The 89,331-nt window shown below is 70.5% G+C and carries 90 protein-coding genes, 1 tRNA gene and 2 riboswitches; of the genes, 37 read left to right on the top strand and 54 right to left on the bottom strand.

Annotated features, from left to right (window positions below; genetic code table 11):
• Together E1292_RS50965 and E1292_RS09730 are read left to right on the top strand one after the other, a co-directional pair.
• Positions 1 to 909, top strand: a 909-nt coding sequence (locus E1292_RS50965; RefSeq protein WP_165974461.1) for an aminoglycoside phosphotransferase, incomplete at its 5' end; no start/stop codon positions are given.
• The gene (locus E1292_RS09730) at positions 906 to 1,865 is read left to right on the top strand and encodes an SIS domain-containing protein (protein ID WP_132594206.1); all 960 of its coding nucleotides are present in this window, start codon (positions 906 to 908) and stop codon (positions 1,863 to 1,865) included. The genes E1292_RS50965 and E1292_RS09730, both read left to right, overlap by 4 nt.
• A gap of 6 nt (positions 1,866 to 1,871) precedes the next feature.
• Here E1292_RS09730 and E1292_RS09725 read toward each other — a convergent pair whose 3' ends face one another.
• From E1292_RS09725 to E1292_RS09705, 5 genes are all read right to left on the bottom strand, one after another.
• A complete protein-coding gene (locus tag E1292_RS09725) occupies positions 1,872 to 2,438 on the bottom strand; it encodes a GTP-binding protein (protein WP_132594204.1) in 567 nt (188 codons plus the stop codon).
• Entirely contained in the window at positions 2,419 to 2,733 is a 315-nt protein-coding gene (locus tag E1292_RS09720) for a DUF742 domain-containing protein (protein WP_246090028.1), read from the bottom strand. The genes E1292_RS09725 and E1292_RS09720 overlap by 20 nt, the downstream gene beginning before the upstream one ends.
• A 191-nt stretch (positions 2,734 to 2,924) precedes the next feature.
• A complete protein-coding gene (locus E1292_RS09715; RefSeq protein WP_132594200.1) occupies positions 2,925 to 4,040 on the bottom strand; it encodes an RNA-guided endonuclease InsQ/TnpB family protein in 1,116 nt (371 codons plus the stop codon).
• 99 nt (positions 4,041 to 4,139) lie between these two features.
• Entirely contained in the window at positions 4,140 to 4,562 is a 423-nt protein-coding gene (locus E1292_RS09710) for a roadblock/LC7 domain-containing protein (protein ID WP_132594198.1), read from the bottom strand.
• On the bottom strand, positions 4,559 to 7,159 hold the full coding sequence (locus tag E1292_RS09705; RefSeq protein WP_132594196.1) for a sensor histidine kinase: 2,601 nt from the start codon (positions 7,157 to 7,159) through the stop codon (positions 4,559 to 4,561). Before E1292_RS09705 ends, E1292_RS09710 begins: the two co-directional genes overlap by 4 nt.
• 288 nt (positions 7,160 to 7,447) lie before the next feature.
• Here E1292_RS09705 and E1292_RS09700 point away from each other — a divergent pair, with 288 nt between their 5' ends.
• Genes E1292_RS09700 through betA form a run of 5 tightly spaced genes read left to right on the top strand, consistent with a single transcriptional unit; the run spans position 7,448 to position 14,054 of the window.
• Complete coding sequence (locus E1292_RS09700; protein WP_132594194.1) at positions 7,448 to 8,551, top strand: quaternary amine ABC transporter ATP-binding protein; 1,104 nt, start codon at positions 7,448 to 7,450, stop codon at positions 8,549 to 8,551.
• Positions 8,548 to 10,464, top strand: a complete 1,917-nt coding sequence (locus E1292_RS09695; RefSeq protein ID WP_132594192.1) for an ABC transporter permease — start codon at positions 8,548 to 8,550, stop codon at positions 10,462 to 10,464. The genes E1292_RS09700 and E1292_RS09695 overlap by 4 nt, the downstream gene beginning before the upstream one ends.
• Positions 10,461 to 11,435 carry an ABC transporter substrate-binding protein gene (locus E1292_RS09690; RefSeq protein ID WP_132594190.1) on the top strand — a complete coding sequence of 325 codons (975 nt, stop codon included), beginning with the start codon at positions 10,461 to 10,463 and terminating at the stop codon, positions 11,433 to 11,435. The genes E1292_RS09695 and E1292_RS09690 overlap by 4 nt, the downstream gene beginning before the upstream one ends.
• 52 nt (positions 11,436 to 11,487) lie before the next feature.
• Positions 11,488 to 12,423, top strand: a complete 936-nt coding sequence (locus E1292_RS09685) for an ABC transporter substrate-binding protein (RefSeq protein WP_132594188.1) — start codon at positions 11,488 to 11,490, stop codon at positions 12,421 to 12,423.
• Entirely contained in the window at positions 12,420 to 14,054 is a 1,635-nt protein-coding gene (gene betA, locus E1292_RS09680) for a choline dehydrogenase (RefSeq protein ID WP_181958206.1), read from the top strand. The genes E1292_RS09685 and betA overlap by 4 nt, the downstream gene beginning before the upstream one ends.
• A 43-nt stretch (positions 14,055 to 14,097) precedes the next feature.
• Here the strand turns inward: betA and E1292_RS09675 are convergent, their stop codons facing one another.
• From E1292_RS09675 to E1292_RS09640, 8 genes are all read right to left on the bottom strand, one after another.
• Entirely contained in the window at positions 14,098 to 14,877 is a 780-nt protein-coding gene (locus tag E1292_RS09675; protein ID WP_132594186.1) for a TetR/AcrR family transcriptional regulator, read from the bottom strand.
• A gap of 231 nt (positions 14,878 to 15,108) precedes the next feature.
• Complete coding sequence (locus E1292_RS09670) at positions 15,109 to 15,687, bottom strand: GTP-binding protein (RefSeq protein WP_132509929.1); 579 nt, start codon at positions 15,685 to 15,687, stop codon at positions 15,109 to 15,111.
• Positions 15,668 to 16,030, bottom strand: a complete 363-nt coding sequence (locus E1292_RS09665; RefSeq protein ID WP_132509931.1) for a DUF742 domain-containing protein — start codon at positions 16,028 to 16,030, stop codon at positions 15,668 to 15,670. Before E1292_RS09665 ends, E1292_RS09670 begins: the two co-directional genes overlap by 20 nt.
• 26 nt (positions 16,031 to 16,056) lie before the next feature.
• Positions 16,057 to 16,479 carry a roadblock/LC7 domain-containing protein gene (locus E1292_RS09660; protein WP_132330743.1) on the bottom strand — a complete coding sequence of 141 codons (423 nt, stop codon included), beginning with the start codon at positions 16,477 to 16,479 and terminating at the stop codon, positions 16,057 to 16,059.
• A 25-nt stretch (positions 16,480 to 16,504) separates the two neighbouring features.
• Positions 16,505 to 19,381 (bottom strand): nitrate- and nitrite sensing domain-containing protein, encoded by a 2,877-nt coding sequence (locus E1292_RS09655; RefSeq protein ID WP_165974460.1) that lies wholly within the window; start codon positions 19,379 to 19,381, stop codon positions 16,505 to 16,507.
• A gap of 224 nt (positions 19,382 to 19,605) precedes the next feature.
• Positions 19,606 to 21,831, bottom strand: a complete 2,226-nt coding sequence (locus E1292_RS09650) for a [protein-PII] uridylyltransferase (RefSeq protein WP_132594182.1) — start codon at positions 21,829 to 21,831, stop codon at positions 19,606 to 19,608.
• A gap of 79 nt (positions 21,832 to 21,910) precedes the next feature.
• Positions 21,911 to 22,249 (bottom strand): P-II family nitrogen regulator, encoded by a 339-nt coding sequence (locus E1292_RS09645; protein WP_132594180.1) that lies wholly within the window; start codon positions 22,247 to 22,249, stop codon positions 21,911 to 21,913.
• Positions 22,246 to 23,559 carry an ammonium transporter gene (locus E1292_RS09640; protein ID WP_132594178.1) on the bottom strand — a complete coding sequence of 438 codons (1,314 nt, stop codon included), beginning with the start codon at positions 23,557 to 23,559 and terminating at the stop codon, positions 22,246 to 22,248. Before E1292_RS09640 ends, E1292_RS09645 begins: the two co-directional genes overlap by 4 nt.
• Positions 23,560 to 23,763: 204 nt before the next feature.
• On the opposite strand from E1292_RS09640, the gene E1292_RS09635 reads away from it, so the two are divergent.
• A complete protein-coding gene (locus E1292_RS09635; protein ID WP_246090026.1) occupies positions 23,764 to 24,687 on the top strand; it encodes an ABC transporter substrate-binding protein in 924 nt (307 codons plus the stop codon).
• A gap of 103 nt (positions 24,688 to 24,790) precedes the next feature.
• Here the strand turns inward: E1292_RS09635 and E1292_RS09630 are convergent, their stop codons facing one another.
• From E1292_RS09630 to E1292_RS09605, 6 genes are all read right to left on the bottom strand, one after another.
• Entirely contained in the window at positions 24,791 to 25,564 is a 774-nt protein-coding gene (locus E1292_RS09630) for an MOSC domain-containing protein (RefSeq protein WP_165974459.1), read from the bottom strand.
• A 434-nt stretch (positions 25,565 to 25,998) separates the two neighbouring features.
• Entirely contained in the window at positions 25,999 to 26,940 is a 942-nt protein-coding gene (locus E1292_RS09625) for a sigma-70 family RNA polymerase sigma factor (RefSeq protein ID WP_132509943.1), read from the bottom strand.
• A gap of 68 nt (positions 26,941 to 27,008) precedes the next feature.
• Positions 27,009 to 28,196 carry an imidazolonepropionase gene (gene hutI / locus E1292_RS09620; protein WP_132594173.1) on the bottom strand — a complete coding sequence of 396 codons (1,188 nt, stop codon included), beginning with the start codon at positions 28,194 to 28,196 and terminating at the stop codon, positions 27,009 to 27,011.
• A gap of 160 nt (positions 28,197 to 28,356) precedes the next feature.
• The gene (locus E1292_RS09615) at positions 28,357 to 29,679 is read right to left on the bottom strand and encodes a formimidoylglutamate deiminase (RefSeq protein ID WP_132594171.1); all 1,323 of its coding nucleotides are present in this window, start codon (positions 29,677 to 29,679) and stop codon (positions 28,357 to 28,359) included.
• The gene (locus E1292_RS09610; protein WP_132594169.1) at positions 29,670 to 30,842 is read right to left on the bottom strand and encodes an allantoate amidohydrolase; all 1,173 of its coding nucleotides are present in this window, start codon (positions 30,840 to 30,842) and stop codon (positions 29,670 to 29,672) included. Before E1292_RS09610 ends, E1292_RS09615 begins: the two co-directional genes overlap by 10 nt.
• 26 nt (positions 30,843 to 30,868) lie before the next feature.
• Positions 30,869 to 31,543, bottom strand: a complete 675-nt coding sequence (locus tag E1292_RS09605; RefSeq protein WP_132594167.1) for an SDR family oxidoreductase — start codon at positions 31,541 to 31,543, stop codon at positions 30,869 to 30,871.
• 264 nt (positions 31,544 to 31,807) lie between these two features.
• On the opposite strand from E1292_RS09605, the gene E1292_RS09600 reads away from it, so the two are divergent.
• The 4 genes from E1292_RS09600 to E1292_RS09585 all read left to right on the top strand — a co-directional run bounded on the left by E1292_RS09600 (position 31,808) and on the right by E1292_RS09585 (position 34,550).
• Positions 31,808 to 32,761, top strand: a complete 954-nt coding sequence (locus E1292_RS09600) for an ATP-binding cassette domain-containing protein (RefSeq protein WP_181958205.1) — start codon at positions 31,808 to 31,810, stop codon at positions 32,759 to 32,761.
• A complete protein-coding gene (locus tag E1292_RS09595; protein WP_132594165.1) occupies positions 32,758 to 33,507 on the top strand; it encodes an ABC transporter permease in 750 nt (249 codons plus the stop codon). The genes E1292_RS09600 and E1292_RS09595 overlap by 4 nt, the downstream gene beginning before the upstream one ends.
• A gap of 501 nt (positions 33,508 to 34,008) precedes the next feature.
• Complete coding sequence (locus E1292_RS09590; RefSeq protein ID WP_132594163.1) at positions 34,009 to 34,242, top strand: hypothetical protein; 234 nt, start codon at positions 34,009 to 34,011, stop codon at positions 34,240 to 34,242.
• Positions 34,239 to 34,550, top strand: a complete 312-nt coding sequence (locus tag E1292_RS09585) for a hypothetical protein (RefSeq protein WP_132594161.1) — start codon at positions 34,239 to 34,241, stop codon at positions 34,548 to 34,550. The genes E1292_RS09590 and E1292_RS09585 overlap by 4 nt, the downstream gene beginning before the upstream one ends.
• Positions 34,551 to 34,584: 34 nt before the next feature.
• On the opposite strand, the gene E1292_RS09580 is transcribed toward E1292_RS09585, so the two are convergent.
• The 7 genes from E1292_RS09580 to E1292_RS09555 all read right to left on the bottom strand — a co-directional run bounded on the left by E1292_RS09580 (position 34,585) and on the right by E1292_RS09555 (position 41,221).
• Entirely contained in the window at positions 34,585 to 35,430 is an 846-nt protein-coding gene (locus E1292_RS09580) for a MurR/RpiR family transcriptional regulator (RefSeq protein WP_132594159.1), read from the bottom strand.
• Positions 35,431 to 35,487: 57 nt separating this feature from the next.
• Positions 35,488 to 37,137, bottom strand: a complete 1,650-nt coding sequence (gene hutU / locus E1292_RS09575; protein WP_220446749.1) for a urocanate hydratase — start codon at positions 37,135 to 37,137, stop codon at positions 35,488 to 35,490.
• Positions 37,138 to 37,190: 53 nt separating this feature from the next.
• Positions 37,191 to 38,918 carry an ABC transporter ATP-binding protein gene (locus tag E1292_RS09570; RefSeq protein ID WP_220446748.1) on the bottom strand — a complete coding sequence of 576 codons (1,728 nt, stop codon included), beginning with the start codon at positions 38,916 to 38,918 and terminating at the stop codon, positions 37,191 to 37,193.
• Between the two features lie 240 nt (positions 38,919 to 39,158).
• Positions 39,159 to 39,284, bottom strand: a complete 126-nt coding sequence (locus tag E1292_RS54835) for a hypothetical protein (protein WP_281284012.1) — start codon at positions 39,282 to 39,284, stop codon at positions 39,159 to 39,161.
• 52 nt (positions 39,285 to 39,336) lie between these two features.
• Positions 39,337 to 39,591: a hypothetical protein gene (locus E1292_RS53570; protein WP_246090025.1), complete on the bottom strand. Its 255-nt coding sequence runs from the start codon at positions 39,589 to 39,591 to the stop codon at positions 39,337 to 39,339.
• A 109-nt stretch (positions 39,592 to 39,700) separates the two neighbouring features.
• Complete coding sequence (locus E1292_RS09560; RefSeq protein WP_132594153.1) at positions 39,701 to 40,456, bottom strand: hypothetical protein; 756 nt, start codon at positions 40,454 to 40,456, stop codon at positions 39,701 to 39,703.
• 60 nt (positions 40,457 to 40,516) lie between these two features.
• Positions 40,517 to 41,221, bottom strand: a complete 705-nt coding sequence (locus tag E1292_RS09555; protein WP_132594151.1) for a FadR/GntR family transcriptional regulator — start codon at positions 41,219 to 41,221, stop codon at positions 40,517 to 40,519.
• A 124-nt stretch (positions 41,222 to 41,345) separates the two neighbouring features.
• On the opposite strand from E1292_RS09555, the gene E1292_RS09550 reads away from it, so the two are divergent.
• The 4 genes from E1292_RS09550 (at position 41,346) to E1292_RS09535 (ending at position 45,809) form a co-directional block, all read left to right on the top strand.
• Entirely contained in the window at positions 41,346 to 42,716 is a 1,371-nt protein-coding gene (locus E1292_RS09550) for a glutamine synthetase family protein (protein WP_132594149.1), read from the top strand.
• Positions 42,717 to 42,726: 10 nt separating this feature from the next.
• Positions 42,727 to 44,073: an aldehyde dehydrogenase family protein gene (locus E1292_RS09545; RefSeq protein WP_132594147.1), complete on the top strand. Its 1,347-nt coding sequence runs from the start codon at positions 42,727 to 42,729 to the stop codon at positions 44,071 to 44,073.
• A gap of 8 nt (positions 44,074 to 44,081) precedes the next feature.
• Entirely contained in the window at positions 44,082 to 44,846 is a 765-nt protein-coding gene (locus tag E1292_RS09540) for a 3-oxoacyl-ACP reductase (RefSeq protein WP_220446747.1), read from the top strand.
• A 228-nt stretch (positions 44,847 to 45,074) separates the two neighbouring features.
• Positions 45,075 to 45,809, top strand: a complete 735-nt coding sequence (locus tag E1292_RS09535) for a gamma-glutamyl-gamma-aminobutyrate hydrolase family protein (protein ID WP_132594145.1) — start codon at positions 45,075 to 45,077, stop codon at positions 45,807 to 45,809.
• Between the two features lie 6 nt (positions 45,810 to 45,815).
• Here the strand turns inward: E1292_RS09535 and E1292_RS09530 are convergent, their stop codons facing one another.
• Positions 45,816 to 46,646, bottom strand: coding sequence for a hypothetical protein (locus E1292_RS09530; protein ID WP_132594143.1), 831 nt, complete (start codon positions 46,644 to 46,646; stop codon positions 45,816 to 45,818).
• Between the two features lie 95 nt (positions 46,647 to 46,741).
• A riboswitch (glycine riboswitch) is annotated at positions 46,742 to 46,839 on the top strand.
• 88 nt (positions 46,840 to 46,927) lie between these two features.
• A riboswitch (glycine riboswitch) is annotated at positions 46,928 to 47,027 on the top strand.
• A gap of 34 nt (positions 47,028 to 47,061) precedes the next feature.
• Here E1292_RS09530 and gcvT point away from each other — a divergent pair.
• The 5 genes from gcvT to E1292_RS09505 all read left to right on the top strand — a co-directional run bounded on the left by gcvT (position 47,062) and on the right by E1292_RS09505 (position 50,538).
• Complete coding sequence (gene gcvT / locus E1292_RS09525; protein ID WP_132594141.1) at positions 47,062 to 48,147, top strand: glycine cleavage system aminomethyltransferase GcvT; 1,086 nt, start codon at positions 47,062 to 47,064, stop codon at positions 48,145 to 48,147.
• Positions 48,144 to 48,533 (top strand): glycine cleavage system protein GcvH, encoded by a 390-nt coding sequence (gene gcvH, locus E1292_RS09520; RefSeq protein WP_132594139.1) that lies wholly within the window; start codon positions 48,144 to 48,146, stop codon positions 48,531 to 48,533. The genes gcvT and gcvH overlap by 4 nt, the downstream gene beginning before the upstream one ends.
• Before the next feature lie 72 nt (positions 48,534 to 48,605).
• Entirely contained in the window at positions 48,606 to 49,982 is a 1,377-nt protein-coding gene (locus E1292_RS09515) for an L-serine ammonia-lyase (protein ID WP_132594137.1), read from the top strand.
• 48 nt (positions 49,983 to 50,030) lie between these two features.
• Positions 50,031 to 50,291, top strand: a complete 261-nt coding sequence (locus E1292_RS09510; RefSeq protein WP_132594135.1) for a type II toxin-antitoxin system Phd/YefM family antitoxin — start codon at positions 50,031 to 50,033, stop codon at positions 50,289 to 50,291.
• Between the two features lie 22 nt (positions 50,292 to 50,313).
• Positions 50,314 to 50,538 carry a Txe/YoeB family addiction module toxin gene (locus tag E1292_RS09505; protein WP_132594133.1) on the top strand — a complete coding sequence of 75 codons (225 nt, stop codon included), beginning with the start codon at positions 50,314 to 50,316 and terminating at the stop codon, positions 50,536 to 50,538.
• A gap of 90 nt (positions 50,539 to 50,628) precedes the next feature.
• Here the strand turns inward: E1292_RS09505 and E1292_RS09500 are convergent.
• Positions 50,629 to 50,711 (bottom strand) — tRNA-Leu (locus E1292_RS09500).
• 131 nt (positions 50,712 to 50,842) lie between these two features.
• Positions 50,843 to 51,316, bottom strand: a complete 474-nt coding sequence (bcp, locus tag E1292_RS09495; protein WP_132594131.1) for a thioredoxin-dependent thiol peroxidase — start codon at positions 51,314 to 51,316, stop codon at positions 50,843 to 50,845.
• A 151-nt stretch (positions 51,317 to 51,467) separates the two neighbouring features.
• Between bcp and E1292_RS09490 the strand changes: the two genes are divergently transcribed.
• Positions 51,468 to 51,803 (top strand): DUF3618 domain-containing protein, encoded by a 336-nt coding sequence (locus E1292_RS09490; protein ID WP_132594129.1) that lies wholly within the window; start codon positions 51,468 to 51,470, stop codon positions 51,801 to 51,803.
• 120 nt (positions 51,804 to 51,923) lie between these two features.
• Here E1292_RS09490 and E1292_RS09485 read toward each other — a convergent pair whose 3' ends face one another.
• Positions 51,924 to 53,117, bottom strand: coding sequence for an amino acid deaminase/aldolase (locus E1292_RS09485; protein ID WP_132594127.1), 1,194 nt, complete (start codon positions 53,115 to 53,117; stop codon positions 51,924 to 51,926).
• A 137-nt stretch (positions 53,118 to 53,254) separates the two neighbouring features.
• On the opposite strand from E1292_RS09485, the gene E1292_RS09480 reads away from it, so the two are divergent.
• The 6 genes from E1292_RS09480 to E1292_RS09455 all read left to right on the top strand — a co-directional run bounded on the left by E1292_RS09480 (position 53,255) and on the right by E1292_RS09455 (position 59,781).
• Complete coding sequence (locus E1292_RS09480; protein WP_132594125.1) at positions 53,255 to 53,854, top strand: DUF6286 domain-containing protein; 600 nt, start codon at positions 53,255 to 53,257, stop codon at positions 53,852 to 53,854.
• A complete protein-coding gene (locus E1292_RS09475) occupies positions 53,854 to 54,348 on the top strand; it encodes a hypothetical protein (RefSeq protein WP_132594123.1) in 495 nt (164 codons plus the stop codon). Before E1292_RS09480 ends, E1292_RS09475 begins: the two co-directional genes overlap by 1 nt.
• Positions 54,349 to 54,593: 245 nt before the next feature.
• Complete coding sequence (locus tag E1292_RS09470) at positions 54,594 to 55,763, top strand: sensor histidine kinase (protein ID WP_132594121.1); 1,170 nt, start codon at positions 54,594 to 54,596, stop codon at positions 55,761 to 55,763.
• A 13-nt stretch (positions 55,764 to 55,776) separates the two neighbouring features.
• On the top strand, positions 55,777 to 56,427 hold the full coding sequence (locus tag E1292_RS09465; RefSeq protein ID WP_220446746.1) for a response regulator: 651 nt from the start codon (positions 55,777 to 55,779) through the stop codon (positions 56,425 to 56,427).
• 116 nt (positions 56,428 to 56,543) lie between these two features.
• Positions 56,544 to 57,290, top strand: coding sequence for an ABC transporter ATP-binding protein (locus E1292_RS09460; protein WP_246090024.1), 747 nt, complete (start codon positions 56,544 to 56,546; stop codon positions 57,288 to 57,290).
• 1 nt (position 57,291) lies between these two features.
• Positions 57,292 to 59,781, top strand: coding sequence for an ABC transporter permease (locus tag E1292_RS09455; protein WP_132594117.1), 2,490 nt, complete (start codon positions 57,292 to 57,294; stop codon positions 59,779 to 59,781).
• Between the two features lie 63 nt (positions 59,782 to 59,844).
• Here E1292_RS09455 and E1292_RS09450 read toward each other — a convergent pair whose 3' ends face one another.
• The 5 genes from E1292_RS09450 to rph form a co-directional block, all read right to left on the bottom strand.
• Entirely contained in the window at positions 59,845 to 60,114 is a 270-nt protein-coding gene (locus E1292_RS09450) for an SUKH-4 family immunity protein (RefSeq protein WP_132594115.1), read from the bottom strand.
• Positions 60,111 to 60,944 carry a toxin glutamine deamidase domain-containing protein gene (locus E1292_RS09445; RefSeq protein ID WP_246090023.1) on the bottom strand — a complete coding sequence of 278 codons (834 nt, stop codon included), beginning with the start codon at positions 60,942 to 60,944 and terminating at the stop codon, positions 60,111 to 60,113. The genes E1292_RS09450 and E1292_RS09445 overlap by 4 nt, the downstream gene beginning before the upstream one ends.
• Positions 60,945 to 61,135: 191 nt before the next feature.
• Positions 61,136 to 62,797: a molybdopterin-dependent oxidoreductase gene (locus E1292_RS09440; RefSeq protein WP_246090022.1), complete on the bottom strand. Its 1,662-nt coding sequence runs from the start codon at positions 62,795 to 62,797 to the stop codon at positions 61,136 to 61,138.
• A gap of 46 nt (positions 62,798 to 62,843) precedes the next feature.
• Complete coding sequence (gene rdgB / locus E1292_RS09435; protein ID WP_132594113.1) at positions 62,844 to 63,434, bottom strand: RdgB/HAM1 family non-canonical purine NTP pyrophosphatase; 591 nt, start codon at positions 63,432 to 63,434, stop codon at positions 62,844 to 62,846.
• The gene (gene rph / locus E1292_RS09430) at positions 63,431 to 64,150 is read right to left on the bottom strand and encodes a ribonuclease PH (RefSeq protein ID WP_132594210.1); all 720 of its coding nucleotides are present in this window, start codon (positions 64,148 to 64,150) and stop codon (positions 63,431 to 63,433) included. Before rph ends, rdgB begins: the two co-directional genes overlap by 4 nt.
• Before the next feature lie 53 nt (positions 64,151 to 64,203).
• Here rph and E1292_RS09425 point away from each other — a divergent pair, with 53 nt between their 5' ends.
• Positions 64,204 to 65,457 (top strand): MFS transporter, encoded by a 1,254-nt coding sequence (locus E1292_RS09425; RefSeq protein WP_132594111.1) that lies wholly within the window; start codon positions 64,204 to 64,206, stop codon positions 65,455 to 65,457.
• On the opposite strand, the gene E1292_RS09420 is transcribed toward E1292_RS09425, so the two are convergent.
• The 3 genes from E1292_RS09420 to E1292_RS09410 form a co-directional block, all read right to left on the bottom strand.
• Positions 65,442 to 66,194 (bottom strand): MBL fold metallo-hydrolase, encoded by a 753-nt coding sequence (locus E1292_RS09420; protein WP_132594109.1) that lies wholly within the window; start codon positions 66,192 to 66,194, stop codon positions 65,442 to 65,444. The genes E1292_RS09425 and E1292_RS09420 overlap by 16 nt on opposite strands.
• Positions 66,191 to 67,132 carry a glutamate racemase gene (gene murI, locus E1292_RS09415; RefSeq protein ID WP_132594107.1) on the bottom strand — a complete coding sequence of 314 codons (942 nt, stop codon included), beginning with the start codon at positions 67,130 to 67,132 and terminating at the stop codon, positions 66,191 to 66,193. The genes E1292_RS09420 and murI overlap by 4 nt, the downstream gene beginning before the upstream one ends.
• Positions 67,133 to 67,255: 123 nt before the next feature.
• Entirely contained in the window at positions 67,256 to 68,047 is a 792-nt protein-coding gene (locus E1292_RS09410; protein WP_132594105.1) for a thioesterase family protein, read from the bottom strand.
• Positions 68,048 to 68,324: 277 nt separating this feature from the next.
• On the opposite strand from E1292_RS09410, the gene E1292_RS09405 reads away from it, so the two are divergent.
• On the top strand, positions 68,325 to 70,055 hold the full coding sequence (locus E1292_RS09405) for a DUF3352 domain-containing protein (RefSeq protein ID WP_246090020.1): 1,731 nt from the start codon (positions 68,325 to 68,327) through the stop codon (positions 70,053 to 70,055).
• A 97-nt stretch (positions 70,056 to 70,152) separates the two neighbouring features.
• Here E1292_RS09405 and E1292_RS09400 read toward each other — a convergent pair whose 3' ends face one another.
• From E1292_RS09400 to clpS, 5 genes are all read right to left on the bottom strand, one after another.
• Entirely contained in the window at positions 70,153 to 71,100 is a 948-nt protein-coding gene (locus E1292_RS09400; protein WP_132594103.1) for a PLP-dependent cysteine synthase family protein, read from the bottom strand.
• Between the two features lies 1 nt (position 71,101).
• Positions 71,102 to 71,374 carry a MoaD/ThiS family protein gene (locus E1292_RS09395; RefSeq protein ID WP_132594101.1) on the bottom strand — a complete coding sequence of 91 codons (273 nt, stop codon included), beginning with the start codon at positions 71,372 to 71,374 and terminating at the stop codon, positions 71,102 to 71,104.
• 215 nt (positions 71,375 to 71,589) lie between these two features.
• Positions 71,590 to 71,991, bottom strand: coding sequence for a M67 family metallopeptidase (locus E1292_RS09390; RefSeq protein WP_132594099.1), 402 nt, complete (start codon positions 71,989 to 71,991; stop codon positions 71,590 to 71,592).
• Between the two features lie 10 nt (positions 71,992 to 72,001).
• Positions 72,002 to 72,526: a DUF2017 domain-containing protein gene (locus E1292_RS09385; protein WP_132594097.1), complete on the bottom strand. Its 525-nt coding sequence runs from the start codon at positions 72,524 to 72,526 to the stop codon at positions 72,002 to 72,004.
• Between the two features lie 10 nt (positions 72,527 to 72,536).
• Complete coding sequence (gene clpS / locus E1292_RS09380; RefSeq protein ID WP_132330654.1) at positions 72,537 to 72,830, bottom strand: ATP-dependent Clp protease adapter ClpS; 294 nt, start codon at positions 72,828 to 72,830, stop codon at positions 72,537 to 72,539.
• Positions 72,831 to 72,876: 46 nt separating this feature from the next.
• On the opposite strand from clpS, the gene E1292_RS09375 reads away from it, so the two are divergent.
• Together E1292_RS09375 and E1292_RS09370 are read left to right on the top strand one after the other, a co-directional pair.
• The gene (locus tag E1292_RS09375) at positions 72,877 to 74,160 is read left to right on the top strand and encodes a nicotinate phosphoribosyltransferase (RefSeq protein ID WP_181958204.1); all 1,284 of its coding nucleotides are present in this window, start codon (positions 72,877 to 72,879) and stop codon (positions 74,158 to 74,160) included.
• Between the two features lie 15 nt (positions 74,161 to 74,175).
• Positions 74,176 to 74,745, top strand: a complete 570-nt coding sequence (locus E1292_RS09370; RefSeq protein ID WP_132594093.1) for a nicotinamidase — start codon at positions 74,176 to 74,178, stop codon at positions 74,743 to 74,745.
• On the opposite strand, the gene E1292_RS09365 is transcribed toward E1292_RS09370, so the two are convergent.
• The 4 genes from E1292_RS09365 to E1292_RS09350 form a co-directional block, all read right to left on the bottom strand.
• Positions 74,746 to 75,168, bottom strand: coding sequence for a PIN domain-containing protein (locus tag E1292_RS09365; RefSeq protein WP_132594091.1), 423 nt, complete (start codon positions 75,166 to 75,168; stop codon positions 74,746 to 74,748).
• The gene (locus tag E1292_RS09360; RefSeq protein ID WP_165974457.1) at positions 75,168 to 75,401 is read right to left on the bottom strand and encodes a ribbon-helix-helix domain-containing protein; all 234 of its coding nucleotides are present in this window, start codon (positions 75,399 to 75,401) and stop codon (positions 75,168 to 75,170) included. Before E1292_RS09360 ends, E1292_RS09365 begins: the two co-directional genes overlap by 1 nt.
• A gap of 153 nt (positions 75,402 to 75,554) precedes the next feature.
• Positions 75,555 to 75,926, bottom strand: a complete 372-nt coding sequence (locus E1292_RS09355) for an STAS domain-containing protein (RefSeq protein ID WP_132594087.1) — start codon at positions 75,924 to 75,926, stop codon at positions 75,555 to 75,557.
• A gap of 185 nt (positions 75,927 to 76,111) precedes the next feature.
• The gene (locus E1292_RS09350; RefSeq protein ID WP_132594085.1) at positions 76,112 to 76,336 is read right to left on the bottom strand and encodes a hypothetical protein; all 225 of its coding nucleotides are present in this window, start codon (positions 76,334 to 76,336) and stop codon (positions 76,112 to 76,114) included.
• A 388-nt stretch (positions 76,337 to 76,724) separates the two neighbouring features.
• Here E1292_RS09350 and E1292_RS09345 point away from each other — a divergent pair, with 388 nt between their 5' ends.
• The 3 genes from E1292_RS09345 (at position 76,725) to E1292_RS09335 (ending at position 79,511) form a co-directional block, all read left to right on the top strand.
• A complete protein-coding gene (locus tag E1292_RS09345) occupies positions 76,725 to 77,822 on the top strand; it encodes a helix-turn-helix domain-containing protein (protein ID WP_132594083.1) in 1,098 nt (365 codons plus the stop codon).
• Positions 77,812 to 78,957: a hypothetical protein gene (locus tag E1292_RS09340; RefSeq protein ID WP_132594081.1), complete on the top strand. Its 1,146-nt coding sequence runs from the start codon at positions 77,812 to 77,814 to the stop codon at positions 78,955 to 78,957. Before E1292_RS09345 ends, E1292_RS09340 begins: the two co-directional genes overlap by 11 nt.
• A gap of 92 nt (positions 78,958 to 79,049) precedes the next feature.
• Positions 79,050 to 79,511: a GNAT family N-acetyltransferase gene (locus E1292_RS09335; RefSeq protein WP_132594079.1), complete on the top strand. Its 462-nt coding sequence runs from the start codon at positions 79,050 to 79,052 to the stop codon at positions 79,509 to 79,511.
• A 101-nt stretch (positions 79,512 to 79,612) separates the two neighbouring features.
• On the opposite strand, the gene E1292_RS09330 is transcribed toward E1292_RS09335, so the two are convergent.
• From E1292_RS09330 to E1292_RS09305, 6 genes are all read right to left on the bottom strand, one after another.
• Positions 79,613 to 81,364, bottom strand: a complete 1,752-nt coding sequence (locus tag E1292_RS09330; protein ID WP_132594077.1) for a DEAD/DEAH box helicase — start codon at positions 81,362 to 81,364, stop codon at positions 79,613 to 79,615.
• Between the two features lie 134 nt (positions 81,365 to 81,498).
• Positions 81,499 to 82,752: a hypothetical protein gene (locus E1292_RS09325; RefSeq protein ID WP_132594075.1), complete on the bottom strand. Its 1,254-nt coding sequence runs from the start codon at positions 82,750 to 82,752 to the stop codon at positions 81,499 to 81,501.
• A gap of 83 nt (positions 82,753 to 82,835) precedes the next feature.
• Positions 82,836 to 84,221, bottom strand: a complete 1,386-nt coding sequence (locus E1292_RS09320; RefSeq protein WP_132594073.1) for an MFS transporter — start codon at positions 84,219 to 84,221, stop codon at positions 82,836 to 82,838.
• Between the two features lie 13 nt (positions 84,222 to 84,234).
• Positions 84,235 to 85,122, bottom strand: coding sequence for a zinc metalloprotease (locus tag E1292_RS09315; protein WP_132594071.1), 888 nt, complete (start codon positions 85,120 to 85,122; stop codon positions 84,235 to 84,237).
• A 76-nt stretch (positions 85,123 to 85,198) separates the two neighbouring features.
• Positions 85,199 to 85,459 (bottom strand): DUF3039 domain-containing protein, encoded by a 261-nt coding sequence (locus E1292_RS09310; RefSeq protein WP_132331901.1) that lies wholly within the window; start codon positions 85,457 to 85,459, stop codon positions 85,199 to 85,201.
• 135 nt (positions 85,460 to 85,594) lie between these two features.
• Complete coding sequence (locus E1292_RS09305; protein ID WP_132594069.1) at positions 85,595 to 87,202, bottom strand: MFS transporter; 1,608 nt, start codon at positions 87,200 to 87,202, stop codon at positions 85,595 to 85,597.
• Positions 87,203 to 87,359: 157 nt separating this feature from the next.
• On the opposite strand from E1292_RS09305, the gene E1292_RS09300 reads away from it, so the two are divergent.
• Positions 87,360 to 87,968 carry a TetR/AcrR family transcriptional regulator gene (locus E1292_RS09300; RefSeq protein WP_165974456.1) on the top strand — a complete coding sequence of 203 codons (609 nt, stop codon included), beginning with the start codon at positions 87,360 to 87,362 and terminating at the stop codon, positions 87,966 to 87,968.
• Between the two features lie 22 nt (positions 87,969 to 87,990).
• On the opposite strand, the gene E1292_RS09295 is transcribed toward E1292_RS09300, so the two are convergent.
• Positions 87,991 to 88,569, bottom strand: coding sequence for a YqgE/AlgH family protein (locus E1292_RS09295; protein ID WP_132594065.1), 579 nt, complete (start codon positions 88,567 to 88,569; stop codon positions 87,991 to 87,993).
• Between the two features lie 112 nt (positions 88,570 to 88,681).
• Between E1292_RS09295 and E1292_RS09290 the strand changes: the two genes are divergently transcribed.
• A complete protein-coding gene (locus E1292_RS09290; protein WP_132594063.1) occupies positions 88,682 to 89,188 on the top strand; it encodes a hypothetical protein in 507 nt (168 codons plus the stop codon).
• The last annotated feature ends 143 nt before the right edge of the window (positions 89,189 to 89,331 follow it).

The raw sequence follows: 89,331 nt of genomic DNA, 5'->3' as shown, positions 1-89,331 counted from the left end.
CCCGAGATCCTCGCCCACCTCGTTGAGGCGGGCTTCAACGACACCGCTCCCCCGTACGCGGCTCTGACCGCGGTGCTGGACGGCCGTGACCATCTCCTCGCCCTGGTCACGGGCTATCTGCCAGGAGCGCGGGACGGCTGGGAGTGGTGCGTCGACGAGGCCGCGTCGCCGGACAGGGCCGGCGCCACCGCCTTCGCCACGCCGCTCGGCCGCCTGGCCGCCGACCTGCATCTGGCCCTCGCCACGCTGCCGCCGCGCCCCGGCGGGACCGGCCCCACCCTGGCGGCGCGGGCGGCGGGCGCGCTCGCGCAGGCCCTGGAGCTGACCGGCGGCGACGACGGCGAGTGGCTGGCCGGCAGGTCCGCCGCCCTCCGGCGCGACCTCGCCCCGCTGGACCTTCCCGCGACCGGCCCGCGCATCAGGATCCACGGCGACCTCCACGTCGGCCAGATCCTCCGGTGGGAGGGCGGGTACGCGGTGATCGACTTCGACGGCAACCCCACGGTCGCCGACGCGGACCCGTACCAGCCGGCGGCCAGGGACGTCGCCCAGCTGACCACGAGCCTGGAGCACGTGGCGCAGGTGGCGATCAGGCGGCGGTCCACGCCGCCCGCCGAGGCCGCCGCGTGGGCGGCCGCCGCCCGCGCCGCCCTGCTGTCCGCCTACCGGGCCCGCCTGGCCGAGCGGGGCCGGCCTGACCTGCTGGACGACAGGCTGATCCGCCCGTTCGAGGTGGAGCAGGAGTGCCGGGAGCTCATCTACGCCGCCCGTCACCTGCCCCGCTGGCGCTACGCCCCCATGGGCGTCCTGCGCACCTGGTACCCCGCTGAGAACCCGGAGCAGGACCCCGAGGCGGAGCCGGGCCCCGAGCAGAACCCGAAGCAGGACCCCGAGGAGAACATCGCGTGAATCCCGAGCTCTACCTGTCCGACCTGGAGGCCAAGCCGGCGGCGCTGCGGAGCCTGGCCGGCGCCCTGGCCGAGGAGAACCCGTTCCGCGCCCTGCCGCCGGGCATCGCCAGGGTGCTCTTCCTCGGCATGGGCAGCTCCCGCTACGCCGCCGAGGTGGCGGCCCTGCGCCTGCGCGCGGCGGGCGTCGACGCGTACGCCGACTACGCCTCCGCCGCCGCCACGTATCCGGCGAGGGAGGACACCCTGGTCGTGCCGATCTCGGCCACCGGCGCCAGCGGGGAGACCCTCGACGCCGCGGCCCGCTACGCGGGCGGCCCCTCCCCCGTCGCCGTGCTCACCAACACCACGGGCTCGCCCCTCGCCGAGGCGGCGGACCTGGTGATCCCCATGCACGCGGGCGAGGAACGCGGCGGCGTCGCGTGCCGGACGTTCCAGCACACCCTGGCGCTCCTGCTGCTCATGGAGGCCACGCTCACCGGGCGGGACCGCGACGTGCCCGCCCTGGTGGTGCGGGCCGCCGAGGCCACCGCCGACCTGCTGGACCGCCGGGACGCCTGGCTCCCGCAGGCACTGGAACTGCTCGACGGCCCGCACGGCGTCTACGCCGTCGCCCCCGCCGAGCGCCTGTCGTCGGCGGAGCAGTCGGCGCTGATGTTGCGCGAGGGCCCGCGCCGCCCGGCCGACGCGTGCGAGACGGGCGACTGGTCCCACGTGGACGTCTACCTCACCAAGTCCCTCGACTACCGGGCCCTGCTCTATCCGGGTTCCCGCTACGACGACCAGGCCATGGACTGGGTACGCCTGCGGGGTTCGACGGTGCTCGCCGTCGGCGCGGAGGTGAAGGACGCCGCGGCCGCCATCCGCTACCGGCACGACGGCGACCCCGACGTGGCCCTGCTCGCGGAGACCCTGGTGGCCGAGCTGGTGGCCGCCCGCTGGTGGGCGGGCCGGTAGGGGTGTTCAGCCGGCGCGCACGGCCATGGCGTGCTCGACCAGCGTGATGAGGGTGTGCTTGACCGCCGGGCGCGCCCGCGCGTCCGTGCGGACGATCGGCACGTGCGGCGAGAGCGTGAGCGCCTCCCGCACCTCGGTCTCGACGTGCGGGAACTCGCCGTTCCAGCCGTTCAGGCCGACCACGAACGGGATCCGCGACTCCTCGAAGTAGTCGACGGCGGGGAAACTGTCGGCGAGCCGGCGCGAGTCGACCAGCACCACGGCACCGATGGCCCCGCGCACCAGGTCGTCCCACATGAACCAGAACCGGTACTGGCCCGGCGTGCCGAACAGGTAGAGGATCAGGTCGTTCGCCAGGGAGAGCCGCCCGAAGTCCATGGCCACGGTCGTGGTGGTCTTGCCCGGTGTGTGGCCGAGGTCGTCGACGCCCGCCGACGCGTCGGTCATCACCGCCTCGGTGGTCAGCGGCAGGATCTCGGACACGGAGCTCACGAACGTGGTCTTGCCCACGCCGAACCCGCCCGCCACGACGATCTTCGTCGAGGTGAGCCGGCTAGAGCCTGCGAAGTCCACTCAACACCCTTTCGAGCAGGTTCTTATCGGGTAATCCCGCGTTCAGCTGCGGCTGGTACACCCTGACCAGCCCGTCCGCCTCCATGTCGGCGATGAGCACCCGCGCCACTCCGAGAGGGACGCTCAGCAGCGCCGAGATCTCCGCCACGGACCGCACCTGCCGGCACAGCTCGCTGATCGCCCGGTATTCGCGGGTGTAGGTCGGACCGAGCTGGGCCGAGGTCGCCGACGACACCAGGGCCTCCATGGCCAGCTCGGTACGCGGGGCGGTCCTTCCGCCGGTGACGGCGTACATGCGGACCAGCGAGCTGCGCTCGGGCTCCGCCTCGCCGTTATCCCACGATGCCACGGTTCACTCCCTTGACTCCCTCCCCACGCCTGAAGGCAGGGGACTCCAATCCGTCACCGGATCGGGGTTCCTGTTTCATCGGGCCACGCCTCCCCGGAAGACTCCGGGGCCGGTCTTACCAGCCCTCCGCAGGCGTTTTACCTCTCGACCAGCCCGGCCGCGAGGATGTTCTTCGCCGCGTTCACGTCCCGGTCGTGGACGCTCCCGCAGGCAGGACAGGTCCACGAACGGACGTTCAACGGCATGGAACCGTTGACGTGCCCGCATCCGCGAGCCGAGCACAGCTTCGACGACGGGAACCACCGGTCCACGGCCGCCAGCGTCCGCCCGTACCAGGCGGCCTTGTACTCCAGCATCCCCCGCAACTCGCGCCAGGAGGCGTCGGAGATGGCGCGGGCCAGCGAGTGGTTCTTGACCAGGTTGCGGACGGTCAGGTCCTCGATCGCGAGCGTTTGGTTCTCGCGCACCAATCGAGTGGTGACCTTGTGCAGGAAGTCCCGACGCCGGTCGGTGATCCGGGCATGCGCCCGCGCCACCTTCAGCTTGGCCTTGGCCCGGTTCGCCGAGCCCTTCGCCTTCCGGGCCAACTCCCGCTGCGCCTTGGCCAAGCGCCGCCTGTCCCGTCGTTCGCAGCGCGGATTCGTGATCTTCTCGCCGGTGGAAAGCGTCAGCAGATGAGTGAGCCCGGCATCCATCCCGATCTGCGCATCCACGGGCGGCAGCGGGCTGATCTTCTCCTCGACCAGCAGGGACACGAACCAGCGTCCCGCCGCATCCTTCGACACCGTCACCGTGGACGGCTCGGCTCTTTCCGGGAGCGGACGCGACCACACGATGTCCAGCGGAGCGTCCATCTTCGCCAGCTTCACCACGCCATCCCGGAACGAGAAGGCGTTGTTCTGGAACGTCGCCGATGCCCGCGACTTGTGCTTGGACTTGAAGCGCGGGTAGCGGGCACGCTTGGCGAAGAAGTTGTTGAACGCTACCTGCTGCCGGCGCAACGCCTGCTGCAACGGGACGTTCGACACCTCGCGCAGGAACTCCAGTTCCGGGTCTTGCTTCCATGCGGTCAGCCACTTGGCCGTGTCCACGTACGAAGTCGAGACGTGCTCGTCGGTGTAGCGCCGGTTGCGTTCGGCGAGTGCCTTGTTCCAGACCAACCGGACACACCCGAACGTGCGGTTCAGCAGATCCGCCTGTTCGGGGGTCGGGTAGAAGCGGTACTTGTAGGCCCGCTTCACGATCTGGGACATGCTTAACATGGTAGCGCTTGATCATGTTAAAGCTTGACCGCCATTCCGGCCTATCCCAAGGACTGAAGCCCGGGGTCTGCGGCCTGTGAACACACATGATCACCACGGACGCGCGGCGGACAGCTCCGCCCGTACGGCGGGCGTGAGCACCTGGCCCGCGCGCTCGACCAGGATCGTCATCTGGTAGGCGACCAGCCCCATGTCGCAGTCGGGTGCGGCCAGCACCGCCAGGCAGGATCCGTCGCTGATCGACGTCACGAGCAGCAGTCCGCGCTCCATCTCGACGAGCGTCTGGGTGACCCCTCCGCCCTCGAAGACCCGCGCCGATCCGTGCGTGAGGCTGACCAGGCCCGCCGCGATGGCGGCGAGCTGGTCGGCGCGGTCCTTGGGGAAGCCCCGCGAATACGCCATGGGCAGCCCGTCGGCGGAGACGACGACGGCGTGCGCCACGCCGGGCACCTCTTCGACGAAGCCGGTGACCAGCCAGTTGACGTCCCTGGCGGCCTGGCTCAGCTCCTTCATGAGTCCTCCTCGAGCTCGGCACGGCCCTTGCGCACGCCCTGCTGGTAGCTGGCCAGCCGGGATCGCAGCCGATCAGGGGACAGCGGTGGAGCGGGAGCGGGAGCGGGCGCCGGATTCGCGGTGCCCGGTACCAGATTCGCCTTCGGCGTCCTTTTCGGCAAGCCCGAGTTCGTGGTGCCGCTCTGGGCGGGCTCCGCGGCCGCGCCCGCGGCCTGCCATCCCTGGTCGGCGGGCGAGCTCCAGGAGGAGTCGCGGTGGTCGGCGGTGGGGGCCGCCTTGCTGAACCAGCTGCTCCCCTCGACGGCGGTGAAGATCGGCAGGAACTCGTCCTGGGACGACCCCGGCAGGTCGGCCGCCTGGATGGGCGGCTCGGCCGCTTGGGTGTACGGCGGCTGCTCGCCCGGAAAGGTGTACGGCGGCTGCTCCCCCGGGCTGGTCGGCGACCGGCCGAACCACGACGAAGGCTCGGCCGCCACGGGTGCGGCGTCGAACGACGGATGCCCGGGTGGAGGGCCTGTCAGGAAGGGGGGCGGCGGTGTGTGAACGGGGGCGGCGAAGGAGTCGGCGGTCCCGAAGGACGGCGTGCGCACCTGCGCCTGCCTGGGCACCTGGACCCGTCCCGGCGCGGGCATCGCGCTCGGCACCTCCGTGAGCAACATCGGCGGGATCAGCACCATGGCGGTCAGCCCGCCGATGTCCTGCGCCCGCAGCTGGACCCTGATGGTGTGCCGCAGCGCCAGCCGGCCGACCACGAACAGGCCCATGCGCCGCGACACCGACACGTCCACGACCGGCGGATTGGCCAGCCGCCAGTTGGCCTCGGCCAGTTCGTCGGGGCTCATGCCGATCCCCTGGTCGGTGACCGACAACATCAGGCTGCCCTCGTCGATGCGGCCGCTGGAGATGATCACCTTGGTGTCCCGGGAGGAGAAGGAGACGGCGTTCTCGACCAGCTCCGCGAGCAGGTGCACCACGTCGGTGACGGCCTGGCCCGCGATGGCGACGTCCGACTCGACCTGGATGCTGACCCGGTCGTAGCTCTCCACCTCGCCCAGCGCCGCCCGTACGATGTCCATCAGCTCGACCGGCTCGCTCCACTTGCGGGCGGCTTCCTGGCCGGCCAGGACGAGCAGGTTCTCGCTGTTGCGCCGCATGCGGGTGGCCAGGTGGTCGAGCTTGAACAGGTCGCCGAGCCGGGCGTCGTCGCGCTCGCCACGCTCCAGCCGCTCGATCAGCGTGAGCTGCCGTTCGACGAGCGTCTGGCTGCGCCTGGACAGGTTGACGAACATGGCGTTGACGTTGGAGCGCAACCGCGCCTCGTCGCCCGCCAGCCGTACGGCCTCGCGGTGCACCTCGTCGAACGCGCGCGCGACCTCGCCCACCTCGTCCTTGGAGAAGATGCCGATGGGCGGCACCTCGGCGTTGACCACGCCGTCGCGCGACTCGCGCAGATGCTGCACGAAGTCGGGCAGCCGCCGGCCCGCGATCTCCAGCGCCTCGCTGCGCAGGCGGCGCAGGGGGCGTACGAGCGACCTGGCCACACCGGTGGTGATCAGCAGCACGGCCACCAGCAGCGCGAGCACCGCGCCCGCGGTCACGAACGCCTTCCGCCGCTCGTCCGCGCTGAGCGCCTCGCTGCGGGCCACGATGCCCTGGGCCTGGCGCCGCTCGACCGTGCGCATGGAGTCGACGACCACGGCGGCGGCGTCGTGCCACTCCTTGGCGTCGTCGCGCTTGGCCTGGTCGAGCCCGCGCAGCGGCAGCTCGTTGGTGGCCCTGATCATCACCAGCTCGCGCAGGAACAGCATGCGGTCAGCGGACCTGCCGTTGACGGTCTCGTCGAAGAAGCGGCGCTCGCCGGCGGTGGCCTCATCGGCGAAGGCCCTGCGCTCGCTGGCCTCCTTGGACTGCTCGCCGAGGAAACGTTTGAGCTGGTCGGGGTCGAACGCCCCCTCGACCAGCACGATCGTGACCAGCGCCTGCTGGTAGGAGACGCTCTCCTTGGCCCGGGCGAGCGCGTCGAACATGCGGGTCTGCCGGAACAGCTCGTCGTCGGCACTGCCCTTGATCAGCTCGTTGTGCACGGAGAGCAGGTCGGCGATCACGGTCGTGTAGAGCTCGACGGCCGGGGCGGGCAGCAGGTTGGCGTCGAGCGCCTGCGCGCGCAGGGTGTTCAGGTCGTTCAGGCGGCTGAGCAGGGTCTCGATCTGGTCCGCCGTACGGCCGCTCACGTCGTTCAGCAGGAACTGCGCGAGGCCGCGCACCTTCTTGACGGACAGGTCGGTCTGGTCCATCTGGGTGCGCACCGTGCCCAGCTCGACCGCGGGCCGGTCGCGTGCGATGTACCACGCGGTCCTGGCCCGTTCGGTGGACACCTGGTGGGTGAGCTCGCCCAGCTCCGCGGACATCCTGGCGAACTGGTTCGTACGGGCGTAGTCACCGGCGGCGGAGGTCGAGGCGAGCACCTGGACACCGCCGAGCAGCACGGCGGCGGCCGTCGGGATGAGGATGAGCGCGACCAGGCGCGCCCGCACGCGCCAATTGCGCAGCCGCCAGCCGCTCTCGCTGGCCTGCCTCTCGCCCAGCTGTGTACTCACCGAACGCACCTCGCCCGAATCGGCGTATATGAGGGGCATACGCCCCGGGGGAAATCAGCAAGTGCGGGTAATTGGAACACATCCCATACAGGACGGCCAACCGAACTTAACGCGACAAAAGTCGAGTCGTGTGACTCCTGAGGATAGAACTTGCGACCCCACGCGTGAAGCACCCAAGCGAGAAATTAGCCCACATCAAGATAAATGTCCGCTAATGGGCGGTTAGTTCGCTTTCAACGCATAACACGGAAGCCGCACCGTGATCTCTGGAGTGTCACAGCGTTGAGAATGTCGCTAATCACCACATATGTTGAGCGACGTCATAACGAGGAGGCGAGTGTGGGCGATTCTCACAGCGCGGCCATCACCGTCGAGGGCCTTTGGAAGATCTTCGGGCCCAAGGCGCAGAAAGTGCTGGACAGCGAGGACAGACATCTCGATCCCGCCGCGCTGAGAGAGAAGACCGGCTGCACCGCCGCCGTCAGGGACGTCGGTTTCGAGGTGCGCCCCGGCGAGGTGTTCGTGGTCATGGGGCTGTCCGGCAGCGGCAAGTCCACGCTCGTACGCTGCCTCACGCGGCTCATCGAGCCCAGCGCCGGCGATATCACCATCGGCGGCGAGAACATCGGCCGCGCCTCGCCCGCCCGGCTCCGCGAGATCCGGCGGCACCAGGTCAGCATGGTCTTCCAGCACTTCGGCCTGCTGCCGCACCGCAAGGTGATCGACAACGTCGCGTACGGGCTGGAGATCCAGGGCACGCCCAGGGCCGCCAGGCACGAGCGGGCCGAGGAGATCCTCAGCCTGGTCGGCCTCGACGGCCACGCCGACGCCTACCCCGACCAGCTCTCCGGCGGGATGCAGCAGCGGGTCGGGCTGGCCCGCGCGCTGGCCGTGGACCCGCAGGTGATGCTGTTCGACGAGCCGTTCAGCGCGCTCGACCCGCTGATCAGGCGCGACATGCAGGCCGAGGTCATCCGCCTGCACCGGGAAGTCGGCAAGACGCTGGTGTTCATCACGCACGACCTGTCGGAGGCGCTCAAGCTGGGCGAGCGGATCGCGATCATGCGGGCCGGCTCCATCGTGCAGCTCGGCACCGCGGAGGAGCTGGTGGGCGCGCCGGCCGACGACTACGTGGCCGACTTCGTCCGCGACGTGCCGAGGAGCCACGTGCTGACGCTGCGCTGGCTCTGCCGGTCCCCCGAGCCGGGCGAGTCGCTGGACGGGCCGGAGTTGCCCGTCTCCACGGTCATCAGGGACGCCATCGCCGCCTCCTCCGCGTCCGCCCACCCGATCAGGGTGGTGGACGGCGACGAGCTGGCGGGCGTCGTGGACCGGGTCGACCTGCTGTCCTTCCTGTCGGGTCAGGAGACCCCCGTGCGAGCGGGCGCATGAGCAGCGCCACGGCCGTCGGCCGGCCGGCCCGGCTCGGCCTGCCGAGGTGGGCGGCCCCTGCTGGGGCAGCGGTCCTGTTCGCGGCGGCGTACCTGGTCTTCCGCGACACGGCGACGCTGCCGCACAACAAGGAGGCGGCGCCGTTCCTGGCCGTCACCGAGCTGCGCGAGTGGATCGACGACAACAGGAACGACAACCCGCTCTTCCTGTACTTCCTCAACTACATCAGGCTCTTCGTCGGCGGGCTCTACGACGCCTTCCACACCGTCCTGCTCGCGCTCGGCTGGCCCGGCATCACGGGCGTCATGGGTGCGCTGGGCTGGCTGTCCGGCGGCCGGTGGATCGCGGCGCTCGCGGTGGGCGGCGTGAGCGCGTTCGGCCTGCTCGGCCTCTGGGAGTCGAGCGTCGACACGCTGGCCCTGGTCGCGGTGGCGGTGCTGCTGTCGCTCGCCGTCGGCATCCCGCTGGGCGTGTGGGCCGGGCTCTCCTGGCGCGTGCGCCGGGTGCTGACGCCGGTCCTCGACGTCATGCAGATCATGCCGACGTTCGCGTACCTGGCGCCGCTCGCGCTGTTCTTCCACATCGGCGCGCCCGCCGGCGCCATCGCGACGATGATCTACGCGATCCCGCCCGCCATCCGCATCACCGCCCTGGCCATCTCGGAGGTCTCCCCCACGGCGGTCGAGGCGTCCGCCTCGCTGGGCGCCACGGGCCGGCAGACGTTGTTCAAGGTCTACCTGCCGCTGGCCAGGTCCACGATGGCGCTGGCGGTCAACCAGACGATCATGATGGCGCTGTCCATGGTCGTCATCGCGAACCTGATCTCGGCCCCGGGGCTGGGCGGCGACATCATCCGCGGCCTGTCGCGGGCCCAGGTCGGCATCATGCTCCCGGCGGGTGTGGCCGTGGTGATCATGGCGGTGGTGCTCGACCGGATGACGATGGCCCTGTCCCGCCGGGACGCGCACGCCGCGACCTCGCGGGCCGACCTGGCCGGGGCGGGTGCGCTGGCGGTGGCCGGGCTCGCGCTCATCCCCGTGCTGCCGCGCGTCTGGCCGGAGAACCTCACCGTCAACGTCGTGGCGGAGGTGAACGACGCCGTCCGCTGGGCCGAGACGAACTGGTACCCGGTGACGACGTTCATCAAGGACGTCACCACCCGCGCCCTGCTCAACCCGCTGGAGTCGCTGCTCACCTCGGCTCCGTGGTGGCTGGTGGCGCTCGCGGTGCTGGCGGCCGCCTGGCGGGTGAGCGGGCTGCGTCCCGCGCTGACGGCGCTGGCCTGCCTGCTGGCCATCGCGCTGCTCGGCCTGTGGGAGCACAGCATGATGACGATGAGCACGGTCGCCGTCGCGGTGCTCGTCACCCTGGCCATCGGCCTGCTGCTCGGGGTGGCCGCGGCCCGCTCGCCGCGCTTCTCGGCCGTGCAGCGGCCCATCCTCGACGCCGCACAGACCATGCCCGCGTTCGTCTACCTGCTGCCGGCGCTGGCGCTCTTCGGCACCACCAGGTTCACCGCGATCTTCGCCTCCGTCATCTACGCGGTCCCGCCGGTCGTACGCCTGGTCGAGGACGGCATCAGAGCGGTGCCCGCCACGGTCGTCGAGGCCGCCGCCTCGGCGGGCTCGACCCCGCGCCAGCTGCTGTGGAAGGTGCAGCTGCCCATGGCCAGGAGGGCCATCCTGCTCGCGGCCAACCAGGGCATCGTGATGACGCTGGCCATGGTCGTCATCGGCGGCCTGGTCGGGGCGGGCGCGCTGGGCTACGACGTGGTCCTCGGCTTCTCCCAGCGGACCGACTTCGGCATGGGCTTCGTGGCGGGCATCGCCACGGTGCTCCTCGGAGTCATGCTCGACCGCATCACGCAGGGCGCCGACAGGCGCTCTTCCCCCCGAAAGAGGAAGTTCACATGAAGATTCGCCTGCTCGCAGGCCTTCTCGCCCTTGGGCTCACCGCGATGGGCTGCGGCGGAGCCACGGTCGACACCTCGACCAGCTCGGCCGCGCCGGAGGCCGGCGCCAGCGCCTCGGGCGGCTCCGCCGGCACGGTGAAGATCGCCATCAATCCATGGGTCGGTTACGAGGCCAGCGCCAACGTCGTGGCGTACCTGCTGGAGAACGAGCTCAACTACGACGTCGAGCTGCCCGAGATCAAGGAGCAGCTGGCCTGGGAGGGCTTCGAGACCGGCGACGTCGACGTCATCATCGAGAACTGGGGTCACCCCGACCTGAAGAAGCAGTTCATCGAGGAGAAGAAGGTCGCCGTCGAAGCGGGCTCCACCGGCAACAAGGGCGTCATCGGCTGGTACATCCCCAAGTGGATGGCCGACGAGCACCCGGACATCACCGACTGGAAGAACCTCAACAAGTACGCCGAGCTGTTCAAGACCTCGGAGTCGGGCGACAAGGGCCAGCTGCTGTTCGGCGACCCGTCGTACGTCAGCAACGAGGCCGCGCTGATCAAGAACCTCAAGCTCAACTACAAGATCGTCACCGGCGGCAGCGAGGCGGCCCTGATCAAGGGCGCCCAGCAGGCGCAGGCGCAGAAGAAGCCGCTGCTGTTCTACTTCTGGGACCCGCACTGGCTGTTCAGCCAGACCGAGCTGGTCCGGGTCAACCTGCCGCCCTACACCGAGGGCTGCGACGCCGACCCCAAGAAGGTGGCCTGCGACTACCCGGAGATGGACCTCGACAAGATCGTCAGCAAGAAGTTCGCCGACACCGGCGGCAAGGCGTACGAGCTGGTCAAGAACTTCAACTGGACCAACGAGGACCAGAACGCCGTCGCCGACGACATGACCAACAACGGCATGACCGGCGAGGACGCCGCCAAGAAGTGGGTCGAGGCCAACCCCGCCAAGTGGCAGGCGTGGATCCCCAAGTAGCCCCTCGACGACCCGGGCCCCGGCACGCGGGGCCCGGGCACGGAGACCTCTGATGCGAACGAAGACGCTCGTCGGGCCGCTGGTCGCGGCCCTGCTCCTGACGGCCTGCTCCGCCGGGGAGCCCGACTCGGCCACCGTGTCCAAGGGGACGGTCGCCATCGACATCCACGCCTGGGTGGGCTACGAGGCCCAGGCGGCCGTGCTGGCGTACCTGCTGAAGCACGAGCTGGGATACGCGGTGAAGACGCGGAAGGCGGCGGAGGCGCAATCCTGGAAGGACTTCGAAACCGGCAAGGTTGACGTGATCGTCGAGAACTGGGGGCACAACGATCTGAAGAAGGAGTTCATCGAGGAGAAGAAGGTCGCCCTGTCCGCCGGCCTCACGGGGAACAAGGGAGTGATCGGCTGGTACGTCCCCGAGTGGATGGCCAAGAAATATCCCGACATTACGGACTACCGAAACCTCAATAAATACGCGCACCTCTTCCGTACCGCAAAGACGGGAAATGCCGGACAGATCCTGGACGGCGATCCGACGTTCGTGACCAACGACGAGACACTCGTCAAGAACCTCAACCTCAACTACAAAGTCGTCTACTCGGGCAGCGAAGAGGCGTTGATCAAGGCGGCCCAGTCCGCGACGAGGAACCGGACGCCCTTGCTCATGTATTTCTACGAACCGCAATGGTTGTTCACCAAGGTCAAGCTCGTCAAGGTCGCGCTGCCCCCGTACGCGGTGGGCTGCGACGAGGTCCCGGCCAAGGTCGCCTGCGACTACCCTCCCTACCTGCTCGACAAGATCGTCAGCCGGCGGTTCGCGGAGACCGGCGGGCAGGCGTACGAGCTGGTCCGCAACTTCAGCTGGACCAACGACGACCAGAACACCGTGGCCAGTGACATGATCAACGAGAAGATGACCGCCGAGCAGGCGGCCGAGCGGTGGGTCGCCGAGAACAAGATCGTGTGGAAGGACTGGATTCCCCGTTGAGGTACGACTACGTCATCGTGGGCGGCGGCAGCGCGGGCTGCGCCCTGGCCCACCGGCTCAGCGCCGACCCCTCGACGTCCGTGCTGGTGCTGGAGGCGGGCAGGCCCGACTACCTGTGGGACGTGTTCATCCACATGCCGGCCGCGCTGATGTTCCCGATCGGCAGCCGCTTCTACGACTGGAAATACGAGTCCGAGCCCGAGCCGCACATGCACGGCCGCCGCGTCTACCACGCCCGCGGCAAGGTGCTGGGCGGCTCCAGCAGCATCAACGGCATGATCTTCCAGCGCGGCAACCCGCTCGACTACGAACGCTGGGCCGCCGATCCCGGCATGGAGCACTGGGACTACGCGCACTGCCTGCCCTACTTCAAGCGCATGGAGACCTGCCTGGCCGAGCCCGGCACGGACTTCCGCGGCGGCGACGGCCCGCTGAAGCTCGAACGCGGCCCGGCCCGCGGCCCGCTCTTCGAGGCGTTCTTCGAAGCCGTGCAGCAGGCCGGCCACCCGCTGACCGACGACGTGAACGGCTACCGCCAGGAGGGCTTCGCCGCCTTCGACCGCAACGTCCACCGCGGCCGCCGGCTCAGCGCGGCCCGCGCCTACCTGCACCCGGCACGCCGCCGGCGCAACCTCACGGTCAGAACCCGCGTGCTCGTGGAGCGCGTGCTCTTCGACGGCACCAGGGCCGTCGGCGTGCGGTGCGGCGGCGAGCGCATCGAGGCGGGCGAGGTCATCCTGAGCGCCGGCGCCGTCAACACCCCCCAGCTCCTGCAACTGTCCGGCGTCGGCCCTCGTGACCTGCTGGAGCCCCTGGGCGTGAAGATGGTGCACGACCTTCCCGGCGTGGGCGAGAACCTGCAGGACCACCTGGAGGTGTACGTCCAGCACGGCTGCAGGCAGCCGGTCTCGCAGCAACCGTCGCTGGCCAGATGGCGCAGGCCCTTCATCGGCGCCGACTGGCTCTTCCGCAGGAGCGGCCCCGGCGCCACCAACCACTTCGAGGCCGGCGGCTTCATCCGCTCCAACGACGACGTGGCGTACCCGAACCTGATGTTCCACTTCCTGCCGATCGCGGTCCGCTACGACGGCTCCGCCCCGGCCGGCGGCCACGGTTACCAGGTGCACATCGGCCCGATGTATTCGGACGCCAGGGGCTCGGTGCGGATCACGTCGGCCGACCCCCGCCGGAAGCCGGCCCTGCGCTTCAACTACCTCTCCACCGACCAGGACCGCCGCGAGTGGGTGGAGGCCGTCAGGCACGCCAGGACCATCCTGGCCCAGCCCGCCTGGGCCGACCTCGACGCCGGCGAGCTCTCCCCCGGCCCCGCCGTGCAGAGCGACGAGGAGATCCTCGACTGGGTGGCCAGGGACGCCGAGACCGCGCTCCACCCCTCCTGCACCTGCAAGATGGGCACGGACGAGACAGCGGTGGTGGACCCGGGGACGATGCGCGTCCACGGCCTCGACGGGCTGCGCGTGGTGGACGCCTCGGCGATGCCGTACGTCACCAACGGCAACATCTACGCCCCGGTCATGATGCTCGCCGAGAAGTCGGCCGACCTCATCCTCGGCAACACCCCGTTACCTCCGGAGCCGGTGGAGTTCTACCGCCACCCGCGACCGGCCTGAGACACCCGCCACCGGTCCGACAGCGCGCCGCCCGGCAGGGCGGTCAGCCGATCACCTCACCGGTGGCGCGGCTCGTCACCAGGGCCTCGATGCCGTCGAGCACGCGCCGGAGGCCGAACTCGAAGGCGTGCTCGGGGTTGTAGGCGGCGTTGAGCTCCTCCCCCACCGCCTGCCCCACCCGGGTCGCCGTGGGATAGCGGTCGACGTCGGCGATCCTGCCGAAGAAGGGCGAGTGCGCGGCCCACCACTGCTCGTCGGTCATGCCCGTCCGGGTCTCGGCCTGGGCGGCCTCCACCGCGCCCCTGGCCGTGCCGTGCACGAACCCGGTGATCAGAGTGATCACCGAGTCCATCTCCAGGTCCGTCAGCCCGATCCCGTCGATCGCGCGCAGCTCGTAGTCGTATTTCGCGGTGACATTGGGGCCGAGCACGGGGCGGCTCGTCGCCACCTGCAGCAGCCAGGGGTGGCGCAGGTAGAGGGCCCAGTTCGCCCTGGCGATCTGCTCCAGCCGGCTGCGCCAGCCGCCGGGCACGTCCTCCGGCCTGGCGGTCTCGCCGTAGACGGTGTCCAGCATGACGTCGAGCAGCTCAGGCTTGCCGGGCACGTACGTGTAGAGCGACATCGTCCCGACGCCCAGCCGCTCGGCCACGCGCCGCATGGACAACGCCTGCAGGCCCTCCGCGTCGGCCACCTCGATGGCGGCCCGCACGATGCGGTCGACGCTCAGCTCCGGCCTGCCCTTGCGGCTGGCCCGCTCGCTGGTGCGCCAGAGCAGTGCCAGGCTGCGCGCGGGGTCGCCCTTTCCCGAGTACTCAACGGTCACGTTCGTACGGTACACCGTACGGTCGGCCAGGAGCCCCCCGCCACCAGCCCCGCGCCGAGCGGGACGAGCACGCCGTCGTCGCCGAGCCGGCCAAGGAGCCGAGGACGGCTTCCGGGGCAGCGGCGCCCGACCGCATCGCCGGCGCGCCCGAGTCGCACTTCGCCTACGAGGAGGAGCAGCTCGTGCCGGTGCTCGACTCGCTCGTCGACGTGCCGTGAGCCCGCGGGAGCACTAGCGCACGGGCGCGGAGCGCAACCGCACGACGTGCTCGACCAGCGAGATCAGCGTCGACTTGACCGCCTCGCGGTTACGGGCGTCGGTGCGCACGATCGGCACCTGCGGCGACAGCGCCAGCGCCTCCCTGACCTCCTGGTCGGAGTGCGGGAACTGGCCCTCCCAGCCGTTGATGCCGATCACGAACGGCAGCTTGGCCTCTTCGAAGTAGTCGATGGCCGGGAAACTGTCGGCCAGGCGGCGGGTGTCGAGCAGCACCACCGCGCCGATGGCGCCGCGCACCAGGTCGTCCCACATGAACCAGAACCGGTGCTGCCCCGGCGTGCCGAACAGGTAGAGGATCAGGTCGCGATCCAGCGACAGACGGCCGAAGTCCATCGCCACGGTCGTGGTCTGCTTGTGGGGGGTCAGACCGAGGTCGTCGATGCCCGCGGACGCGTCGGTCATCACCGCTTCCGTCGTGAGCGGGAGGATCTCGGACACCGCCCCCACGAACGTCGTCTTGCCGACGCCGAACCCGCCCGCGACGACGATCTTGGTCGACGTGAGGCCGGGGCTAGAGCCTGCGTAGTCCACTGAGCACCCTTTCGAGCATGTTGAGGTCTGGCTGTCCCTCGCTGAGGTGTGGCTGGTGCAGGCGGACAAGCCCTTCGTCGGACATGTCCGCCACGAGCACCCTGGCGACTCCCAGCGGGACACGGAGCAGGGCCGAGATCTCGGCGACCGACCGGAACGTCCTGCACAGCTGCATGATGGCCTCCTGCTCGGGGGTGAGCAGGGCCATCTCGTCGTCCGGGATCGACATCGACGAGATCAACGTCTCCATCGCGAGGTGATAGCGGGGCTCGGATCGTCCGCCGGTCACCGCGTAAGGCCGGAACAAGGGCTCGTCGTCCCCGGTTCCGTCAACGCCGTACACGACCCTCTCCCATCCGTTCCATCACATCACCGCGTCCTGGCCGCCTGGAGTTCCGCGCGCAGGGCCGGCGTGAGCGCCTGTCCCGCCCTGTCCACCAGCAGTGTCATCTGATAGGCCACGAGCCCCATGTCGCAGTCGGGCGCGGCCAGCACCGTGAGCACGGAACCGTCGCTGATCGCCATGACCAGGAGCAGGCCACGCTGCATCTCGACGACGGTCTGCGTCACCGACCCGCCCTCGAAGACCCTGGACGCGCCCACCGTCAGGCTCAGCAGGCCCGCGGAGACCGCGGCGAGCTGGTCGGCCCTGTCAGGTGGGAAGCCCTCCGACGCCGCCAGGCACAGGCCGTCGGCTGAGACGACGACGGCGTGCGCCACACCTGGCGTGTTGCGGACGAAGTCGGTGATCAGCCAGTCGAAGCGATGTGCCTCATGGCTAAGGGTTGTCACGCATCCTCCCCAGCGGGACGCTTACTCACTCTTGTTCCTCCTGTCCACGTACTTCCTGGCGGGCCCGTCGCACACCCTGCTGGAAACCGGCCATCCTGCTGCGCATCCGGTCTGCGGAGACCGGTTGCGCGGGCACCGACTGTGGCGGCTGTTGCTGCTGTGCCGCCTGGCCGGGGACCAGATTCGCCTTGGGGGTGCGCTTCGGAAGCCCGGCGGCGGTGATCCCGCCGAGACTCGGCTCGCTCGCGGCGGCCGCCGCCTGCCAGCCGGCGTCGGCGGCCGTTCGCCACGCTTCCTCCCCAGAGCGTACGGCCTGCGCCGGCGTGGCATCGCCGCCGCCCTCCGCCTGCGCCGCCTGCTCCTCGGGCGGTCGGCGGAACCAGGCCGACTCCACCGATGCGAAGATCGGCAGGTACTCTTCCTCCTCCTGCGCCACCGGCGACGCGTCGACCGAGGGGATCGGGTCTGGCCTGCGCACGTCGTTCGTGGAGTACGACGGGGGCGGCGGCGTCTGGAACGCGCCATTTCCGGATGGCGGAGAGCCCTTGCCCGGGTACGACGGGTAGTTCCCCGAGTCGAACGAGGCCGGCTGCCTGCGGTAGGAACCGCCGTCGGTGTCGGCGGTGAAGCCGTCGACACCCGCCCTGCCGGGGTCGGACGGGTGCGTCCCGAACGCGGGCCTCGGCGTTCCCGGCGCGCTGTCGTACGTGCCGGGGCCGGGCCGGGGCGTTCCCGCGGCCCTGCCGTTGGCGCCCGGGCGGAGGGACCCGGGGTCGAAGGAGTCGAAGCTGCCGAACGACCGGAATGTCCCGTTCAGGGTGGGCTGACCCGCCTGTCCGGGCACGCCGACCTGACCGGGCACGCCCGCCTGACCCGGCACACGGGCCTGACCAAGCACACCGGCCTGACCCGGCATGCCCGCCTGACCCGGCACGCTCGCCTGGCCGAGGACGCCCGCCTGACCTGGCGCGGTCCCGCCGCCGAACGCCGGCCGCTGCGGCAGCGGCTGCTGCGCGCCGTCGGCGATCAGCGCGGGCGGCAGCAGCACCATGGCGATCAGCCCCGCGCCCTCGCCCTTCCTGAGCTGCACCCTGATGCCGTGGCGCAGCGCCAGCCGGCCGACCACGAACAGGCCCATGCGCCGGGAGACCGACACGTCCACGACCGGGGGCTCGGCCAGGCGGCGGTTGGCCTCGGCCAGTTCCTCCTCGGTCATGCTGATGCCGGTGTCGGTCACCGACACCAGCGCGCCGCCGCCCTCGATGAGGCTGCTGGTCACCGTGACCTGGGAGTTGTTCGGGGAGAACTGGATGGCGTTCTCGACCAGCTCGGCGACCAGGTGGACCAGGTCGTTGGCGGCGCTGCCGACCACCGAGGTGGCCCGGTGCACCTTGACCTGGACGCGCTCGTAGCCCTCGACCTCCGACAGCGCGGCGCGTACGACGTCGACCAGCTTGGCCGGTTGGCTGCGGCGGCGGGTGGCCTCGTGGCCGGCCAGGACCAGCAGGTTCTCGGAGTTGCGGCGCATGCGGGTGGCCAGGTGGTCGAGCTTGAACAGGTCGGCCAGCCGGCCACCGTCCTGCTCGCCCTTCTCCAGGCCGTCGATCAGCGAGATCTGCCGCTCCACCAGCGTCTGGGTCCGGCGCGAGAGGTTGACGAACATCGAGCTGATGTTGCTGCGCAGCTCGGCCTCCTCGCCCGCCAGCCGCACGGCCTGCCGGTGCACCTGGTCGAAGGCCCTGGCCACCTCGCCGATCTCGTCGTTGCCCTCGACCTCGATGGGGCGTACCTCGCCCACGGAGCCGTCGCCGCTGACGCGCAGCCGCCGCACCACGTCGGGGAGCCGGAAGCCGGCGATCTCCAGGGCCTCGGTGCGCAGCCGGCGCAGCGGGCCGACCATGGACCGGGCGATGGCCACGGTGAGGAGCAGGACGAGCAGCAGCAGCGCCACGATGAGCACTCCCGCGATGACCGCGCTGCGGATCTCGGCGCTGCGCAGTTCCTGGCTGCGCAGGCCGACCTTGCCCGCCAGGTCCTCCTCGATCCCGTGGAGCACGTCGATGGTGGTCGTGTTCTGCTTGAACCACTGCTCGCGGTCGCCCGTGGCGGAGATCAGGTTCTCGGTGATCCGCGCGCCCGGCGACCGGCCACTGACCAGCGTGATCGCGCGCGACTTGGTGAGCTGGACGTTGACGTACTCCTCGGTGCCGGTCAGCCGCCTGGACAGGGCGAGCCCGACGTCGGGACCCGCCTCCGCGCCGACGGCGGCGATGTCGCTCTGCTGGCGCGCGTTGGAGGCGATGAACGCCTCGACGTCGTCGGCGCCGACCCGCTGGGTGTTGTAGGAGGCCTGGATGAGCTGGACGCGCTGCCGGGAGATCTCCTCCTTGGCCGACGCGAGGGCGCTCAGCGCGCGGAACTGGCCGATGATCTGCGAGTCGTCGGACAGCAGGCTCAGCTCGTCGTGCAGCCTGAGCAGGGTGTCGGTGAGGAAGTCGTAGCGGACGGAGTCGGTCTGGCCCTCCTCCCGGATCTTGTCCAGTCGGCTCAGGTCGTATTTCGCCTGGTCGGCGGCCTTGACGATGCGGGGGCCGTAGGACGCGTCCATCGTGTCGAGGTCGGACCGGACGGCCCTGACCAGCGTGTCGACGGCGGCCTTGCGCTGCTCCAGCGGGGCGGCGAGCTGCTTGCGCGTGGCACGGCCGGCACCGGCCCAGCCGGCGGTGTCACGCTCCAGCCCGATCGCCTGCACGAGGTCGCGGATGCGCCCGGACTGCTCGGCCCCGATGGCCGTGCGGTCGTAGACGCCGACGGTCTGGATCGACTCGACCACGCGCGCTCCCCCGAGCACGACGCCGGCGATGGTGGGTACCAGGATGAGCGCGGTGAGCCGCCACCGCACGCGCCAGTTACGCAGACCGAAGCGAGGCAGTGACCGCCGCTCGCGGTCCCGCTGCGCGGCTGGGGCGCCGCCGGAGTTCCCCGTAGTCACTGCTTCCGCTACCCCTCAATCGTCCCCTCAGTCAACGGGCCCTCAAGCCGTCCACAAGGTATCCACGGCATCCGACTTACCAGGCATTTCGGACACCATTGTTACAAAGATGTCCGCCGGTCGTGTGCTGTTGGTTATCTCAGTGCGGCAAGCACCTGATCGCGTACTTGTGCCCTCTGCGCGTCGCCGCTGAGGGAGCGACCGGCGCGATCCACTACGTAGAAGACGTCCACCGCCTCCGCGCCGAGAGTCTCCACGCGGGCGGCTCTCACGTCAAGACCACATTCTCCGAACGCCCGTCCAATGCGCCACAGCAGCCCCGGCCTGTCATGGGCCCTGACTTCCACCACGGTGGCGGTCGCGGAAGCGTCGTCCACCAACGTCACGCGGGGTGGGGCGACGGGCACGCGAGGCGGCCTCGTGGAGCGCATACGGCGGGCCAGCCGCTGCTCGATGTCAAGACGCCCAGCAAGGACGAGACGGAGATCGGCCTCCAGCGTCGCCGGGTCGGGCGGCGAGCCGTACTCGGGGATGACGGAGAACTCGATCACGGCCGTGGACCCCGCGGAGGCGGCCGAGGCGGCGCGTACGACGAGCCGGTGCGCGGCGAGCACGCCCGCGGCGCTCCACAGCAGCCCCACCCGGTCGGGAGCGACGACCGTGACCGCTCCCCCGTTGACGCGTACGGCGCCGCCGCCGTGCCGGGCGAGCGCGGCCTGCTCGGCCGAGAGCACGGGCGGCCTGGGCGGAGGCGAGCCGGCGAGCACGGACCTGACGCGGCGCACGAGGTCGGCGACGAGCCCCGCCTTCCAGGCGTTCCACGCCGCCGGGCCGGTCGCGTTGCCGTCGGCGACCGCCAGCGCGGCCAGCAGGTCGAGGACCTCCCGCGTGCCGACCGTGGCCGCGACCTTCTCTATCGTGACGGGGTCGTCGAGGTCCCTGCGGGTGGCGGTCTCCGGCAGCAGCAGGTGGTGGCGGACGACGGTCGCGAGGATCTCCACGTCGGATGCGGGCAGGCCGATGCGGGTGGCGATGTCGCGGACCACGACCTCGCCGGTCACCGAGTGGTCGCCGGGCCACCCCTTGCCGACGTCGTGCAGCAGCGCCCCGATCAGCAGGAGGTCGGGACGGGAGACCTCCCGCGTGTGGCTGGCGGCGTTCGCGGCGGCCTCGATCAGGTGCCGGTCGACCGTGAACCGGTGGATCGGGTTGCGCTGGGGACGGTGGCGTACGCGCTCCCAGTCAGGAAGCAGCTTGACAAGGATGCCCGCCTGGTCGAGCTCCTCCCACACGGGCACCGCGGCGCGGCCCGCGCCGAGGACCGACACCAGCGCGTCGCGCGCCTCCTCGGGCCACGGCACCGGCATCGGCGGCGACTGAGCAGCCAGGACGGACACCGTGGCGGGGGCGAGCGGCAGCCCCGAGTCCGCCGCCGCGGCGGCGGCCCGCAACACCAGGACGGGGTCCTTGCGAGGGTCGACCCCGCGGGCGAGCACCACCTCGCCGCCGTGCTCGACCACGCCGTCCGCCAGCGGGCGGCGGCCCCGGGGAGCGGGGCCTGACAGGAGCCTGTCAACGGTGCGCCAGGTGGCGTCGAACGCGTGAGAGATGGTGCGGCCCGCCTCGGCGAGCCTGCGCATCAGCGCCTCGGCGTCGAGCAGGCCGAGCAGCCCGGCCACCGCGTCCTGCTCCTGCAACACCAGCCGGTCGGTGCCGCGGCCGGTGACGACGTGCAGCGCGTGCCGCACGTCGAGGATGAGCTCGTACGCCTCCCGCGCCCGGGGGCCGGGCGCCGAGGCGACCCAGGCGGCGGACACCGCCTGCATGGCCTGGACGTCGCGGAGCCCGCCGCGGCCGTCCCTCAGATCGGGTTCGAGGAGGAAGGCCAGCTCGCCGCTGGCGCGGGCCCGCTGGTCGGCGGCGGCGCGCAGCTCGCCGAGCCGGCGCCGGGAGTCGGCCCGCCACTCGGCGAGCACCGCCTCCCTGGCCTTGCGGGTCAGCTCGGGATCGCCCGCCACGTGCCTGGCCTGGATGAGGCCGAGCACGGCCTTCAAATCCTGCCGGGCGACGGTCACCGCCTCCTCGACGGTGCGGACCGAATGGTCGAGGTTGACCGCCGAATCCCAGATCGGATACCAGATCCGGTCGGCGACCCTGGCGACGTCGGCCCGCCCGTTGTGCAGCAGGACGAGGTCGAGGTCGCTGCCGGGGGCCAGCTCGCCCCTGCCGAGGCTCCCGACGGCGACCAGCGAGACGTGCCGGCCGTCACTGGCCGTACGGAAGAGATCCTTGAGCCAGCGGTCGGTGTCCGCGGCCCGCTCCTTGCGCGCCGCGGCGTACGAACGGGCCTCGCCCCTCACTCCTGCGCCCCCTTGCCGAGCTCCGCGAGCTCCGCGAGCTCCGCCCGGACCCCGTCGTCCGGGCGTCGCCTGGATCTCCTCACAGGGCCTCCGGGCCCCTCTCTCCCGTGCGAACGCGGATGACGGTGTCCACGGGCACGGACCAGACCTTGCCGTCACCGATCTTGCCGGTGTGCGCGGCCTTGACGATGACGTCGATCACGTCCTCGGTGTCGTCCTCTTCCGCGAGGACCTCGATCCTGACCTTCGGCACCAGGTCGACCTGGTATTCGGCGCCGCGGTAGACCTCGGTGTGGCCGCGCTGCCGGCCGTAGCCGCTCGCCTCGCTGACCGTCATGCCCTTGATGCCGAACTGCTCGAGGGCGGCCTTGACGTCATCCAGCTTGAAGGGCTTGATGATCGCCGTGATGAGCCTCATGCGTCCACCTTCTTCGTCGCGGGAGCGGTGACGGGGCCGTTGGGCGAGCTCACGCCGGAGGCGTGAACGGTGCCGAGGTCATAGCCGGTCTCGGCGTGGGTGGTGATGTCGACGCCGGTGACCTCGTCCTCGGTGGAGATGCGGAAGCCCATCGTCCTGTCGATGATCTTGCCGATGACCCAGGTGAGGATGAAGGAGTAGCCGCCGACCGCGACGGGACCGAGCACCTGCAGGCCCAGCTGGCCGACGCCGCCGCCGTAGAACAGGCCCTCGCTCTGCTGCTCCAGGAAGGGGTAGGCGGCCAGGAAGCCCAGGGAGACGGCGCCGACCACGCCGCCGACGAGGTGCACGCCGACCACGTCGAGGGAGTCGTCGAAGCCGAGCCTGTACTTCAGGCCCACGGCGTAGGCGCAGATCGCGCCCGCCAGCAGGCCGATGACCATCGCCGCCCACGGGTCGACGAAACCACAGGCCGGGGTGATGGCGACCAGACCGGCGACCGCGCCGGAGGCGGCGCCCAGGCTGGTGGCGTGCCCGTCGCGCAGCTTCTCCACGACGAGCCAGGCGCCCACGGCGACCGCGGTGGCGACCTGCGTGTTCAGGAAGGCCAGGCCCGCCGTGCCGTCCACGGCCAGCTCCGAGCCGGCGTTGAAGCCGAACCAGCCGAACCACAGCAGGGCGGCGCCGAGCAGCACCAGTGTCAGGTTGTGCGGCCGCATCGGCTCCTTGCGCCAGCCCTGCCGCTTGCCGAGCACGAGAGCGAGCGCCAGCGCCGCGGCTCCGGCGTTGATGTGCACGACGGTGCCGCCGGCGAAGTCCTCGATGCCCATGGTGTTGAGCCAGCCGGTGCCCCACACCCAGTGCGCGACCGGGAAGTAGACGACCGTGGCCCAGATGACGCTGAACAACATCCAGGCACCGAACTTCGCCCGGTCCGCGATCGCGCCACTGATCAGCGCGACGGTGATGATGGCGAAGGTCATCTGGAACATGGAGAAGACGAGGCTCGGCATGCCGGTGCCGTCGTCCTTGGTGGCGGTGTCGACCAGGCTCTGCAGGCCCAGGGCGTCGAAGCCGCCGACGAAGTTGTTGAGGGCCGGGCTGGGGTTGTCGGTGAAGGCCAGCGAGTGCCCGAAGAGCATCCAGGTGATGGTGACGGTGACGATGGCGCCGAACGACATCATCATCATGTTCAGGACACTCTTGGCCCTGGTCATGCCCCCGTAGAAGAACGCGAGGCCCGGAGTCATCAACAGCACCAATGCGGCGGCTGTGAGCATCCAGGCAGTCGTGCCGCTATCGATCTTCACGACGCGACCCTCCTTACATGTGACGTGTGGCCACAGCGTGTTCGGCCGGGGTTTCGTGGCTCGACCAGGTGTGTTTCACATTCGTGAATCTCGCCGTACGGGTGTTTCGGGCACGTTTCGGCCTTCGCACAGGCACCGTTTCGGCACGCACTATCGGGGCGTGGGATACTTAGGCTTGCCTAACCTAACGATCAAGGAATGCCCATGCGTCTCCGCCTGGCCCTCGCCGCCGCGCTCTCCTTCGCCCTCGTCGCCTGCGGTAGTTCCGCCTCCTCACAGGAGTCCGGTCCCACGCGGACCGTCAAGCACGCCATGGGCGAGACCAAGGTGCCCATGACCCCCAAGCGGGTGGTGGTGCTCGACACCGACAAGCTCGACACCATGATCTCGCTCGGCCTCACGCCCGTCGGCGCCGCGCAGGCCTCCCAGAACCAGACCTGGCCCGAATACCTCGGCCCCGCACTCAAGTCCACCAAGGCGGTGGGCACCCTCCAGGAGCTGAACATCGAGGCCATCATGGCGCTGAAACCCGACCTCATCCTCGGCTCCAAGTTCCGGCAGGCCCCCTTCTACGACAACCTCAGCAAGATCGCGCCCACCGTCTTCACCGAGCGCGTCGGCATCACCTGGAAGGAGAACTTCCTGCTCGACGCGGAGGCGCTGGGCAAGAAGGAGCAGGCCACGCAGATGTTGTCGGCCTACGAGACCCGCGCCAAGGACCTCGGCGCCAAGTTCGCGAAGCTGGAGGTGAGCATCGTGCGCTTCATGCCCACCGAGATCCGCATGTACGGGCCGGAGTCGTTCAGCGGCATCGTGCTGGGCGACGCGGGCATCCCGCGGCCCGAGGCGCAGCGGCTGGCCGACCAGGACGACAAGCGCTTCGGCAAGCTGAGCCAGGAGAACATCGCCAAGGCCGACGGTGACGCGATCTTCTACTGCGCGTACGGCGAGGCCGCCGCCAAGTCACAGGCCACGGTCACCGCCGGCCCGCTGTGGAAGAACCTGAAGGCCGTCACGTCGGGCCACGCCCACCACGTGGACGACGAGATCTGGATGACCGGCATCGGCGTCACGGCCGCCGGCAAGATCCTCGACGACCTGGACGAGCACCTCACCCCACTGGTGTGACCCGTCCCGGCGCCGGATCGCCATGGACATCTATGGCCTGACGCGCCTCGGACGTCACGTAGATCTACGGCCTGACACGTTCGAGGCGCATCGGCGCCGGGCTCTACGTCGTGACACGTCCGAGGCGGACCTGGTCGCCCTTCCTGACCTGACCGGGCCGCAGCACCTGCGCGTAGACCCCCGCGCACGGCTGCGGCCCCATGTCGAACACCGGCACCCGGTTGTGCCTGGCCACAGTGCGCAGCGCCTCGGTGTCGCGCTCCAGCGGCCCGTGCGCCAGCGTCGGCACGGCGCAACGAGGGGTGGTGACGATGACCCTCAGCACCACCTCGTCGCCGACGTGCAACTCCCGGCCCGTCCAGGCGTTCTCGGGAAAACCCTCCGCGCCCGTCGCGATCACGAGATTGGGACGGTAGCGGACGGCGTCGACGTGCCCGCGCGGGCTGAGGGCGCCGATCCGCGCCACGGCGGAGGTGGAGATCAGGTGGATCGGGGCGAAGTCGAAGAACGTGCCGCCCGGTGACGCCCCACCCAGCGTGCCGACGGTGTGGGGCACCTCGGCCTCGATCCCCTCGGCCAGCACCTGCTCCGGCACCGACCGCTCGAACTCGGCGTCGGCCGGCGGCACGTCGATCACCCGCACCTCGCGCCCGAGCATCCGTGACAGCTCCTCGTCGCCGGGGACGCGGGCGCCCTCGATGGCCAGCAGGCCGCGCCAGAGCCGCGGGTTCTTCGCACTCGCGATCTTGCCCGTGGTGACGTCGAGCACCGCCCGCGCCCGATCCCCCGCGAGCCCGCGCTCGGTCACCTCGCTCCGCACGACCTCCTCGCCCAGCATCGACTTGACGGGATAGCGGCGCAACGTCTCCACATGCATGCCCTCGACCCTACGGCCGATCCCACCACCTCACGTAGCCGGACCTGCTACGTAGCCGGACCTGCCACCTGAGCCGCGAAACGTCCCCGGGGGCCGGAGTACCGGCCCGGCGGCCTGCCCCACAGGGCGGTGTCGGCGCGAGCCGTCCTCGCGCGGCCCCCGCCGACCGCTGCCCGACGCGCCGTCGCCCTGGAGAAGCCCTTTCCGGGAACCCCCTCGGGCCGGGCGCCGCACCGCGTGCCTGCGGCCCGCTGGACTCGCCGTAGCCCATGGGAAGCGGTGCCATCGTCGCGCATCGGCCTCTGCGGCGGCATCAGCGTCGTGACGGCGCGGCGCCGCCAGCCGGACCGGGCAGCGGACGCGGAAGTACCGTCAGCCGGACCGGGCAGCGGACGCGGAAGTACCGTCAGGTCGTGACGTTGTGCGGGCGGCGCTCAGGCGGCGGCGGTGGCCATCTTGCGCAGACGGGCCAGCGCGTCGCGCTCGATGCGGCGGGCACGGTCGCGGCCGATGCCGTAACGCTCACCGACCTCCGTGAGCGTGTGCTCGCGCCCGTCGAGCAGGCCGTAGCGCCAGCGCAGCATCTCGCTGGTGACGCCCTCGAGCCCGGTCAGCCACTCGTTCAGCCGCTCCCGCTCCAGGATGTCGATGGCCTGCTGCTCGGGATCCGCCCACGTCTCGTCGGCGATCATGTCGCCCAGCTCGGTCTCGTCCTCGTCACCCACCCCGAGCTGCAGCGAGACCGGATCGGACGCCCACCGCCGCAGCTCCCGCACCCGCTCGATCGGCAGGTCGAGAATCTCGGCGAGGTCGTCGTCGGTCGGCTCGGCGTCGAACTCCGCCAGGATGTCGCGCCGCACGCGCATCAACCGGGTCATCTGCTCGCCCGCGTGCGTGGGCAGCCGCACCGGCCGCGCCTGCTCGTGGATGGCCCGCCCCACCGACTGCCTGATCCACCACGTCGCGTAGGTGGAGAACTTGTAGCCCCGCCGGTAGTCGAACTTCTCCACGGCGCGGACCAGGCCCAGGTTTCCCTCCTGCACCAGATCGATGAGCGGCATCCCCCGGCCGGAGTATTTCCTGGCCACCGCCACCACCAGGCGCAGGTTGGCCTGGATGAACTCGTCCTTCGCCCGCTGACCGGAAATGGCCAGGCGCTCCAGCTCCTCGTCCGCCGCGTCCCCGATGCGCGGCTCCGAGCCCCCGCTGTCGAGCAACTGCTCGGCGAAGAGTCCCGCCTCTATCCGCTTGGCGAGCTCCACCTCTTCTTCCGCCGTGAGCAGCGGGACCCGGCCGATCTCGGCCAGATAGGTCCCCAGCAGGTCGCGATCGGCGACATGCTGCTCCTGCGTGCGACTCCCCGTAGGCCTTGCCATCCCCAGGCACCTCGTTCCCGCAGCTGCGTTCCCTACCGGGCCAACGTCCGGCCAGAGGCAAAGATTCCCTAAAGCACTACGTCGGAGGGAGGGTTATGGATGTCCTCCTCAAGGAGGAGGCCGCCGTGAAACACCTGGTGGACGAGGGGAACGCCAGGTCTGTAAGCGAGATGCACGTAGGAGGGGGCATCGAGGATGACGACGTCCGCGCGGGCTCCGCGCCGCAACCAGCCTACGTCCGTACGCCGGAGCGCGCGTGCCCCGCCGTACGTGGCCGCCCTGATCGCCTCCAGCGGCGTCATCCGCATCTCGCGTACGGCCAGCGCCACGCAGAACGGCATCGACGACGTGAACGACGACCCCGGGTTGCAGTCGGTCGCCAGCGCCACCGTCGCTCCCGCGTCGAGCAGCCGCCGCGCGTCCGGGTACGGCGACCGCGTGGAGAACTCCGCCCCGGGCAGCAGCGTCGCCACGGTGCCGGAGGAGGCCAGCGCGTCCACGTCGGCCGGCGCGAGGTGGGTGCAGTGGTCGGCGGAGGCGGCGCCGAGCTCGCAGGCGATCCGCACGCCCGGCCCCTCGGTCAGCTGGTTGGCGTGCACCCGCGCCCCGAGCCCCGCTTTCACGCCCGCCGTCAGGATCTCGCGCGTCTGGTCACCGTCGAACGCCCCGCGCTCGCAGAACACGTCCACCCACTTGGCGTAGGGGGCGCACGCTTCGAGCATCTCCCCGGCGACGAGCCGCACGTACGCGTCGGCGTCCATGTCGGAGGGCACGACGTGCGCGCCGAGGAAGGTGGTCTCGTCGGTCAGCGCGGTGGCGATCTCCAGGCAGCGGCGCTCGTCCTCGACGGACAGGCCGTAGCCGCTCTTGATCTCCACGGTGGTCGTGCCCTGGGCGAGCATCTCGTTCACCAGGCCGAAGGCGCGGGTGGCCAGCTCGGCGTCGCCGGCCCCGCGGGTGGCGGCGACCGTGGTCCTGATGCCGCCTCCGGTGTAGGGCTCGCCGGACATGCGGGCCTGGAACTCGGCGGTCCTGTCGCCGGCGAAGACCAGGTGGGCGTGGCTGTCGACGAAGCCGGGGATGACGGCCCTGCCTCCGGCGTCCACGCGCTCGTCGGCGTCGGGCGCCTGGCTCGCGGGCCCGGCCCAGGCGACCAGGCCGTCGTCGATGACGAGTGCCGCGTCGGGGATCTCCTCGCGTTCCGGATCGCCGGTGTACAGGAGCCCGATCCCGTCGATCAGCGTCGTGCCCGTCATGGGTTCCTCCTGGGTGGTCGGTCTTCGCAAGGTGCCGATCTACGCGGTCGTCGCAGGGCGGCGCTCTGGGGGCGTCACCGGGGTTCGGCCCGGCTGGCCGTCGGCGGGGGTACGGGTGGTCACCGCAGGGGTACGGGCGGTCACCGTAAGAACCCGGCGGTCACCGCAGGGCGCCGATCGCCTCGGCGAGCATGGGACCGACGTCGCCGAGCAGGTGGCGGCCCTCCGTGACCACGCGCCGGCCGCCGGAGACGACCGCGTGCACGTCGGCCGCCGTGGCCGCGTACACGACGGCCTCCAGCCCGCGCGCGCCCGCCGTGCGCACGGAGTCGAGCCGTACGGACACCAGGTCGGCCCACGCGCCCGGCACGAGCAGGCCTGCGCCGGGGAAGCCGAGCGAGGTGTGGCCCGTGACGGTGGCGGCGGCGAGGAGCTCGTCGGCGCGCCAGTGGCCGCGCTCGTGACTGGCCAGCCGCTCGTCCAGCTCGACCGCCCTGGCCTCCTCGAACAGGTCGATCACGGCGTGGCTGTCGGAGCCGAGCGTGATGGACGCCCCGCGGTCGGCCGCCGCCCGGGCCGGGCCGACGCCGTCGGCGAGGTCGCGTTCGGTGGTGGGGCACATGCACACGTAGGAGCCCGACTGGCCGAGCAGCTCGATGTCCACGTCGGTCAGGTGGGTGGCGTGCACGGCGGTCGAGCGGGGCCCCAGCACCCCCCGCTCGTGCAGCACCTGGACGGGCGTGGCCGCGTACATCTCGATGCACGCGGTGTTCTCCGCCTGCTGCTCCGAGACGTGCACGTGCAGGGGCGCCGCGTTGCGGTGGGAGAACTCGGCCACGACCGGCATCTGCTCGGGCGGCACCGCGCGCACCGAGTGGATGGCCGCGCCGATCTCCACGTCGGGCTGCCCTTCGTACGCCTCCGCCAGCTCCTCCGCCCTGGCGTCCCAGCCTTCGGCGTCGCCGTCGGTGAAGCGCAGCTGCGTGCCGGTCAGGGGCGCGCCGATGCCGCCGGACAGGTAGCAGGTGTCGAGCAGCGCGATGCGCAGGCCGGCGTCGCGCGCGGCCTGGATGAGGGCGTGACCCATCGCGTTGGGGTCGTCGTAGGGCCGGCCGTTCCCGGCGTGGTGCAGGTAGTGGAACTCGCCAACGCACGTCACCCCGGCCAGCGCCATCTCGGCGTAGACGGCCCTGGCCAGGCGGAGGTAGGAGTCGGGGTCAAGCTTGGCGGCCACCGTGTACATCCGCTCGCGCCAGGTCCAGAAGTCGCCCTTGCCCTCCTGGGCGCTGCCGCGCAGGGCGCGGTGGAAGGCGTGGGAGTGGGCGTTGGCCAGGCCGGGGACGGTGAGCCCCGCCAGCCGCTCGGCGGAGCCCGGCGGGCCCTGGCCGATGTGCGCGATCCTGGCGCCTTCGATCTCGATGAGCACGCCGTCGGTGACGCCGTCGGGCAGCCACGCCTGCTCGCACCAGTAGGTCAGCGACACAGATCCTCCAGCACGTTCGCGAGTGCCACGACTCCCGCCTCGCAGTCTGCCTGTTCGGCGTGCTCATCGGGGGAATGGGACACGCCGGTGGGGTTCCTGACGAACACCATGGCGCTCGGTACGCCCGCCGTCGCCAGGATTCCCGCGTCGTGCCCGGCTCCTGTCGCCAGGATCGGCGCGGGCGTGTCGCCTCCGGCCACCCTGGCCAGCCGGTCCCGGAGCGCCACGTCGAAGGCGACGACCGGCGTCCACGACTCCTCCCGCACGTCCGCCGGCGCCTCGGCCGTCAGGTCCGCGACGAGGGCGCGTACGGCCGCCTCGTCGGGGCCGCGCGCGTCGAGCCAGGCCGAGACGAGACCGGGGATCGCGTTGGCGTTGCCGGGCGAGACGCGGACCTTGCCGACCGTGGCCACCACGCCGTGCCGCGCCGCCAGCTCGCGCGCGGCCGGCACCATGCGGGCGAACGGCAACATCGGGTCGTCGCGGTCGGCCAGCCGGGTGGTGCCCGCGTGGTCGGCCCGGCCGCGGAAGTCGAACCGCCACCGCCCGTGCGGCCAGATCGTGCCGGCCACGCCCACGGGGCGGCCCTCGGTCACGAGGCCGCGGCCCTGCTCGACGTGGAGCTCGACGAACGTGCCGATCATGGCCAGCGTCTCGTCGTCACGCCCGATCGTGCGGGGCCGGCGCCCCGCCCCGGTCATGACGTCGGCCAGCGTGTCGCCGTCGTCGTCCTTGAGCCCGAGCGCCCGCTCGGGCTCAAGGAGGCCGGTGAGCAGCCGCGACCCCATGCAGGGGACGCCGAACCTGGCGCCCTCCTCGTCGGTGAAGCACGCGACCCCGACGGGTACGGCGGGGGTGACGCCGCGCGCTTTCAGCAGGTCGAGCGCGGCGAAGGCCGAGACGACACCCAGCGGCCCGTCGTACGCGCCGCCCTGGCGCACCGAGTCGAGGTGGCTGCCTGTGACCACGCCGGGCCGCCGCGGCGAGGGGTCGCCCCACCATCCCCACAGGTTGCCGTTGCGGTCTTCGCGCAGGCCGAGCCCCCTCCGCGCGGCCTCGCCCGCGAACCATTCGCGTAGCTCCAGGTCAGCGGGCGACCAGGCGTCCCTGACGTAGCCGCCGGTCGCCGGATCCCGTCCTACGTGCGCGAGTGGTTCAAGCATGACCCCACTCTAGTGAATGGAACCATTCAGCCCCTGGGCCGGATGGTCAGCTCGGTGAGGTGGGCGTCGGGGCCCGCGGTGACGGCGGCCAGCACCGCCCCCGCCACGCTCTCCGGCGTGAGGTATCGCTCCGGCTCGAATTCCCCGCCCTCGAACTCGCGTACGCCGCGCTGCATGTCGGTGGCCGTACGGCCGGGGTAGACCGTGGTGACCCGCAGTGCGGGCTCCTCCAGGCGCAGCGCGTCGGCGAGGGCCTTCAACGCGAACTTGCTGGCGGAATAGGAGCCCCAGCTGGGGTTCACCCGCTGGCCCGCGCCCGAGTTGACGCAGACGACGTGGCCGCCGGCCCGTCTGAGCGCGGGCAGGAGCAGCCTGGTCAGCTCGGCGACGGCGACGACGTTGACGTCCATGGTCCTGCGCCACACGTCGGCGGACTGGTCGGCGATCCGGCCCAGCACGCTGATCCCGGCGCAGTGCACGAGCACGTCGAGCCGCTCGACGTGCTCGACGTCGGCCTGGGTCACCCGCGTCAGCTCCACCGGCCACGGCTGCGCGCCGGGCAGTTCGGCCGCCGCCGCGGCGAGCGCGGCCCCGTCGCGGCCGCCGAGCATGACGTCGTGCGTCGGGGCCAGGGCCCTGGCGACGGCCGCGCCGACGCCTCGTGAAGCGCCGGTGACCAGCGCCGTCGGTCGTTCACTCATGGGCTCAGCTTATTGACGCCCACCGAGATCCATGGACGGCCGGAAAAGGGGGAGATTCCGGCCGCCTTGTATGGCAGGATGCGTCAGCTCACGATGAGCGTGGAGACCTTCGGACACGTTTCCGGCGCCCGAGAAGACGCCACGGCGCCCCCGGCACGTGGGCGAGAACTCCGCCTGGCCAGAGCCATGCAGCGAGCCCTGCCCGACCGGGTCGGGGGCAGGCCCGAGGCGGACGCGTCGCCCTGTAAGGAGCGGGAACCCCCCATGATCATTCAGGCAGACGGCCTGCGCAAGACGTTCACCACCAGAAGCAGGAAAGGCACACAGACAGTCGAGGCCGTACGCGGCGTCGGCTTGGAGGTGAAGAAGGGCGAGATCTTCGGCGTGCTCGGCCCCAACGGCGCCGGGAAGACCACCACCATCCGCATGCTCTCCACGCTGATCGCCCCCGACGCGGGCAAGGCCCTCATCGCCGGCCACGATCTGCTCAAGGAGCCCGCCGCGGTCCGCCGCAACCTCGGCTACGTGAGTCAGGCCGGCGGGGTGGAGGACACCACGAGCGCCAGGGCCCAGATCGTGATGGCCGCCAAGATCCACAACGTGACCGACCCGAAGCGGGCCACGGCCGAGGTGCTGGAGCGCTTCGACCTGACCGAGATGGCCGACCGCCCGGGCCGTACGCTCTCCGGCGGGCAGAAGCGGCGCGTGGCCATCGCGATCGGGCTGGTGCACAGCCCGCCGCTGCTCTTCCTCGACGAGCCCACCACCGGACTCGACCCGCAGAACCGCGCCAACCTTTGGGAGCGCATCAGGCAGCTGCGCGAGGCGGGCACGAGCGTGCTGCTCAGCACCCACTACCTCGACGAGGCCGACGCGCTGTGCGACCGGCTCATGATCGTGGACCACGGCGAGGTGGTGGCGGAGGGCACCCCCGGCGACCTCAAGCGGGAGGTGTCCGGCGACGTGATCACGCTCAGGGCGGACGACCTCGAGCGGGCCGCCGACACGCTCAAGCCGCTGGCCCGCGAGACCCGCGTCGACGAGGACGTGCTGCGCGTCTACGTCGACGACGGCGAGCACACGCTGCCCGCGCTGCTGCGGGCGCTGGAGGAGCAGGGGATCGGGCTGAGCTCGATCGCGCTCGACAGGTCCACCCTCGACGACGTCTTCCTGGCCAAGACCGGCCGCACCCTTCGTGACGCTGGAGCCGACTCATGATCCGCCACACCGTCCTGTTCACCGGCTACGAGTTGAAGAAGTCGTTCAGCAATCCCGTCTGGCCGCTGTTCGGCATCATGCAGCCGGTGCTCTACCTGCTGATGTTCGCGCCGCTGCTCAAGACCATGACGCCGGGCGGCACGACCGTCGACGCGCTGCGCGTGTTCACGCCGGCGTCGATGATGATGATCGCGGTCTTCGGTTCGTTGTTCTCCGGGTTCGGCCTGATCGCCGAGCTGCGCAACGGCTCGCTCGAGCGCTACGCCGTCAGTCCCGCGTGGCGGCCGGCCATCGTGCTCGGGCGGGTGGCGAAGGACATGGTCGTGCTGGTGTGCCAGGCGATCCTGGTGCTGGTCGTGGCGATCGCGATGGGCGTGCGCATCGGGGCCGTCGAGCTGGTGCTGGTGCTGCTGCTCATGGCGGCCACCGGGTTGTTCGCCTCGGGATTGTCGCAGGGGCTGGCGCTGACCGTGCGCGACGAGAACGGCATGTCGCAGACGCTCAACCTGTTCATGTTGCCGATCATGTTGCTGGCCGGGTTGTTCGTGCCGATCTCGTTCGCGCCCGACTGGATGAAGACGCTGGCCCCGATCAACCCGCTCTATCACGCGGTCGAGGCCGGGCGGGCGTTGTTCGCCGGGCGGCTGTCCGACTCGTCGATCCCGGTCGCGTTCGGGCTGTTCGTCGTGCTGGCGGTGCTCACCACGATCTGGTCGATGCGCTCGCTACGGAGGATCGCCGGTTAGACGCCCCCAGCGGGCCGACATACCGCCGGCATACCAGCGGGACATAGTTTGCCGGGGTGTCGATCGCACGAGGAGCTCCATGAACCACGCTCCGCCGCACGGGCCTCACCGGCAGCCGTGGGGGGCAGCCGTACCGTCAGCCTCCGACACGCTGACGCCATCGCATGACAGGCCCCGTCGTCGCCGTCTCCCTGCTCGGGATCGTCCTGGTCGTCGCCGGCGTCATGTATGTGCGGTTCGACGTCGTTCCCGAAGGGACCGGCGGTTACCGGGCGTGGTCGGCGGCTGCGGAGAAGCTGGGCATCGCCGACGTCAAGGTGCGCACGACCCCCGATCCGGGCCCGTATGCCGTGATGGCGCACCAGGGAGCGGCCTGGTTCACGCGGACGCATTTCGTGCACAGGAAGGCGGGCAAGGTCGTCTCCTCAGAGATCGCCACGGGCACGATCGCCTGGGAGTACCCCTTGCCGTCCGGCGGCGTTCGACGAGGCGGGCGAGAGTGTGTGGCGGTGGTCGTCACCGCAGGCGGGGGCCGAGATCGCGCAGGTGCTCTCCGCCGATCCGCTCGTCGTCATGATCACCCATGGTGGGAGGAGTCGCGACGCGGAGGTCTGGAAGGTCGATCGGGAGTCCGGCGAGCACGTCACGGTGTGGGAGGGAACCATCGGCGACACCTCGCCCTGCGACCAGGCCGCCCCGAGCCTGCGTCACTGCCCGCGCGGACGCTCGGCGTGATCACGGTCGTCGACGGGAAGATCATCGCCTACCAGGAAGCCCTTCCCCGGATGAAAAGAGGCCGCAGGCACCAACCATGGGCGGGCGTGCCGGGGCTGGTGGTCGCCATCGACCCCGCCACCGGCAAGGACACCCCGCTCATGGCCTTGCCCTCCAGCTCGACCACGTCCCTGCACGATCTGACCGGCACCTCCAGCTTCAGGCACTTCGGCACCAGCGCGCTCTGGGACGGCAAGCGCCTGGCCATCTACAGCAACGAGAGGGTGTACGGGCTCCGGTCCGCCCGGGACGCCGTCGTCTTCGCGTGATCGGCACGGGCCGGCACTCGGACCTTCGATCAGGTCATGGCGATCGCCAGGGCAGATCGCCGGTGAGGAACGTGCCGGTCTCGTCCGTCATCCGCTCGTACTCCTCCAGCCGCGCCTGGGTGCGCAGCGGCGCCGCGTCGGCCATGGCCTCCACCAGGGCCATGGCCAGGGCGAGCGGCGCCGCGTGGGAGTCGAACACCAGCCGGTCGCCGACCGGTGCGTCCAGCACCACCTCGGCGGGGAAGTCGGCCCGGTCGCAGATCGCGGCCACCCGGTAGCCGAGCTTGTCCGCGTACTCCAGGGCGTCCATCGCCTCCACCGGGTAGCGCGGCAGCACCACGGCCACCAGCCACTCCGCACCGGCGCGGCGGGCGGCGTGCAGGCCGTCGATCAGCTCCGAGCCGCCGTGCGTGAGCAGGCGCACGTCCGGGTGGACGCGCCGGCCGTAGTAGGCGAACGTGGTGGCCAGCCCCGCCGACACGCGCAGGCCCAGCACCGGGAGCGGCTCGGCGGCGGCCAGGCACTCGCCCAGCTCCTTCAGCGGGAGCGACGGCAGCCGGTCGCGCACCGAGGTCAGGTTTCTGATCTCGCGGTCGATGGCTCCCTTGATGAGGCTCTCCTGCCGGCCCTCCGGCGGCCCGCCCAGCACCAGCGGGCGCAGCGCCTGCCGCAGCTCCGGATAGCCGGCGAAGTCGAGCACCATCGCGAACCTGGTCACGGACGGCTGGCTCACCCCGGCCCGTTCGGCCAGCTCCACGCTCGACAGGAAAATGGCCTCCTCCAGGTGTTCCGACAGATAGTGCGCGATCCTCCGCTGCACCGGTGAGAGCCTGCGACCGTCGAGCAACCTGTCCAGCCCGCTGTGATATGCGCCCGTCACGCCTCCTCCAACGCCGTGAACCTGGCGTTCTCATCCCACATCGGCATCAGGAGTCACTCAGGATTCGCGCATCGGGATGCGGACGCCGCGCTCCGCCGCCACCGTGGCCGCCTCCTCGTAGCCCGCGTCGACATGGCGCATGACGCCGGTGCCCGGGTCGTTGGTGAGCACCCGGTCGAGCTTCTCGCCGGCGAGCGGGGTGCCGTCGGCGACCGTCACCTGACCGGCGTGGATGGAGCGGCCGATGCCGACGCCGCCGCCGTGGTGGATGGACACCCAGGCGGCCCCGGAGGCGGTGTTGAGCATGGCGTTGAGCAGCGGCCAGTCCGCGATCGCGTCGGACCCGTCGGCCATGGCCTCCGTCTCGCGGTAGGGGGAGGCCACCGACCCGCTGTCGAGGTGGTCGCGCCCGATCACGACGGGCGCCTTCAGCTCGCCGGACGCCACCATGTCGTTGAACCGCTCACCTGCCAGGTTGCGCTCGCCGTATCCCAGCCAGCAGATGCGCGCGGGCAGGCCCTGGAAGTGCACCCGCTCGCCGGCCTTCCTGATCCACCTGGCGAGCGCCTCGTTCTCGGGGAAGAGCTCCAGGATCGCCCGGTCGGTGGCGGCGATGTCCGCCGGGTCGCCGCTCAGCGCGGCCCACCGGAACGGGCCCTTGCCCGCGCAGAACAGCGGCCTGATGTACGCCGGCACGAACCCGGGGAAGTCGAACGCCCGCTCGTAGCCGGCCAGCCGGGCCTCGCCGCGGATGGAGTTGCCGTAGTCGAACACCTCCGCGCCGGCGTCCTTGAAGCCCACCATGGCGGTCACGTGCCGGGCCATCGAGGCCCGCGCCCGCTCGGTGAACCCGGCCGGGTCCTTGTCGCGCTCGGCCGCCATGTCCTCGAAGGCCACTCCCTCCGGGAGGTACATCAGCGGGTCGTGGGCCGAGGTCTGGTCGGTGACGATGTCGATCTCCGCGCCGCGGGCCAGCAGGTCGGGCACCGCCTCCGCGGCGTTGGCCACCACCCCGATCGACAGCGGCCTGCGGGCGTCGCGCGCCTCGTAGGCCAGCCGCAGCGCCTCGTCCAGCGACTCCGCGGCCACGTCGAGGTAGCGGTGCTCGATGCGGCGGGCGACCGAGCGCGGGTCGCAGTCGACGCAGATGACCACGCCGCCGTTCATGGTGACGGCCAGCGGCTGGGCGCCGCCCATCCCGCCGAGCCCGGCCGTCAGCGTGATCGTCCCGGCCAGCGACCCGCCGAAGCGCTTGTCGGCGACCGCCGCGAACGTCTCGTACGTGCCCTGGAGGATGCCCTGCGTGCCGATGTAGATCCACGAGCCGGCGGTCATCTGCCCGTACATGGTGAGGCCGGCCGCCTCCAGCCGCCGGAACTCCTCCCAGCTCGCCCAGTCGGGCACCAGGTTGGAGTTGGCGATGAGCACCCGGGGCGCCCACTCGTGGGTGCGGAACACGCCCACGGGGCGCCCCGACTGCACCAGCAGGGTCTCGTCACCCTCCAGCGTCGTCAGCGTCCTGACCAGCGCGTCGAACGACGGCCAGTCACGTGCGGCGCGGCCCGAGCCGCCGTAGACGACCAGCTGCTCGGGGTGCTCGGCGACCTCCGGGTCCAGGTTGTTCTGGAGCATGCGGAGCGCCGCCTCCTGCGGCCACCCCTTGGCGGTGATCGTCGTGCCTCGCGGCGCGCGCACGCTGCGGCTCATGGTGACCCTCCTGAATGAGAGCATTCATCAATGTCACCCGCAGACTACATCGGCTAGCTCACCAGGAACTGGGTGGCGGCCAGCTCGCGATAGAGGTCATCCAGGCCGACCAGCTCGTCGTGCGTGCCGACCGCGCGTACGCCCCCGCCCTCCATGACCACGATCCGGTCGGCGTTGGTCACGGTGGACAGGCGGTGCGCGATGACCAGCACCGTGGTCTCCGCGGCCACCTCGGCGATGACCTCGCGCAGCCGCAGCTCGTTGACCGCGTCGAGCTGCGAGGTGGCCTCGTCGAGCAGCAGCAGCCGGGGCTTGCGCAGCAGCGCCCTGGCGATGGCGACGCGCTGCCGCTCGCCGCCGGACAGCAGCACGCCGCGGTGCCCGACCGCCGTCTCCAGCCCTTCGGGCAGCCTGGCCACCAGGTCGTCGAGCCGGGTGCGGGCGATCGCGCGGTGCAGCTCCTCGTCGGTGGCATCCCTGGCGGCGAAGAGCAGGTTCTCCCGCAACGTGCCGGCCAGCACGGGGGCGTCCTGCTCGACGTAGCCGAGCGCGGCCCGCAGCTCGCCCAGCGGCCAGTCGCGGATGTCGCGGCCGCCGATCCTGATCGTGCCGCCCTGGTGGTCGTAGAAACGTTCGAGCAGGGCGAACACCGTCGATTTCCCCGCCCCCGACGGCCCCACCAGCGCGGTCAGCCCGCCGGGCGGCACCTCGAAGGTGACCCCGTCGTGCACGATCGGCCGGTCTTCGCCGTACCGGAACACCACGTCCTCGAACGTCACCCCGACCGGCTCCACGCTGCCCCGGGCGACGCGGACCGGCTCGGTCGGCTCCGCCGGCAGCTCCTCGATCTCCTTGATCCGTTTGAGCGCGGCCAGGCCCTGCTGGAGCTGCACACCGCCCTGGACCAGCTGCCCGATCGGCGGCACGAGGTAGAACAGGTAGAGCAGGAACGCGATCAGCGACGACACCTCGAGCGTGCCGGAGGCCACCCTCGACCCGCCGACGCCCAGCACGCACAGGAACGCGATCTGCACCGCCATCCACGTCGCCACGCCCGCGAGCGACGTCCACCCGGCGACCTGCAGGCCCCTGTCACGGGCGCGCACCGCCGCCTCGCCCACCTCGGCGATCTCCCGCTCCTCCGCGCCGCTCGCCTTCACCGTCCTGTACGCCTGCAGCGCCCGGTCCAGCACGGCCCCCATCTCGCCCACGGCCTCCTGGGCGTGCGTCTGGGCCCGCTGGATCTTCGGCATGATGAGCGCGACCAGCCCGCCGATCACCACCACCACGAGCAGCGTGATCAGCAGCAGCACGCCGTCCATGGCCGCCATCATGACGATGGCCCCGACCAGCATGAACGCCGCGCTCACCGACTCGACGATGCCGTTGGTCAGCACGGCGCGCAGCAGCGTCGTGTCGCCGGTCACCCGCGACATCAGGTCGCCGGGCTTGAGCCGGTCGACGTCGGCGACCTTGAGGCGCAACATCCGGTCCACGAGCCCGCGCCTGGCGCCGAGCACGATGCCCTCGCCCGTGCGCTCCATCAGGTAACTGCCACCGGCCGACACGACGGCGCCCACCAGCACCGCGGCGGTGAGCCCTAACAGCGGCCCGGCCATCGACGTGTTCTGGCCGAACGCGTCGACGACGTACTTGGCCAGCAACGGCATCGCCAGACCCGCCACCGAGCCGATCAGGCCCAGCAGCCCGCCCAGGAACAGGACCTTTCTGTGCGGGCGTACGTAGGCGAGCAACTCCTTGACCACCGCAACCCCTTTCACGACATTTCTCGACTTCGCTCCAACGAACGGGAAGCCTCGATCGGCACCGATCCGCCAGGGTCAACCTAAATTGACGACCTGAGTATGTCAACTTTGGTTGACACCTCCTTCGTGAGGAGGAGACGACATCCGGGGAGCGGGCCTGGCCCTACGCTCGGTGGCCGCCTCGTGGTGTCATCCCTCCGGCGGCGTGGACCCAGGGACGACCTTGTGACCTTGCGGGCGCTTTATGGCAGAAAATCAGTCGATGTCCGGCAAATCGGGATCGTCCACATCGGCGTCACCGTCGTCGACCCGCCGCAGCCTGATGTCCTCCACCCACGCATGCGCGAACCGCCGAATCTCCCCGATCCGGCGCGGATCCACCCCGTAGGCCTCCAACTCGTCGTCCGCGATGAGCTCGACGCGTCTTCCACGCTCAGCACCCGCACCATCCCGCAGGCGACCGGCCGACGCCGAGCGCCTCGCGCAACAGGCCGAACGGGCGGCTCTCGCCGGCGGCCTCGACCGTCAACCGCCCCGTACGCGGTGTCACCTCGATCATCGACGCGTGCAGCCCGGCCTCCTGGAACGCTCCGAGGACGCCTTCGACCACGAGGGGCAGGGGCAGCTCCGCGGCCGTGGCGAAGTCGAGGTTTCCGCTCGGGCGACCGGTGAACCCGTGCGCCCTCATCGCGTGGGAGCACGAGGCCGTAACGGTCGCACACGGGCAGCACAGCATGCAGCAGACGCTGCTGCACCTTCTCCCCCGGCCCTTCGAACAGAGAAGGAGGCGCCATGTCTCAAGTATGCCGACGCCCGCGCCGCGTGGACGGCAGATCGTGCCGCCCTGAGAGGAACTCCTGGAAGGCGATCTTGACCCGGATCACCGGCCGCCGCCAGCGTTCCTCCCGGTGGATCGCCTTGGCCATCTTGCGCGGTGACTGCTTGGTGAAGAACCAATGGGCCCAGGGCGAGCCCGGCCGCGCCAGGCGCAGCGCGCCCACCAGCAGCATGGGCGGGACGAACAGCCCTGCCATCCCGGTCCAGATCTTGCCCTTGAGCAGGGTGACGACGGCCAGCGCCAGGTTGGCGATGATGAGCACGGCCGGGTTGAGCAGGGTGCCGTAGTCCCAGGTGAGCGGGCGCAGCCCCATGAGGAGCAGGCCGGTGACGGCGACCGCGATGAAGACGGCGTCCACCGAGGTGCGCCCCTCCTCTTCCCAGTAGACGTCGTGCAGGTGCAGGATCAGCGCGAACTCGTCCAGCACCAGCGCCGATCCGATGCCGAACACGCACGCCGCGGCCGCCGTGCCCACCTGTGACCCGGGCGAGACGATGAAGCCGGCGACCCCGCCGACCATCATCAGCACGACGCCGAACACGACGTGGTGGATGTGCATCTCGCCCACGCTCACGTTGCGGAACCAGCCGATCTTCGCCCTGATCAGGCGCACGTTGATGCGCGTGGCGATGAAGGCGACGATGAGCGCCACGAAGTAACAGAACAGCGGCAGCCGTCCTGTGGCGACGATGGTGTGCTGGAACCAGTTCCCCATGATGCTGGAACTGATGCTACGAGCCCGCGAGCCCCATATGCGCGTAACCGGCAGCGATCCTCAGGCCAGGAACGCGCGCAGGAGGGCCGCCGTGCCCTCCAGGTGCTCGGCCACCGCCTGCCGGGCGGCGTCGGGTTCGCCCGCCAGGATGGCGTCGACGATGGCCTGGTGCTGCACGGCGGCATGGTCGAGGTTGACCTGGAGCATGGGAATGGCGTTGAGCAGGTCGCTGACCCGCGAGCGGGCGTCGGCGCAGGTCGTGGCGAGCAGGGATGAGCCTGTCAGCTCGGCGATCGACAGGTGGAAGGCGGTGTCGAGCCGGCGGTAGTCGTCGAGGCCGGCCTCGTTCACGTCGGCGAGCCGGCGGACGAGCACCGCCCGCTGCTCCTCCGCCGGCCGGGACATCGCCAGCACCTGGGCCGCCCCGCACTCGACCGCGAGGCGGAACGTGAGGGCGTCCGACAGGTCGGCCATGCCCATCTCCTTGACGGCCTCGCGCAGGTGGCCGGCGTCCGGCTCGGGCGGCGCGTACGTGACGAAGGCGCCGCCGTAGCGGCCCCTGCGCACGTCGAGGTAGCCGGCGTCGGACAGCGCGCGGATGGCCTCGCGCAGCGTCACCCTGCTGATGCCGAGCCTGACGGCCAACTCGCGCTCGGGGGGAAGCTTGTCGCCCGGCGCGACCAGGCCGAGTTTGATCGCCTGGAGCAGGCGTTCCACGGTCTCCTCGAAGGCGTTGCCGGCCCGGACCGGGCGCAGCACCGTCATCAAACGTGCCGACTCGTCCAACGTGTCCTCAGGTCTTGACAAGGGATCCCGCCATACACATCAATGGTCTAAGACTAGCCCAATCAACGGGGAAGCGTGTCAGCGCAGATCGGAGCGGCGTAGCGTGAGCGATGGAGCGAGCACCGGATACCTTTCCGTCAGCGAGCTGCGCGACGAGGTGGCGTCCGGGCGGATCGACACCGTGCTCCTCGCGATCGCCGACATGCAGGGCAGGTTGCAGGGCAAGAGGCTGTCCGCGCGCTATTTTCTCGACGAGGTGCTGCACCACGGCTCCGAGGGGTGCAACTACCTGCTCGCGGTCGACGTGGACATGAACACCGTCGCCGGATACGCGATGTCGTCCTGGGACCGCGGATACGGCGACTTCGTGATGAAACCCGATCTGACGACGTTGCGCCGGGTGCCGTGGCAGGAGGGCACCGCCCTGCTGATGGCCGACCTGGCCTGGGAGGACGGCGGCGACGTGCCGCCCTCTCCGCGCCAGATCCTGCGCAGGCAGCTGGCCCGCCTCTCCGAGCGGGGCCTGGCCGCGTACGTCGGCACCGAACTGGAGTTCTGCGTCTACGACGACACCTACGAGGAGGCGTGGCAGCGCGGCTACCGCGACATGTCACCCGCCAACCTCTACAACGTCGACTACTCGCTGCTGGGGACCGCCCGCATCGAGCCCCTGCTCAGGCGGATCAGGCGGGACATGGAGGACGCCGGGCTCTACGTCGAGTCCGCCAAGGGCGAGTGCAACCTGGGCCAGCACGAGATCGCCTTCCGCTACGCCGAGGCGCTGCGGACCTGCGACAACCACGCCATCTACAAGAACGGCGCCAAGGAGATCGCCGCCCAGGAGGGCAGGTCGATCACCTTCATGGCCAAGCCGAACCAGCGCGAGGGTAACTCCTGCCACATCCACATCTCGCTCAGGAGCCTCGACGGCGACCCCGTCATGGCCGGACCGGGGCCGTACAAGCTCTCGCAGCTCGGCGCCCGATTCATCGCCGGGCAGCTGGCCTGCCTGCGCGAGCTCACCCTCCTGTACGCCCCCAACATCAACTCCTACAAGCGTTACATGCCGGGCAGCTTCGCCCCCACGGCGATCAAGTGGGGCGTCGACAACCGCACCTGCGCGCTCAGGCTCGTCGGCCACGGGCTGTCACTGCGGATCGAGAACCGCGTGCCGGGCGGCGACGTGAACCCGTACCTGGCGGTGGCGGGGCTGGTGGCGGCCGGGCTGCACGGCATCGATGCCGAGCTGCCGCTGGAGGACGCGTTCGAGGGCAACGCCTACGACTCGGGCGCGGAGACCGTGCCGCACACCCTGCGCGACGCGCTCCCCCTGTTCGAGGGGTCGGAGCTGGCGCGCGAGGCGTTCGGGGAGGACGTCGTCGAGCATTACGCGAACAACGCGCGCGTGGAGCTGGCGGCGTTCGACGCGGCGGTGACGGACTGGGAGATGTTCCGTGGTTTCGAGCGAATGTGACGGGTGACCGATGAAGATCGTCAATCCGGCGACGGAGGACGTCGTCGCCGACGTCGAGGCGGCCGACGCGGCCGAGGTCGACCGGGCGGTGGAGCGTGCCAGGAAGGCGTACGCCGCCTGGCGGCAGGTGTCGCCCGGCGACCGGGCGCGGCTGCTGAGGAGGTTCGCGGACCTGGTGGGCGAGCACGGCGAGGAGCTGGCGCTGCTGGAACTGGCCAACGCCGGGCACCCGATCGGCAACGCCCGCTGGGAGGCCGGCTCCGTACGCGACGTGCTGCACTTCTACGCCGGGGCGCCCGAGCGCGACCACGGCAAGCAGATCCCGGTGCCCGGCGGCGTGGACGTCACCTTCCAGGAACCGCTGGGCGTGGTGGGCGTCATCGTGCCGTGGAACTTCCCGATGCTGATCATGTCGTGGGGGGTGGCCCCGGCGCTGGCGGCCGGCAACACGGTGATCGTCAAACCGGCCGAGTGGACTCCGCTGACCGCGCTGAGGCTGGCCGAGCTGGCCTTGGCGGCGGGCCTGCCCGAGGGGGTGCTCCAGGTGCTGCCCGGGGTGGGGGAGGTCGCGGGCGCCCGGCTGGTGGAGCACCCTGACGTGGCCAAGATCGTGTTCACCGGCTCGACCGAGGTGGGCAAGGAGATCGCGGCCAAGGCGGCGGCCCAGGTCAAGCGGGTCACCCTGGAGCTAGGCGGCAAGTCCGCAAATATCATCTTTGCGGATGCCGATCTCGACCGAGCGGCACAAGCCGCCCCGTACGCGGTCTTCGACAACGCGGGTCAGGACTGCTGCGCCAGGTCCCGGCTGCTCGTCCAGGCAGGCGTGTACGACGCGTTCATGGAACGCCTCGCCGAGGCCGTACGCGGCGTCGTCGTCGGCGACCCCCTCGACGAGAGCACCGAGATGGGGCCGCTGATCAGCGCCGAGCACCTCGACCGCGTGCGCGGCTTCGTCCAGGAGGCCGCCCCCTACCTCCAGGGGTCGTGCCCCGGCGGCAAGGGCTACTGGTTCCCGCCGACCGTGCTCACCCCGGACGTCACCGACCGTACGTTCACCGAGGAGATCTTCGGCCCGGTCGTGTCGGTGACACGCTTCGACGACGAGGCGGACGCCGTACGCATCGCCAACGACACCCCCTACGGGCTGAGCGGCTCCATCTGGACCCGCGACGTCGGGCGCGCGCTCCGCGTGTCCAGAGCGGTCGAGGCGGGCGCGCTGTCGGTGAACTCCAACGCGTCGGTCCGCTACTGGACCCCGTTCGGCGGCTTCAAGCAGTCAGGGCTCGGCCGGGAGCTCGGCCCCGACGCCCTGGCGGCGTTCACCGAGACCAAGAACGTCTTCATCTCCTGGGAGTGAGGCAGCACGTGAAGAGATTGCAGGATCGGGTGGCGGTGATCACCGGCGCGGGTGGCGGCATCGGGCTGGCCACCGCGCGCAGGTTCGCCGACGAGGGCGCCAAGGTGGTCTGCGCGGACATCGACGAGGAGGCGGGCGTCAAGGCGGCGAACGAGGTCGGCGGCCTCTTCGTCAAGGCCGACGTGACCAGCGAGCACGACGTCGCCGAGCTGTTCAGCACGGCGTTCGACACCTACGGCAGCGTCGACATCGCCTTCAACAACGCCGGCATCTCGCCGCCCGAAGACGACTCCATCCTGGAGACCGGCATCGACGCCTGGCGCCGCGTCCAGGACGTGAACCTGACCAGCGTCTACCTGTGCTGCAAGTACGCCATCCCGTACATGCGGCGCCAGGGCAAGGGCTCGATCATCAACACCGCGTCGTTCGTGGCCGTCATGGGGTCGGCGACCTCGCAGATCTCCTACACGGCGTCCAAGGGCGGGGTGCTGGCGATGTCGCGCGAGCTGGGCGTGCAGTTCGCCAGGGAGGGCATCCGGGTGAACGCCCTGTGCCCCGGCCCGGTGAACACGCCGCTGCTGCAGGAGTTGTTCGCCAAGGATCCGGAGCGGGCGGCGCGGCGGCTGGTGCACGTCCCCGTGGGGCGCTTCGCCGAGGCCTCGGAGATCGCGGCGGCGGTGGCCTTCCTGGCCAGCGACGACGCGTCGTTCGTCACGGGGAGCGAGTTCCTGGTGGACGGCGGCATCTCCGGCGCCTACGTCACGCCGCTCTAGCCGCCCAGGATCACTGTCGGCGCGTGTTAGGCCCGCCGGGCCGGTCAGCGCGGGCCCGCCCACCATGTGGGTCCACGGGATGACCCGGCGCGGGCGCCCCCGCGGTGACCACGACCGCAGGAGAATGACAGACTGAACGCCCAACGGCGCTCCCGCCGAACAGCGCTCGTGATCTACACGGTTCCGGCAGGAGTTCCGCTGCTGTATCGGGCGGCTTGCCATCGCCTGATGCTTGACCACACGGCATCGGATCCGGCTCTGGGGGGCCTCGTGCAGCGTCCTGTCATCGGCATCACGTGCTACGTCGAGCCGGCGAACTTCACGGTGTGGGACGACATGACCGTCGCGCTCCTGCCGTACATGTACGTCGAGCGGATCGTACGCGCCGGCGGCCAGCCCGTGGTGCTCCCGCCGGCCGGTGACGCCGCGCAGGTGGTGAGCCGCCTGGACGGGCTCGTTCTGGCCGGGGGCGGCGACATCGACCCGGGGAGGTACGGGGAGGAGCCGCAGGAGCGTACCGGCTATATCCGGAAATTTCGGGACCAGGCGGAGTTTGCCGTGCTGGCCGAGGCCCTCGACGCGGAGCTGCCCTTCCTCGGCATCTGCCGGGGTCTCCAGGTGCTCAACGTCGCCCTCGGCGGCGGCCTCCACCAGCACCTGCCCGACGTGGTCGGCCACACGGAGCACTCCCCCGCCCCTGGGCGCTTCGGCCACCTGCCCGTCACCCCCGTCCCCGGCACCCGCCTGGCCAAGGCGCTCGGGACGGACCCCTTGACCGTGCCCCACTACCACCACCAGGCCGTCGACCGCCTCGCCCCCGGCCTCACCGTCACCGCGAGCGCCGACGACGGCACCATCGAAGGGGTCGAGCTCGACTCGGGGCCGTTCACCGTGGCGGTGCAGTGGCACCCGGAGGCCGCCGAGGACCACGCCCTCTTCGAGGCCCTGGTGGCCGCCTGCTGACGGGCGTCACCCGACCGGCTCGAGCACGTCCTCGATGACGACGACGTCCTCGCCGTACTTCTCAGCGAGCCGGTGGCGCAGTCCCTCGGAAGCCAGCCAGACCGCCACCTCCACCCTGTTCCGCATCACGTCGGTCGACGCCGAGACCAGCCCGGTTCCGGCCTCCTCCGCGGCCTCCTGCTGGATCGCCCGGAGCTCCGCCTCGCTGTGCCGCGCGCCGCTCACGCACAGCGCTCCGCCCCATACCTCGCGGATCCACGCCTCGCGCCCCGACAGGTCGCCGGTGGACTTCAGGTTGACCACGTACCGCCGCGCGTCGAGGACCTGTTCCCTGACCGGGTCCGGCTCAGGGCCCAGGCGGTCGATCCAGGCGCCCGCGAACGCCTCGGCCGTCCCGGCCCGCTCGATCGCCGCGTGCATGGTCCGTTCCGTCGTCTTCGCGGGATCGACGGGCCGCCAGCCGCCCTCGGGCTCGGGACACGCGCCGGCGAACCGGTCCCCCGGGGGATCCGCTTTCGGCGGCCCGGGCTCGCCGGGCGGCTCGGTCAGGGTCAGCCTCGCGCCGTCCCAGGTGCCGACCACCCGGTACGAGCCCCATTTCACGCCGTGCAGCGACTCGTGTTTCACCTGGTTCCAGTCCCAGCCGACGACGTCGGGGCCGCCGCACTGGGGAGGCAGCGACTCCGCCACCGCCATGCAGAGCTGCGGCCCGTGCCCGCCCCCTTCGAGCACCGTCACGCTGGCCTCGTAGCGAGCGGGGGAGGCGGCCTGCTGGGCGCCGCAGGACACGAGGGCCAGGGTTGCGGCGAGGCCGGCGGCCGCCGTTCGCGGGTTCACATCCCTATCCACGTTGCCGCCCCGGCGACGGTTCGCCGCGGAGCAGAACGCGACAAGACCCCCAAATCAGCACTAGGCTTGCTGGACATCACCGCCGAAACCGTGCGGGAGAGCACCCTGACAGCCGGTCAGGGTCCCTGAAGGAGCAAGCCCTCCCCGCGAACCTCTCAAGGCAAAGGACCGCACGGCTACCTGATAGGAAACCTGACCCAAGCGAGCTGCCGCCCGACGGTCGTGCCCGGCGCGACCGCAGCGGCGTCCACGTGGCAGATTCTTATGAGGAGGTGACCTCTGGAAAGCAGGCCTGAAGGGCCTCGCCGAAGGTGAAAGTCCGGCAAAACTCGGGCGAAGCTCTCAGGCATCGATGACAGAGGGGGAGGATGCTGGCATCCAATCCTGTCCTGAGGTGCGATAAATGTCCCGACCTACTCCGCTACGAGACGTACACGAGGGCCTCGGCGCCACGCTCACCGACTTCGCAGGGTGGCGCATGCCGCTCCGGTACGGAAGCGAGTCCGCGGAGCACAAGGCCGTCCGCGAGGCCGCCGGGCTGTTCGACCTCTCGCACATGGGCGAGATCTTCGTGACCGGGCCGCAGGCCGCCGCGGCGCTGGACTACGCGCTGGTCGGCCACCTGTCGGCCGTGACGCCCGGCCGCGCGAGATACACCATGATCGTCAACGAGCGGGGCGGGGTGCTGGACGACCTCATCGTCTACCGGCTCGGGGACGAGGAGTTCATGGTCGTGGCAAACGCCTCGAACTATGAAAAAGTCGGCGATGAGCTGAAAAATCGTGCCAAGTCTTATGACGTGGTGGTCGAGGATCGTTCGCAGCAGTATGCACTGATCGCGATTCAGGGGCCCCGCTCCCAGGAGATCCTCGCCACGCTCACCGACGCCGACCTCGCCGGGCTCAAGTACTACGCCGGGCTGCCGGGGCTGGTCGACGGACGGCAGGCGCTCATCGCGCGCACCGGCTACACCGGCGAGGACGGGTTCGAGCTGTTCGTGGCCAACCAGGACGCGGTGCCGCTCTGGCACACGCTCATGGCGGCCGGCGAACCGCACGGGCTCAAGCCCGCCGGCCTGTCCAGCCGTGACACTCTCAGGCTCGAAGCCGGCATGCCCCTGTACGGCAACGAACTGAGCGCCGAGCTGACCCCGTTCGACGCGGGGCTGGGCAGGGTGGTGAAATTCGACAAGCCGGGCGACTTCGTCGGCAGGTCGGCGCTGGAGGCGGTCAAGGACGACCCCCCGCGGCGCCGTCTCGTCGGTCTGGTCGCCCGGGGCCGCCGGGTGCCGCGCCACGGCTACCCGGTCACCAAGGACGGCGCCGTCGTCGGCGAGGTCACCAGCGGTGCGCCCTCACAGACCCTGGGCAAGCCCATCGCGCTGGCCTACGTGGACACCGGCGCCGACTCAGGCCTGGCTGTGGACATCCGGGGCAGCCATGAACCCATGGATCTGGTCGAGCTGCCCTTTTACAGGAGGAACAAGTGAGCAACATCCCTGAAGACCTGAGCTACACCAAGGAACACGAGTGGGTTTCCGGGGTCGAGGACGGCCTCACCGTGACCGTCGGCATCACGGCCTACGCCGCCGACGCCCTTGGTGACGTCGTCTTCGTGCAGCTCCCCGAGGTCGGTTCGATCGCCGAGCCGGGCGATTCCGTCGGTGAGGTCGAGTCGACCAAGTCGGTCAGCGAGATCTACACGCCCGTCGGCGGGGAGATCGTCGACATCAACCAGGCCATCGTGGACGACCCGAGCCTGGCCAACAGCGACCCGTACGGCGACGGCTGGATGTTCCGGGTGCGCATGGAGGGCGACCCGGAGGACCTGCTCTCCGCCGAGGAGTACGCCGCGCTCACCTCGGGCGAGTCCTGACCCCGCCAGGCCTCATCGGCTGACGCCGGGGCCCGCCTCCGGGCCCCGGCACTCATGAAGGGCGCATCATCAATGGCGATCAGCGTCTTCGATCTCTTCAAGATCGGCATCGGCCCGTCGAGCTCCCACACGGGAGGCCCGATGGCCGCTGCCCACAAGTTCGCCCGCGGCCTGCACGAGGACGGCCTGCTGCCGCGCGTGGCCCGGGTCGAGGCGATCCTGTACGGCTCGCTCGGCCTGACCGGAAAGGGCCACGGCAGCGACAAGGCGGTCCTGCTGGGCCTGTCCGGCGAGAAGCCCGAACTGGTCGACGTCGACGGCATCGAAGGGCGTCTGGCCGCGATGCGCGAGTCGGGCAGCGTCCGGCTGTACGGCACGCACGAGATCCCCTTCGTCGTCGGCCGGGACCTCGTCTTCGAACGCAAGATCTCGCTGCCCGAGCACCCGAACGGCATGCGCTTCACCGCCTACGACGCGGCGGGCGAGCGGCTCAGGGAGAAGATCTACTTCTCGGTCGGCGGCGGCTTCGTCGTGGACGAGAAGGCCACCGGCGCCGATCGCATCAAGCCGGACGACACCGTCCTGCCCTACCCCTTCACCACCGGGGAAGAGCTGCTCAAGCACTGCACGAACACCGGCCTGTCGATGTCCGCGCTCATGCTGGAGAACGAGAAGGCGTTCGGGCGCACCGAGGAGGAGGTCCGCGCTGGCCTGCTGCGTCTCTGGCAGGTCATGTCGGAGTGCGTGCGCCGGGGCATCTCCAAGGAGGGCGTCCTGCCCGGCGGCCTCAAGGTCAAGCGCCGCGCCAACCAGCTGCATCGCCGCCTGCAGTCCGAGCCGGCCGAGAAGGACCCGCTGCAGGCCATGGACTGGGTGACGTTGTTCGCGCTGGCGGTCAACGAGGAGAACGCCGCCGGCGGCCGCATCGTCACCGCCCCCACCAACGGGGCCGCCGGCATCATCCCGGCGGTCCTGACGTACTACACCCGCTTCGTCCCCCACGCGGACGAGGACGGCGTGGTCCGCTTCCTGCTCACGGCCGGCGCGATCGGCGTGCTGTTCAAGGAGAACGCCTCGATCTCGGGCGCCGAGGTGGGCTGCCAGGGTGAGGTCGGCTCCGCCTGCTCCATGGCCTCGGCGGGCCTCACGGAGGCCCTCGGGGGCACCCCGGAGCAGGTCGAGAACGCCGCCGAGATCGGCATCGAGCACAACCTGGGGCTGACCTGCGACCCGATCGGCGGGCTGGTGCAGATCCCGTGCATCGAGCGGAACGCGGTCGCCTCGAACAAGGCCATCACGGCGGCCAGGATCGCCCTGCGCGGCGACGGCCGCCACTTCGTGGCCCTGGACAAGGCGATCAAGACGATGCGCGACACCGGCCGCGACATGCTGGACAAATACAAGGAGACCTCACGAGGCGGCCTGGCCGTCAACGTCATCGAGTGCTGACGTCCATCGGGTGGTACCAGAATGTTGTACGACTCGACAGGAGGAGATGTGTCCATCACCGCCAGCGAGGCGCGGCGTCGCCTGTTTCCGCTCATCGAAGAGGTCAACAACGACCGCAGCGCCGTGGAAATCGTCTCCAAGAGCGGCAACGCCTACCTTGTGGCTGCGGAGGAATACGAAGCACTCCAGGAGACGGCATATCTGCTCCGCTCCCCCGCCAACGCACGCCGACCGATGGAGTCTTATCACGAGGCGGTCACAGGTCGCCACGAGCCGCACGAACTGCTGGACGACGAGGCAACTCGGTGAAGGTGGCGCTCACCAGCCAGGGATGGGAAGACTCGTCCACTGGCAGACAGCCGATCGGCTCAAGCGCATCAACCGGCTCATCGAGGACACCTTGCGCGACCCGTACGAGGGCATCGGCAAACCTGAACCGCTCAAGTACGCGCTGGCAGGTGCATGGTCGCGACGTATCACGGATGAGCATCGCCTGGTGTATCTCGCCGAGAGCGACGAGATCGTCATCTTGCAGGCCCGCTACCACTACGGCTAGAGGGCACGTGGATTGCCGATTGTCGAGAAATGCCGGGCCAAATCAGAAGAAAAGCAAGGTAGTAGGAAGAGCCCGATGGGCGCTCGCTTGTGCGGGCGGGGGGATTCGAACCCCCACGGTGTCTCCACCAACAAGACCTAAACCTGCCGCGTATGCCATTTCGCCACGCCCGCGCAGTCCCCGCCGAAAGCGGGCTTCAGACAGTTTAGCGCTCCGGGTGAGGACGACGCGCATCCGTGATGAACGCCGGCCGGAGAAGGGCAGGGGAAGGGCGCGGGCCCTTTCCGCGGGCCCGCGGGCGGGCTCAGGTGAGGCCCAGCTTCTTCTTCAACGAGGCCACGTGCCCCGTCGCCTTCACGTTGTACAGCGCCTGCTCCACCTTCCCGTCGCCGTCGATGACGAACGTCGAGCGGATGACCCCCACCATCTCCTTGCCGTACAACTTCTTGGGGCCGTAGGCGGCGTACGCCTTGTGGACGACGAGGTCGGGGTCGGAGAGCAGCGGGAAGGTGAGCGCGTCACGCTCGACGAACTTGGCTAGCTTTTCCGGTTTGTCCTTCGACACGCCGAGGACCACGAAACCCTCGGCCATCAACTGGCTGAGGTTGTCACGGAAATCGCAGGCCTGCTTGGTGCAGCCGGGCGTCATCGCGGCGGGGTAGAAATAGAGGATCACCCGCTTGCCGCGGTGGTCGCCGAGGGAGACGGTGGTTCCGTCGGCGGCGGGTAGCACGAACTCGGGCGCGGCGTCGCCGGGCGCGAGCTTGGTCTCTGTCATGGGCCCTCCTGAGTTCTTCCCGCAAACCTACCGGCCTGGCCACCGTGCCGTACGGCCTGCCGACCTGACAGACTGATCACGACCACTACGGACGGAGCCCGCACGGCACACGAAGCGGGCTCGGCCACGCGTACGGTCGAGAGGAGACGCCATGGCTGACACCGATCCCGACGAGCTGGAGCGGCGGATCGCGCGGACGCGCGCCGAGTTGGCGCAGACGGTCGACGCCATCGCCGACCGGGTGAGCCCCAGGCGGGTCGCCGAACGCACGGTGACCGACGTCAAGAGCAGGGCGGGGCACTTCGTGGCGTCCGTGGGCGACGCGCTCGGGGTGGCGCCGCGTTCGGTCGCCCACCACGACGATCCCGAGCGGGCGTGGGAGGAGGAGCGGCCCGACCTGGGTCCCGTTCTGATCGGGGTCGGGGCGGTGCTGGTCGTGGGGGCGGCCATCGTGCTCTGGCGGCGAGGCCGCCGGCAGCGCGCCTGACACTCCGCACGCCTGCCGAGGACACCCCGCGCCCCGACACTCCGCACGCCGGCCGAGAACGCCCCGCGCGCCCGACGTCCCGCATGCCTGCCGCGGTCCCGGTGCGCGTGACGCCGGAGGTCAGAGGAAGGTCCTGCCCTCGCCTCTGTACGTCGGCACCGATCCGGCCAGGGTGTCCCCGTCGACGAGATGGAGCGTGTCGAACCGCTCGCACATCTCGCCCGCCTTGGCGTGCCTGAACCACACCCGGTCGCCGATCCGCAGGTCCTCGGCGGCCTGGCCGAGCAGCGGCGTCTGCACCTCGCCCGCGCCTTCGTCCGGGGAGAAGCGCAGCCCCGCCGGCAGGTACGGCTGCGGCAGGCGGCTCCTGCCGGCCGCTCCCGAGGCCGGATAGCCGCCCCCGAGCACGGTCGCGATGTCCGGGGCCGGGCGGCGTACGACCGGCAGGGCGAAGAGGGCGGCCGGATGGCCGGTGAAGCCGCGGTAGAAGTCGAACAACCTCGGGTGGAAGAGACCGGATCCCGCCGTCACCTCCGTGACGGCCTTCTCGCGTACGGTGCGCTCGACGGAGCCGGTGCCGCCGCCGTTGACGAACTCGAGGTCGGCGACCCTGCGGACGGCGTTCACGACGCGGCCGCGCCTGAGGATGAGCTCCCGGGCGGAGCACGCCTGCATGACTCTGACGGCACGGGTGAGGAGGGCGTTGCCCGGAGGGTCGTCACCGACTCCGGCGATCTGGGCCTCGTACGCCAGCAGCCCGGTCAGGCGGAGCCCCGGGCGTTTGGCGATGGCGGCGGCCAGGTCGGCGGCCTCCTCGGGCCCGCGGATCGGGGAGCGGAGAGCTCCCGCCCGGAATTTCCCGCCCAGGGCGACGTATCCCGCGTCGATGTCGAGGCAGATCCGGAGCTCGGCCCGGGGACGCACTCCGTCCACGGCCGCCTCGATGAAGTCGAGGTGCGCGAGCGAGTCGACGGTCACGGTGATGCGCCCGGCCGCGACCGCGTCCCCGGCCAGTTCGGCGAGCGCGTGCCGGTCGGCCGTCGGGTAGGCGACGAGGACGTCGGCGCACCCGTGCCCGGCCAGCCACAGCGCCTCGGGCAGCGTGAAGGCCATGATGCCCTGGAAACCGTCCATGGCCAGGATGCGTTCGAGCAGCGGCCGGCTGCGTATCGACTTGCTCGCCACCCGGATCGGCTTGCCCGCCGCCCGGCGGACGAGGTCCGCCGCGTTGGCCCGCATGGCCGCCAGGTCGAGGATCGCGAACGGAGGCTCGAGCGCCGCAGTGGCGCGATCATAGCGCTGGCGGGCATCCATACCAGCAGCGTAACGACATATCAGGCAAATGAATATGAGCGGCTTTCATATTAGTCCTCGTCCCCGTAATGATCGGGCAAATCGGCGGCGAGGGCGCGGTTCAGGTCATGCGGCCCCCTGTACGTCTGGTCCTTGTGATGACCACGCTTCAGCAGATACTGCCCGGCGCCGCCGCCACCCCACGGCTCACCGGACTGCGCAGGGCGAACAGGGCACTCAGGCCGGCCAGGACCGCCCCGGGTGCCGTCGTGGCGATCGCACTGACCGCCGGGATGGGCATGACCGCGGCGGAGCTGGTGTCGGGACTGCTCGGCGCGCCGCTCGGCTGGGTGCCGGTGAACGAGGTGGTGGAGCTGGCGGGCAGGACCGCGTGGCCGAAGTTGTCCACCGCCGCCCTGGTCGTGGCGGGCGCCGGCGTGCTGATGGTGCTGCTGGCCGTCGTGCCGGGCAGGTCCAGGCTGGTCGCGGTGGAGACGTCCGACCCGCTGATCGTCATCGGCATCACCCGCTCGGGCCTGCGCCGTACGCTCGCCGCCGCGGCCCAGCAGGTGGCGGGCGTGGAGAAGGCCCGGGTGCGGCTCCGCAGGCGCACCATCGAGGTCACCGTCGTGACCGACGCGGAGAGCACAGGCGCGATGCTCAGGCAGGTCGGCACCGCGGTGGGCGACCGGCTGGCGGGTGTGGGCACGCTCGGCACCGGCGAGGTCGTGGTCCGGCTGCGCAGGAAGGCGCTGTGATGCGTCAGTACGCCGGCAACCGGGTCGGGCTGGCGGTCGCGGGCACCGTGCTGGCGGGGCTGGGCGCGTACGCGTGGTTGCGCGGCGAGGGCCGCCTCTCCGACCTGCCGCCCAAGGCGAAGGTCCTGCCGGCGCAGCTCCACCGGACGCTGGCCGAAGAGCCGTGGAGCATGTGGCTGCTGGCCTTCGCGCTGGTGCTCCTGTCGCTGGTCTCGCTGCGCTGGCTGCTGCTCTGCCTGGGCTGGGGCCGTCGGGGCACGCCCAACGGCACGGGCACCGCCATGCTGTTCGTCGGGCTGAAGAACGTGGAGGGCCTGGGCAAGGCCAGGGTGCGGGTCGGCGATGACGGCCTGCGGATCAGCGTGACCTGCCCGTCGGAGGCGGACATGGGCGCGGTGGTGGGCAAGCTCGACCAGGACATCGTGGGGCGCATCCGGCGTGAGATCCGCGACGACGAGATGAGCACCGTGGTCCGGCTGCACGTCCGCCGTTAGTGCCCGGCGGGTCCGGCTACTGGGTCGCGCGGCGTTTCCTCGTCACCGCGCGACCCGGGCGTCTTGATCATGATCCGCCATCACGATCTCCCTTTACTCACCCACGAGGGGCGCTCCCGATGACCAAGGATGCCCGATCAGGCGTAAGCCGAGCGTAAGAGGGCGGTCGCGTCAGACCTGGGTCGTACACGTACTTCACTCTTCAGGCTGACCAAGGCCCCACTATAGGTACATATCGTGAGGATGTGTTCGGGAGCGTACGGGAGTGGTCGAGGCGCCACGAGAAGTTGGCCGCCGTCCTGCGGGTGGCGCCGCTCGGCGCGTTGTGCCTGCTCACGGCGGTGCAGTACGCGGGGCGTGACACGCCGGGCGGCGGTGTACACCTCGGCGCGGCCTGGTACGCGGGCATGTCAGCGGCGCTGGTCGTCCCGCTCGTGTGGCGTGACCGGCCGCGCATGTCCTTCGCGATCATCGCGCTGGTCAGCTTCTTCCAGTGGCTGGCGGACTTCGGCCCGATGCCCGCCAACCTGGCGGTGCTGATCGCCCTCTGGGGCGTGGCCTACCGGTGCTCGTTCCGCTGGGCGCTGGGGGCGCTCCTCGTGGCGGAGGTCGGGGTGCTCCTGCTGCTGATCGACTTGCTGGTGCCCACGTCCGGCATGTTCTTCAGCGCTTCGATCCTCGTGGTCACGATCTGGCTGACCGGCCTGTACGCCAGGACGCGCAGGCACTATCTCGAAGGGCTGGAGGAGCGCGCCGAGCGCGCCGAGCGCGAGCGGGACCAGCAGGCCAGGATGGCGGCCGCCGCCGAGCGCGCCAGGATCGCCAGGGAACTGCACGATGTCGTGGCGCACAACGTCAGCGTGATGGTGGTGCAGGCCGACGGCGCGGGCTACGCCCTAGACAACGATCCCGAGCAGGCCCGCCTGGCCGTCATGACCATCTCCAAGACCGGCAGGGCCGCCCTCGCCGAGATGCGCAAACTGGTCGGGGTGCTGCGCGAGAACGAGAGCGCGGGCACCGACTACACCCCGCAGCCCGGCCTGGACGAGCTGGAGAAGATGGTGCGCGAATCGGCCGTGCCCGCGCGGTTGCGCGTCGACGGGGCCCCCGCCGAGCTGCCCGAGGGCCAGCAGCTCGCGGTCTACCGCATCGTGCAGGAGGCGCTGACCAACGCGCTCAAACACGGCGGACCCGGCGTGCGGGCGGACGTGGAGATCGACTTCACCGGCCCTGACCTGCTCGTACGCGTGACCGACGACGGCCGGGGCGCGGCGGCCCCGACCAGCCCCGGCGGGCACGGCCTGATCGGCATGCGCGAGCGCGTCGGCATGTACGGCGGCGCGGTCTCGGCCGGCCCCCTGCAGGGCGGCGGCTTCGAGGTGCTGGCCCGGTTGCCCATGGCTGAAGCGGCGTAGAGGAGGCGGCCGGGTGATTCGCGTGATGCTCGTCGACGACCAGGAGTTGCTGCGGGCCGGGTTCAGGATGGTGCTGGGGGCGCAGCCCGACATCGAGGTCGTGGCGGAGGCCGGCGACGGGGTCACCGCGCTGGAGGTCCTCGAGGCCACCGAGGTCGACGTCGTGCTCATGGACGTGCGCATGCCCCGCATGGACGGCGTCGAGGCCACCCGGCTGATCGAGGGGGCGAAGGTGCTGATCCTCACCACGTTCGACCTCGACGAGTACGTGTTCGCGGCGATCAAGGCGGGAGCCGCCGGGTTCCTGCTGAAGGACGTGCCGCCGGCCGACCTGGTCAACGCCATCAGGCTCGTGCACGCGGGCGACGCCGCGGTGTCGCCGCGCACGTTGCGGCGGATGCTGGACACGTTCGCCGCGCAGCTCCCGAGCCAGGCGCCGGCCGCGGCGGACGACCTGACGCCGCGCGAGCGCGAGGTGCTGCTCATGGTGGCGCGCGGCCTGTCCAACGGGGAGATCGCGGCCGGGCTGGAGGTCGCGGAGGCGACGGTGAAGACGCACCTGGGACGGGTGCTGGCCAAGCTGGGCCTGCGGGATCGGGCGCAGGTGGTGGTGTACGCGTACGAGGCCGGGCTGGTGATGCCGTCCCATCGGCCGAAAGGCTGACCGGGGTCATCTGCGGGCGCACCTGAAGTCCCTCCTCAGGGCCCATGGATCCCGGAATCTCCGCCCCTAGCGTTGGTCGCGTTCGAACCCGCCCCCCGCAGGGAGAAGGAGTGAAGGTGACGCTCACCGAACGCCAAGCCGCGACCGCCGTCGTGGCCACGGATCTGACCAAGGTGTACGGCCAGGGCGACGCCCGGGTGCACGCCCTGCGCGAGGTGAGCGTGACCTTCGCCACCGGGGCGTTCACCGCCATCATGGGGCCGTCGGGCTCGGGCAAGTCCACGCTGATGCACTGCCTGGCCGGCCTCGACACGGCCACGTCGGGCACCGTGCACCTCGGCGACGTGGAGCTGACCGGCCTGTCCGACCGGCAGCTCACCCTGCTGCGCCGCGAGCGGATCGGGTTCGTCTTCCAGGCGTTCAACCTGCTGCCCACGCTGACCGCCGAGCAGAACATCCGTCTCCCCCTGGAGATCGCCGCCCGCCAGGCCGATCAGCCGCTGTTCGACCGGGTCGTCGAGACCGTCGGGCTGACGGACCGGCTCTCGCACCGGCCGGCCGAGCTGTCCGGCGGCCAGCAGCAGCGCGTGGCCGTGGCCAGGGCGCTCATCAGCAAGCCGCAGGTGATCTTCGCCGACGAGCCGACGGGGAACCTGGACTCCCGCAGCGGCGCCGAGATCCTGTCGTTCCTGCGCACGTCGGTGCGCGAGCTGGGCCAGACCATCGTCATGGTCACCCACGACCCGGTCGCGGCGTCGTACGCCGACCGCGTGGTCTTCCTGCGCGACGGCGAGCTGGTCACCGAAATCGCCGCGCCGACGCCGCAGACCGTGCTGGACACGCTCATGAAGCTGGAGGCGTGAGGTGCTGAAGACGGCTCTGGCCGGGCTGCGCGCCCACACGCTCCGGCTGCTGCTCACCTCGCTGGCGATCATGCTGGGCGTGGGGTTCATCGCGGGCACGTTCGTGCTGAACGACACCGTCGAAGCGGGTTTCGCCCAGCGGGTCACCGCCGACGCGGGCAAGGTGGACGTCGCCGTCCTGCCCAGGGGCGCCGGCTCCGTGCTGCCGGAGCGCGTGCTGGAGCGGATCCGGGCCCTGGACGGCGTGGCGGAGGCGCAGGGCCTGGTCCGCGGCGCCGCGCCGCTGCTCGGCAAGGACGGCAAGACCGTCGGGGCCCTCCCCACCACGGCCATCTCGATCGTCCCCGGCCCGCTCGACCGCGCCGACATCGTCGCCGGCACCGGGCCCGGCACCGACGACCGCGCCGCCGTGCTCGACGAGAACACCGCCAAGGCCCAGGGTTTCCGGCTCGGCGACACCATCACCGTGCTCGACGCCGGGAAGGCCGAGCACCGGTTCAGGCTCGTCGGCCTCCTCGACACCGGCGTGGACCAGGAGCTCTCCTTCACCGGCGCGGTCGGCTTCACCACGGCCACCGCGCAACGCATGACGGACGCCAAGGGCTACCGCGAGATCGACGTCGCGGGCTCCGCCCCCGGGCTGAAGCAGGCCGTCGCTGCGGCCGCCGGCGGCGCGTACACCGTCAAGACCGGCGACGAGCTGGCCGCCGACCTGGCCAGGGCGGCCGGGGTGGAGACGCGCATGTTCACGCTGGGCCTGCTGCTGTTCGGCGTCGTGGCCATGATGGTGGCCGCGCTGGTCATCTACAACACGTTCAACATCCTCGTCGCCCAGCGCACCAGGGAGATGGCGCTGCTGCGGTGCATCGGCGCCACGCGGGGGCAGGTGTTCGGCTCGATCCTGCTGGAGTCGGCCGTCGTGGGCGTGCTCGCCTCCGCGCTGGGCCTGCTGCTCGGGTACGGCCTGGCCACGCTCACGCTGACGGTGCTCGCCGCGCTCGACGTCCGGTTGCCCGCCGACGCCGCCGTCACGCTCTCACCCGTCACCGTGGCGACGGGGCTGGCCGTCGGCCTGGTGGTCACGGTGTGCGCGGCCCTGCTGCCCGCCAGGTCCGCCACCCGCGTCCCGCCGGTCGCGGCGCTGCGCAGCCAGGCCGAGGAGCAGACGTTCCGTGCTGGCCTGCTGCGCGGGCTCTTCGCCGCCTTCTTCCTGGTGGCCGGATCCGCCGCCACCGCCGTCGGCGTGTTCGTCCTCGAACCCGGCCAGGAGATCTCGCTCCTCGTCGTGATGGCCGGCGGCTCGCTGACGTTCCTGGCCGTGCTGATCCTCGGCCCGGTGCTGGTCAGGCCGTTGAGCGCGCTGGTCGGCTGGATCCCCGGCAGGCTGTTCGGGGTGCCGGGCCGCCTGGCCGTCGGCAACTCGGGACGCAACCCGAAGCGGGCCGCGACCACCACGGTCGCGCTGACGATCGGGGTGACGCTCATGACGCTGATCTCGGTGGTCACCGCGTCCACCAGCCTGACGATGACGGCCAAGCTGGACGAGCAGTTCCCCATCGACTACATGCTGACCGACCAGAGCCGCGACTCCGTCATCCCGAGGTCCGTCGCCGAGAGCCTGCGGGGCACGCCGGAGCTGGCCTCGGTGGTGCAGATCCGCCAGGCCGAAGCCACGATCGGCGGCCGGCACGTGATCACCGGCACGTTCCGCGGGCCCATCGAGCCCTACGTCACCGCAGGCTCCATGGCGGGCTTCGGCGCGGGCCGGGTGGCGTTGCGGGACAGCGTGGCCGAGGACCTGGGCGTGCAGGTCGGCGACACGGTCCGGCTCAGGACCACGGAGGCCGGGACGGTGCCGCTGGAGGTGGTCGCGCTGCTCGACGGGAACCAGGGGACGCTGCCGCAGGTCACCGTGCCGGAGACGGCCTTCGACAGGTACTTCGGCGCGCTGCCCGACGCGCAGGTGATGGTCCGCATCGGGGACGGCGTGCCGCCCGAACGCGCGCGCGAGGTCGTCGACGCGGCCGCGGCGCCCTATCCGACCGTGAAGGTGTCGAGCTCGACGGAGGTCCGCGGCCAGTTCGACGAGACGCTGGACATGCTGCTCACGATCATCACCGGCCTGCTGGGGCTGGCGATCCTGATCTCGTTGCTGGGCATCGCCAACACGCTCTCGCTGTCGGTGCACGAGCGCACCAGGGAGTCGGCGCTGCTGCGGGCTCTGGGCCTGACCCGGCGGCAACTGCGCGGCATGCTGTCGGTCGAGGCGCTGGTGCTCGGGCTGATCGGGGCGCTGGTGGGCGTCGTGCTCGGGGGCGTCTTCGGGTGGGCCGCGATCATGGCCATGCTGGACGGCGCCGTCCTCTCGGTGCCGGTCGCGCAGATCGTGCTGTACGTGGTGCTCTCCGGCGTGGCCGGGGTCCTCGCCGCCGTCCTGCCGGCCCGCCGCGCCGCACGGGCGTCGATCACCGGATCCCTCGCCACCGGCTGACCCGGGTTTGCCGGGCCCTCGGGCGGACGCCCGCGAACCACACGAGGGCCGCCATCCCGGGGTTCAGCGGGGTGTGCGGCCCGGCCAGAGCTCGGCCACCGTCTCCGGGTCGAGGAGCGGCCGGGCCACCACCTCGCCCGTGGCCCGGTCGATCACGATGCACCCGCCTCCGACGACGTCCGGCAGCCTGGCCGGATCGTCGGGGTCGAGGTCCCGCACCCAGGCGACGTAACCCGCGTCGAACCCGTACACCCCCACCGGCACCGCCTCGTCGGGCGGGAGCACCCCGTTGAAGTACTCCTCCGCCAGCGACCTGGCCTGATCCAGGTTCATCGCGGCCGCCCCTGCCGGTCGAGCATCAGGCAGAACACCCCGGTCACCGTCGTGTACGGCGGCTCGACGGACATGTGCCCCCGCTGCGCGTCGATCCAGATCACCTCGCCGTCGGCGTTGACCGCGTTCCAGGCGTGGGAGCCGCCGCCGGGCCAGCGCACCACGATGACGGCGCTCGCGCCGTGCCCTGCGTCGAGCAGCCGCCGCGCGATCAGCGGGTAGGCGTGCCGCCCCTGCCCCGCGTACTGCAGGCGGTGGCCCGCCCACCGCTCGATCCTGGCCGTGCTGCCCCGCTCGCCGGTCAGCACCGGCCGGCCGATCCTGTCGTACTCGGGCAGCCGTGGCGCGGCTGTCGCGGGCTCGCCGTGCCAGGTGGACAGCACGGCCAGCGCGCAGTCGGCGGCGTTGGAGGCCCGGAACGGGTCGTCGGCGGGCCCGCCGCCGTTGATCAGCCGCACCCAGGTGCCGCGCGGGTCGGGGAAGCGGGTGCCGGGCGGCAGCGACTCGGCGAGGTCCCGCTCGACCTGCGGGTCCGGCCTGGCGAGCCCGCCCGGCACGCCGTACGGCCGGCAGTCGGCGAGCCTGGGCGGCCGCCGCGGCCGATCGAACCAGTCGAGCTCCGGCGGCTCCGGGCGCTCCGCGGGCTCACCGAGGTCCTCGGGCTCACCGCGCTCCCCGAGTCGCGTGGGCTCCCCTGGATCGGCGGTGGCGGGTCCGGGGTGTTCGCGCTCCGAGACGGCCGGGGTCGCAGGGGCAGAGCCGCTGTCAGGGGGCGCTTCACCGGCCTCGGCGGCCCGCTCGTAATCGAGCCACCGCACCCCTTCGGCCACCACAGGGTCATAACGCCCATCTGGAAGGACCCACCGGACACTCGGCTTGCGCTCGCGGAACACGGCCTGCCTCCTGTCATGCTCGACGACCGATCGTAGGGGCGTGGCCACGCCAGGGAGGTGAAGTCAGGCAGATTGACCGCCAGAGTTCCCTTCTCTACCTGGGCAAACAGAGCAAACCCTGACAAGGATCAGACGACGTTCACCGTGATCGTGTGCCAGCCCGTCGCGCCGTCCGGCGCCACCGGCGCGAGTTCGCCGGTCTGGGTGTAGCCGGAGGCGTCCGTCGCGCGCACCTCGATGCGGCGCTCGCCCGGCCTGGCGTCCCAGTCGATCGACCACTGCCGCCAGGTGTCGGGCCCGGGCACCTCGGCCAGCTTCGCCTGCCTCCACTCCCCGCCGTCGAACCGCACCTCCACGGCGTCCACCCCCGTGTGCTGCGCCCACGCCACCCCGGCGACCGTGTTCCGCCCTGGCTTCAGCGTGTCCGCGGTCTTGGGCAGGTCGATGCGCGACTGCGTCTTGATCGGGCCCCTGGCCGACCATCCGCGGGGCGTCCAGTACGCCTGGTCCCTGTCGAACCGGGTCACCTTGATGTCCACGACCCACTTGGTGGCTGAGACGTACCCGTACAGACCCGGCACCACTTGGCGCACGGGGAAACCGTGGTCGACGGGGAGCACCTCGCCGTTCATCGCGACCGCGAACAGCGCGTCGCGCCCGTCCATCACCACGTCCACCGGAGTGCCGCAGGTGAAGCCGTCCGAGGAGGTGGACAGGAGCATGTCGGCGCCGGACTGGAGCCCGGCCTGGCGCAGCACCTCGGCCATGCGCACGCCCAGCCACCGGGCGTTGCCGGCCAGCGAGCCGCCGACCTCGTTGGAGACGCAGGTGAGAGTGACGTCCGCCTCGGTGAGCGGCATCTTCAGCAACTCCGCGTAGGTGATCTCGACGGGCCGGTCGACCATGCCGTGGATGCGCAGCGTCCAGTCGTCGGGATCGACCTGGGGGACGATGAGCGCGGTGTCCACCCGGTAGAAGTCCTTGTTGGGCGTGATGAACGGCGACAGCCCGCCGATGCGCAGGTCCGCGCCGGCCGGGATCGGCCTGGCCGGGGTCGCGGGCTTCGGCAGGGCCACCCCGGCCCGCGCGACGTCGACCGTCTGCCGCCCTCCGAGCGTCTGCCCGAGCACGTAGGCGGCCCCGGCGGCCACCACGCCGCCGGCCGCGCCGGTCAACAACCGCCGGCGGTCGAACTCCGGCGGCTCCCCCGCGACCCACATGACGGCAGGCCGCTCCACGGCGCCTGCGTCGCCGCTCCCGGCACCACTCCCCGGGCCGCCCGGCGTTGCGGCCCTGGCGGGCTGCAGGGGTGGCGGGGCGCCGACCGCGTGGACGGGGCCGGCGTCGCCGGTCGCCCGCCGCACGAGCCACGCCAGCGCCCAGGCCCCCGCGCCCACGCCGGCCAGGGTCGGGAACGCGTCCAGCACCCCGGCCTCCGGCCGGGTCAGCACCGCCAGCAGGCCCACCACGCCGAACACGGCCAGCCCCGCGAAGCCGTAGGAGAGCCGGCGCAGGGCCAGCATCCCGATGAGCGGCGCGACCCCGAAGAGCACCACCACCAGCACGCCACCGACGAGAACGGCCTTGTCGCTCTCGCCGAACGTCCTGATCGCGAAATCCTTGACCGGCGCCGGCGTCAGATCGACCGTCGCATCGCCCACGGCGAGCACGGGAAACGTCTCAGGCCCGACGAACGCGGCCACGAGCTGCGCGATCCCGAGAGCCACGCCCCCCGCGACCAGCCCCAGCAAACCCCTGGCCCAGACGGGCACCACCGAATTCCTCTGCACGTCTCGACGGTACGCCGCCCCGTGCCCGGCGGTTCTTACACGGTGGTTACGAGCCGAGCAGCTCGCGCACGATCGGGGTCAGCGCGCGGAAGGCCCGCCCCCGGTGGCTGATCGCGTCCTTCTCGTCGGGCGACATCTCGGCGGTCGTTCGGTCGTCGCCGTCGGGCACCAGGATCGGGTCGTAGCCGAACCCGTTGACGCCGCGCGGCGTGGTGACGAGCCGCCCCGGCAGGACGCCCTCGACCACCCGCGACTCCCCCGACGGCAGCGCCAGCGCGGCGGCGCAGGCGAAGTGGGCGGTCAGCCGGTCGGCGGGCACGTCGGACAGCTGGGCCAGCAGCAGGGAGAGGTTGGCCTGATCGTCGCCGTGCCGGCCCGACCAGCGGGCGGAGAAGACGCCCGGCATGCCGTTGAGCACGTCGACGCAGAGCCCCGAGTCGTCGGCGACCGCGGGCAGCCCGGAGCCCTGGGCGACGGCATGCGCCTTGAGCAGGGCATTTTCCTCGAACGTGACGCCGGTCTCGGCGACCTCGCCGATCTCGGGGAACGCCTCCAGCCCGACGACCTCGAAACCGGCCAGGATGCGGCGCAGCTCCGCGATCTTGCCCGCGTTGCGGGTGGCCAGCACGATCCTCATGACTCCAGAGCCTCCTGCTGGATGAGCGTGAGCTCCTCGCACCCCGCCACGGCCAGGTCGAGCAGCTGGTCGAGCGCCGCGCGGTCGAACGGCGCACCCTCGGCCGTGCCCTGCACCTCGACGAAGCTGCCCTCGCCGGTCATCACCACGTTCATGTCGGTCTCGGCGGCGACGTCTTCGGTGTAGCAGAGGTCGAGCATCGGCACCGAGCCGACCACGCCGACGGAGACGGCCGCGACGGAGCCGATCAGCGGGTCTCCGGGGCACATCCTGCGCCCGCGCATCCACGCCACCGCGTCGGCCAGCGCGACGTAGGCGCCGGTGATGGCGGCGGTGCGGGTGCCGCCGTCGGCCTGCAGCACGTCACAGTCGAGCACAATGGAGTTTTCCCCCAACGCTTTGTAATCGACGCAAGCGCGTAGGGAACGGCCGATCAACCGCGATATCTCGTGGGTCCTGCCACCGATTTTTCCCCGAACCGATTCACGATCGTTACGAGTATTGGTCGCACGGGGCAACATGGCATATTCAGCCGTAACCCACCCCTGCCCGCTGCCGCGCCGCCACCGGGGCACGCTGTCCTGGACGGAGGCCGCGCACAACACCCTGGTGCCGCCGAATTCGACAAGCACGGATCCTTCGGCATGGGTGAGCCATTGCCTGGTGATGGTTATGGGACGTAGCTGGTCAGGGGTGCGGCCATCCTGTCGCGACATGCAGATCACCCTATCTCCGCGACACGACGCTCTTGACCAAATGTGTCCGACACATGGATCCTTACGCAATGACAACGGGGGTGTTGCGAAACCCTGACTTCCTACGGTTCCTCGGTTCTCACGTCGCCAACGAACTCGGCGCGAATATCTCGCGGGTGGCGCTACCGCTGGTGGCTGTGCTGGCATTACACGCCGGCCCCACGGAGGTCGGCCTGCTGTCGGCGTTGCAGACAACGGCGTTCCTGCTGATCGGCCTGCCCGCGGGGGTGTGGGTCGACCGGATGCGCAGGCGCCGCGTGCTCATGGCCTCCGATCTGGCCAGGTTCCTGCTGCTGGGCAGCATCCCTGTCGCGGCCGAGCTGGGGATCCTGACGATCGGGATGATGTTCCTGGTGGCGCTGCTGGTCGGCGCGGCTCAGGTCTTCAACGACGTGGCCGACCGGACGTACCTGCCTGACCTGATCAGCACCGGGCAGCTCAGCGACGCCAACTCCAAGCTGGAGGTCGTGCGCTCCAGCGGATCGTTGTCGGGCCCGGCCATCGGCGGCGCGCTCGTGCAAGTGCTGGGGGCGTCGCGCACGCTGGCCGCCACCGCGCTCGGCGCGCTCGCCTCGGTGCTCCTCCTGAGCCGGATCAAGGCGCCGGACAAGCCGCCCGCGGCCACCGAGCCCACGCCGCTGATGCGCGGCATCCGCGAGGGGCTCGCGTACGTCTGGGACGACCAGCTGATGCGCACGTTCGTGATCACGTCGGCGGCCATGAACCTCTTCGTGAGCGCGGTCCTCGGCCAGTCGGTGTTGTTCCTGGCCGACGTGGTCATGCTCACGCCCGGCCTCATCGGCGTGCTGCTCATGTCGGGCGGCATCGGCGGCCTGCTGGGCGGCCTCAGCGGCGGCTGGCTGTCCAGGAAGTACGGCACCGCGCGGATGACCTGGCTGGCCGTCACCATCGGCTCGCCCTTCGGCCTGCTGTTACCGATGACGCAGCCCGACTGGCGGGCGGTGTTCTTCGCGATCACCTCGATCGGCCTGTCGTGGAGCTCGGTCCTGCTGAACGTCGGCCAGGTCACCTACCGGCAGACCGTGACCCCCGAGCACGTCCTCGGCCGGGTCAACGCGTCGGTGCGGTTCATGACCTGGGGCATGATGCCGCTGGGCGCGCTGCTCGGCGGCCTCGTGGCCCAGCAGATCGGCGTGCGGCAGGCCCTGTGGGTGTTCATGGGGGGCAGGCTGCTGGCGTTCCTGCCGTTGCTGTTCTCGCCGCTGCCGCGCATGCGCGACTTCGGCGAGATTCAGGCCAGGTCGTAGACGGCGCCGCTGCGGGCCAGCTCGAACGGGCCGCCGTAGCCGCCTTCCGAGGCCTCCCTCAGCACGGTCGCCTGGTCGTTCCACGGGACGAGGTGGGTGAGCACGAGCCGGCCGACATCGGCCTTGGCGGCGTGCTCGGCCGCCTGGCGGCCGGTCAGGTGCAGGCCGGGCGGCAGACCTGGGCGCTCGACGAACGACGCCTCGCACAGCAGCAGGTCGGCACCCGCGGCCAGCTTCACCAGCTCGTTCGACTCGCCGGTGTCGCCGGAGTAGGCCACGGACCTGCCGCCGCCGGTCACCCGGAAGCCGTACGCCTCGACCGGGTGGTTGACCAGGCCGGCGGTCAGGGTGAACGGCCCGATCTCGAACGAGCCCGGCTCCAGCGGCACGAAGTCGAAGGCGGTCTCCAGGCCGGGCTCGTCCGGCATGCCGTACGCGGCCGCCAGCCGGCGCGGCGCGTCCGCGGGCGCGTAGATCGGCACGATCGGGTACGGCGCGGCCGGCCCGTACGTGCGGACCACGTGGTAGCCGCAGACGTCGAGACAGTGGTCGGCGTGCAGATGGGTCAGGCAGATGGCGTCCACGTCATACAGGCCGATGTGGCGCTGGAGCGCGCCGAGCGAGCCGCTGCCGAAGTCGAGCAGCATCCTGAACCCGTCCGCCTCGATCAGGTAGCAGGACGCGGGGCTGTCGGGGCCGGGGTAGCTTCCCGAGCAGCCGACGATGGTCACCTTCATGTGGGCTCCTTCCCAGTACGACGCTCCGCGCCGCGGCTCGGCCCCTCGATCCCGGCGCCTTCCCCCGGCACGCCGGCGGCTGCGCTCCCGCCGCTCCGAAGTCCGGGAACGGGTGCGGCCGAGTGGCCGTTCGAGGTGATACCCCCCAGAGGTGCGACTTCGACCGCGTCGATCTCCGGCCCCAGGAAGCGCTGCCCGAGCCGGGCGAAGAGCAGGGAGTCGCCGGTGGCGCGGAAGCGGTGCCGGGGGGTGGCCTCGCCTCCCGCCGCCAGGCCGCGGTCGTGCAGGATCCGGTAGACGTCCTTGGCCGTCTCCTCGGCGCTGGAGACCAGCGTCACCCCGTCGCCGGCGACGTAGGAGATCGCGCCGGTGAGCAGCGGGTAGTGGGTGCAGCCGAGAATGAGGGTGTCGCACCCGGCGGCCCTGATGGGCTCCAGGTAGTCGCGCACGACCTCGATGAGCTCGTCGCTCATCGTCTCCCCTCGTTCGACGTACTCCACCAGGCGTGGGGCGGCCACGCCGGTGAGCTGCACGTCGGGCGCCGCGGTGAAGGCGTCGTGATAGGCCATCGAGTCGATGGTGGCCCGCGTCGCGATCACGCCGACCCTGCCGGTGCGGGTGGCGCGCACCGCCCTCCTGGCAGCCGGCTGGATCACCTCGACGACCGGTACGTCATAACGCTCGCGGGCGTCGCGCAGCACGGCGGCGCTGGCGCTGTTGCACGCGATCACGAGCATCTTGACGTCGTGCTCGACGAGGTGGTCCATGACCTCCAGGGCGTAGGCGCGGACCTCCGCGATGCTCTTCGGCCCGTACGGCTGGCGGGCCGTGTCGGCCACGTACGTGATCGACTCGCAGGGCAGCTGGTCGATGATCGCGCGGGCGACCGTCAGGCCGCCGACTCCGCTGTCGAAGATCCCAATACTCGCGTCCGGCACGCCTTCGAGGGTAGGCGACCTGCCCCATCAACACTGCGTAAGAATGCTCACAGTCGCCCGCCGCGCTCGCTCGGATGGGAAACATGGGCCCGATGTGGTGATGCCTTGGCCACCACCACACGTTCATCCTCTGCCGACGCGGGCCAGCTGGCGCGACTGGGCCACGAGCCGGCCGGTCGAGTCGCGCACCTCCGCCTCCTCGTCGAACCAGCCGTCGGAGACGAGCCGGCCCCCGCAGAGCACGGTGAGCCAGCCGGGCGCGGGCAGGGCGCGCAGGTGCAGGGTGAGGTCCACGGTCGGCGCCCAGCCGCGCGCGCCCGCGGAGAACACCACGGGCGGCAGCGCGTCCACGGCCAGGGCCAGCACGTACGGGTCGGGGTCCTGCGGCTCGGCCATCCTGAAGTAGGCCCGCGACTCGGGCCTGCCGCTGGGCTCGCCCTTCAGCCAGCCGATCGTGGGCGGGTCGAAGAGCACCTCCATCTGGGCGTTCAGCATCATGCCCGACTCGGGCTTGGGGTCGGGGAGCGCGACGCAGTCGTCGATGCCCGGCATGGAGCAGGCCGGTTCGCCGGCGTAGACGGGCTCGGCCCCGTGCAGGGTGGCCGTCGTGATCGAGCTCGCGATCTGCGCGACGCCGTCCTGCACGAGCGTGGCCCTGGCGAACGCGGCCGTCCGGCCCGCTCTGAGCGGCTCGATCCTGACCTGGGCGGGGCCGGGGACCGGCGCCTTCAGGAACTGCGCGCTCGTGGTCACGGGATGGTCGAACGGCGAGGCCTCCACGGCCGCACGCATGATCACGGCCAGCAGGTAGCCGCCGTTGAGCGGGCCGCCGATCCCGTATCCGGGGTCGAGGCACACGTCGTAGGTGTTGTCGTCGACCCTGATCGCCTGCGTCGCCTCGTCGAACTTCGTCATCCGCACCCACCTCGTATGGAACTTAGTTCTAGTGCTTCCACACTCTAGCGGCGCGGCGGGGAGGCGTACCGGTGCGAAATGGGCTGAACCGGGTGTGAACTCGTACTTCAGCGCATTGCAAGCGGCGGTCTACCAACATCAGCTACCTTCACTGTGGCCATAAGTCCACATTGTGAGTTGAGTGATGTCTGTGAATAATCCCCCATCTGGTCAAGATCCTGACCGGACCACGGCATACAACTGGAACCAGGGCCAGCAGCCGGTGAACCCCCCGACGATGCCGATGTCGTCGGGCGAGCCGTACCCGCCGCAGCAGCCTTACGGCCAGCAGGCCCAGGGGGGCTATGGCCAGCAGCAGCCCCAGCAGGGATGGCAGCAGCAGCAGGCGTACGGACAGCAGCCCTCCTACGGGCAGCAACCGCAGCAGCCTCAGCAGCAGTGGCAGCAGGGCGGCTGGCAACAGCAGCAGCCCCAGCAAGGGTGGCAGCAGGAGCAGGGCTGGCAGCAGCAGAACGAGCACGCGCAGGGCGGCTGGCAGCAGCAGGGCCCCGAAGGCTTCGGCCCCGCCGAGCCGGCCAAGAAGGGCCCCAAGGGTTGGATCATCGCCGTCGCCGCCGCGCTCGCGGTGGTGCTGCTCGGCGGCGGCGCCGTGTGGGCCGTGGGCGCCATCGGCGGTGGCGGCACCCAGCCGCACGAGGTGCTGCCGGCCAACAGCATCGCCTACGCCAGGCTCGACCTCGACCCGGCGGCCAACCAGAAGGTGGCGCTGTTCCAGCTGGCCAGGAAGTTCACCGTCACCAAGGACACCTTCTCCGGCGAGGACCCGCGCAAGGCGCTGTTCGACACGATCACCAAGGACGACGACTCCAAGGTCGACTTCGCCAAGGACGTCGACCCGTGGCTGGGCAGCAGGATCGGCTTCGCCGCCGTCCCCTCCGGCAAGGAGGAGCCCGACTTCGCGGTGGCCGTCCAGATCACGGACGAGGAGCAGGCGAAGGCCGGCATCGCGAAGCTGATGGAGGGCGACAAGTACGGCATCGCCTTCCGCGAGGACTACGCGCTCCTCACGCCCACGCAGGAACTCGCCGACAAGTACGCGCAGGCCGAAGGCAGCCTGGGCGACAACACCGACTTCGACGACGACATGGCCACCGTCGGCGAGCAGGGCGTGCTGTCGTTCTGGACCCACATCGGCGGCATCGCGCAGGCGGCCAAGAAGGAGCTGACCGCCGAGCAGGCCGCGACCCTCGACCAGATCAAGGACACCAGGTTCGCCGGCGCGCTCCGCTTCGACAGCGCCTACGTCGAGCTCGCCGGCATCGTCAGCGGCGCCAAGGGCATGGCGCCCGAGGGCGAGCTGCCCCCGGCCAACCTGGGCAGCCTGCCGGCGACCACGGCCGGCGCCCTGTCGGTCTCCGGCCTCGACCAGGTCGTCACCAAGAACTGGGCCAACATCGAGAAGCAGGCCACGGCCACCGGCGCCACCGAGGTCCAGCAGATGCTCGCCCAGGTCAAGACCCGCTTCGGGCTGGAGCTGCCGGGCGACCTCGCGACGCTCTTCGGCAAGAACTTCACGTTCGCGGTCGACGGCGAGGGCCTGGACAGCAACCAGTTCAAGGGCGGCGTACGCATCGCCACCGACCCGGCCAAGGCCCAGGCGATCCTCGACAAGATCCAGCAGGCGATGACGGCCGGCGGGCAGGGCGCCCCGCAGCTCGCCAAGGTCGCCGGCGACGGCGTCTTCACCGTGGCGACGACGGACGACTACGCCAAGAAGCTGGCCGAGACGGGCACGCTGGGCGACTCGGAGACGTTCCAGACGGCGATCGCCGACCCGGACGAGGCCAACGCGGCGCTCTTCGTCGACCTCGACAAGATCGAGAACCTGTACCTCAACTCCATGCAGGGCGACGACAAGGCCAACGCGCAGGTGCTGAGGGCCGTCGGCATGAGCACGTCGATCACCGACAGCTCGGCGACGTTCTCGCTGCGGGTGCTGTTCAACTAGGCGCCCGGACGAGGTAGCCATACGCGGGACGAGGGCGGCCGGTCAGCGAACCGGCCGCCCTCCTGCTGCCCTCGTTCTCCTGGCCGTGCCCTCGCGGTCAGGCCCAGAGCTGGCCTTCGAGGCGGTCCTCCGCCTCCTCCAGCGTGCCTTCGTACGCGCCCGTGGACAGGTATTTCCAGCCGCCGTCGGCCACCACGAAGACGATGTCAGCGCGTTCGCCCGCCTTGACCGCCTTGCCGGCAACGCCCAGCGCCGCGTGCAGCGCCGCCCCGGTCGAGACCCCGGCGAATATGCCCTCGGAGGCCAGCAGCTCGCGGGTGCGCCGCAGCGCGTCGGCCGAACCGACCGAGAAGCGCGTGGTCAGCACGGACTCGTCGTAGAGCTCGGGGATGAAGCCCTCGTCAACGTTGCGCAGCCCGTAGACCAGCTCGCCGTAACGCGGCTCGGCGGCGACGATCTGCACGTCGGGCACGCGCTCGCGCAGGAACCGCCCGACCCCCATCAGCGTGCCCGTCGTGCCGAGCCCGGCCACGAAGTGCGTGACGGTGGGCAGGTCGTCCAGGATCTCCGGGCCCGTGGACTCGTAGTGGGAGCGCCAGTTGGCGGGGTTGCCGTACTGGTAGAGCATCACCCACGACGGGTTTTTCGCGGCCAGCTCCTTGGCCACGCGCACGGCCTCGTTGGAGCCGCCGGCGGCGGGTGAGGAGATGATCTCGGCTCCCCACATGCGCAGCAGCTGGCGGCGCTCCTCCGAGGTGTTCTCCGGCATCACGCAGATCAGGTGGTAGCCCTTGAGCTTGGCCGACATGGCCAGCGAGATGCCGGTGTTGCCGCTGGTGGGCTCGAGAATCGTGCAGCCGGGCGTGAGCCGCCCGTCCTTCTCGGCCTCCTGGATCATCCAGAGCGCCGGACGGTCCTTGATCGACCCGGTCGGGTTGCGGTCCTCGAGCTTGGCCCAGATCCGCACGTCGGCGGCGGGCGACAACCTCGGCAGCCCCACCAGAGGTGTGCGGCCGACCGAGTCGATCAATGAGTCGAAACGCATGTCATCCACCGGCGACGGCGGGAAGCACGGTCACCGTGTCGCCGTCGGACAGCGGCGTGCCCAGGCCGCCCAGGAAACGCACGTCCTCGTCGTTGAGGTAGACGTTGACGAAGCGGCGCAGGCTGCCCTGGTCGACCAGGCGGTCCTTGATGCCGGGGTGGCGCGACTCGAGATTGCTGATCAGCTCGTCGAGCGTGGCGCCCTCGGCGTCGACGGCCTTGGCGCCGTCGGTGTAATTGCGCAGGATGGTCGGAATGCGAACCTCGATGGCCATCGCGGTCAGTCTCCTCAGTCAGTCGTCGTCCCATCGGCAGCAACGCCGACGGCAGGGTGCGGATTCCGGGGAAGTTCCACCAGGAGATCCGCTCGCCGGACCGCCGTGCCCGTCAGGGCCGTGACGGCAGCCCGCGCAGCGGATCGCTCACGGACAGTCGTAGACGACGACAGCCGGGGTGTGCGCGAAGAGGAAGCTCTGCACCTGCCGGACCATCATGGGATGAACCTTACCTCTTCCTCGGTGATGACACCTTCGAGGATGCGGTAGGAGCGGAACTCCACCTCGGTGTCGTCCTTGGTGGAGACCAGGACGTAGTGGGCGTTCGGCTCGGAGGCGTAGGACACGTCGGTGCGCGACGGGTAGGCCTCGGTGGCGGTGTGGGAGTGGTAGATCACGACGGGCTCCTCGTCGCGCTCGTCCATCTCCTTCCAGACCCTGAACTGCTCCATCGAGTCGAAGCGGTAGAAGGTCGGCGAACGCTCGGCGTTCTCCATCGGGATGAACCGCTCGGGCACGCCGCCCCGGCCCGCGATGACGCCACACGCCTCGTCGGGGTGATCGGCGCGGGCATGCGCGACGATCTTGTCCGCGAGTTCCTGCGAGATCGACAGCATGCCCCGGAAGTTACCAGAGGGCCCGGACCAGGCTGTCCTGCAGGTAGGTCAGCCAGTCGTAGGTGACGTAGGCCGGGTAGCGGGGATCGTCTTCCGACATCATCGCGATCTCGTCGTGAACCTCCTCGGTCACGTCGAGCTTGATGCCGAGCGTCAGGCGCACGTCGTTGAGCGAGCGCAGCCACGCCTGGGCCTGCTCGGCCGTGAGCTCGGCGTGACCCGACGCGGCGGTGTCGAAGACGGTCTGCGCGTCGGCCCGCTTGCCGTCGCGCAGCGTCGCCTCGGTGTAGCGGCGGAACTCGGCGGAGTCCTTCTCGTCCTCGTACGCCGACGGGAACAACCTGGCCAGCACCGGATCGGACGGCACCGCCGTGTCACCGATCCCGAGCGCCCGCTCCAGCGGATCGTCGCTCGTCTGCCCCGGAGAGACGATGCCGAGCATCATCGACACGAGCGAGCGCAGCAGCGAGACCTCCGCGGCCTCGAAGACCGCGATGACGCCGCCGTTCTTGCCCGGCTTGAACCCCGAACTCACCCGTGCCGCCTCACTTGACCGAATCCGGCTGGACCGTCGCCCACAGGCCGTAGGAGTGGAGAATCTGCACATCGCGTTCCATCTCTTCACGCGTGCCACTGGACACGACGGCCTTGCCCTTGTGGTGGACGTCCAGCATGAGTTTCTCGGCCTTCTCCCTGGTATAGCCGAAGACCGTTTGGAAGACATAGGTCACGTAGGACATGAGGTTGACCGGGTCGTTCCAGACGATGGTCACCCAAGGCAGATCGGGTCGGACGTCCGATGACGGACGCTCAACGGCGATTGGAGCGGTGCTACCCACATCCCCGAGTCTGCCCTATCTGGGCCGTAGTCTTCGACTCGTGACAATGTCCATGAGCACTGCGTTGCTCACAGATCACTATGAGCTGACGATGCTGCAGGCGGCCCTGCGGAGCGGCGCGGCGCACAGGCGCGCCGTCTTCGAGGTGTTCGCCAGACACCTGCCAGGTGGGCGGCGTTACGGGGTTGTCGCCGGGACGGGACGTGTCCTGGACGAGCTTGAACGCTTCCGCTTCGGTGACGAAGAACTCACCTACCTGCGCGAGCGCCGGGTCGTCGATGAGTCCACTCTGGCGTTTCTCGCCGATTACCGGTTCTCGGGGAACATCTACGGCTATCGCGAGGGCGAACTCTACTTCCCCGCCTCCCCCATCATGATCGTGGAGGGCACCTTCGCCGAGGCCGTGCTCCTGGAGACGATCGCGCTGTCCATCCTCAACCACGACTGCGCCATCGCCTCCGCCGCGTCCCGCATGGTCAACGCCGCGGGCAAGCGCCCCCTCATCGAGATGGGCTCGCGCCGCACGCACGAAAGCGCCGCGGTGGCCTCCGCGCGGGCCGCGTACATCGCCGGGTTCGCCTCGACCTCCAACCTGATGGCCGGACGCGTGTACGGGGTCCCCACGGCCGGCACGGCGGCGCACGCGTTCACCCTGCTGCACGACTCGGAGCGCGACGCGTTCGAGGCCCAGATCGCCTCGCTCGGGCCGGAGACGACGCTGCTGGTCGACACGTACGACGTGGCCGAGGCGGTGCGCACGGCCGTCGACCTGGCCGGGCCCAAGCTCGGTGCGGTCCGCATCGACTCCGGCGACCTGGCGGCGGCCGCGCAGGAGGTGCGCGAGCAACTGGACGCGCTCGGGGCGTTCAACACCCGCATCCTCGTCACCTCCGACCTCGACGAGTACGCCATCGCCGCCCTCGCCGCCGCCCCGGTGGACGGCTACGGCGTCGGCACCTCCCTCGTGACCGGGTCGGGAGTGCCCACGGCGGCGCTGGTGTACAAGCTGGTGGCGCGGGAGACGGCCACCGGCAAGCTGGAGGCCGTGGCCAAACGCTCGGTGGGCAAGCCGTCGCGCGGGGGCCGCAAGGAGGCGTACCGGCTCCTCGACGAGACGGGCCACTGCGACACCGAGCTGATCACGACCGGCGGACTCGCCCCAGAAGGCGGCATCCCCCTGCTGCACGAGCTGGTACGCGACGGCGAGGTCGTCGGCGGGGAGCCCCTGTCGGCAGCCCGCGAACGCCACGCCAAGGCCGTCACCACACTCCCCCTGGACGCCCTCCACCTCGGCAGAGGCTATGCGGCGATCCCCACCGAATTCGCCTGACGTATCGTGGCGCATATGGGCAGCGCGCTGATCATCGTCGACGTGCAGAATGACTTCTGCGAGGGCGGCAGCCTGGCCGTCACCGGCGGCTCGCAGGTGGCGGGGGCGATCACCCGTCACGTGGCCGACCACCCCTACGACCACGTGGTGGCCACCCGCGACCACCACATCTCGCCCGGCGAGCACTTCTCCGACACCCCCGACTACGCCTCCACCTGGCCCGCCCACTGCGTCGCCGGCACGCCCGGCGCCGACTTCCACCGGGCCCTCGACCTGTCGGAAGTGGACGAGGTGTTCAGCAAGGGCGCCTACGACGCGGCGTACAGCGGGTTCGAGGGCGCCTCGCGCGACGGGGTGCCGCTGCTGGAGTGGCTCGAGGAACGCGGGGTGCGCCAGGTCGACGTGGCGGGCATCGCCACCGACCACTGCGTGCGCGCCACCGCACTCGACGCGCTCGGACATGGGCTGGAGGTGCGGGTGCTGCTCGACCTCACGGCCGGCGTGGCACCGGCGACCACGGAGGCGGCGCTGGCGGAGATGAAGGCCGCCGGCGCCGCCCTGCGCGGGACGCCCGTGCTGGGCTGATCAGTTGGCGTCGGCGGGGAGCACCGTGAAGGCGTCGCCCCAGAGCGGCTTCATCGCCCGGAAGTGCCGCTGATCGAGCGTCAGCACCCTGGTCGTCTGATAGCGCGCGGCCAGCAGCGCGACGGACGCGTCCGTCAGCCCCACCGCCATGTCGCCGTAGCGGTTGACCAGGTCCGCAGCCCGCTCGACGTCGTGTCGCGTCATGGGGATGAGGTCATAGGTCCCCCTCCCGACTTCCCGCAGGTAGTCGAGCTCGGCGTGCAGACCGACCTTGTTGAGGAGCATGTAGTCCAGCTCTCCGAGGACGAACGGCGACAGCACGATGCTCCCCCTCTCGTTCTCGAGCACCTTCTTGGCGGCCAGATGCTCCTTAGCGGCCTTGTCGATGGCGGCGAGTGCACCACTCGTGTCGAGGATGAGCATCAGTCGAGCCCATCCCTTCCGAACCCTTGCGCCAGGATGTCATCGACGCTTCCGGCAAAGCTCGGGTCGCCGCTGTCGAACAGCGGGAGTCGGGGACGGGGTCGTTCGCCGACGACCTCCTCGGCGAGGGCGCGTGTGACCGCTTCGCGGATGTAGTCCCCTTCGGACATCTCGTGCGCGCGGGCCGCCTCGGCGACCCGGCTCAGGACGTCCTCGGGCAGGTACAGGCTCACTTCAGGCACCTTTCCACGGTAACCCGGCGCCCCTGCGGCACCGGCGATCACGAAGGGTACTCACGCGGTGACGCCACGGTCATGTGAAGGTCAACGCCTGCCGGGAGCGATCTCATACGGGGAGTAAGAGATCTTCACCCGGGCGACAGATTCTCAGTCCCGGGTCAGCCGCAGGGCGTCGTCGGTGTGGTCGAAGACCTCGAAGGCGTGCCGGAGCCCGGTGATCGACAGCACCCGCTCCATCACCCCCTGCACCCCTCCGAGCAGCAGCCGGGTGTCCCTGGCCTCGCAGCGCTGCAGGACCTCGACGAGCTCGTTCATGCCCATCGAGTCGCAGAACCAGACCGCGCTCAGATCCATGACCAGGAACGGTTTCGGGGGCAGCTCCCACACGCGCTGCAGGTGCTCTCTCAGCACCGGCAGCCCGTTGACGTCGAGCTCGCCTTCGAGTCTGATGATGACGGCGTTTCGAGAGAGGCCGGAAGTGACGATCAGCGTCGACCTACCGGTGGCCTCAGACGACATGGGCGAAGTCCTTCTGCATATGCCAAGACAGCAATCGTGGTTGTTGCCGCTTGAGTCGAGCTTCTAACAGAAGGTCACTGCTCTGTGTCCAAACACACAGAGTCACTCAGCGTGATCGCGCCCGCGGCGGCGCGGTCGGCACGCGCGCAGCGCAGGGGCGCGGTGCGCCGCGCGCGGTGACGGCCTCAGATCGCTCCGAAGGTGATGAGGTAGGCGAGGGCGAGGACGGAGAGGACCACGAGCAGGGCGCTCGTACCGCTGATCACCATGACCAGGCGCGTACGCTTGATCAGCCCGCGGATCGCGGCCAGCGTCAGCGTGATCATGGTCGCCAGCATGAAGAGGGACATGGTCCGGGTGTCGGATGACATGGGCGTGGCCACCGAGAGGTGGAGGGCTAGTGTCGTCATGAAGGTTTCCCTGGTGCGGAGACGCGCTCTGACAAGAAATCCGGGATCGCGGGCACCCTTCGCTGTCGCCTCAGGGGTGCCTGCGCTCGTTTTCCGCGTGGGATGCCGCTCTTGGCCTGGTGCGGCTCACGGGACTCGGGCCGCGATACCACCTCCACCTTTATTCAGTAAACTTCAGCTTTCATTCACTGAATCTCTACACGCAGAGATTTACCCACTCTCAACCCGCACATTCACTCCCGCCAGCCACGGACCTGTGGCTAGACTGGTGCTCCTTGTGCGATCCGTTCGCGCACGCAGCCTGATCGTGGCGCCCTAGCTGCGACTTCTTCACCAACTTCGCCGCCGGGGCCTATATTCACTGAAGTTCACTTGAATGAGGCTTGGCATGAGCGGCGACGAATCCGCGCGGACCGCGCTGGCGCGCCGGCTGCGCGAGCTCCGCGACAGCCGATGGCCCGGCCTGCGGGTCACCCAGGCGCAGTTGCGCGACGCGTTCGGGGTCAGCGTCCCGCTGATCTCGTCGTGGGAGTCGACCCACCTGATCAAGATCCCGCCCCTGCACCGCCTCGAGAAGTACGCCGCGTTCTTCGCCACCCGGCGATCGCTGGCCAACGGGCACGCCCGCGTGCTGCCGCTGTCGGACATGACGGCCGACGAGCTGGCGGAGCACCGCGCACTGCTCGACGAGCTCACCCGGCTGCGCAAGAACGCGCTGCGCTTCCAGGGCGCCGAGAGCTCCGACCCGGCGCCGGACGCCCTTCATGAGGGGCCGTGGCACTTCCCCGACGGCGAGCCGATCACGATCATCTGCTCGCAGATCCCCCAAGACGAGCGGGAGAAGATCACCTACGCGGACCCGTCGAGCCCCGACTACATCGAGCTCTACAAATACTCCGACCTTGACTCCCTGTTCGAGCTGTGGGGCCATGTCAGAGCCTCCAACCCGCACAGCCTCGTGACGCTGCGCGCGACGGAGGACCTTCGCGCCGACGACCTCACCACCCACGTGGTGCTCCTGGGCGGCGTCGACTACAACGAGGTCACCGCGTACATGCTCTCGCGGATCGAGCTCCCGGTGCGGCAGGTGCCCGACTGGGAGGGCGAGAGGGGGCCGTACTTCGAGGTCGACGAGGGCGGCGACACGCACAGGCACTACACCGTCACCAGCGGCTCAGGCGACGACCTACGGCTCACCGAGGACGTCGGCTTCTTCTACCGTGGCGTCAATCCGGACAACACCAGCCACACCTTGACCATCTGCAACGGCATGCACTCGCGAGGCGTGTACGGCGTTGTGCGGGCGCTCACGGACGCACGCTTCCGCGACCGGAACACCGCCTATCTGCGTGACCGGTTCCGCGAGGCCGAGGCGTACAGCATCCTCACGAGGGTCAGGGTGCAGGGCCGCGTCGCCGTCACACCTGACTGGACGGTCGCCTCGTACCGGCTACACGAATGGCCGGGTCCCGTCCATGGAACATGAGACAGCACAGGTCGGCACGGAACACCATCACGGCTCCCACAGGCACCTGGTCGACCTGTACCGCGAGCACCCGGAGTCCGGGACCGTCGACGCGATCGTCGTACCGACGATCCGGCATCCGAGCTGGCTCGGCCACGCGATCCGCCTGGCCGTCGCACTGGACTGCCCGCTGGTGACCCTGCACAGCCGCAGGTGGAGCCGGCCGGACGAAGCGGCGGCGCTCCTGCTGCCGACCGGCGTGGCCTACGTCGTGATCGACGTCGACGACCCGGCCCGGCTCAACCTGCCGGACTTCGCGACCTCCGTCCTGGTGAAGGGCACGCCGTTCCACCGCGCGACCGATCTCAGCGCCAAGCGCAACACCGGGCTGCTCCTCTCCCGCCTGATGGGCTGGCAGCGTGTCGTCTTCCTGGACGACGACATCGTGGTCGGAGGGCACAAGGAGGTCGCGGCGGCGGCGGCGCTGCTCGACGGCTATGACGCCGTGGGCATGCACATCGGCGGTTATCCGGACAACTCTGTGGTGTGCCACGCGCATCGGCTGACCGGCGGCGATCAGGACTCGTTCGTGGGCGGCGGCGCCCTCGCCGTCGAGACCACCCGCAGGCCGTCGTTCTTCCCGAACATCTACAACGAGGACTGGTTCTACCTGCTGGGCGAGACGTCGCTGCGCCGGCTCGCGGTGACGGGCATGGTGACCCAGCGCGCGTACAACCCGTTCGACCGGCCCGTCCGCGCCCGTGACCAGGAGCTCGGCGACGTGCTGGCGGAGGGCGTCTACTGGCTCCTCGACGGCGACGGGGCGAGCTGGGAGGCCGCGACCCGGCCGGCGCACTGGACCGGTTTCCTGGCCAGGCGCAGGGCGTTCATCGAGGACGTGCTGCGCCGCGTCAGGCTGCGGCCCGGCTCCACCGACCGCACCGCCATGGAGGAGTCACTGCTCGCCGCGCTCGGCCGGCTCAAGCTGATCACCCCGGATTTCTGCGTCTCCTACCTGCGGGCCTGGAAGGCGGACCGCCATCGCTGGGCCGGCCACCTGGCCGGGATCCCGCAGCTCGAATCAGGCGTGGCGGACGCCATGAAATGGGTGGTCAAACCGGGAGCCAAGCCGTTGCGCTGGTGGGCATCCCGGTAAACGCCTGTTGATTCAGCGGAGCGGCATCCGGGAATCTGTGGTCCGTGGGGGCCCCTGAAATTCGCAAAGCCATCCATACCGACCTCCCTGCCATGGTCCGGTCCCTCGGCCAGGAGGCCTATTTCGCCGACCGGCTGGGCAAGCAGGACACCGGCCACGGACTCCTGCTCGTCGCCTGGGACGGGCAGGAGCCCGTGGGCGACGTGTACGTCTGGCTGGCCCCCGCGGAGGAGCCCGAGTTACGCGCCCATCTACCGGGCGTGGCCCTGCTCACCCACCTGGAGGTCGTGCCCTGGCGGCGCAAGCAGGGCATCGGCACCGAGCTGTTGTGGGCGGCCGAGGACCGGCTCTCCGCCCTGGGCCACGAACGGGTCGCCCTGGGCGTCGGGCTGGAGAACGAGGACGCGCAGCGGCTCTACCTGCGCCGCGGATACACCGAATGGCCGTACGGGCAGGTCGCCACGACAGAGGTCGTCTACCACCCGGACGGCCGGCACGAGCTCCGGCCCGAGCGCTGCCGCATCATGGTCAGGCGCCTCGCCCCCGTCAGCTGAGCCGCCCGCCAGAGGGGAACGACCGTCGGGTGGAGGCGGCGTCGCCACCACAACGGGAGGTCATCTCATCGATCGAGCGACGAGCCGGCCGGCCGGTGCGCCTAGCGCCGCTGGGTGGCCCAGCGGCGGATGGTGGCGATGCGCTCCTGGATCTGCTCGGCGGTCGCCTGGGCGATCGGCGGGCCGCCGCAGGCGCGGCGCAGTTCGGAGTGGATGACCCCGTGCGGCTGGCCCGTGCGGTGGTTCCACGCGCCGACCAGGCCGTTGAGCTCGCGCCGCAGCTCGGCGATCTGCTCGTGCGGCGCCAGGGTCTGCCGCGGCTCGTCGGCGGTCTGCTTGCGCCTGGCGGCCTGCTGGTCGGACTGGCGCTTGCGCAGGAGCGTGGCCACCTGGTCGGGCTCGAGCAGGCCGGGCAGGCCGATGAAGTCTTCCTCCTCGGCCGAGCCGAGCTCGGCCCCCGTGCCGAACTCACCCCCGTCGAACAGCACCCGGTCGAACATGGCCGACGTCTGCATCGTCTCGAACGGCAGCTCGTCGCCCAGGACGTCGGGGCTGTCCTTCTCGCGGTTGGCCTGTTCGAGGAGGGTGTCGTCGAGGCCGTCCTCCGGCGGCCGCTTGTTGAGGACGTGGTCGCGCTCGGCCTCCATCTCGTTGGCCAGGCCCATGAGCGTGGGGACCGACGGGAGGAAGACGGACGCCGTCTCGCCGCGCTTGCGGGCGCGGACGAACCGGCCCACGGCCTGGGCGAAGAAGAGCGGGGTCGAGGTCGAGGTGGCGTAGACGCCCACGCACAGGCGGGGGATGTCGACGCCCTCGGACACCATGCGCACGGCCACCAGCCAGCGGTCCTCGGACGCGGCGAACTGCTTGATCTTCTTCGACGCGCCGGGGTCGTCGGAGAGGACCACGGTGGCGCCCTCGCCGCTGATGTTGCGCAGGTGGCGGGCGTAGGCGCGGGCGGTCTCGTGATCGGTGGCGATGACCAGACCGCCGGCGTCGGGCACGCCCCTGCGCACCTCGGTGAGACGGCGGTCGGCGGCCTGCATGACCTGGCGGATCCAGTCGCCCTTCGGGTCGAGCGCGGCCCGCCACGCCTGGGAGAGCTGGTCCTTGGTGAGCGGGGTGCCCAGGGTCGCGGCGATCTCGTCGCCGGCCCGCGTGCGCCACTTCATCTCGCCGGAGTAGGCCAGGAAGATGACCGGCCGCACGACCCCGTCGTCGAGGGCGGGGCCGTAGCCGTAGGAGTAGTCGGCGACGCTGCGTTTGAAGCCCTCAGCGTCCTCCTCGTAGGCGACGAACGGGATGGGGTTGTCGTCGGACCTGAACGGGGTGCCGGTGAGCTGGAGCCGCCGTGTGGCGGGCTCGAACGCCTCGCGCACGCCGTCACCCCACGACTTGGCGTCGCCCGCGTGGTGGATCTCGTCGAAGATCACCAGGGTCTTGCGCGCCTCGGTGCGCGCCCGGTGCAGCGCCGGGTGCATGGCGACCTGCGCGTAGGTCACCGCGACCCCGGTGTAGTCGCGCGACGTGGCGCCCTGGCTGTTCTTGAACTCGGGGTCGATGTTGATGCCCACCCGCCCGGCCGCGTCGGCCCACTGGCGCTTGAGGTGCTCGGTGGGCGTCACGACGGTGACGGCTCTGATCACCCCGTTGGCGAGCAGTTCGCTGGCGATGCGCAGGGCGTAGGTCGTCTTGCCCGCGCCCGGGGTCGCCACGGTGAGGAAGTCGCGCGGCTCGCGCCTGAAGTAGAGGTCGAACGCCTCCTGCTGCCACGCGCGCAGCTTGGGGGCGGTGCCCCATGCGGCTCGGTCGGGATAGGAAGGCGAAAGGTGGGACGCGGCGAAGGTGCTCACCGCATCACCTCTGGGGTTGGTGTGCTTCGCTTTCTCACAGTGACCCTAGAGTAATCGGGCCCACCGACAAGACGTGCCGTGAGCCGATGATTCTGGCCAAGGTGATCCTCACGTGTTAGAGGGGCGACGGGTTCTCATCCCGGCCGGAGACTCGTCATGACCGTGTCGAGTTCCTGCCTGCGATCGGTGTCGGCGGGCTGCAGCAGCCCGACGAGCAGGACGGCCCTGGCGCCGCGAGTGAGCAGCATCACTCGCAGGAAAGCCGGCCGGTTGACCACGTCCCGATATTCCGCCCGGAGTGCCCGGGTGTGGCCACCCGGAAGCCGCTTGTCCTCGACGACGGTCACGCGGTCCCCTTTGAGCAGGAGCCTGGAGTAGAGCTCCGCCGCCTCCTTGGCGGCCTTTCCCACGTCCTTCACCTGCGGCATCGGCCTGGCCATCACGAGTGCTCCGGCGTCGTTTCTGATGACCGAGGTGAACCCGGTCACGGGCGGCACCGGCCCTTCCCGCCACCCCTGCGGCAGCGCCACCGACACCCCCGCCAGGGAGTCGCTCAGCCGGCCCGTCTCCGCCGGCGGCGCGGTGAACCGCAGCACCACGACGGCCACCACCACGATCAATCCCGCCCCGGCCGGCAGCGCCACCAGCACGCCCGCCCACCGGCGCCACCTCCTGCCTCCCACCCGCCCGCGCGCTCCCGGGTCGGCCGGGGAGCCGTAGAGGCGGGCCGACGGGGGCAGGGACTCGCCATCCGGCGACGGACCGCTCCCACGGCCACGGCCGCCGAGCCCGTCGTCCTGGCCGTTGTAGGGGGCCCGGCGGATCCGCGGGTTCCACGGCCCCTCCTCGTCCTCCGGGTCAGGGCCGAGGTCCAGCGGATGGGACCGTTCCCGCCGTCCCCGCGACGGCCCGTCATCACGCCCTGGGAAGTCTCCCCAGCCCGTCTCGTGCGGGACCTCGGAAACGGACCCCCAGCCGATCCCGCGTCCGGTCTCGGAAACGGACTCCCAGCCCGTCTCGTGTCCGGTCTCGGAAGCAGACCCCCAGCCCGTCTCCTGTCCAGGCTCGGAAGCGGACCCCCAGCCCGTCTCCCGAACAGGCTCGGAGACCGACCCCCGGTTACTCTCCGGCGCGGGGTCCGCGGGCTCACGGGCGCGTTCCTTGTCGACGTTGGTGTCCCTGACGCTCGCGAAGGGGTTCCTGCCCCGCCGCGGCCTCCCGTCGGGGTGCGCGCCCCACACGGGCTTGCTGTCCTCGGGGAAGCTGCGGTCCTCAGGAGAGGTGCGGTCAGGAGGGGCGCCGTCCTCAGGAGGAGTACGGTCCTCAGGAGGGGTACGGCGATGCCGGGCACCCGTCTGCGGGGGCCAGACACGGTGATCACCCTCCATGACACCTCCTTGTCCCGCTGTCCTATCACTCCTCGCGACGAGGATCAGGCGATCCGTTGCCGGTGTGACAGGTGAGGCGGAATTCAGCGGGTGCGGCCGGCGAGCACGGTGCCGCTCAGCGCGATGGCGGCCATGAGGATCGAGATGACGACGAACCCGGTGGCGATCTCGGTGGAGGAGTGCCCGATCACGTTGACCAGCGCGCCACCGACGCCGACCGAGAGCGCCGAGCCCAGCATGTCCGTCACCGACAGCGACGCCGAGTTGGCCCCTTGCTCGTTGACCGGCGACTGCTTCAGCGCCGTGATGCTGACCGTGGTCATGCCGAACCCCATCCCGAAGCCGGCGATGATCCAGGCTGGCACGGCGATCCATCCGCTCATCCCGGGCAGGACGGCCAGCAGGCAGAGCAGGATCGCGACGGCGATGCACGCCGTGCCCAGCCGGATCCGTAGGTGCGCCTGCCCTTCCTTCCTGCTCTGCAGGTAGGAGCCAGTGGACCAGCCCAGCGCCCCCGTGGTCAGCGCGATGCCCGCGCTCGACAGGTCGAAGCCCTTCACCTCCTGCAACGCCAGCGGGATGAAGGAGTTGACGCCGAAGAAGGAGGCCGAGAAGAAGCCGCGCATCATCACGGTGGTGGGCAGTCCACGCCCGAACCGCAGCGCCCGGGGAGGCAGCAGCCGGAACAGCCCGTACGCCAGGGACGCCAGCCCGGCCGCCGTCTCCAGGGCTCCCGTGACGGGATGCAGGTGCAGCCGGTCGACGCCGTGCAGCAGCACCCCCGCACCGGCGGCCGCGGCGGTGGCGGCCAGCGTCATGGCCACCGGCCTCGACCTCGGCCCGCGGGACGGCGCCTCGCCCGGCGAGGACGGCTGCCGCAGCGCCGGGACGAGCATCACCAGCGCGGGCACCACCAGCGGGATGATCCCGTAGAAGACGAAGCGCCAGCCCCAGTTCTCCGCCACGAATCCGGCCACGGCCGGGCCCACCATGGCGGGCACCACCCAGGCCGCGGAGAGGGCGGCGAACGCCTTGGGCCGCGACTCCACGGGATAGACCCGGGCGATCATCACGTACAGCGCCACGATGGTGACTCCCGCCCCCAGCCCCTGCACGACCCGCGCCACGAGGAACATCGTCGCCGACGACGACGCCCCGGCCAGCGCCATCCCGATGACGAACAGCACCACTCCCGTCACGAACGGGAGGGGGTAGCCGCGCCGGTCCGACCAGAGGCCGGCCACCACGTTGGCGAACAGGCTGGCGATCAGGAAGGCCGAGAAGCTGATGCCGTACAGGTCGAGCGCGTCGAGTTCGTCGGCGATGGCAGGCATGGCGACGCCGACCGACATGCCCTCGAAAGCGACCAACGTGACCACGAGGAGGATGCCGAGGGTCGCGGTGCGGTAGCGCGGGCCGAAGATCCGCGGCGGCTGGTAGGGAGTGTCGAGTGCCTTTGGTGCTGTCACCAGGACATCGTAGTCAGCGTCGGATCGCGCCCGGCGCCGCCTGCCGGTATGCCGCCCACATCTCGTGCATCCGCTTGGCCTGGCCCTGAGTGAACTCCGACATGCAGCGGTCGTGGGCGTAGTCCATGAAGTTGTGCACGGGGTCGAGGCCCGCCTTCGCGCAGGAGTCGGCGCGCTCGGGACAGCCCTTGGTCGGCTTGGCCTGGGCGGGGGTGTCGTCGATGCCGTCGCCGGGCTCCTTGCAGCCGTTCTCGAAGGTGTGGAACAGCCCGAGCCAGTGGCCGATCTCGTGGACGCCGGTGAAGCCGCGGTTGTAGTTGGTCATCGCGCCCCCGGGCAGGCCGCGCCAGTCGATGACCACGCCGTCGAGCACGGGTGCGTCGGTGTACCAGTAGGGGTAGCTGGCGAAGCCCAGCATGTGCTCGCTGAGCTGGGCGATGTAGAGGTTGAGCGTGCCGGGACCGCCCTGGTGCAGCGCGCTCTTCATGGCGCGCTCGTTACCGACCGGGTCGCCGAACCAGGCGGCGTTCTCCCTGACCGTGATGGCGTCGAGCCGGAACTGCACGCCGGTGTCCACGCCGCCGAAGCGGCCGGCGTACGCGGAGTTGAGCACGTCGATCTGCGCTTCGACCGCCTGGTCGGAGACCTGGCGGTCAGGCCGCGTGATGACGTGCACCACGGTGGGCACTGTGAACTGGGTCGGCGGCGTGACGCCGGCCAGGCGGCGGGCGAGCTCGGACCGGACCTTGGCCACGTCTCCCGGCTGGGGCGAGCGCGGCCAGGGCTCCTCCGGCGCATGGCGGCCGCAACCGGCCGCGTGGGCGGCGCCGGCCCCCAGCGGCGGGGCGAACCAGACCGCCAGCAGGCATGCCAACGAGGCGGCCGTCGCACGCCGAGCCATAAAACCTCCACTACGGAATGAACCGATATGGCTACAGACCGTAGCTGTTTTACGGAGGATTACCGCTCAGCAACACTCACTGCTTGTCGTCGCCCTCGCCGCCACCGGAGGGAAGGCCCTCGTAGATCTCTTTGCACTCCGGGCAAACCGGGTATTTCTTGGGGTCACGGCTGGGCACCCAGATTTTGCCGCACAGGGCGCGGATGGGCGTGCCCGTCACCATGCTCTCGGTGATCTTGTGTTTGTCCGCGTAGTGGGCGAAGCGCTCGTGATCGCCGTCGCCGTGCGAGGTCCGCGGCGTGGTCTCCTGCTCTGGGAGGATCTTCGTGCTGCTCACCCCACAGAGTTTATGCCCGCTCACGACCGCGTCCTCCACCCAGCGGTACGGCCCCCGCCGCGAAGGCGAGGGCCGCCGGCGCGGGCGGCGGGCAGGTCAGCCCACCCGGTCAGCCCACATGGTCAGCCCAACCGGTCAGCCCACATGGACCTGCACGCCCTCGGCCTTGCGCCCGGCCTTGACGAACAGCGTCAGCAGGGCGGTCAGCACGGCGATGCCGGTGCTCACCAGGAAGGCGAGGTGCATGCCGTCCATGAAGGAGTGGTGCACGGCGTCGACGATCGGCTGCGGCACCCCGGGAGGGGCCGCGCCGAAGGCGGCCGCCTTCTCCAGCCCGGTCATCTGCGCGGGCGGGATCGCCTGCGCAGCGGGACCGAGGTAGCCGGGCAGCGTGCCGGAGATCTCGGCGGCCATCACGGCGCCCAGGATCGCGGTGCCCAGCGCGCCGCCGACCTGCATGGCCGACTGCTGGACGCCGCCCGCGACACCGCTCAGCTCGAGCGGCGCGTTGCCCACGATGATCTCCGTGGCGCCCACGAAGACCGGCGACATGCCGAAGGCCAGCAGCACGAACGGGATGGCGCTCGCGAGGAACGACGCGTCGATGCTGAGCTGGGACATGAGGAACATGGCGAACGCGGTGATCAGCAGGCCGGCCGCCATCGTGATCTTCGGACCGAGCCTGCCGATCGCCATGCCCGCCAGCGGTGAGGCGACGATCATGCCGGCGCTCATCGGCAACATGCGCAGGCCGGCCTCCAGCGGGGTCAGACCGTGCACACCCTGGAAGAAGAAGCCCAGGAAGAACATCGCGCCGAACATCGCGAACGCCACCATCATCATCAGCACGGTGCCGATGGAGATCGAGACGTTCCTGAACAGCGACAGCGGGACCAGCGGCTGCCTGCCGATCTTCTGCGCCCTGTTCTGCCAGAAGATGAACGCGGCGATCAGCACCGCGAACGCGCCCAGGAAGGTCAGCGTCGTGCTGTCGCCCCAGCCCCAGTCGGGGGCCTTGATGATCGTCCACACCAGCGAGAACATCGCGCCCGACAGCAGCAGCACGCCGAGCCAGTCGATCCGCGCCATCGTCTGCGCGCGGTTGTCCTTGATCAGGAAGACGCCCATGACGAGGGCGATGATCCCGACCGGCGCGTTGATGAAGAAGACCGACTCCCAGCTCACGTTCTCGACCAGCACACCGCCCACGATCGGCCCTGCGGCGCTGGACAGGCCGATGATGCCGCCCCAGGCTCCCATCGCCTGGTTGAGCTTCTCCCCCGGGAACGCTCCACGCAGCAGCGCCAGGGCGGCGGGCTGGAGCAGCGCGCCGAAAAGGCCCTGCAGCACCCGCAGACCGATGAGCGCGCCGACGGGCGAGAGGCCGGGAATGATGTCGGCCAGTTCGGCGCTGAGACCGATGCCCACGGACGTGATCGCGAAGCCGGCGACACCGATGAGAAAGACGCGCTTGTGCCCGAACAGGTCGCCGAGCTTGCCCGCGGTGATCAGGAACACCGCCAGCGCCAGCAGATAGCCGCTGGTCACCCACTGCAGGTCCGACAGCGAAGCCTTCAGGTCGGCCTGGATGACCGGGTTGGCGATGCCCACCACCGTGCCGTCGAGCATCACCATGATGACGCCCAGGCTGACCGCCAGCAGCACCAGCCACGGATTGCCGCCGGCCCCCGTCCGGGCCGGGCCGGGCGACGACGGCGCGTGGACCGCCTTCGCGTTAGCCATGACACCCCCTTGAATGACAAACAGCCCCACGTAGGGACATAGATATCGCAAGCCTCAGCAATCTATGTCAGCTGGTGACTTCTGACAACCGACTTTCAGATGGCGGAGTATGACTTGTGGCACACTATGACAGAAAGGTTTCGAGGGAGTGACCGCTGTGAGTCTGCGTGAACGCAAGAAGGAGAGGACGCGCCTGGCGATCCTCGACGCGGCGCTCGACCTGTTTCTCGAACAAGGATACGAGTCGACCACCGTCGAGCAGATCGCGGGGGCCGTCGAGATCTCCCCCCGCACCTTCTTCCGCTACTTCACCAGCAAGGACCACCTGGTGCTGTGGTTCCACGACCACGGCGAGCAGCTCATGGTGGAGACCCTGCGCCTTCGCCCGCAGGGCGAGCCGCCGTTCACGGCGCTCATGCACGCGGTGCGAGCGGTGCTGAGCGACATGGAAGGCTCAACGGAGGACGAGCACCAGAGGTTCCTCAAACTCCGCCGGATCCTCGACGAGAATCCGCAGCTGATCGGCCAGTCGGTGGCCAGGGGCGCCGGCACCGAGCGCCGCCTCGCAGAGCTGGTCGCCGCCCACAGGGGTGTCGACGCCGACACCGACCAGCTCTCCCATCTGATCGTCGCGTTCGCGATGTCGGCGATGCGCGTCGGCTTCGAGTGCCCGCGCCGCGACGGCTCGGTGCCGGAGATCACCGGCCGCATGGCGGAGACGATCGAGCTGGCCGAGCGCTCGCTGCGGCCGGGGTGGGACCTCTGAGGCGCGAGCTCCGGCTGCGGGCTCAGTTCATCGTCGGATCGTCCGGGCAGGTCGCCACGAAGGCCAGCTCGCCGTGCTGGCGCCGCAGCACGTGCCGCCAGAGCGAGCCCGGATCGGCGTAGAAGGTGTCGCCGACCTCCGAGTCGACGACATACCAGGCACCTTCGGCGATCTCGCTCTCCAGCTGGCCCGACGTCCACCCCGCGTACCCCGCGAAGATGCGCATCTGCGCGATCTCCCCCTGCAGGATCTCGGGCGGCGCGTCCAGATCGACCGTGCCCAGCCGGGAGACGGCGGGGGTGCCGGCGTGCAGCCTGCGCCAGCCGAGCGGCTCCTCGCCGCTCGGGACCGCCGCCAGCGCGAGCGCGCTGTCGGTCTGCACGGGCCCGCCCTCGAAGAGCACCGGAGGCCCCGTCACCAGCGGATCCCACACGGGCAGCACCTGCGTCACCGAGATGTCGCTCGGCCTGTTGAGCACCACGCCCAGAGTGCCCCCGTCGTGGTCGTGTTCGAGGATCAGCACGACGCTACGCCGGAAGTTGGGGTCGTCGAGGAGCGGCGTCGCCACCAACAACCCGCCGACGTAGATCGCTTCCGCCATACATCCATCATGGCGTGTATCCGGGGGCGTGCGCTCCCCTCGTGAGTCGATGTTACTTTTCGTGGCTACTTGGGCACCTTACGTAGCAAAGATCACACTCCGGGGGGAGCGCATGCGTATCGGTACTCGTGTCGTCCTGGCCACGCTGCCCATGACCGTGGCACTGCTCCTCCCGGCCACCGCCTGGGCCTGGCCGCGGCTGGATCCGGGAGACCCGTTCACGATGACGGTCGACGACGTGGCATGCCGCTCCGGCCGGGCGACCGTCACGCTCCGCAACGTGACCCGCCAGCTCGCACGGTACGACCTGCGGGCCGACGGCAGGACCGTGGCGAGCGGCTCGATCCCGGCGCGCAAGACGGTCGTCAAGCACGTCCGGGTAGGGAAGGGCAGCCGCGCCGAGATCGAGGCGTACTCGGTCGCGGAGCACCACCCCGACACGCTGATCGACTCGACCGACATCGAGAACGACTGCCCCTGGGGCCACCACCTCGACCGCCTCCCCTTCACAGGTCCACCCGTGGACCTCATGGCCAAGCTGGCCACGGCGGGCGGACTGGTGATCATGGGAGGCGTTCTGTGGTGGTACGGCTCGATCTGGCCGCGCTCGGCCCCGTGAACCCGGACGGCCCCCGCTAGATCGCTGATGTGAAATTCGGTGATCGGCTGCGGGCGTGACGAAGGGCGTCCATGGTCGGTGTGTGAAGACTGACTTGGACGCCCTTCTGACCGCACTCTATGTGCATCTGGACGATCACGTGA

This window comes from Nonomuraea deserti (assembly GCF_004348685.1).
Classification (GTDB): Bacteria; Actinomycetota; Actinomycetes; order Streptosporangiales; family Streptosporangiaceae; genus Nonomuraea; species Nonomuraea deserti.
The sequence above is the reverse complement of the archived record's forward strand: the minus strand, read 5'-3'. Positions and strand labels throughout refer to the sequence as shown.

Coding starts and splice junctions, on each gene's coding strand:
- E1292_RS09720 (WP_246090028.1), bottom strand. CDS start 2,733: ATGTACGCCGTCACCGGCGGAAGGACCGCCCCGCGTACCGAGCTGGCC.
- E1292_RS09715 (WP_132594200.1), bottom strand. CDS start 4,040: ATGTCCCAGATCGTGAAGCGGGCCTACAAGTACCGCTTCTACCCGACC.
- E1292_RS09710 (WP_132594198.1), bottom strand. CDS start 4,562: ATGAAGGAGCTGAGCCAGGCCGCCAGGGACGTCAACTGGCTGGTCACC.
- E1292_RS09700 (WP_132594194.1), top strand. CDS start 7,448: ATGTCGCTAATCACCACATATGTTGAGCGACGTCATAACGAGGAGGCG.
- E1292_RS09695 (WP_132594192.1), top strand. CDS start 8,548: ATGAGCAGCGCCACGGCCGTCGGCCGGCCGGCCCGGCTCGGCCTGCCG.
- E1292_RS09690 (WP_132594190.1), top strand. CDS start 10,461: ATGAAGATTCGCCTGCTCGCAGGCCTTCTCGCCCTTGGGCTCACCGCG.
- E1292_RS09685 (WP_132594188.1), top strand. CDS start 11,488: ATGCGAACGAAGACGCTCGTCGGGCCGCTGGTCGCGGCCCTGCTCCTG.
- E1292_RS09645 (WP_132594180.1), bottom strand. CDS start 22,249: ATGAGGCTCATCACGGCGATCATCAAGCCCTTCAAGCTGGATGACGTC.
- E1292_RS09635 (WP_246090026.1), top strand. CDS start 23,764: ATGCGTCTCCGCCTGGCCCTCGCCGCCGCGCTCTCCTTCGCCCTCGTC.
- E1292_RS09630 (WP_165974459.1), bottom strand. CDS start 25,564: ATGCATGTGGAGACGTTGCGCCGCTATCCCGTCAAGTCGATGCTGGGC.
- E1292_RS09625 (WP_132509943.1), bottom strand. CDS start 26,940: ATGGCAAGGCCTACGGGGAGTCGCACGCAGGAGCAGCATGTCGCCGAT.
- hutI (WP_132594173.1), bottom strand. CDS start 28,196: ATGACGGGCACGACGCTGATCGACGGGATCGGGCTCCTGTACACCGGC.
- E1292_RS09610 (WP_132594169.1), bottom strand. CDS start 30,842: ATGCTTGAACCACTCGCGCACGTAGGACGGGATCCGGCGACCGGCGGC.
- E1292_RS09605 (WP_132594167.1), bottom strand. CDS start 31,543: ATGAGTGAACGACCGACGGCGCTGGTCACCGGCGCTTCACGAGGCGTC.
- E1292_RS09600 (WP_181958205.1), top strand. CDS start 31,808: ATGATCATTCAGGCAGACGGCCTGCGCAAGACGTTCACCACCAGAAGC.
- E1292_RS09595 (WP_132594165.1), top strand. CDS start 32,758: ATGATCCGCCACACCGTCCTGTTCACCGGCTACGAGTTGAAGAAGTCG.
- hutU (WP_220446749.1), bottom strand. CDS start 37,137: ATGAGCCGCAGCGTGCGCGCGCCGCGAGGCACGACGATCACCGCCAAG.
- E1292_RS53570 (WP_246090025.1), bottom strand. CDS start 39,591: ATGAGGGCGCACGGGTTCACCGGTCGCCCGAGCGGAAACCTCGACTTC.
- E1292_RS09560 (WP_132594153.1), bottom strand. CDS start 40,456: ATGGGGAACTGGTTCCAGCACACCATCGTCGCCACAGGACGGCTGCCG.
- E1292_RS09555 (WP_132594151.1), bottom strand. CDS start 41,221: ATGACGGTGCTGCGCCCGGTCCGGGCCGGCAACGCCTTCGAGGAGACC.
- E1292_RS09545 (WP_132594147.1), top strand. CDS start 42,727: ATGAAGATCGTCAATCCGGCGACGGAGGACGTCGTCGCCGACGTCGAG.
- E1292_RS09535 (WP_132594145.1), top strand. CDS start 45,075: ATGCTTGACCACACGGCATCGGATCCGGCTCTGGGGGGCCTCGTGCAG.
- gcvT (WP_132594141.1), top strand. CDS start 47,062: ATGTCCCGACCTACTCCGCTACGAGACGTACACGAGGGCCTCGGCGCC.
- E1292_RS09515 (WP_132594137.1), top strand. CDS start 48,606: ATGGCGATCAGCGTCTTCGATCTCTTCAAGATCGGCATCGGCCCGTCG.
- E1292_RS09505 (WP_132594133.1), top strand. CDS start 50,314: ATGGGAAGACTCGTCCACTGGCAGACAGCCGATCGGCTCAAGCGCATC.
- bcp (WP_132594131.1), bottom strand. CDS start 51,316: ATGACAGAGACCAAGCTCGCGCCCGGCGACGCCGCGCCCGAGTTCGTG.
- E1292_RS09490 (WP_132594129.1), top strand. CDS start 51,468: ATGGCTGACACCGATCCCGACGAGCTGGAGCGGCGGATCGCGCGGACG.
- E1292_RS09485 (WP_132594127.1), bottom strand. CDS start 53,117: ATGGATGCCCGCCAGCGCTATGATCGCGCCACTGCGGCGCTCGAGCCT.
- E1292_RS09480 (WP_132594125.1), top strand. CDS start 53,255: ATGACCACGCTTCAGCAGATACTGCCCGGCGCCGCCGCCACCCCACGG.
- E1292_RS09475 (WP_132594123.1), top strand. CDS start 53,854: ATGCGTCAGTACGCCGGCAACCGGGTCGGGCTGGCGGTCGCGGGCACC.
- E1292_RS09450 (WP_132594115.1), bottom strand. CDS start 60,114: ATGAACCTGGATCAGGCCAGGTCGCTGGCGGAGGAGTACTTCAACGGG.
- rdgB (WP_132594113.1), bottom strand. CDS start 63,434: ATGAGGATCGTGCTGGCCACCCGCAACGCGGGCAAGATCGCGGAGCTG.
- rph (WP_132594210.1), bottom strand. CDS start 64,150: ATGTCGCGACAGGATGGCCGCACCCCTGACCAGCTACGTCCCATAACC.
- E1292_RS09425 (WP_132594111.1), top strand. CDS start 64,204: ATGGATCCTTACGCAATGACAACGGGGGTGTTGCGAAACCCTGACTTC.
- E1292_RS09420 (WP_132594109.1), bottom strand. CDS start 66,194: ATGAAGGTGACCATCGTCGGCTGCTCGGGAAGCTACCCCGGCCCCGAC.
- E1292_RS09410 (WP_132594105.1), bottom strand. CDS start 68,047: ATGACGAAGTTCGACGAGGCGACGCAGGCGATCAGGGTCGACGACAAC.
- E1292_RS09405 (WP_246090020.1), top strand. CDS start 68,325: ATGCCGATGTCGTCGGGCGAGCCGTACCCGCCGCAGCAGCCTTACGGC.
- E1292_RS09400 (WP_132594103.1), bottom strand. CDS start 71,100: ATGCGTTTCGACTCATTGATCGACTCGGTCGGCCGCACACCTCTGGTG.
- E1292_RS09395 (WP_132594101.1), bottom strand. CDS start 71,374: ATGGCCATCGAGGTTCGCATTCCGACCATCCTGCGCAATTACACCGAC.
- E1292_RS09390 (WP_132594099.1), bottom strand. CDS start 71,991: ATGCTGTCGATCTCGCAGGAACTCGCGGACAAGATCGTCGCGCATGCC.
- E1292_RS09375 (WP_181958204.1), top strand. CDS start 72,877: ATGTCCATGAGCACTGCGTTGCTCACAGATCACTATGAGCTGACGATG.
- E1292_RS09370 (WP_132594093.1), top strand. CDS start 74,176: ATGGGCAGCGCGCTGATCATCGTCGACGTGCAGAATGACTTCTGCGAG.
- E1292_RS09365 (WP_132594091.1), bottom strand. CDS start 75,168: ATGCTCATCCTCGACACGAGTGGTGCACTCGCCGCCATCGACAAGGCC.
- E1292_RS09355 (WP_132594087.1), bottom strand. CDS start 75,926: ATGTCGTCTGAGGCCACCGGTAGGTCGACGCTGATCGTCACTTCCGGC.
- E1292_RS09350 (WP_132594085.1), bottom strand. CDS start 76,336: ATGACGACACTAGCCCTCCACCTCTCGGTGGCCACGCCCATGTCATCC.
- E1292_RS09345 (WP_132594083.1), top strand. CDS start 76,725: ATGAGCGGCGACGAATCCGCGCGGACCGCGCTGGCGCGCCGGCTGCGC.
- E1292_RS09340 (WP_132594081.1), top strand. CDS start 77,812: ATGGAACATGAGACAGCACAGGTCGGCACGGAACACCATCACGGCTCC.
- E1292_RS09335 (WP_132594079.1), top strand. CDS start 79,050: ATGGTCCGGTCCCTCGGCCAGGAGGCCTATTTCGCCGACCGGCTGGGC.
- E1292_RS09325 (WP_132594075.1), bottom strand. CDS start 82,752: ATGGAGGGTGATCACCGTGTCTGGCCCCCGCAGACGGGTGCCCGGCAT.
- E1292_RS09315 (WP_132594071.1), bottom strand. CDS start 85,122: ATGGCTCGGCGTGCGACGGCCGCCTCGTTGGCATGCCTGCTGGCGGTC.
- E1292_RS09305 (WP_132594069.1), bottom strand. CDS start 87,202: ATGGCTAACGCGAAGGCGGTCCACGCGCCGTCGTCGCCCGGCCCGGCC.
- E1292_RS09295 (WP_132594065.1), bottom strand. CDS start 88,569: ATGGCGGAAGCGATCTACGTCGGCGGGTTGTTGGTGGCGACGCCGCTC.
- E1292_RS09290 (WP_132594063.1), top strand. CDS start 88,682: ATGCGTATCGGTACTCGTGTCGTCCTGGCCACGCTGCCCATGACCGTG.